This window comes from Dehalobacter sp. CP (assembly GCF_047652685.1).
Classification (GTDB): domain Bacteria; phylum Bacillota; class Desulfitobacteriia; order Desulfitobacteriales; family Syntrophobotulaceae; genus Dehalobacter.
In genome coordinates this window covers 2,713,482-2,828,824 of the sequence record NZ_CP157399.1, presented here as the reverse complement: position 1 = coordinate 2,828,824, position 115,343 = coordinate 2,713,482, and the positions used below count along the sequence as shown (strand labels likewise).

Sequence of the window (115,343 nt, the reverse complement as noted above, 5' to 3'; positions counted from 1 at the left end):
AAAAAGGTCAGAATTGTATCTGTATTTATGTTGCAATCGGTCAGAAACAGTCGACCGTCGCAAGTGTTGTGAAGAAGCTGGAAGAGCAGGGCGCGATGGAATACTCGATCGTTGTTATGGCTACAGCCTCCGACCCGGCACCAATGCTTTATATTGCGCCATATTCCGGCTGCGCGATAGGAGAATACTTCCGCGATAACGGCCAGCATGTCCTGGTTGTTTATGATGACCTCTCCAAACAGGCTGTTGCTTATCGTGAACTATCGCTCTTGTTGAAACGTCCTCCCGGACGTGAAGCTTATCCCGGAGACGTTTTCTATCTGCATTCCCGTTTGCTGGAACGTGCGGCAAAGCTGTCCCCGGAAAAGGGAAGCGGGTCACTCACCGCGCTGCCGATTATTGAGACCCAGGCCGGTGACGTTTCCGCCTATATCCCGACCAACGTTATTTCAATTACCGACGGCCAGATCTTCCTGGAAGCGGACTTGTTCTTTTCCGGTTTCCGTCCGGCCATCAACGTCGGTATCTCGGTATCGCGTGTTGGCGGATCCGCTCAGATCAAAGCCATGAAGCAGGTAGCCGGTCAGCTTCGTCTGGACCTGGCAGCTTACCGTGAATTAGCTGCTTTTGCCCAGTTCGGATCCGATCTGGATAAAGCGACCCAGGCGCGTCTTAACCGCGGCCAAAAAACGATGGAAATCCTGAAACAGGGACAATATCAGCCGATGCCGGTCGAAGAGCAGGTTATCATTATTTTTGCGGCGACGAAAGGTTATATCGATGATGTCCCAATGGAAAGAATGAAAGAATTCGAACAGGAACTTCTCCGCTTCATGCGTACGACTCACATTCCTGAGAAAATCCGTACGGAGAAAGCTCTTTCCAACGAGCTCATGAAAGAAATCGGCGACGCGATCAATGAGTTCAAACAAGGCTTTTTAGTCTAGAAAGAGTAGGTGAATGAAGTGGCAGGAGTACGCGATATTCGCAGACGGATCCGTAGTGTAGCCAATATGCAGCAGATCACTAAAGCCATGAAGATGGTAGCTGCCGCGAAATTACGGAAGTCTCAGGAAAAAGTCATCGCTTCCCGCCCATATGCCAAACAGCTTCAGAGTGTTCTGGCCCGTCTCGTTCAGAACCAGGCGGAGGCAAGACATCCGCTTCTGGAAAAACGTCCGGTGAAGAAAGTGGGATATATCCTCGTAACATCAGACCGCGGTCTGTGCGGAGGCTTTAATACCAACTTGAATCGTATGACCAGGAGTCTGCTTGATGAAAAGACGGACGTTCAAGCCGGTTTGGTAGCAGTAGGCCGGAAAGGCATTGATTTTTTTACCAGACGTAATGCTGAAATCATTACACAATTTACCGGATTGGGGGATAGCCCCAATTATGGCCACGCCAAAGGCATTGCTAAAGATGTCATTGGGCTATATACCCGTGGAGAATTAGATGAGGTCTACCTCGTTTATTCCAAATTCATTTCGGTTCTGAGTCAGGAACCAACCGTTATCAAATTACTGCCGATTGAGCCATCCGCAGAAAAGGCCAGCGGCAGCTACATCTTCGAGCCTGAGCCCCAGCAAATGTTGGATCGGTTACTCCCCAGCTATGTTGAAAGTCAGATTTTCAGCGCCCTCCTGGAAAGCAAGGCTAGTGAAATGGGGGCAAAAATGACGGCGATGGATTCAGCAACGGAAAATGCCAAAGAAATGATTGGCAAGTTGACTTTAATGATGAACAGAGCCCGTCAGGCAGCGATTACCAAGGAAATTTCTGAAATTGTAGGGGGAGCTGCGGCTCTGGAGTAGCTGCTTTTCGTACCTTATCAAAGGAGGTTGCAAGCTTGTGTCAAAAATAGGTAAAGTAATTCAAGTCATGGGTCCGGTTGTTGACATCGAATTTGATCCCGATGCCCTGCCGGAAATTTATAGTGCGATTGTCATTCAAAACGAAGTAAAGAACTCCAAACTGACCTTGGAAGTTGCCCAGCATCTAGGCAACGACACCGTACGTTGTATTGCGATGTCGTCCACCGACGGTCTGACCAGGGGTGTAGAAGCCGTGAATACCGGTGCACCGATCACTGTCAGTGTCGGTACTGAAACATTGGGGAGAATGTTCAATGTCTTGGGAGAACCAATCGACAATCTGCCCAATGTGAATACGGAACTAAAATTCCCGATCCATCGCAAAGCACCACCGTTTGTCGATCAGGAAACCACAGACACCATGCTGGAAACAGGGATCAAAGTCGTCGATCTCTTAGCACCGTATGCCAAAGGTGGTAAGGTTGGTCTGTTCGGCGGTGCCGGCGTAGGCAAGACCGTTCTGATCCAGGAGCTCATTAATAATATCGCAACCCAGCACGGCGGTATTTCCGTATTTGCCGGCGTTGGTGAACGTACCCGTGAAGGGAATGACCTCTGGAATGAAATGAAGGAATCCGGCGTTATTAACAAGATGACTATGGTGTTCGGTCAGATGAACGAACCCCCCGGTGCCCGCTTAAGAGTAGGACTGACCGGTCTTACCCAGGCTGAATTTTTCCGCGATGAACAGGGACAGGACGTGCTCCTCTTCATCGATAACATTTTCCGCTTCACCCAAGCCGGATCTGAAGTGTCCGCACTCTTGGGACGTATGCCGTCGGCGGTAGGCTATCAGCCGACCCTGGCTACGGAAATGGGCAATCTGCAGGAACGTATCACTTCAACGAAGAAAGGTTCCATTACCTCCGTTCAGGCTATTTATGTGCCGGCGGATGACTTGACGGACCCTGCACCGGCTACGGCCTTTGCACATTTGGATGCCAAAACGGTTCTTTCCCGTTCGATTTCCGAAATGGGTATTTACCCGGCGGTGGACCCGCTGGATTCCAGTTCCCAGATCATGACCCCGGACATCGTCGGCCAGGAGCATTACGAAGTTGCCCGCGAAGTGCAGAAGATCCTGCAGCGTTATAAAGAGCTTCAGGATATTATTGCGATCCTTGGTATGGACGAGCTCAGCGAAGATGACAAACTTCTTGTTAACCGAGCCCGCCGTATTCAGATTTTCCTTTCCCAGCCGTTCAGTGTAGCCGAGGCCTTCACCGGCATGAAAGGCAAATACGTACCGGTCAAAGATACGATTCGGAGCTTTAAAGAAATCTGCGAAGGTAAGCACGATAGTCTGCCTGAAGAAGCGTTCCGGTATGTCGGAACGATCGAAGAGGCGGTTGAAAAAGCGAAACAGTTGGGAGCTGTATAACCATGGCTGGAACGTTTAACTTTGTTGTCGTGGCACCTGCCGGCGAAGTTCTGAATACGGAAGTTGAATTTGTCCTGGCACCTGGAGCGGAGGGGGAACTCGGCATCTTAGCCAACCACTCTCCACTCATTGCCAACCTGGTAATCGGGGTCGTTCGCTATACGCAAAACGGCAAAGTGGAGAAAATGTCAATTAGCGGCGGATTTTTGGAAGTTGCCCAGAACAAGGCAACGATTCTGGCCGACACCGCCGAGCTTGCGGAATCCATTGACGTCGCGAGAGCAGAGGCGGCCAAAGAGCGCGCTGAAAAACGCCTCGGTGAAAAACAGGCCGAGACGGACATGATCCGAGCGGAGGTTGCCTTGAAAAGAGCTGTCGCTAGGCTTAGAGCAACAGAAAAATAGCCTTAGGTTCAAAAGTAAAAAAGGATGCAGCGATCATATGCTGCATCCTTTTCTTATCTGGTCTTATCTGATCATAATCTATTCCGCATTTATTTTAGAAATTTGTCAATAGCATCATTCAGTCTGTCGATGACTTCGGTATTGTTTTCCTCATAAGCATGGACCAAACAGTGATTGATATGGTCACTCAAGATGACTTTACCGGTATTGTTAAGTGCGGAGCGGACAGCCGACAGTTGTATCAGTATTTCACTGCAGTCTACTTCATCGTCAACCATTCTTTTTATACCTTCCAGATGGCCGATTACTCTGGCCAAGCGATTTAAGACATTTTTCTTGTTTGGATGGGAATGGGCATGGAGATGCTCATGCTCAAGGCTGTTGTTTTCCATTGGAGTGGCTCCCTTCTGTTGAGTACCTGTCAGAAAATTGATATATAACATTTTACCATGAAAAGGCTTCTGGCGACATAGCTAAAGGAATCTAAAAAAATCTCTTATGTTTTGGGAATCTCCACTTTGGTCAAACTATTAATAGTTGATGACATTTGAATTAAAGACAGGAATGACAACTAAAAATCAGTAAGCTGGAGTGAGAGAACGTGTCTGGAAAAAAGACCTTGCTTTGTTTGTTCATATCCCTGACCATTATCGTCTTATCAGGATCAGCAGCCGGGATTGTCAGTAGCATTAAAGCCCAAAGCAATCCTGACAGGAATCTTGTGCTGCTTCTTCATTCGGGACTTGTATCTTGCCAAAATGCCCGAGTAAAATATATTATCTGGACGGAAGATAGCAGCAGTCAGAAAGAAATAGAAAATGTTTTGCAGTCAAGCGGCTTGCTATGGAATAAAGCTGTCCTGAGCGACTTTGCCAACAGAACGGCCTATCAGTACAGCGCAGAGCTGGAAGTTGATCAGGACCAAGAAAGCGATGTTCTCAACACGTATGAAGTACTCAACCTTCGATTATCCGGCCGGGAAACAAAAGTATACCTTGAAGAAAGCGTTGATCAGGAAATTGATATCCAACGTTATTTTAAAATGAACATTGTCAGCATTATTCAAGAAACGGATATTCCATCACTCTATGCTCTGTCCGGTTATACCTGGGGATCAGGCCAGGGTATTAAAGCCGGGAAGGATACAATCAATATACAGGCGGTGACCAGAAAATCCGGAGATAATCGTGGAAGGACTGTACTTGCGCTGCCGGCACTCCTCGAGGAAGTATAGGATACAATAACTTTAAGGTTGACATAGTACGAATAAGTTTTCTTTCCTGCTTGCAGGAAAAAAGACCGGTAGAAAAGAACTATTACTGTTGAAATGGAAAACCGGATATGGGATGATTAATACTGGATTGTTTGGACCGGATCATGATATAATCGTAGTTTAGAAATAGGTCAGGAGATGACAATAATTTGAGCAAATTTGTTGTGACAGGCGGAAGAGAACTGGAAGGGAAAGTGGATGTCAGCGGTGCAAAGAACGCCATATTACCGATCATTGCAGCAAGTCTGCTGACTTCAGATAAGATTATTTTGGAGGAAGCCCCCGATCTGCTCGACGTTCAAGTCATGGGGCAGGTTATCGAATCTCTGGGGGGAAAGGTTAAAAGAAAGAACAAGAAATTATATATTGAAAACAGGGATATCGAAAATATAGAGGCTCCTTACGATCTTATCTCCAAAATGCGAGCATCTATATTTATTATGGGCCCTTTGCTTGCTCGCAAGGGCAGAATCAGGATTTCTCATCCCGGTGGATGCGCAATCGGGTCCAGACCGATCAACTGGCATATTAAAGGTTTGGAGCTGCTGGGAGCTCAGGTCCGTATGGATAATGGTTTTTTGGACGTTTCGGCCTCCAGACTGAAAGCGGCAAGAATATATCTGGATTTTCCGAGCGTTGGAGCAACCGAGAATATCATGATGGCTGCAGTAAACGCTGAGGGTACGACCATTGTTGAGAATGCTGCTCAGGAACCCGAAATTGTTGATCTCGCCAATTTTATCAATGAAATGGGCGGCAAAATTCGCGGCGCAGGCACGAATATCATTAACATTGAAGGGGTCAAAGAACTTCATGGGACCACGCATACAATTATCCCGGACCGGATCGAAGCAGGAACATACATCTTGATGGCTGCGGCCTGCGGCGGTGAAGTCTTAGTGCGGAACGTTATCCCTGTTCACTTGACCTCGCTTTTGGCTAAACTTGATGAAGCCGGCGTGGTATATAAAGAGGAAGATGACGGTATAAGAGTCATTGGCAAAGGGAACTATCATGCCGTAGACATTAAGACCCAAGTGCATCCGGGGTTTTCAACCGATTTGCAGGCTCCGATCATGGCGATGCTTACACGGGCCCATGGGACCTCAATGATTACAGAGACCGTTTTTGAAAACAGATTCATGCATGTCGAAGAACTGAAAAGAATGGGCGCAGATATCCGGATTGAGGGCAGAAGTGCGATTGTCCAGGGAGTGGAAAACCTTCATCCCGCTACCGTAAGTGCGAGTGATTTGCGGGCCGGAGCGGGCCTTGTTCTGGCAGCACTGACGGCCAATGGCACCTCGGAAATCAGAGAGATCCATCATATTGAAAGAGGTTATGAATACCTTGAAGTTAAATTAAGGGGTATTGGTGCCAATATCACGAAAGAAGAATAACCGACTTCGTTTGTATCATATCGCTGCCCTCCTGTGCATACAAATAGGATATGCTTGTACTGTGCAGGAGGCCAAAACGTGAGTAAAAGAATGAAAACAATAACGGCCGCTGTCATGGCCGTTATCTTTTTTGTAGGAATACTGCCCGTGCTTATCAGTTGGTTTGGGGGTGAAGACCAGGACGATCTGGGAATACCGGTAAGGGTCAAACTGGCAGACGGCCAGATCAGAGCAATACCCATAGAGGAATACCTGGTCGGGGTAGTTGCAGCCGAAATGCCTGCCGAGTTTGAAGCAGAGGCGTTAAAGGCCCAGGCTGTTGCCGCCAGGACCTATGTACTGAAAAGGATGGAATCCGCTGCGGGCAGCGACTTTGATGTGGACACCACTGTCAATACGCAGGTCTGGAATACCAATGAAGAAATGCGGACAAAATGGGGAATCATCAACTACTGGAAATACCAGCGCAAAATTGCAGATGCGGTTAAAGCTACACGGGGGAAGGTTGTTACGTATCAGGGAAAAATGATTAATGCGTTTTTCTACAGCAGCTGCGGCCGGAAAAAGACTGAGCGGGCTGGAGACGTTTGGAGTACAGATCTGGATTATCTCAAAAATGTGCCGTCCGGCGAAAGTGATTCGCTACGGTTCGTCAAACATCAGATCTTTCAGTGTGCTGAATTTTACCAGCTTCTTGGTTTCACCCAGATCCCGGAAAAGTTTTCGGACAGCGATGTCATCTTAATTGAAAGGACGAAAGCCGGACGGGTAAAGACACTGGCTGTCAGAAACAAAGTTTTCAAGGGAACGGAACTGCGGAGCAAGCTTCAGCTTTCCTCAACCGATTTTGAATGGGAGACCCGCGGAACAGAAATTGAGTTTGTTACGTACGGCAAAGGACACGGAGTCGGAATGTCACAATACGGGGCCAATGACCTGGCTCTAAAAGGCGAATCGTACATGGAAATCCTGGGACATTATTATCAAGGGACAAAACTTGAAAAGGCTTACTGATAAATTAAAGAATAACTGCAATGATACCGATCACATAAAGATGCAGATCGCTGATAAAGCACGAGACACAAAGAAAAATCGAAAGCAGCAGCTTGTTAAACATATAAATACACCCGAATAGTAATACGTTCATTCCTAAAATTCCAAAACATTACTCGATTTTAGTATGTCTTTTTTTCTTTTGAAACAAGAGACACTATAATTTTGTTTCTGAAAGAAGATGAGAGAGGGTGCAAGGAGTGGAAGATGAATATGATGCTCTTATATAAACGGACCTAATTATTATGCAGCGATTCTGCCACCCACCATATAGCGGCCGGCATGGGCGAACTTTCCCGGACCGGAGACTGCAAAGGCATAAATACCTTCTTGTTTAATGCTTTTCTCAAAGATCCGAAGCAGGGGAAGACCATACTGGAAGGCTATAGCGGGCTTGATTTAGGAAAAAGGCGTGCCTGCCTGCAAATCAGTGTACATTATTTACCAGTAAGGGACATCCTCTTTAGGATGTCTTTTTCATTTGTACCCGCATATAAATGAACTAATACATTGCAGGTACAAAGGGGAGAGGGAGAGTGCAGGAACATATCAAAAGAAGAGCTTTGGATATTGGCAACTATATTATAGAATCGAGCTGTACAGTGCGGCAGACCGCGCAAATATTTGGGGTATCCAAGTCGACGGTACATAAAGATGTAACGGAAAGATTGCCGTTGATTAACAAACGACTTTCCTCTCAGGTCAAGCATGTCCTTGAAAGCAATAAAGCCGAGAGGCATATTCGGGGAGGAGAAGCAACCAAGAAGAAATATATGCATACGGAGGATTAGCTCCTAAAAGACAGACAGAAAATATAGGTCGTAAAAAACGGAAAGAAAGAGGAAAACATAAAATTACATCGAATAATATGAGCAAAGCTATGAAAAGAATCTCCCCTCAGGGAGATTCAATTTTGGCTGCCGCCCTGCATGTAAAAGCTTGGCGTCTGCCAGGTTTTTCTAATTTTCATGGGACAAGCCAATAGAATCGTGAAGTGAAAGGGGCAGCACCTGATGTTTGGGACTGATCTCGGGATTGATTTAGGCACGGCGAGTGTTCTGGTCTATGCACAAGGCAGGGGTATCGTTTTGCACGAGCCTTCGGTCGTTGCGATTGATAAGAACACAGGTAGAAGAATTGCGGTCGGCCAAGAGGCCAGAATGATGCTTGGCAGGACTCCCGGAAGCATTATGGTCATCAGGCCGATGAGGGATGGCGTCATTGCAGATTATCAGACCACCGAAATCATGCTGAAATATTTACTCAAAAAAGCGGGAATAAAAAACTGGCCTTTTATAAAAAATAGAGTTGTTGTCTGTATACCGTCCGGAGTCACCGAAGTTGAAGAAAGGGCTGTAAAACAAGCCGCTATGAAAGCCGGTGCCGGACAGGTCAAAGTAATTGAGGAACCTTATGCAGCTGCCCTGGGGGCCGGTATGGACATATACGGACCCGAAGGAAACATGGTCGTCGATATCGGCGGTGGAACGACAGATATTGCAGTAATCAGCCTGGGTGGGGTCGTAACCAAAAAAAGCATTCGCATGGGCGGGGATAAACTGGATGAATCGATTATCAGGTTTATTCGTAGAGAATTCAATTTAATGATCGGAGAAAGAACGGCGGAAGATATCAAGATCAAAGTCGGCTGCGCCGTTAAGGAAGGAAAAGCAGACGACGCGGAGATCGATGTCAGAGGAAGAGATCTCATCACCGGACTCCCGAAGACCATCACGGTAGATTCAAAAATGACGTATAAAGCGATGGAAGAATCGCTGGAAGTGATTGTAGCCGGAGTTAAAGATGTTCTAGAGCGTACACCGCCGGAACTTGCTGCGGATATTATGAACAGGGGAATCGTACTTACCGGCGGAGGATCGATGGTGAATTCCCTGGATCTGAGGATTTCCAAGGAGACGGGACTCATTGTGACCCTTGCCGATCATCCGATTTCCTGTGTCGCTTTAGGGACAGGCAAAGTCCTTAAAAACAGTTTCAAGTGAGAATCCGGGGACAAAAATGAAACAATTGAAAATATTGGGAACGCGTATTGATCCAGCTAGTTTGCAGGACTGCCTTGAAACTATTAAAAATACGATTTTGCTGGGGCAGCAACTCCGGATTGTGACCGCAAATCCCGAATTAATTTACAAAGCTGAACATGACGCCAATCTCCTAGCAGTCATCAATTCAGCCGGTCTTGTCGTACCGGATGGGGTCGGCGTAGTTTGGGCTGCCCGGAAACTTGGCCGTCCGGTCAAAGAAAGAGTAACCGGCATCGACCTGACAGCAGGGATTTTAGGGGAAAGCAACCGTCACGGATGGAGAATATTTCTGTTGGGCGCGAAGCCGGGCATTGCAGAAAAAGTTATTCGGCAGCAGAGCCTGAGGTACCCGGGGATAGCGTTGGCGTGTCATCATGGTTTTTTTACGCAGGCAGAAGAACCGGAGGTCATCCGGCAGATCCGTCACTTTGCACCGGATATTCTTTTGGTTGGCTTGGGTGCCCCCAAACAGGAATACTGGAATCATGAACACCCCGGGCTGGCTAAAGTAAGTATGGGTATCGGGGGGTCATTCGACGTACTGTCAGGAGAAGTGAAACGTGCCCCCGAGATATTTCGGGAATCCGGATTGGAATGGCTTTACCGGCTGATCAGCGAACCGGGCCGGATAAAAAGGCAAGTTGTACTTCCACTGTACCTTCTAAGGGTTCTGAAACAGAAATATTTTCCGGGATCTGACTAAAAAAACGGTTCATATCGGTTAATCTTGACCGGATGAGTCTAATAGGGAATAAATACGATTCTAATCGATCAGTAAAATAACCCGCTCAGATAATAAACGAAAGCTAAGTGACCGTTTACAGTGCACTTAGCTTATTATTTTTTCATAAAAAGTTATTGTATCCTGAACCATTTTTTCAATGGAAAACAGGCTGACCTTTTGCCTAGCTCGGGCAGTCATTTCGACAGAAAAAGCCCTGTCCTTGAGCACCTTGCTGCAGGCCAGCGCCATCGCCGCAGGGTCAGCCGGCGGAACGAGCAGGGCTTCCTTGTGGTCTTCCAGAAGTTCAGGGATCCCGCCGACCTTGGAAGCTATAATCGGGATTCCGGCTTGAGCGGCTTCCAGTAAAACTAGTCCCATTCCTTCGCTCAGAGAAGGAAATACAAACAAATCCATCGCCGGCAGGGCCTGCCAGGCTGAAGGCAGGTAGCCGGTCAGCGTAAATGGAAGTCCGGAAAGCTTCAGCTGTTCGGTCAGTTGATTATGAAGAGGACCTTCACCGATGATGAGCAGATGAAGGTCAGGGATTTCCGCAGTCAGCAGTTTCATCGCTTCAATCAGGTAAAACTGCCCTTTCACCGGGTGAAGACGGCCAATCGTCCCGATGACAAGACAATGATCCGGGATTGACCATTGTTCACGGAAGGCTTTGAACATTTGGTCTGGTTGAGTGAATGAAAATATTTCACTACCGTTATAGATCACGTTCACCGGCAAAGTTAATCCTTTCCTGCTCAGTCGGATGGCAGCGGATTGGCTGAGACTGACGGATACCGCAATAATGCCGGCAGACCAGTGCAGGGTGAGGTTATCGACCCAGAGAGAAATCCTGCCTTTGAGGGAAGACGGATAATCGTACTCCGGCAGGCTGTGGATGGTTGAAATGCAGGGGATCTTGGTGAGTCTCGCGACGGTCCGCCCCAGAAGGTTAGCCCTTGTGCCATGGGCATGGATTAACGCAATCTTATGTTTGCGGCAGAAAGCAATAATGGTAGGCAAAGGGGAGAGGTCAAAAGGGAACTGCATGGGGAATATTTCAGACGGGATGCCGAAAGACTGTGCGCATGGTGCCAGCGCGGAGCCCTTGGCCAGACAACCCAGAAAAGGATTTACGCTTTGCCTGTCCAGATTTTTCAGGAGATTCAGAACGTTCTGCTCAGCCCCTCCGATCTCGCCGCCTCCAATCAGATGAAGAACATTAATCGACATAGATTGCCTCCTCCAAAGCCTTTGGCATAATATTTCTCTGCTGTTATAAATATGATAGAGAAATATGATTGGACTTGCAAGTCCTGCGGAGGATTAAGGTGAATTATGGGAGGACAGAAAATTTCCTGAGTGTGTTTATGTTTTTGGGTATGATATGCCACGGAATTTTTTTTATCCGAGAGTGGCTTGTCCTGGGTGCTGTCTTGATATTCTACACGATTGCTCACTGGAAACAAGTTTGTCTTACAACGATCGCCGCCAAAAAAAAATTTCGGAATCCGGTGAGCATTTTTTTGCTACTGAGCCTTTTTTCGCTGGCGGGACTATTTAGTCCAGTCAGGGCAATTGATGGCTGGCTGGAAGCGTTCCGCTGGATGGTATATTTATCTGCCTATTTGTGGGGAATACAGCTGGCGGCTGCCGGGGAGGCAAATAGGTTTTTAAACAGAATGATATGGCTGACGATTTTGGCGGTGGTACTGTCCTGGCTGCCCGGAAGTGAAAATATCTGGCTGCCGCCTGGCCCGCCGGAAGAAGGGCGCTATGCCTTCTGTTTCGGATATCCGAATTCTGCGGCAGCTTTTCTTGGGTGCCAATTAATGGTAATATTGATAAAAAGGGAATTTAACCCATTTTTCTTGCTGCTGCTGGGAATAAGTATCCTATCCACTGGATCAAGGGCTTCAATGCTGCTGCTTTTGTTGTTTATCCCGATTCTATTGCTAAAAAAGAGAGCTTTAACTCAAAAGAATATTATACATGTGGATAGCATCAGAACTGTAACCGAAAAGCGTTCTCGGGCGTCAGTCAGAATAATACTTCTTGCTTGTTTGATCATTGTCCTATACCCTGCAGTTTCGAGTATACAGGTGCCATTCAGTCATTTATGTTCTTGGACGGATACCAGCATGGCGGAAAGAATTACGTATTACGCTGACAGCATCCAGCTTGCCAGGGATGCATATTTTCTGCCGCGGGCGGGAGGGTGGCTCGGTTTTTCCTTTATTCAGACCACCCCTTATTGGACATTGGATACCCATTCTTCATTTTGCCGGGTGCTTTTAAATCAGGGGATCATTGCTCTTGTGTTATTAATGCTTTGGGCACGGCAAGGACTCAGGAGTTTTGTCCAGGACCTTCGGAATGGAGATGACCTTGGAACGATCTGTACGAAAGCAGCAGCTCTATTTTTGGGACTGCACAGCCTGATTGATGTGGATATGTCTTTTGGGATTGTCGGCATCTTATTCTGGCTGCTGGTCGGGCTGAATACCGGGGAAAAAGTAGAAAATCAGGACAAGATCAGAACCGCCTTGCTTAGCTGAAGCATATGATAGAAATAATCAGAAGAATCAATGATTATACGGCAAAGGCGGGTCAGGCACATGATGCTTATTTATGGTGTATTGGCGGTAGGTTTGATTATTCTTTGGTTATGGGCAGGACAATATGAGTGGGAGCTTCCGGATGCCCTGTCTGAACGGATTGAGGCCTTTGGAACAAACAACACGCGGCAGGTGAAGACAATCACTGACAATGCGGTTTTGGCTATTGAGGCCAGGGAATTTGACCATGAGGATATTGAAAAAGAAATTTATATGGTCAGAAAAACGCGAAACAGGCAGGAGGGAATAATTGTCAGAATAGATCTGTCGCAGGAGAATGCCAATCTTCCTAAAGACGAGCAGGAAAGAACCAAGACCCGTCTGGAAAGACGTTTTCCTGGCTTGACGGTTCAGTATACTCAGAAAGGATAAGGACAAAAGCGTGCTTTTTTACATTTTAGCCAAAGACAATGGAGAATTCTGTTTTTCTCCGCTGCCTTCTGCGGGCCTAATCCTGGGAGGGTGGACGAGGTATTTGAGCCCGGGGTTACCGCTAGGAAAGCTGCTGGCCGTCACTGGAGGGCTGCCTGATAAAAAACCAACAACACAACCAGCCACGCAGCCATTTTCACCAGCTCTGCCATCAGCACCAGTTATAGACGGGGACTTTGAAAACAGGCTTGCCCAAAAGCTAACAAATCGGATGAAAAAAGAAAATATGGGCGTTCAAGAAAAGGTTCGGTGGCAGGATATCAGCCGGGAGGCCTTGCCGGAGGCATTCAATATCGAAGTACTGCAGAATGAAACCATGTACCAAAAATTCCTGAGAATAGCGGAGGGCAGGCAACTCGCCGAAAATGAGTTTCGGATTGTGGAGAAAAAGCTCGGCGTTAGTACGAAGGAACTTCTGGGCCTCATGCAAAAAGCTGTGCAGAGTGGAAATGCAGAGTGGCTACCGATTTTTGAACAGGTTCGATCCAGGTATTTCTGCCGGCGCTGCGGAAGCAGTCATTATGAAGAATGGCCATCACTGTATGGCGATACATATACTTGCCTTGACTGTCGGGAAATTGGACCGCTCAATTCTCTGCAAATTCTTTTTAGGCTCCATTCCGTCGATGTTCCGGGTCAAACACAGGTGGATACGGATAAGTGTAAACCAGAACAAACTGTCCGGAGTTATAGCCTGGAATTTACTTTTGCGCAGGAAAAGGCAGCCGAAGAGCTTTGGCAGCAGGTGCACCGGCGAAAAGCACAAGAAACGCTGCTTTGGGCTGCCTGCGGTGCTGGAAAAACAGAGGTTTGTTTCCCTTTGATCGACAGTTTTTTGCGTCAGAAGAAAAAGGTTCTTTTTGCGGCACCCAGACAGGACGTTGTGCACGATGTTCAGCCTCGTTTGCAGAAAAATTTTCCGGAATACAATATCAAAATTTTAAGCGGAGCGCTGCTGCAGGATATGGAGCCCTCAAAGCTAACCGTCGCAACAACGCATCAAGTTCTGAGATTTTATCGGGCTTTTCACCTGATTATCCTTGATGAGACTGACGCCTATCCGTATGAAGGAAGCCGCGTCCTGGAATATGGGATCAGACAGGCTTTAAGACCAGATGGACAAATTATCTGTCTTACAGCGACACCGTCAGCAGAAATCCTGTTACGGGTTAAGAGCCAGAAATGTGCGATCGTCAGACTCCCTGTAAGACATCATGGCTTTCCTGTTCCGGTCCCCGAATGGCAAAAAAATAAACTGACCAGGGATCGTTCGCTGGTTGAATTGAAAAAAGTATTGCTGAAATTGATTGCGGACGGTCCGATTCTGGTCTTTGTCCCCACCGTTGCATTGGTTAAAGAATGGACGGGTGTGCTGAAAATGGCTTTTGGTGATCTGCGCGTGGAGGGAAGCTGGAGCTCGGATGCTGCGAGGAGAGAAAAGACCGTACTTTTCAGGCAGGGCGATATTAATATTTTTGTCTGTACATCCATTTTAGAAAGAGGCATAACCGTCAAAGGTGTACAGGTTGCAGTTTTATTTGCGGATCATACGCTCTATGATGCGAGAGCTTTGGTCCAGATGGCCGGCAGAACAGGCCGGAGCGCAGAATGTCCGGTTGGAAGAGCCGTCTTTATTTATGCCGAACAAACCCAGGCCATGATCCAGGCCAACCGCTGGATTCAGGACCAGAACAGGCTGGCTGAAGAATGGGGATGTTTGAATGGTTGATTTATTCTTGAAACTTAAAGAAAACGCAGCGCTTTTGTGGTATGAGAAGACAACGTATTGTTTGCTTTGTGGCAATGTATCAGAAGAATCGGTCTGTCTGATTTGTCAGCAGGCATATTTCTTTCCGAATTTGCCTCGCTGTGGTTCCTGCGGCAAAATTCTTGCAGGGACCAAAACACGTTGCCGAAATTGTGAAACAGGAAAGGGGCCGGAAGGATTGGATAAGGTAACCTGTCTGGGTTATTACAAAGGTGCCTGGAAAGAATTGGTCCAGCAGATTAAATATAAGGGACAGCCATATTTGCTAGCGTCTCTGGCAGAAGTGATCATACCATGGGTTATCCGCTGCTTGCCTCCTCCTGACGCAGTAGTTCCGGTGCCGATGCATCCGGACAGGCTGGCCCAAAGAGGATTCAATCAAGCAGAAGTGCTGGCCTCAATCATCAGCAGGCAGCTGGCAATTCCTTATCAGAATCTGCTTGACCGAATGAAGGATACAATTCCTCAGACTACCCTGGGACGCAGGCAAAGGCTGCGGAATCTCCGGGATGCCTTCTCTGTCAAACCTGGTTACAGTGATCTCAGGGAAATTGTCTGGCTGGTTGATGATGTTGTGACGACAGGCTCGACGCTGGAAGAATGTGCCGGGGTACTGAAAAAGAATGGGGTAAAGAAAGTCTATGCTTTTTGTCTTGGCGCGGGTAAAGAAGAATGAGACAATTTGCCGCAGAAGAATCATTTTTGCAGAAAATTGCAGAATGAAGACAAAAATAGGACCTTCGTACTAATCGATGGACTGCTCACAATTTTATCCACCAATAAAAATGAAAATATACGCCAAAAAGTAAAGTTATCAACATTATCCACAATCTGTTGTGTATAACTTCAACAAACCGAAACGCTAGTATCATGTTAACCCTAAATCTCATATATCCTGACAGCAGATTTTTCGCAATACTGCGTTGTCTTGCAGAAAATCTGCTCGCCATCAAATAAAATTTTAAGGTTAACAAGATACTGCTTCTCAGGATGTTTTCAGTTCGTTGAGGTAATAATATCACTAAACAAAGATAAAATATGGCAGGAATTTAATAAGAAAAGATGAATTATAATACTATATCAGGCGAAAGGGGTTGAGACTATGAATATCAATGTTCGAGGCAAACAAATGAAAATGACGGACGCGTTAAAGGATTATGTAGAAAAAAGAGTCCGTAAGCTGGAGAAGTACTCCGATGATTTTCTCGATATTCAAGTCATGCTGTCCGTAGAAAAAGAACGGCAGAGAGTTGAAGTTACTGCCCCGCTAAACGGATTTCTTCTCAGAGGTGAGGAAGAAACAGATGATATGTATTCCTCCATCGACCTGGTAGTGGATAAGCTGGAACGCCAAATGGAAAAATACCGCAAGCGTATTGGGAAAAAGAGAATAAAATCCACGAAGGAGGAGCCGAGCTATATTCTCGAGGATGATGAAGAAATCTTTGACAATAACAGCATCGTTAAAACAAAAAAGTTTTCAGCTAAGCTTATGTCGGTTGACGAGGCAGCGATGCAGATGGACCTGATCGGGCATAATTTTTTTGTATTTGCCAATGCAGATACGGGGCAGATAAATGTTGTTTACCGGCGTAAACACGGCGGCTACGGCCTACTAGAGCCAGAATACTAAAACGGCTGAACGACTCAGGTTTATTAATCGCATATCCTGAGCAAAAAAGTGTCCCGCCTAAGCGGGACATCTTTTTGCTTAGATTGAACCTTCAGTAAGACAGTGATAAAATAATCATATTAAGCACACCGCGTAAGGTGAAAGGTGGACCAAAATGGGTTTTTTAAAGGATTTGATTGATGACAACGCCAGGGATATAAAAAAGTACCAAAAGAAAGTTGAAAAAATTAATCAGTTGGAACCTTCCATACAGGTACTCTCTGATGACGAACTCAGAGCAAAGACAGTGGAATTCAAAGAAAGACTGGAACAGGGTGAGACGCTGGATGATCTTTTGCCGGAAGCCTTTGCTGTCGTCAGGGAGGCTTCGAAAAGAGTTCTCGGACAGCGGCACTATGATGTTCAGCTTATAGGCGGAATGGTCCTTCACGATGGAAGGATCGCCGAAATGAAGACCGGGGAAGGCAAAACGCTGGTTGCAACCTTGCCTACGTATTTAAATGCCTTAACCGGCTTGGGCGTCCATGTTGTGACGGTTAACGATTATCTTGCTACCCGTGACGCCAACTGGATGGGCCAGGTGTATGACTTTCTTGGTTTGTCCGTCGGGCTGATTGTTCATGGTCTGACACACGAACAGCGGCGGACAAGCTATAACGCCGACATTACGTACGGCACGAACAATGAATTCGGATTTGACTATCTGAGAGACAATATGTCCGTCAATCCTGCCGCTGTCGTCCAGCGGGAGCTCCATTATGCCATCGTGGACGAAGTAGACTCGATTCTGATCGATGAAGCGAGGACGCCATTAATCATTTCCGGAGAAGCTGATAAGCCCACTGAACTGTACTTCCGGGTTGCGAAGGTTGTCCCCCGCCTTAAGCCGGAGGAAGACTATCATGTCAATGAAAAGGACAGAGTTGTAACGCTGACGGAGAATGGGGTATCTAGGGTTGAAACAATGCTCGGGGTGGATAACTTATACGATGACCTACACAATGAAGTTGCGCATCACGTCAATCAGGCTTTGAAAGCGCATACCCTGTTCAAGCTTGACCGTGACTATGTGGTGAAAGACGGTCAGGTCATTATTGTCGATGAATTTACGGGCCGCTTAATGTTTGGGCGCAGGTACAGCGAGGGACTCCACCAGGCGATTGAAGCCAAGGAAAATGTCAAGATTGAGCGGGAATCTCAGACGCTGGCAACCATTACGTTTCAAAACTTTTTTCGGATGTTTAAGAAACTTGGTGGCATGACCGGTACCGCGAAGACGGAAGAGCAGGAATTTATTAATATTTACAGGTTGGACGTCGTAGAAGTCCCCACGAATCTTCCGATGGTCAGACAGGATCTGCCTGATGTTATCTATAGGACGGAAGAAGGCAAGTTTAACGCCGTAGTCAACGACATTTCGGAAAAGAATGCCAAAGGCCAGCCAGTACTTGTCGGAACGATTTCGATTGAAAAATCCGAGAAGCTCAGCGACATGCTGAAAAAGAAAGGTGTTCCGCATCAGGTGCTGAACGCTAAGTTTCATGAACTTGAAGCCCAGATCGTTGCCAAGGCGGGGGAACAGGGTATGGTAACCATTGCAACCAATATGGCAGGCAGAGGAACAGATATTGTTCTTGGGGAAGGCGTAAAGGAACTTGGCGGACTGCATATCATTGGCACGGAAAGACATGAATCCCGCCGGATTGACAATCAGCTGAGAGGACGTTCCGGCCGTCAAGGTGACCCGGGGTCTTCCCAGTTCTATATTTCGCTTGACGATGATTTGATGCGGCTCTTCGGCGGTGACAATATTGCCGGGCTAATGGACAAACTGGGTATGGACGACAGTGTTCCTGTCGAATCCAAAATTGTCAGCCGCAGTATTGAAACAGCCCAGAAGAGAGTCGAGGGCAGAAACTTTGACATCCGCAAACACGTGCTGAATTATGACGATGTTATGAACAAGCAGCGTGAGATTATTTACTCGCAGCGCAGATCCGTTCTGACAGGAGAAAACCTGAAAGAACAGGTAATGGATATGATCGAAAAAGTCATTGCCGACACCACAGCGCGTTACAGCGGAAATAGCCCGTATCCGGAAGAATGGGATCTGGTCAGTTTTCTGGACTATGTCGACAATGTCATTCTTCCTGATCATGACTTTACCCCCGAACAGATTAGCAATTTAGCCAAAGAAGAAGTTGAAGAACTATTGACCGACAGGGTGCATGAACTGTACGAGATCAGGGAATCCCAGTTCGGTTCGGACCTGATGCGCCAAATTGAAAGAGCAGTGGCTCTGCAGGTTGTAGATACCCGCTGGAAGGAACATCTTGACGCGATGGACAGCCTCCGGGAAGGGATTGGCTTAAGAGCTTACGGACAGCGCGATCCGCTCCTTGAATACAAGAATGAAGCCTTTGATATGTTCCAGGGTATGGTAGAATCCATCCAGGAGGACGTTTCGACTTATATCTTAAGAGTAACACCTCGGATTACGACGCAACTTCCGGAACAGGCGCAAAAAGTCTCCGAGAACCGTTATGAGGAAGAACAGGAGCAGGTCAAGAAGCCCCGCAAAATTGGGGAACATATTGGCCGCAATGATCCCTGCCCGTGCGGAAGTGGGAAGAAATATAAGAAATGTTGCGGAATCAACAGCTAAATAAAATGTTGACAAAACAGATTTGTTTTACTTTAATAACAGTGGAAAAAATAATCTAGGGGTGGAAAAATGCTTGCCGATTGGAAAAAAGAAATTGAGAATCTAAAAATGCGTTTAGCAGATTTGAGGGTTTCCCTTTGACGTTGCTGGCCGTCAGATAAAGATTGCCAAGCTTGAGGACGAACTCAACAAACCCGGTTTCTGGGATGATCCTTCTTCAGCGCAAAAAGTCATGCAGGAATTGACCCGTGAGAAGGATAAGGTGACGGTCCATCAACAGCTCCAGGATCAGATCGAGGACATCGCTGCACTTTGGGAGCTGGCTGTGGAGGAAGACGATATTTCTTTGGAATCGGAAATTGAAAACACCATTGTTAAATTGAAAAACCAGTTTGCTGATTTGGAACTAGAGATTTTGCTCAGCGGACCTTATGACCGTAATAATGCGATCATTACCCTGCACTCCGGCGCAGGTGGGACAGAATCCCAAGATTGGGTGCAGATGCTGTACAGGATGTATGTTCGCTGGGGTGAACGCCGGGGATTTAAAGTCGAGACACTCGATCTTCTCCCGGGAGAAGAAGCAGGTATTAAAAGTGCGACATTTTCATTGGCTGGGGAGAATGCTTACGGCTACGCCAAGTGTGAGAAAGGGGTACACCGTCTGGTGCGTATCTCTCCTTTTGATGCCTCCGGACGGCGGCATACTTCCTTTGCCTCCGTCGATGTGATTCCTGAAGTCACTGATGATGCAGAGATAACCATTGATGCGGAAGATTTAAAGGTTGACACGTACCGTTCAGGCGGAGCCGGCGGACAGCATGTCAATAAGACGGATTCTGCTGTACGGATCACACACCTGCCTACCGGAATTATTGTTCAATGTCAGAGCGAGCGCTCTCAGATTCAGAACAGGGCTTATTGTATGCGGGTTCTTCAGGCTAAACTCTTGGAATTAAAGAGAAAACAACAGGAAGAGGAAATATCTGAGGTCCGTGGGGAGCAAAATGATATTGCCTGGGGGAGCCAGATTCGGTCTTATGTCTTTCATCCATACAGCATGGTCAAAGACCATCGGACCAGCTATGAAACTGGGAATGTCAATGCGGTGATGGACGGGGAAATTGATCCATTCATTTCGACGTATCTTCAGCATATCGTCGGACAGAATAAATAATTCGGAACAAAATAAAGGAGGAACCCTTATACCATGTCAGATTTAAAAGAAATCGCCTGCAGGATACGTCAGGACATCATCGAAATGCTGCTAAAAGCTAAATCAGGTCATCCTGGCGGCAGCCTTTCGGCCGCAGATATCCTTGCTGTCTTATATTTCCGAATCATGAATATTGATTCGGCCAATCCTGGATGGTCCGAGCGGGATCGCTTCGTGCTCAGTAAAGGGCATGCTGCCCCGGTACTTTATGCAGCCTTGGCGGAGAAAGGATATTTTTCGCGCGAAGAACTGCAGCATCTTCGGCAGACCGGGCACTTTCTTCAGGGGCACCCTGATATGAAAAAGGTCCCGGGAGTCGATATGTCCACCGGTTCTTTGGGACAGGGCATTTCAGCGGCAGTCGGTATGGCTCTAGCTGGCAAAATGGATCAAAAAACCTACAAAGTATATTGCCTCGTAGGTGATGGTGAAATGAATGAGGGTCTGGTTTGGGAAGCGGCGATGGCAGCAGCCCATTATAAGCTCGATAATCTGATTGGCATCCTGGACTTTAACGGTCTTCAAATTGACGGGGAGACGGAAAAAGTCATGAATTCTTCTCCGCTCTCTGACAAATGGGGAGCCTTTGGATGGAATGTCCTGGAGGTTGACGGCCACGACATTTCAGCATTGACGGATACCCTGGAAGCAGCGAAGCAGGTCCAGGGCAAACCGACGATGATTATCGCCAAAACCATTAAAGGAAAAGGGGTATCTTTTATGGAAAACCAGGCAGGGTGGCATGGAAATGCACCCAGCCCTGAACAAGCGGAAGCTGCCCTGGCTGAACTGAGAGGTGAAAACTAATGGCTGAGATGTTTGATCTGATTAAAGCGGAAAAAATAGCGACGAGAGATGCCTATGGCAAAACACTTGTGCAGCTTGGCGGAGAAAACAAGGATATTGTGGTTCTGGATGCCGACTTGTCCAAGTCAACCAAAACAGCCGATTTTGCCAAGGTATTTCCGAAACGTTTCATCAATATAGGCATTGCCGAACAAAATTTAATGGGAGTCTCGGCCGGGCTGGCAGCAGCGGGTAAAATTCCTTTTGCGAGTACCTTTGCAATCTTTGCGACAGGAAGGGCCTTCGAACAGATCAGAAATTCTATCGCTTATCCGAAACTCAATGTGAAGATTGCGGCTACTCATGCGGGGATCAGTGTAGGTGAAGACGGTGCCTCCCACCAGGCTGTGGAAGATGTGGCGCTGATGCGTTCGGTGCCGAATATGACAGTACTGGTTCCTGCTGATGCGGAGGAAACAAGTCAGGTCATCAAAGCTGCTGCAGCATACCAGGGACCTGTCTATATCCGGCTCGGAAGACTGGCGCTGCCCGTGCTCTTTGATTCATCTTCCTATCAGTTCGAGATTGGCAAGGCCAATGTCCTGAAAGACGGCAAAGATGCTGTCATTATCGCAAACGGGCTCATGGTAGCGGAAGCGCTGAAGGCTGTGAGTGAACTCAGCGGGCAGGGCTACGACGTCGCGGTTGTCAATTGTGCCTCTGTTAAACCACTGGACAAACAGACCATTATTCAGATCGCGCAACAAACAGGAGCAGTTGTCACTGCGGAGGAACACAGTATTATCGGCGGACTCGGAAGTGCAGTGGCAGAAGTATTAAGCGAAAATTGTCCTGTCCCGCTCTGCCGGGTTGGGGTCAATGATGTTTTCGGAGAGTCCGGACGCCCGGATGAACTGCTGGTGAAGTATCATCTTACAGCGAAAGACATTGTTGAAGCTGTAAGACGAGTGATTGCCAAAAAATAAAGAGCTGCAGGACAAATAAAAGCAGGATATTCCCCAAAAGGGTATTCTGCTTTTTACTTTTGCTCAATTTGTTCTTTTAATTGCCGATGAAAATAGTAAGAAGATTTGGATCAGAAAATAGCCTAAAGAAATCAAATATATTTCTGTTGTTATTTGTCAATATATTTATTTTTTACACTATCGTTTAATAATTGTGGAATGCATTCCTGAGTTTTTGCCATTTTTCAGGAAATGTTTAATTTTTTAGCTGTCTTAGACAGGAAAATAACACAAAATGTCGAAGAGATAGATGTTAATAGGTCTTCCGGAGGACAATGAATGATTAAGCTAAAGAATGTTTCTAAAATCTATCCGAATGGTGCCCGCGCTCTATTCGGCGTCAACCTTGACGTCGCTAAGGGAGATTTTGTATTTCTGGTTGGGGCCAGCGGGGCCGGCAAATCGACACTGATCAAACTGCTCTACCGGGAAGAAATTGCTACGAGGGGACAGGTACTCATCGATAATGTCAATCTTGTGAGAATGTCTTCCAGCCATGTGCCATTGGTCAGAAGAAAAATTGGTGTTATTTTTCAGGATTTCAAGCTGCTTCCGGCAAAGACCGTGTTTGAAAACGTCGCTTTTGCCCAGCAGGTCATTGGTAAAAGTATGAAAGAAACTAGAGAGAATACGAATACGATTTTGGATTTGGTTGGCCTTGCTAAGAAAAAGAATGCCTTTCCTTCCGAGCTTTCAGGAGGCGAACAACAGCGCGCCTGCATTGCCAGAGCGCTGGTCAACAAACCCGCTTTGCTGGTTGCGGACGAACCTACAGGGAATCTTGATGTCGATACTTCCTGGAGTATCATGGAACTGCTTAACCATGTCAACAAGCTGGGTACCACGGTCGTGATGGCAACACATGCCAGGTACATTATTGAACAAATGAATAAGAGGGTAATAAGGATTGAAGAAGGCAAGATTGTTGATGACAGCATAGAGGGGGCATACAGAATTGTCACTTAACTCAGCAAAATATGTTCTAACCCAGTCTCTGGTATCATTGAAAAGAAACTTCTGGCTCAGTGCCGCATCCATTTTAACGGTGATGATTTCTTTAACAATCGTTGGTTATTCGGTTTTCTTTTTAGTCAACACATCGAACATTGCCGACACCTTTGAATCCCAGGTAGAAATTGCCGCGTTTTTAAATGATCATCTGGAGACATCACAAATTACCGATTTAAAAAGTCAGATTCAAAAACTTGAAGGTGTTGCAACCGTTGCCGTTACCACTAAAGATCAGGCTATTATAGAGTTTCAGGAATCCATGGGTTCCGACTCTCTTCTGGAGGATTTGGGCGGAGTAAACCCATTTCCGGATAAGATTACAATTACAACGACCGATGCCCGTCTCGTCGAAGAGATTACTTCCCAGGTAAGCGGGCTGACCGGAGTCGAGAAAGTTCGTTATGGGCAGGGCTTTGTTGAGAAACTGATTGTCTTTACTCAGTGGCTTCGCTGGGTCGGGATTGGCGTTGTTGCCGCATTTGCTTGTGCCTCTTTCCTCTTAATTGTTTTAAATATTAAAACCAATGTAAATTCCAGAGAGAAAGAGATTCAAATCATGCGCCTGGTTGGCGCCAGCAAATCCTTTGTCCGTTGGCCTTTTATCATCGAAGGGATCGTCATTGGTATGGTCGGGGCAATCCTGGCTGTTGCGCTGGTTGGGGCTACCTATACCTGGCTCCTGCAGTATATTATCTCGACCTTGAGTTTCCTGCCTGTTGTCAGCAGTCAACAGTTCATTATCAATGTGCTTCTGCTGATGGTTCTGGGCGGGGTTGCCATGGGATTTCTGGCAAGTGCGTTCTCTGTACGAAAATTTTTGAACCTTTAAAATCAGTTTTCCATGATTTTAGACGTCGAGGTTAACGAACTTTGAGTTTTATTGGGGGGGAATGGCGTAAAATATGATTAAAATGACAAGACCGGTTGTTTTGCTGATTGTTTTAACTCTAATGGTTACTTTCAATTTTCCTGTGACCGCGGATGAACTATCTGATGCGCTTAAGCAGCAGGAAAAGATCCTGAATCAGCAGAAGAACGCGGAAGGAAACCTGAATAGCCTAACGACAAAAGCGCAACAGATGGAGAAACAGATTCGGCAACTGACGACGCAAATCTCTGACGCTGAAGTGGATCTGGATCATAAAGAAAACGCCCATGCGAAGGCCCAGGAAGAAGTAACGGCGATTCAAACGGAAGTGACAGCCAAACAGCAGGAACTGAAAGGAAGACAGGATACTCTGCGCAGTCGGGTACGCGCGATCTATGAAGAAGGTCAGGTAAACTATCTGGAAGTTCTATTCCAATCCACAGATTTATCCGACTTCATTTCCAGAGTAGAATATCTAAGCTGCCTAGTTGAAAATGATCAAACCATTTTAAGTGATATCCGTGTTCAAAAACAGGATTTAGATGAAAAGAAGGAACTCCTCGTCGCTAAAATGGAAGAGGCGGAGAGCTTAAAACAACAGGCGGAAGCAGCTAAAAATTATTTGGACAGCAGCAAGTCAAAAAAAGAAGTAGCACTCGCTGAGAATAAAGAGGATCAGGAAGCGCTGCTCGAACAAATTGACAAGCTGGAGAGAGACTCTAAAGCACTTGAGTCAAAAATCCGTGAATTGCAGAAGAACAACACCGGAGGAGTTACTGGGACAGTTAATGTCTGGCCTGCTCCAGGGTACAAGTATATTACCAGTACTTTCGGATACAGGGTTCATCCGATAACAAAACAGTATAAACTGCACACCGGAGTCGATATCGGTGCACCATACGGGGCGAAGATTGTAGCAGCAGGATCCGGTACGGTGATCTTTTCCGGTTGGTACGGCGCCTATGGAAATGCCATTATTATCGACCACGGCAATGGAATCTCAACGCTTTACGGCCATATGTCTTCAAGGGCGGTTGCAGTCAAGACAACAGTGGCAGCCGGCCAAACAATCGGTTATGTTGGATCAACGGGATGGAGTACTGGGGCTCACCTGCACTTTGAAGTACGTAAAGACGGCACCCCGACAAACCCGATGGCCTATTTTTAATCAATTGGACTTAACTTGTACAAGTCTGCATATACTAACAAAGAATAAATGAGTTTGATAGGGAAGTGGACGTTTGTTCAACCGTGTGAATTGGAAAAAAGCTTTTATACAGGCCGCAGCAGTCGGCCTGATATTTTGTCTGGGGCTGGCACTTGTTGTTGGCGGGTTTGTACTGGTCAATTATGATCACCTTGGAAGACTTATGCGGGTAGTCTATCTTATTGACACCCAGTATTTAAATGGAACATCCCGTGCTGGACTCGTTGACGGGGCAATCGACGGGATGGTGGGTTCGCTGGACCCGTATTCATCCTTCCAGGATGCTGAGGAAAACAAAGTGCTGATGAATTCGATTCAGGGCACTTTTGGAGGGATCGGTGTACATTTAAGTACGGCAGATCCGGAAAAATTGGTTGTTATGCGTCCAATCAAAGGTTCTCCGGCTGAGAGGGCAGGACTCGAAGCGGGGGATATTATCACCAAAATTGACGAGACCGATGTCTCCACGATCAGCCAGGATGAAGCAGTCGCGATCTTAAGAGGAGAGCCCGGGAGCAAGGTGACGGTTAAAATTTACCGGCCGAAGACGAAGACAGAATTTACCGTAAGCCTTATCCGTGACTATATCAATGTTCCGACGGTTGAAGGGATCTCTCTGCCGGAAAGGTCAGATATTGGGCTGATTGATATCTCCAGTTTTAACATTAATACCGGGGATGAACTTGAGAAGGTTTTACGGGAGATGGATCTGACCAAATATAAGGGTCTGATTATTGATCTTCGTTATAATTACGGAGGAGAAGTCAATGCCGCGATTAAAGTAGCAAGTTTTTTGGTGCCGGAAGGGTCAATCGTTCACATTGTGAATAGGAACGGCGTCGTAGATACAAAAGAATCGACTGCTGAATATATCGATATGCCCATTGTCATTTTAACCAACGAATATACGGCCTCAGCAGCAGAAATCGTATCCGGGGCAGTCAAGGATTACGGAAGCGGGACCCTGGTCGGGACGAAGACGTATGGCAAGGGTGTCGTGCAGACGGTGTTTACCCTTGATGGCAACACCAGCGTAAAGCTGACGACGGACAAATATCTTACACCGAAGAAAAATGATATTAATAAATTGGGAATCAAGCCCGATGTTGAAGTCGAACTTAAAGAAGGAGAAAAGCCTACCATCCTTCCGACCGAGCCTGTCTTCGACAGTCAGCTGAGCAAGGCGGTTGAAGTCCTGCTGCAGAAAATCCAGTAGGATAGAAAAGGATACAGTATCTTTATTCAGTCAAATGGAAGATGTCAATTTAAGACGTCTTTCTCTAAATAGAATCCGCAGCGGAACGAATGATTAAACCCGTTCTGCTGCGGATTTATTTAATGAGCGATCTCATCCTAGTAATACATTCTTAGAATAGACATACACATCGAGAGTTAATTCCTGATAAGAAGATCTGCTTATTATCCCTATGATCAGTCTGAGGGACACAGTTTCGCTGTGGAGCATTGTAATGAACATTGCATTTCTGATTTGACGGGAGAACGCCAGCTATTCTACTTGCATAGAATATCCCACAGACATTATTGAACTGGAGGAATCATCATGGGGAACACAAGTGGGATTCGGCATTATTATATTGAGGCATTCACGCCTTACGGTTACGTATCGCTGCTGCCTGAACTGCTAAAAGAAATTAAATATACATATCTTCTCACGGGCGGCCCGGGTACAGGAAAATCAACCATGATGAAGCTCATTGGCATCCAGATGATTGACCGTGGGAATGATGTTGATTATATCAGGTCGATCAGGGAAGCCGATTCAGTTGCCGGTCTGTATCTGCCCAAGCATAAAATATGCTTACTCGATAAGGATGAATTTAACTGGCAGATAAATTATTGCGGCCCGTACCACCGTGAAATTGATTTTTCTTCCTTCTGCCGCCAGAGCAGACTGGAAGAACACAGTCCTAAAATCAGTCAGCTTGGAGCAAGCCTTGCTGACATTGAGCAGGACATCATTGCCCAGCTCAGAAAAGACTATATGCCAAAAAAAGAAGAGGAATCTGAGGGATCTGAGGAAGATAGCCACGCCTGTCAAAACAAAACCAGGAACCTGGACGCTGTCCTGTCTTTGGCCGGGGAAGGCGATCAGCAAGGTGATGATTCGCCGCATATTGATGAGATCACGCGAATCCTTTCCAGAATAAAAACAAACAATCTGTCGTTCTATTTTCTCCATAGCCTTCAATTAGAAGGGTGGCTAAATCTTGCTCCAAGATATATTCGGGATTTTGACCGGATTTGCCTGGACGGTGAAGAGTCTGCTCACCTTCTGCGGGTACTGCTCGAAGAGGTTAAATGCCTGGGGCAGGCCATGGAAATCATTGTTCATCCGCTAAAACCATACACAATCGTCGGTTTGCTCTTTCCGGAAAAGAATCTGGCTGTCTGGAAAGGAAATCCCTGCCGGATTGAAGAGCAGGGTTTCCGGATGGGTCACAGTACGGAGCTGATAGCTATTCTCGAACAATACAGAAAGAACCGCCTCGAATTAAAAAATCTAATTAATGACTCCGTAAATTTCAGGGGATTGGACCATTTCCGCAGCGAGCTCCTGAGCAGTATTTTGACGGACCTCCATCAAGGATGAAACAAAAATGCGGGAATGAGAACAAAATGATATAATAAATATACTGTCTTTGATGGAGGGATATTCTATGGAATTTCGACTGCGGGCTCCTTATAGTCTTTCTGGAGATCAGCCCCAGGCAGTGGACAAGCTTACTGAAGGCGTTCTAGCCGGTAAAAAGCACCAAACGCTGCTGGGTGTTACCGGATCGGGTAAAACATTTACAATGGCCAGCATCATTGAACGCATTCAAAAACCGACCCTGGTCTTTGCACACAATAAGACGCTGGCCGGACAGCTGTATTGCGAGTTTAAGGAATTTTTTCCGGAGAATGCGGTTGAATATTTTGTCAGTTATTATGATTATTATCAGCCGGAAGCTTATGTTCCATCCAATGACCTCTACATTGAAAAAGACGCTTCGATCAATGAGGAAATAGAAAAATTACGGCACTCGGCCACAGCTGCGTTGTTTGAAAGAAGAGACGTCATTGTTATCGCAAGTGTTTCCTGTATCTATGGTATGGGCTCTCCGGATGAGTACCGGGATATGGTTCTGTCTTTGCGGCAGGGTCAGGAAATAGAACGCAATCAGATGCTGCGCAAGCTGGTTGAAATCCAGTACGACCGGAATGATACCGCCTTTTATCGCGGAACTTTCCGGGTAAGAGGGGATGTCGTCGAGGTATGTCCTGCTTCTACGGATGAAAAGGCAGTCCGGATTGAAATGTTCGGCGATGAAATCGAGCATCTTTATGAGGTGAATCTTCTGACCGGTGAAATCCTGGGAGAACGAAAACATATCTCGATTTTTCCAAACTCCCACTATGTGACCGAACGTGATAAATTAATGCTGGCAGCTGAAAATATTGAGCAGGAGCTTGAAGAGCGCCTGGAATATTTCCGTTCCAGGGAAAAGCTGCTGGAGGCTCAGCGCCTCGAACAGAGAACCCGCTACGATATTGAAATGCTTCGGGAGATGGAATTTTGCAACGGTATTGAAAATTATTCCAGGCATCTTACCTTCCGCAAACCAGGAGAAACACCCTATACTTTGCTGCACTTTTTCCCGAAGGATTTCCTGATGTTCATTGATGAATCGCATCAGACTCTGCCGCAGGTCAGAGGCATGTTTGAGGGAGACCGTTCCAGGAAAAGCACGCTGGTGGAGCATGGTTTCCGCCTGCCCTCTGCCATGGATAACCGGCCGCTGCGTTTTTCTGAATTTGAAAAAGTCGTACCCCAAAGGGTCTATGTCAGTGCGACTCCCGGACCATACGAAATGGAGCACTGCCGCGAGGTTGTCGAACAGATTATCCGGCCCACAGGTCTGATTGACCCGGAAATCATTGTGAGGCCCACCCAGGGACAGATTGATGACCTGATCGGCGAGATCCGGCAGCGGATTGCCAGGGACGAAAGAATCCTCGTGACCACACTGACCAAGAGAATGTCCGAAGACCTGACAGACTATCTGAAACAGCTGAATATTAATGTCAGATATCTTCATTCTGATATTCAAACCCTTGAGAGGTTGGAAATCTTAAGAGAACTCCGTCTTGGAGAAATCGATGTGATTGTCGGGATTAATCTTTTAAGAGAAGGCCTTGATTTGCCTGAGGTATCGCTGGTGGCGATCCTTGATGCTGATAAGGAAGGATTCTTAAGATCGGAAAGGTCTTTGATCCAGACTGTGGGCCGGGCGGCCCGAAATGTCAACGGAAAAGTCATCATGTATGCGGACAATATGACGGAATCCATGAAAGCCGCGATTGGTGAGACCAACCGTCGCCGAGCGATCCAGGAAGAATATAACAGAGCACACGGGATTATCCCGCAGACCATTCGCAAGCAGATCTATGAAGTGCCTGAAGCGACGAAAGTTGCAGAGAAAAAGACGGCTTATGGGGAAAAAGGCGGCAAGTTAACACCTGAGGAACAGGAAAAAACCATTCAGGTCCTGGAAGAAGAGATGCTTAAGGCTGCCAGAGAACTGGATTTTGAACGCGCAGCTGATTTGAGGGATGCGATCATTGAACTGAAAGGAGAGTATGCTGGTATGACACGGAGCAGCCGCTCTAAATCTGGCAAAAACTATTCTTCCGAGAAACAGAACAGATCCCGTAAAAAAAGAAGGTAAATGAATGCGAACAAGTGTTCCCTTTTGCTGCTTTTTGGTGTAAGATAAAATCATGGCAATTATGGAAGAATAGATGTTAAATAAGGAATAGAATCAAGCAAAAATATAGCCTCATCATCTTTAGAAGCCTTATGGAGGAAATGTATGACCCAGGATTATATCAAGGTACGGGGCGCCCGTGTTCATAACCTCAAAAACATTAATGTCGATATTCCGCGGGATAAGCTTGTTGTTATTACCGGCCTGTCCGGCTCAGGAAAATCATCTCTGGCTTTTGACACCATTTACGCTGAAGGACAAAGACGCTATGTTGAGTCCCTTTCAGCTTATGCCCGCCAGTTTCTGGGGCAGATGGACAAACCGGATGTCGATTATATTGAAGGACTATCACCCGCAATCTCCATTGATCAGAGGACGACCAGCCGCAATCCACGATCAACCGTAGGAACGGTAACGGAAATCTATGATTATCTCAGACTGCTTTATGCAAGGGCCGGTCATCCGCATTGTCCGAATTGCGGCAAAGAGATCAGCCAGCAGACCGTCCAGCAGATGGTGGATCAATTACTGAGCTATCCGGAGAAAACCCGTCTGCAGATTCTAGCACCGGTGATCAAAGGAAAAAAAGGAGAGCACGTCCGGACACTCGAGCAGGTCAGAAAAAGCGGCTACGTCCGGGTGAGAGTGGACGGAGAAGTCAGAGATCTCAGTGAGGAAATACTTCTTGAAAAAAACAAAAAGCACTCCATCGATGTGGTTGTGGATAGAATCTCCCTGAAGCCCGACAGCACCGCCCGGCTTGCCGACTCAATCGAGACTGCGCTGAAGCTCGCCGAAGGCACGGTTCTGGTCGACATCGCGGGTCAGGAAGAGATTCTGTTCAGCGAAAATTTTGCGTGCCCGGACTGCGGAATTGCAATCGACGAGATTGCTCCAAGACTGTTTTCCTTCAACAGCCCATTCGGGGCCTGTCCGTCGTGTACCGGACTCGGGGCGAATCTGGAAGCAGATATCGATCTGATTATCTCCGACCGCAGCAAGTCGATCAATGAAGGTGCAATTGTGCCGTGGGCGAAATCGAGTTCGAGCTATTATCCTGCCCTGCTGCAGGGGCTGGCCGAAAAATTCGGGTTCAGTCTGGATTGCCCGGTGAAAGATCTGACACCGGAGCAGTGGCAGGCCCTGGTCTATGGTTCTGATTCACCGATTAAATTCAGTTACTACAATGTCTTTGATGAATTAAAATATTGGAAAGCGCCTTTTGAAGGACTGGTGCCGTATTTTAATCGCCGATATAAGGAATCGACCTCTGACTATGTCCGGAATGAAATAGAAGGCCTGATGACAGACAGGCCGTGCCCGGCCTGTCAGGGCAAGAGGCTGAAACCGGAAGCGCTGGCTGTAAAGATTAATCGTTTATCCATCTATGAGCTGACCCGGCTTACCGTGATGGAGTCCCTGGACTTTTTTAAAAAAATCGTTCTAAGTGAAAAGGAACAGATGATTGCGCGCCAGGTTTTAAAAGAAATCAAAGAAAGGCTCGTTTTTCTTGTCAATGTCGGGCTGGACTACCTGACGCTGGATCGTGCCGCCGGGACACTTTCAGGCGGGGAGGCCCAGAGGATCCGTCTGGCCACGCAGATTGGCTCGAGTCTCACCGGTGTGCTTTATGTGTTGGATGAGCCAAGCATCGGTCTGCACCAGCGCGATAACGCTAAACTGCTGGATACGTTGAAAAAACTGCGGGACTTGGGGAACACGCTTTTGGTCGTGGAACATGATGAGGATACGCTCTTGGAGGCTGACCATATCATTGATATCGGCCCTGGCGCCGGAGCCCATGGCGGGCATATTGTGGCGCAGGGAGATCTGGAAGCGATCAAGGCGTGTGAAGCTTCGATTACCGGGCAGTATCAGACCGGTCGTAAAAAGATTGAAGTCCCGGCTGAACGGCGCCGGCCGAACGGAAAATGGCTTGAAGTAATCGGTGCAGCCCAGAACAACCTGAAACAGCTCCATGCCAAATTCCCATTGGGTGTGATGACTTGTGTAACAGGCGTGTCAGGATCAGGCAAAAGCACGCTGGTCAACGAAATATTATTCAAAGGGCTTCAGATGGAACTCAAAATCAGCAGCAAAGTCCGTCCCGGGGTTTACCAGGAGCTCAAAGGACTGGAGTATGTCGACAAGGTTATCGACATTGACCAGTCTCCGATCGGGCGTACACCGCGATCCAATCCAGCCACGTACACCGGGCTATTTGATTTTATCCGGGACCTCTTTTCCCTGACGCCGGAAGCGAAAATCAGAGGCTATAAACAAGGCCGATTCAGCTTCAATGTTAAAGGCGGACGCTGTGAGGCCTGCCGGGGAGACGGAATCATAAAAATTGAAATGCATTTTCTTCCGGATGTCTATGTTCCGTGTGAGGTATGCCGCGGGCAGCGTTACAACCGGGAGACCCTGGAAGTAAGCTTTAAAGGAAAAAATATTGCGGAGATCCTCGACATGACGGTTGCTGAAGCGGTCGAATTTTTCGGGGCTGTACCTCGGATTGCTCGGAAGCTGCAGACGCTGCAGGATGTTGGCTTAGGCTACATCAAGCTTGGGCAGCCGGCTACGACCCTTTCCGGGGGAGAGGCCCAGCGTGTTAAGTTGGCTACGGAGCTCAGCCGCCGCAGTACGGGGAAAACGTTGTATATTTTGGATGAACCGACGACCGGTTTGCACGTCGCCGACGTGGATAAGCTCTTGAAGGTCCTGCAGCGCCTGGTCGAGGCGGGCGATTCCGTTTTGATCATCGAGCACAATCTGGACGTGATTAAAACCGCCGATTATATCATCGACCTCGGTCCCGAAGGCGGCAGCCGGGGAGGCGAGATCGTCGCAGTCGGTACGCCAGAGGAAATCGCAGCGGTTCCGGCCTCTTATACAGGACAGTTTTTAGGAAAACATCTGGAGATTTAGGACAATGGGTTAAATTCATTGATTTTTACAAGCTGGTGTCGTTTTATACGGTATCAGCTTTTCTGTTTTTTCGACATTGTCATTAATTGGTGTACTCCCCTTGTGGAAAAGTGTCGGCAAGGGGTAGACAATTAAAGGCGGATGGTATATATTATATGGTAAATGATTTTAAGAAATCGTTCTTATATTTTTTGGAGGGAAAAAAAAGATGCGGTCGAAAGTTAACATCAATGCGTTGCAGAGCAAAGTGAATTTAAGTGAAAAAATTACCATGCTCACGTGCTATGACTATCCAATGGCCCTTCTTGAAGAGAAGGCTGGTATCGATATTATACTTGTCGGGGATTCTATGGCGATGACCGTTCTGGGAGAAGAAACAACCCTGGGTATGGATCTGGATACCATGGTCACACATGCTAAGGCAGTCCGTAAAGGTGCACCCACGGCGTACTTAGTCGGCGATATGCCTTACATGACCTATCAGATCAGCAAAAAAGAAGCCATTCGCAATGCAAGCCGTTTTATGGCAGAGGCTGGCTGCGACGCCGTCAAGCTGGAGGGCGGATCCAATATGGCGGATACTGTCGAAGCTATGGTCAAAGCGACCATTCCTGTGATGGGACATCTCGGCTTAACTCCGCAATCGATGGCTCAATTAGGCGGATTCAAATCCCAGGGCCGCGATTGTGCAGGCGCCTTAAAGATTATTGAAGATGCTAAGATTCTTGAGGAAGCAGGTATTAGCCTGTTGCTGCTGGAAGCTATACCGCCTGAAGTCGGCAAGATTGTTGCTGAAAGAGCAAATATCCCGGTTATTGGGATCGGAGCAGGTCCGTATGTTCATGGACAGCTGATGATCGTCCACGATGCGCTGGGTTTCTTTGATGCTTTCACCCCCAAATTTGTCAAGAAGTATGTGGACCTGAATTCGATCATTTTGGATGCTTTGGAAAGCTACAAGAATGATGTAGTCGGGGAACAGTATCCGGAAGACGGGCATAATTATAACTTTATGAATGGGGAATTAGAAAAGCTTCTCAGGCAAGCATAAAAATCATACAATAATATGAAGGTTTAATATTAGATACTGCTGACAACCGTTGTTGGCAGTATTTTTGTTTCTTATTCAGTACAAACAAATGAATTACACAAATTTCTGGATATTGCTTTCCCAGGCGAACCGGTACACTGCAATTAGGAAGAAAGCCACGGCAAAAGCAACCAGGATAGCAATATTCATCAGGATTTCCGACAGACTGCTGCCGGACTGTATTTTTTGAATTGCATCCAAAGCCCACCATTGCGGCATAAAGTGGGCGATTTTCTGCATGGTTTCGGGCATCAGGCTAACCGGCCAGAAACATCCTCCCAGCATGCAGGTCGGAGTCAGGATAAGCGTAGAAAGCGTGCCTGCCATGTAGGAGGAGCTGGAAAAAGCTGTTGTAATAAGTCCGATCCCGATAGAAACAAGGCCGAACAGCAGAAGGATAAAGAACAGAAGGGTTGCAGGCACATAGGTCTCAATACGGAACAGATATTGTAAAGCCACGATGATAAAGAGTGTTTGAACGGTAACGATGATCAGGCTGCTTAACGCGTTTGCACTGAGATATTCCTTTGGCGATACGGGACTTGCACAAATTCTGTGATAGGTCCTGGTTTTTTTTTCATTCAGGATAGCATGAGATGTCAAGCCTGCTCCGAGCATTACAAACATCAGCAGGAAGCCGAAGCTTGTCAGGGTAATATCCTTGCTGACACTTTCATCCTGCAGTTCGACAGCAGATACCTGGAGCGGATGGCCGCTGTATTTCTGAAACAGTTCCCGAAAAGCTGTCTCGTCTCTGCCGGCAGCGGCAGCCAAATCTTTCAGATTTCGGGTCTGCAGATTTAAAAACTGCTCCAACCAGGCCGTTGTATCCTGTCCTTTTAACGAGATGATTTCGATTGCTGCCGGAGAGCCGGCAACAATACTTTTTTCATATCCACCGGGGATGATGACAGATGCCTCCAGGGTTTGATCCAGAAGGTTGTTTTTTATTTCTGTTTCTTGGAGGGGAATAAGCGTATAGTTTCCCGCTTTAGCAATTCCCTGAACGAGGTAAGCTGAAAGGGCAGTTTGGTCTTTGTCAATCAGCCCGATTTGGACAGGCTCTGACTTGGCCCCGCTGTAGATCGCCAGTGCAAAGATAATACCCAGCAGCGGAAGAAGCAGATAGACAATATAATTTCCTTTTTTTCTAAAGGTGACCTTTAAGGTGTTCCGGACTAAAAACAGAACGTTTTTCATTCAGACCGCCTCCTTTCTGGATAGGAATGCTGAGATCATCAGAAATGCCGCAGCGATAGTCAGGTTGATCAGGATAGCAGGAAGCATGGTCGTATAGTCCTGATCGTAGATCAATCTGAAAATTGCCTCATTTGTCCACTTAAGCGGGGAAAGTGCGGTAATCGTAGCGAGTGGGCCTTCCAGCGAGGATAACGGAACATACCCCCCGCCGAGGAAAGCGATAATTGGGATCAGAACATTTAGACAAGCGGCACCTGTACCGTCATTGCGAATCAGGTAAGCAATTCCTGTGCCCAGACTGATTGCCAGAACAGCTTCAGAGAAAATGATCAGCAGGACCGATAGCAGGTCTGATCCCCAGTACACTTTAAAGAAAAGCGAGCTAAACAGAAGAACGACCGCTGCCTGCACGATGGTCACCAGAAGGCCGCCGAGGGTTTTGCCTGTGAGCAGTTCAATTTTGGTGACAGGGCTGCAGAGTATCCGGTTGCCGGTTTTAAAATTCTGTTCATTTTTAACAGACCAGAATCCGGTCAGCGAAGCGTATAGTAAAAAAAGTGTCAGCATGGTTACGGCGTAGTAATCCAGGGAACTGGGTTCCCTTTTTTTGTCCAGGGACTCGGATTGAATGTAATCTTCTTCCGGGCTAGCCATAATGCCTGTCAAAGCAGAAGGGTTTGTTTGGGCAATCAGTTTAAGGGCATCATATCTGGCTGCGAAAATTTTAAGGGAAGATTCTACGAGATTAGCTTCGAAACTAAAGCGCGCATTTTTATAGACACGAATTTCCTGAGGATCATCGGTCAACAGAACGAAACAGGAATACTGGGCATTTTTTATACTGTTCAGACCTTCCTCTATATTTGTTGTTTGGGTAAAGGTGATTTCCATCTGCTCTTGCAATGTCTTTCGAAAAGACTGAAAACCGTCGGCAAGCTCCGAATCTTTTTGGACAGCATACAGAACGTGAATATCGTTTAATTTGATATCGTTGGAAAAGACGCCGGAAAAGGCTGTACCCAGAATCACGATTAAGACAATCGGAAAAAGGACCATCATGATATTCGCTTTGAAATCCCGAATGTTCTGTTTAAATTCTTTGAAAATAATATAAATCATTCTCATAGCAGTCACCTAATCCCTTAAACTACGGCCGGTCAGAGACAGAAACACGGTTTCCAGGTCGGGTGTTCGGCTCTCAACACTTTTAATGGAGAACTTATTTTCGGTAAAGTAACCAATAATTTTGTCGAGGTTATCAACCTCTTTGGCTGTACTTATTTTTATCGTGTTTTCTTCAATGTCCATTTGGAGAACTCCGGGGATTTCTCTGATTTTGTTTTCATCGGCTTTGGAGATGGCGTCGCTAATAGTAATCCAGACGACATTGGCGTCGGTTAAGAGCGCTTTCAACTCTTCTTTGCTGCCCAGGGCGATCACTTTACCGTGATCCATGATCGCGATCTTGGAACAGATTTCTTCGACCTCTTCCATGTAATGGCTGGTATAAATCATTGTACATCCCATCTGATTCAATATCTTAACCGATTGCAGGATATGATTGCGGGATTGTGGATCGATACCCACGGTAGGCTCATCCATAATCATTAATTTCGGTTTATGGGCAATCGCACAGGCAATATTCAGCCGTCTTTTCATGCCCCCGGAAAAGCTTTTCGGATAACTGTTTGCTTTATCGCTTAATCCGGTAAATTCAAGAGCCTCAGCCGCTGCTTTATTCATCTCGGCTCCCCGCAGACCGTAGAGTCCTGCAAAAAATTTGACATTTTCCAGCGCAGTCAGGTCTTCATAAATGGCAATATCCTGAGGAACAATGCCTGTGTTTTTCTTGGAAAATGTTTTATTTTTTTTCGTATCTTTGTTTAAGATAGAGATGGTCCCTTTATCAATGGACAATAAGCCGATGATCATATTAATAGCAGTACTTTTACCTGCGCCGTTCGGTCCCAAAAGCCCGAATATTTCTCCTTCCGCAATGCTGACATTCATATTATCCACAGCAATGACATCACCAAATTTTTTTGTGACATTCTCCATCACCAGAATGTTCATACGAAATCGCTCCTTCCATTCTCCGGTCTGTTCTTTAGTTTCATCATATATCATAGTGAAAATCGGCTGGTGCAAAGTAACATTTGTTTATTACTTATTCTTTGCCTTCTTATATCCTAATAAAAAAAGGCACCTTTCGTTAGTAGAGAAGGTCACCCATTCTGTATGACAAAAGTCATATTTTTGGCCAAGGGCTTGTTATCATCCTGGAATTCTTTGTGAAGATGCTTTATTGCCTGACGCCCGTCAAGTAGTAGATCGCAATCTGGGTCCGGTGCTCAAGACCGGTCTTATTCAGGATGGAGGTGATATAATTCTTGACAGTGCCTTCGGAAACAAAAAGCGTTCTCGCGATCTCCCGGTTAGCCAGTCCTTTGGCAATCAGTTTGATAATATCCATTTCCCTTTCGGAAAAAAGGTCTTCAGCAATCTTGACTTTGGGACTTGTAACAAGTTCCTCCCGGATCTTTTCCATCACACTGTCCTGCATCACAATGCCGCCGTCATATACCATTTTTATCGCATCCATAATCCGGTCAGGAGAACTGTTTTTCAATAGATACCCTCTTGAGCCGTTTTTTACGGCCGTCAGAATAAAATCATCGTCGTCAAATGTGGTCAGGATCAGTGGTTTAACGGTCGTTTTCTCAGATATTTCTCTGGAAGCCTGCAGGCCGTCCATGACAGGCATCCTGACATCAAGCAGCACGATATCGGCTTTCTGGGATTCACAGTATTGGATGGCCTGCAGGCCATTTTCCACACAGGCGATTACTTCAAAACGTTCGTCGTTTTGAAGTATGATTTTAAGCCCTTCCCGGATCAGGATATCGTCATCGGCGATAAGTACTTTAATCGGCATTTTCTGCTCCTTTCACAGGCAGTAAGGTAATGACGGAGAAACCGTCCGAACTGTCCAGAATAAGTTTGCCCCCGCAGCTTTCCGTTCTTTCCTCCATCCCTTCCAGCCCCAATCCCTTCTTAATCGATATGGCACCGACGCCATTATCTTTTATTTCGACCTTAATAAGTTTATTCATTATTTCAAGGCTTATTTTCACTTCTCCGGCGGATGAATATTTCAATGTATTTGTCAGTGCTTCCCGGACATTTTCCAGGATGATTCTCCATTGTGAATGGGTAATGCAGTTCAGATCACCCCGGTAGTTCAAATGTGTTTTCATTTGGCTGTTAAATGAATGCTCATCCAGGATCGCTTTCAAACGATTAATGCCAAGCTGCTCAGGAGCTGGTTTGATAGTTCTGAGTGCGGAACGGATATCCTCCATGCCTTCTTTCAGAACATGGATAACATTGGCAATAATCTCCTTTGATCTGTTCTGGTCCCGGTCAATCACCAGACGGGAGGCTTCAAGCTGGATCAGGCTTCCGGCAAGGACATGCCCGATTTTATCGTGAATATTTTGCGCAAGCGTATTTCTTTCTTCCAGCTGGCTTAAATACTTGACCTGGTTTTCATATTCGGTACCGGTGTGCAAACGGCCGTAAAGAGAATGGTTCTTTTCTCTTAAGAAATCGTTGTCCGCGGCCAGGCGGGCAATGCGCATCGAAGATTTTAGGGACAGTTCATAAATCATGGCGCTCAAAAGACTGATCAGCAGATATTCCGGGATAATATTCCCTGCAAGCAAGAGAAGAGGAAGAGCTGTAGAAATCAGGGCATATAATGGATTCTTCCCGAACTGGTGAGACAATTCCAAAAAGTTCAACGGCAAAAGAAAAACAAAGAGATTAGAGGCATAGAAAGCAGAGAGAATCAGAAAAACACATATCAAAACCATCCATGTTTTTTTTACGGATTCCTTGGAGGAAATAATATGAAACATGCTCACAATGATATAGATAAGGAGAAGTAACAGCACCAGGGGTAAATTGGTCATCCCAGTCAGTACATAGCAAAAAATACTATACAGAATAATCACTAATTTCGTGCCTAAAAGCCAGCCGGTCATCAGATTACCTCGTTCATCCTATTTCGGCATATCAGAAAAACCTTAGGTGCTTTCTGATATATCTATGGGCAACTAAGCTTACGCCTGTGCCAAAAAGCTTGGCGCAAGCCTAGTTTTCTATATAATCCTACTATAGTTTTTCTACCGGGACCATGTCAACCCTAATCCCTAATTCTGGTATGTTATACGTATACGTCTGACTACTTTGCCTAAAAATTGAAAAGGCTACGGCCCTGAAGTTCTATGGTATAATAGTATCGATTTGTTCGTGTAATCTACTAAAGGAGTGAAAGAGATTGATCCGACTTGTTGCCATAGATTTGGATGAAACACTGCTTAACGATGCGTGGCAAATTTCTGAAGGGAACATCAAGGCCATACGCCGCGCAGTGGCCAAAGGCGTAATGGTTACGCTTGCTACAGGAAGGATGGCTGCATCTGCCAGAAAATACGCCAGCCAGCTGGGTCTGGATGTTCCAATTATTACATACAACGGAGCCTTGATCGAGCACGCCCTGAGCAAGGAAATCATCTACCATAAAGTGATTCCGTCAGGATTAGCTATGGAGATTATTCAGTATCTCCAGTCGAAAGAAGTCTACACACAGGTGTTTATCAAAGATGAAGTCTTTACAAATAAATGGAATCAATATTCCAAAGCCTATGAGGAAATGACCGGAATAAAGGTCCAGGAAACGGATGTGCTGCAAATTTTGCACACTGAGCCGGAAGGTGCTGAAAAAATATTGTGCATTTCCGGGGAGGATTATCTCCAGGCTGCTACGGCAGATCTGCGGCAAATCTATGCCGACAGGCTGCATTTTACGCGTTCCAAGCCATTTTTTCTGGATATGATCGATAAAGAAGTCAATAAAGGCAGTGCACTTAGGGCATTAGCCGCGAATTTCGGCATTTTGCCGGAAGAAATTATCGCGATCGGGGATAATTTCAATGACCGGGAAATGCTGATGTTTGCCGGCATCGGTGTGGCTATGGGCAATGCCCTTCAGGAACTTAAAGAAATTGCGGATTATATTACAGCTTCAAATAAAGAAGACGGAGTAGCCAAAGTTTTCGAGAAATTTGTTCTGTAAGGTCCATCATAAATCTGTAGGGTCCATCATAAATCAGAAAAAAGAATCAGCCTAAGAATTCAGGTAAGGAGTTTTAATGTGAAGATCCTGCTCGTTGGCATAAATACCCGGTATGTACATACAAATCTGGCCATTCGCTGTCTGCGTGAAGTCCTGAAGACACAGGGAAACGCCGAATGGGAAATCTGTATCCGCGAGTTTTCGATTAATGAGCATCTGGACAAAATTGCCGGAGAAATATTTGAAGAGAAACCGGATGTCCTTGGCTTCTCCTGCTATATCTGGAACATTGTTTCCGTTAAGGCCCTGGTGCGCAGGCTGAGGCCTGTCTTGCCCGATGCCTTCATCCTGGCCGGGGGGCCGGAAGTATCTTTTGACTGTGATTGTCTTATAAATGAAGTCCCCCAGCTCGATGCGGTCGTTGCCGGGGAAGCTGAACGGGTTCTGCCTGTGCTGCTTAAAGGTTGGTCCGAAGGCAATCTTCCCCGGGATGTTGCCGGTGTTGTCTGGCGACTGCGGAGAGAGGCCGGCGGTCCCCAGGGTCTGGACAGCACGACCGCATCGGATGGTTTCCAGGGAATGACCAGCGCGGATGCATGTGGCATGGTAGTGGCGAATGCAGCGGTACCGGATACCGTGGATCTGAATCTTCTGCCAAACCCCTATGCGGTGCAAGAGGATTTTCACGGGAAGCTGGTTTATGTCGAGACAAGCAGGGGCTGTCCGTATAACTGTGAATTTTGTATTTCGTCCACTTTCAAGGGTGTCCGGTTTCTGCAGCCGGAACGTCTTCGTCCCATTTTGCGGCAGCTTTTTGCGAACGGGGCACGAACAATTAAATTTGTGGACAGAACATTCAACGCATCCAAAACGCACGGGTTTCAAGTTCTTGACCTATTTAAAGAGGAAGCTGAACGGGAGTACGAAAAAACAGGACCAGAGGGCCCATATGGGTTATCTGGGGACATTCCACGGGCCCATTGCGAGATAGCCGGAGATTTGCTGGATCAGGACTGGTTGCAGTACTTGCAGAATTATCCGACAGGAATGGTTCAATTAGAGATAGGGGTTCAGTCCACCCATCCACCTGCTTTAAAAGCGATCCGCCGATCCCAGAATTTTGCGGACTGGAAAGATAAGGTTCGTTATTTGCAGCACGATTGCGGGATACCGGTTCATTTGGATCTTATTGCAGGCTTGCCCCATGAGGGGTGGGCGGAATTCCGCAAGTCATTTGATGAAGTTTTTAATCTCAGACCGAACCATTTGCAGCTTGGTTTTCTGAAGGTATTGAAGGGTTCGGGAATCCACGGGCAATGTACCCGATACGGGCTGGAATACTGCCCGGATCCGCCCTATACGGTCCTGAAAACACGGGAGTTGAGCCACGAACAGGTTTTGGACCTGGTCCGAATAGAAGAAATTCTGGAAAGGTACTATAATTCCGGAAGGTTTAAGTTTTCGCTCGAAGTTGTTCTTGCTGACCGGCAGAGTCCGTTTGATTTTTTTGATGCGCTGGCCAGATACTGGCACGGTAAGGGATGGTTCCAAAGAGAATGGAGTTCCAGGTCACTCTTCGAGAATATCTGGGAATTTCTGATGGGACAGCCGGACGGCCGGACCGCACTGAATCGGAAACTTTGGCGCGAAGCACTGCGTTTTGATTATTTCGTCGCTGAACGTCCCGGGCGAATCCCTGATTTTCTACAGAGAGCAGAAGAGACTGTCCAGGATAAAGGTTGGAAAGAAGAGATAAGAAAGGACCCGGTTTGGCGGAACCAAATTCCTGAGTCTGAGGGCATGGATAAAAGGCAGTGGACCAGAGCTACGGCTATTGAGTATTTTGAGCGGGATATTCCAACAGGGACTACAGAACATTCCCCGGGAAAAGGCGGCTGGTATTTGTTCTACTACAGTCGAAAGCCGACCCAGTATTTTAAAGCTGAAGCTCCTAAAAGCATATAGAAAACCAATTGACAAAAACAGTCTCAGAAAGTAGTATTTGTAACTTTCCAGCGGACGGATTAAAATAAGAAGAAAAGAAACGAATACTTGCCCGGGTTAGTCTCCGTAATGGATGGCGCAACAGCCGAGAAGCGGTGTTGTGGCCCTCAGACTTGCCCTAGCATAATGGTTTTTTATTTTAGTGAGATTGTATCAGGTATGAGGAGAGGAAATCACTCTGAATGAAAAAAAGGCTGAAAGCACTTCAAGTACTTCTGTGTATTATGATAATTATATTGAGCTTAACGGCTTTAACAGCTTGTTCCAAGGGACCCTCTCCGGGGAAACCCGGCGGAGACGCCCCCGCGGTAATCTCTGTCTGGTATTCGCTGGACGGCAAAGAAGAACAGGCTTTACTTGCGCAGTTTACCAGAATCAATAAGGAATATCCCGAAGTATCAGTTAAAGGTGAAAAAATTGCTGAGGCAGATATTGTCCAGCAGGTCTGGAACTACCAAGCCGGAGCAGAAGGACCGGAAATTGTGATTGCTAGAAGGCAGATACTCGATGCGCTCTATAAAAAAGGAGCGGTCTCACCTGTTCTGGCGGATATCGACCCAGCCTATCCGGCGGCGAGAGCGGTTTTTACGTATAATAAACAAGCATTTGCAGCACCCTGGCTTACGGATGTACCACTGCTCTACTACCGCAAAGATAAAGTGCCGGTGCCCGCGGCAAGTCTGGCGGAAATCTGGGAGAAACATTCCGTCATCGCAGTTCCGGATCTAAATGCGTCCCTGCTCAGTCCGTGGTGGAGGGCCGAGGGAGGAACGTTAAGCGCCAACGGTATTCCAGCCCTGAATTCGCAGAAGAATCTGGCTTTTATCAACAATTTTGCAGTGCTTCGTCAGCAAAACCAAGTGCTTTTGGACAGCGCGGCCTTAGCCCAGTTTGCCGGGGGTGAGACCGGTTACCTGCTGACCTGGGCCAGTGACAGTACCAAACTGACGAACATAGGCGGAAACTGGGACTGTCTGTCCTTCTATTCTTTACTGGGAGCCAAGGGACAGGTTTTGCTGGATCATACGATCGGAATCGCTAATTCATCCATAAAGACCATTCCTGCCATGGAAAGCGCCATTCGGCTGGTTGAAGAAGAACTGCTGAAGCCGGCAGCGGAAGAGGCGATGTTTCAAGCCGGCGGCAGGCTGCCTGTTAACAGTGCGTATTACGAATCGGCGGCGAAGCGTTTTCAGTCAGAGGTTGCTTTGTCTTTGCAGTCTGCCTGGTATTTGGAGGGTTCAGTGAACGACTGGACGTATTTGGACCTCCTAAATTCCAGCTGGCAGAATATTGCAGGAGGGGCCAACATGGAAAGTGAACTCGCTCGTATTCAGCAGGATGCGTCGGATATTGGCAAGCAAACGAAATAATCAGGAAAGGAACAATTCAGGTGGGGGAAAAGGCTATGAAAAGAGAAGCATTGAAACTGGTGATTATTACCGGTTTGTCCGGGGCTGGGAAAACGCAAGCCCTGCAAAGTATGGAAGACCTTGGATTTTTTTGCGTTGACAATCTTCCGCCGAGCCTTATTGAAAAGTTCGTTGACTTGTGTGCCCAATCCCAAGGAAAAATAGACAAAGCTGCCATTGTCTGTGACTTACGCGGCGGAGATTTCTTTTCTTCTTTAAACCAGGCGCTCGAGGATCTGCAGGAGGCGGGATATCAATATGAAATTTTATTCCTGGAGGCTTCGGACGATGTTCTGGTCAACCGTTATAAAGAATCAAGAAGAAGGCATCCCGTATCTCCGAAGGGAAATGTGCTGGAAGGCATTCACAAAGAGCGGCAATATCTTGCCGATTTACGCGGGAATGCAAGCAAGATCATTGACAGTTCAGACCTGACAACCGTACAGATGAAGGAAAAAATCAGGAATCTGTTTGGAAAGGAATACGATCCGGCCAGGATGTCTGTATCGGTTGTTTCTTTTGGGTTTAAATTTGGGATACCGCTGGATGCCGATACAATCATCGATGTCCGTTTTTTGCCTAATCCGTATTATTTAAAGGAACTCAAACCCCTGAACGGCAAAGATAAAGCGGTGAGGGATTATGTTTTGCTGAATCCTACCACGGCTGATTTTATCGGCAGGTTTTTTCATATGCTGGAATTTATTTTGCCGTTATATCTCAAGGAAGGTAAAAGTCACCTGGTCATTGGCATAGGATGTACAGGGGGGCAGCACCGTTCTGTCGCAATTGCTGAGAAAACAGCGGAGTTCCTGCAGATGAACAATTATTCCTGTGTTATAAACCACAGAGATATCAAAGGATAGGAATGGTCTGACGAGATGGAACTTCCGAAAAAATATTTGGAAATGTGCAAATGGTTCTATCCAAATTTAGGTGTAAAAAGATATTTTCTGTTGGCAATCCTCGGTTTATTTCTTGTCGCCGGCGGACTTTCGGTCATCAGCTCCGGGGAAACTCTCGGATTTATTGAAGTGCAGTTTCGGGAGATCATCTATCAGCTGGCCGGCAAAGATACCGTAATGGTGGGTCCGGCGGGGGTCGTTACCTGCCTGGCAGGGATGGCTATCGTTTTTATTGCGTTTAAAAAAATGATCAGCTCTATCATTTCTGTGCTGCTTCCGGAAAATGAAGAAAGAATTCTCGATGTGATCTATTCCCGCCGTCAATTGAAGCGAGGACCTAAAATTGTTGTTATCGGCGGAGGTACCGGGCTGTCGGCGTTGCTGAAAGGGCTAAAAGAATATACCAGCAATCTGACGGCTATCGTTACCGTTGGGGATGATGGCGGAAGCTCGGGGCGTCTGCGTCGAGAGCTTGGAATTCTGCCGCCCGGGGATATCCGTAACTGTCTGGTTGCTCTGGCCGAAAAAGAAGATATCATGGAAGAACTTTTTTCCTATCGCTTTGATACCGGGACGCTGGCCGGACACAGCCTCGGGAATTTGTTTCTTGCAGGTCTGGCCGGAAGATTCGGCGATTTTCAGAAAGGCATCGAGCAAATTGGCAAAGTATTCGCCTTGCGCGGGGAAGTATATCCGTCAACGCTTTCTCAAATCACCCTGAATGCTTATTTTGAAGACGGTAGATTCATTAACGGCGAGACAGCCATCCGGACGACGCCTGGAAAGATCAAAGTTCTCAATATTATGCCCCAGGACTGTCAGCCCTTGCCCGGAGCTTTAGCGGCGATTGAAGATGCCGACCTGATTGTTCTTGGACCGGGGAGTCTTTATACCAGTATCATTCCAAATCTATTGGTGAAAGGACTTCGGGACAAGATTGCTTCGGCCAAGGCTCCGTGCATTTATGTCTGCAACATTATGACGGAACCTGGAGAGACTGACCATTATGCGGTCACCGACCATTTAAAGGTGATTATCGAGCATGCTGGGAAGGATCTGGTTGATGCGGTGCTGGCTGCCAGGGAAAATATATCTCAGCAAGTCAGGGAACGCTATCAGGCAGAAGGAGCTGAGGTTGTGGACGGTGATGCCGCTGAGGCCGAAAAACTGGGTGTTCGTTACTTTGAAGGCAGTTTTTACACCGGAGGGGAAGTTGTCCGGCATAATCCGGATAAGCTGGCTAAAGAAATTCTGCGTCTGTTATTCCGTCTGAAGCCCGTGAATGAGAGAGTCGCCATGGTTGATTCGTATCTGCTGAATCGAAAAATTAAGTCGATATAAATATAAGCCGCTGTTGACGAAAAAGGATATTATTTTGAAGGGCCGGAGTTGATGGTATGTCGTTTAGTGCCATAACCAAAGAGGAACTAGCCAGACTGGAGCTGCAGAAGGATTGTTGTGAGCTGGCTGAGCTGGCTTCGCTTATCCGCATGGATGGAACACTGCAGATCAGCGCGAATCAGAAATATTCCCTGAACGTGATCACTGAAAGCGCTCCTGTAGCGCGAAAGATATATAACCTGGCCAAAGAATCGCTGCATCTGCCAGCCGATATCGTGGTCAGGCGGAAATTAAGGCTGAAGAAAAACAATTCTTACCTGGTGAAGATTTATCCCAGAGAGATGAGTTATCTGCAAAGACTCGGGTTGTTTAATGAAGAGGGAGAAATCCAGGCCGGAATTGATAAGAAACTTATTGCCAAAAAATGTGACCAGAAGGCTTACCTCCGCGGGGCATTTCTGGCCGGAGGCTCGATCAGCAACCCCGAGGGGAATTATCATATGGAAATTATCACGAATGATCCGGTTCTGGCAGGAGACCTGAGCGAACTTTTGAACAAATTCGATCTAAAGGCAAAGGTCAGTACCCGTAAGAATTTTCATGTGGTTTATTTAAAGGAGAGCGAACATATCGTCGAGTTTCTGGCGCTGATTGGTGCCCACCAGGCGTTATTTGAGTTTGAAAATATCCGGATCATCAAAGAAATGCGCAACCAGGTTAACCGGATCGTTAATTGTGAGACTGCCAATCTGAATAAGACGGTGGACGCCGCAGTACGTCAGTTAGAAAACATTCGGCTGATTGAAAGGACCATCGGACTCAAAGCCCTGCCGGAAAATCTGCAGGAGATTGCTTGCCTGCGTCTGGAATTCCCAGATTATACCTTGAAAGAACTGGGTGAAATTCTGACCCCGAAAGTCGGTAAATCAGGCGTCAATCACAGACTGCGTAAGATTGAAGAGATTGCCGAAAAGATCCAGACAGATAAGAACAAACCACAGCCGGGCAAAGGAAAGAGTTAAAGCAAATGTTTTCGATCACGATGGTAATGCAATTTCTAGGCGGACTGGGACTGTTCCTGTACGGGGTTAATGTTACTTCGGAAGGGCTGCAGAAAATTGCCGCGAAAAAGTTGAAAAACATCCTGGCCTCTTTAACTAGAAAGCCTTGGGCGGCTACCCTATTCGGAATTGTGATGACAGTCGCGCTGCAAAGCAGTACCGCGACAACGGTCATGATCGTCGAATTTGTCAATTCAGGCCTAATGACGCTGACCCAGGCGCTCGGTGTTGTTCTGGGGTCAGCGGTCGGAACCTCGATCGTCATTCAATTAATCTCTTTCCCAATCCTGGATTTTGCGCTTTTGCTGCTTTTCATCGGATTTATCATGTTTTTTCTTGTCAGAACCACGCTGGCCAAAAGCATCGGACAAGCGCTGATCGGTTTTGGTTGTATTTTTGTCGGCATGTCTTTGTTTTCTGGAGCATTTTCACCGTTGAAAAGCTCGCCTGATGTCGATGCGTTCCTCTCCCAGTTCGGGACAAACCCGATTCTCGGTATAGCCATAAGTATGGTTGTGACAGCATTGCTGCAGAGCAGTGCTGCGTTTCTGGCAATTCTGATTTCTCTCTCCACACACGGACTGCTGTCTGTGGAGTCGGTCATCCCGCTGGTCATGGGGGCTCACATCGGGGGGACGCTGACGACTTTGTTTTCCTCTCTCAGCGCTGAACGGGCCGATGCGGTCAGGGTAGCCGCAGCCAACACGCTTTATCGTCTTGCTGCAGCGGTAATCTTACTGCCGTTTTTTTCGTACTTTACCCGGTTTATCGAATGGAGTGCTGCGGACCTGCCCCGGCAGGTAGCGAATACGCATCTTTTTTCGGCAGTCTTAATGGTGATTTTATTTCTGCCTTTAAACAAAATCTTAAGCAAATGGCTGATTAAGCTGATCCCGCAGCGAAGGGACGAAGGCAAAAAACCAAGGCTTATTTATATTACCAAGGCAGCTCCTGAACTGCCGGCTGTTGCTTTGACGCAGGCAAGACAGGAAATCCGCTGGGTGGCGAATAAGATCCTTGAGAATATGGTTCAAATACTGCCGCGTATTATCTTTTACGGGGATACAAAAATACTTCAGGAGCTGGAACGGACGGAGCGGGAAGTAGACTGGCACTATCAGGAACTGTCGAAATTCTTTACGGAATTATTCCGCCGGAATATGACTCGGGAACAAATTGTCGAGAGCCACAGCTACCAGTTAATAATTAAGGAACTTGAATATATTGCCGACAGCCTGATTGTGATGGCCAGGCTGGGGGCCAGGATTCATGCTGCCCAGATAATGGTTGAAGAGACTGATCAGGAAAAGGCCGGAGAATTATACATCGCTGTATCTAGCAATTTTTTAACCCTGCTGCGCTATTTGGAAAGAGGGGATCAGACTCTTGCTTTGCTGATCATCGAAGCCCATCAGGATATTATCGAAATCTATAATCAAGTTCAGAACAGCCTGACTTGCCGGGTCTCCAAAGATGATCAAGGTATGCAGGAATTGAACAGCTGGCTGTATAAAATTGGGGAGCATATTGTCCGGATCACCAAGATATTACAGGATTAGATGTAAATTAATTTCATAAATCATGAGAAAACACTGTCGAAAATCTTTGGTTTGTGCTATATTGTAGCTCTGAAACAATAATAGGAACCGGAGGGGTTAACGTGCGGGTAGTCATTGTGGGAGCTGGAAAGGTTGGTTTCAGTCTGGCGCAGTACCTCGTTGATGAAGACCATGATGTCATTGTTATTGAGGAGGATGAAATACGCCGGAATATTATCCAGAACAGCCTTGACGTCATGACTATTCAAGGGAATGGAGCGAGCCCCAGGGTCTTGATGAACGCGGATGTCCGGTCAGCAGACTTGATGATTGCTGTCACCGACAGTGATGAAGTGAACATGGTGGCGTGTATGGCAGCGAAACAGGCTGGAATACATCAAACAATCGCCCGAATCCGCAATAGCGAATATATTGGTAAAGAGGAAGCCGAATTCCATTGTTCTTTGGGAATCGATCTGACGATTAACCCTGAGCATGTTACCGCGGTTGAAATAAGCAGGATCTTATTTATTCCGGCGGCACTGGAGGTCGAGGACTTTGCCGAGGGTAAGGTCAGGTTGTTGGAAGTAAGGATCCGGCCAGAATCACCGCATACAAATATTCCGATTTCCGAACTGGATCTTCCGAAGGATATTTTAATTGTTGGTATCCTGCGTAAAAACAGGATGATCATACCAAACGGCGCGGAGATGCTGAAGCCAAGCGATAATGTTTTTCTTGTCGGCGATCCGCAAGCTTTAAATGAGATCCAGGATGAGTTTGCCGAAAAGATGGTCCCGGTTAAGAGAGTCATGATCATCGGAGCTGGCCGAATTGGCCGCAATCTGGCCATTCTGCTCGAAAAGGCAGGTATGATCGTCAAGGTGATCGACAAGAATCCGGAACGGTGTCAGGCTTTGGCCAAAAACCTCAAAAAGGGAACTGTTTACTGCGGAGAAGGAACCGATATTGATCTGCTGATGGAAGAAGGGGTCGGCGATGCCGATGCCGTGGTCTGCCTGACAGATGACGATAAGCTGAATCTGCTTCTGGCCCTGATGGCCAAAGATCTGGGTGCCCAGAAAACAATTTGCCGGGTAGGAAGAACGGAGTATATTCCCCTGATGGAAAAGGTAGGCGTGGATTCTGTCTTATCGCCAAGATTGATCACGGCCGGTTTTATTCTGGGCCAGGTTCGCAGGGGTAAATTTATTTCCGTGGCTCTGCTGGAAGGGGCCAAAGCGCAGGCAATGGAAATCGGCATATCTCCGACGTCCAAAGTTGCCGGCAAGAAGCTGAAGGAAGTCAGGTTTCCCCACAATTGTCTGGTTGGAGCAGTCCTGCATCAAGGCCGGGTCTACGTGCCAAACGGTGAATCCGTTCTGATGCCCGGTGACCAGGCGATAATCTTTGCACTGCCTGATACGATCATTAAGGTCAATAAATTCTTTTAACGGAGAATCAGGATCATGAATTTTACGCTACTGGAAAATATCTTGGGAAGGCTCTTGATTGCCTACAGTTTCGCCATGGTTGTTCCGATTGCTGTTGCACTGTTCTTTCAGGAGAAGGTCGGCTGGGCTTTTCTAATTTCTTTTTGCATTACCGTCATTGTCGGAACAGTTATGCGCCTGCACGGAAAAGTTGAAGGCAAAATCGGCGTGCGGGAAGGCTTTGCAGTTGTCGGGGGAGCCTGGATTTTTGCGTCGCTGTTTGGGGCGCTGCCTTTTATTATTTCCGGCGTTGTTCCGACCTATATTGATGCGTTATTCGAAGTGGTTTCCGGTCTGACAACGACGGGATCAAGCGTATTGAGTAATCTGGAGGTTCTGCCCAGGAGCATTCTTTTCTGGCGCAGCCTGACCCACTGGATGGGCGGGATGGGGATCATCGTGATGTTTATTGTACTCCTCCCGAACCTTGGCATTGGGGCAGTCCACATCTTTAACTCCGAAGTCCCGGGACCGATTTCCGAGAAGATTGTTCCGAAAATCAAAGATACCGCACTGATTCTCTGGGGGATCTACGCAGGGCTTACAGTGGCGACGATTGTGCTGCTGTTGTTCGCGGGGATGTCCCTTTTTGATGCGGTGAACCATGCTTTCGCCACTGTGGCGACAGGCGGCTTCTCCACGCGCTCGGCAAGTATTGCTGCCTACAATTCTTTTCCTATTGAGCTTGTTCTGACCATTTTTATGTTTATCGCAGGTTCAAACTTCAGTCTTTTCGTTCAGGTTTGGCGGAAACGTTCTTTGCGTCCGCTCAAAGATATGGAATTAAAATATTATTTTTCAATAGTTATTGTGTCTACACTCATTATCACCGGTTCGCTTGTCATCCAGCAGGGCTGGGAATCACTTGCGGCTCTGAGACATTCCGTCTTTCAAGTGGTGGCGCTGATGACGACTACCGGATTTTCATCTGCTGATTTTGACCAGTGGTCAGGGCTGGCGAAATTGATTTTATTTTTTTTAATGTTCATCGGGGCGAGTGCCGGATCCACTGCCGGCGGTTTAAAAGTGTCCAGAGTAATTTTATTGGTCAAAATGGGCCTGGCGCAGCTCAGACAAGCGATCCATCCGCGCCTGGTAGTCAATATTGTTGTTCAGGATAGAGTGATTGACACGACAGTGCTGAGTAATGTGGGGCGGTTTTTCTTCGTTTACTTCCTGACGTTTGCTATCGGGTCTATTCTTTTGGCCGGTACAGGTCTGGAGCCTTTTGATGCGATGTCGGCAGTTATTGCGAATCTCAGCAACGTTGGACCAGGATTTGGCGTGGTCGGACCGATGTTTACCTATGCACCGATCGAACCTTTCGGGAAAATTGTTTTGACAGCGTGTATGCTGCTGGGCAGGCTGGAACTCTTTACCCTGCTGGTCTTTCTGACGCCGGAGTTTTGGAAATCGAAAAAAAGCTGGTAAGCTGCTGGTAAGCTTATCTCAAAAAACTGGCTACGGCCAGTTTTTTTGATGGTGGCCTAATGCCGAACGAAGATTCTGTGAATATGAATTGCCTAATGAAAAAAACATGCGCAAACAAACAAAAACATGTTAAAATAAAACATAAAAACAAACAAATATGTTCATTTGAACAGAAGGAATCCGGGAAATGATATTCTGAGCATACGACCGAATAAGAAAATAAGGGAAAAGGGAAACTAAACGTGTTCTCCAAACATATGAAAGAAAAAGAGGGAGATATAACGATGAATAAAATCGGAATCGATGAAATAGACGTAAAGGGAAAGTGTGTTTTCGTACGCGTGGATTTTAATGTGCCGATGGACGATCAGCAAAATATTACGGATGATACCAGAATCAGGGCTGCACTTCCGACGATCCGTTATCTGAAAGAAAACGGTGCTAAAGTCATTTTGGCTTCCCACCTCGGAAGACCCAAAGGCAAAGTCAATCCCAAATATTCACTGGCACCTGCAGCAGCCCATTTAAGCATTCTGCTGGGCACGGAAGTGAAGCTCGCTCCTGATTGCATCGGGCCCAAGGTTGCAGCGCTGGTTGAACATATGGAAGATGGGCAGGTTCTGCTTCTGGAAAATGTCAGATTTCATGAGGAAGAGGAAAAGAATGATCCTGATTTTGCACGCAGCCTGGCCGGCTTAGCTGATATCTACGTGAATGACGCGTTTGGAGCGGCGCACCGGGCGCATGCCTCAACGGAAGGGATAGCCCAATATATGCCTGCTTATGCCGGATTCTTGATGAAAAAAGAAGTGGACATCCTTGGCCAGGTGCTCGGTCAGCCGACCAGACCATTTGTTGCGATTATTGGTGGAGCAAAGGTCAGTGATAAAATTGGTGTCATAGAAAATCTGCTGAAAAAGGTGGATGTTCTGATCATCGGAGGCGGGATGGCTAATACGTTCCTGAAGGCCCGGGGCCTGGAAGTCGGGAAATCACTGATTGAAGAGGACAAGGTGGAACTGGCCGCCGAACTTCTCCGGCAGGCCGAAAGTACCGGCGTAAAACTGATGCTCCCGCAGGATGTAGTCGTTACGCGGGAATTCAAAGCGGACGCCCCGTTCAGAGTTGCAGAGGTCTCCAATATTCTTCCGGAAGAAATGGCTTTGGATATTGGCCCGGCAAGTGCTGAATTATTTGCAGAGGCGATTCTGCCTGCGAAGACTGTCATATGGAACGGCCCGATGGGCGTATTTGAAATGGAAAACTTTGCGCGGGGCACGGAACAAATCGCGCTGGCGATGGCTAGATGCCAGGGAACAACGATTGTCGGAGGCGGGGACTCTGTTGCTGCTGTGGAAAAAGTAGGTGTGGCAGAAAAACTGACGCATATTTCTACCGGAGGGGGCGCTTCGCTCGAATTCCTGGAAGGAAAGATTCTGCCGGGTGTAGCAGTATTAAAAGAAAAAACTGAAAACTGAAATTGACTCAATATCACAAAATAAGATATAAAAATATCAGGCATAGGAATATATTACAGATAAAAAAGCTATGGGAGGGGTCTCTGATGACAAGAAAGCCGATCATTGCGGGCAATTGGAAGATGTATAAGACAGTGCAGGAAGCCAAAGATTTTGCCGCGGGACTGTTGGAAAATTTAGAGAAACTGGAAAATGGAACAAACGCGGAAATCGTGATTTGTGCACCGTTTACTGCACTGGCTGCCTTAAAGGATGAACTTGAAGAGAGTATCATTCATATTGGCGCCCAAAATATGTATTATGAAACACAGGGCGCGTATACCGGGGAGATATCACCGCTTATGCTGACAGACTTAGCCTGTACCTATGTGATTATCGGGCACTCGGAACGCAGGGAATATTTTAAAGAAGATGACGCGCTTATAGCCAAAAAAGTCAAGACCGCGCTGAACTTTGGACTAACGCCAATTCTGTGTGTCGGTGAGAACCTGGCTTTGAGAGAAGCAGGTCAGGCCCTGGTCTTTGTACAAGGGCAGGTTGAGAATGCCCTCAGGGAGTTGAGTCCTGAAGAAATCAGAAAGATTGTTGTTGCATATGAACCCATTTGGGCTATCGGAACAGGCAGGACAGCATCTCCGCAGGATGCCCAGGAAATGTGTGCCGCAATCCGTACCACCCTGGCGAGGCTCGCCGCTGAAGCCTCTCAGGAAATACGAATTTTATACGGTGGAAGTGTCAAGGCTTCCAATATCGCCGAACTGATGGATCAGCCGGATATTGATGGTGCGCTGGTCGGCGGAGCAAGTCTGGACTTCCTTGGATTTACTGAACTGATTGGCAGCGTGAGGTGATTTTGATGTCCGAGGCAACAGGGAGGCCGCTCCTGCTGATGATCCTGGACGGTTGGGGCTGTAGCAAAGAAAAGAATGGAAATGCAACGCTGCTTGCAAAGATCCCGAATTTTTCCCGTTTGCAGGAAAGTTACCCGCATACGCTGCTTAACGCTTCGGGTGCTGCAGTGGGATTGCCGGAAGGACAAATGGGCAATTCGGAGGTCGGCCACTTAAACATTGGCGCCGGCCGGGTCGTCTATCAGGAACTGACACGGATATTCAAGGCAATTGACGAAGGAGACCTTGTCAAGAATGAAGTGCTGCACGAAGCAATGACCCGGGCCAGGGATTCCGGAAAAGCTTTTCACTTGCTGGGGCTGCTTTCGGACGGTGGTGTCCATTCCCATATCCGTCATTTGTTTGCATTACTGGACATGGCGGTTGAGGCCGGGGTAGAGAAGATTTATGTTCATCCGGTTCTTGACGGCAGAGATGTTCTTCCCCAAAGCGCCAAGGAATTTATCCGGCAGCTGGAAAATAAACTGAAACAGCTTGGCAGAGGAAAAATTGCTACAGTGAGTGGGCGTTATTATGTGATGGACAGGGATAAGCGCTGGGACAGAGTCGAGAAAGCATATAAAGCCCTTGTAACCGGAGAGGGGCCGATGGCCTGCAATGCTCTGGCAGCTGTAGAGAATGCTTATGACAAAAAGATTGTCGATGAGTTTGTTGACCCGACCGTAATTGCGGATGAATCAGGCCGTCCAGTGGCGGTCATTGAAGATGGCGACAGTGTGCTTTTCTTTAATTTTCGGGCAGACCGGGCCAGAGAAATCACCCGGGCGTTTATTGAAGAAAATTTTGAAGGTTTTATACGGACAAACCGTCCCCGGGTGCATTATGTCTGCCTTACCGAGTACGATGCCAACTTTGACTGTCCGGTGGCTTTTCCGCCGCAAAACCTTGAGAATACACTTGGCGAGGCGCTGGCAGCCAAAGGTCTAAGGCAGCTTCGCATCGCTGAAACAGAAAAATATGCGCATGTAACATTCTTTTTCAATGGTGGAATAGAGGAACCTGAAGATGGAGAAGACCGCTGTCTGATTCCGTCACCGGGAGTGTCTACCTACAACCTGCAGCCGGAAATGAGCGCCTATGGCGTCACCGAGGCCCTGCTTTCCAAACTGCGGGAAGATCAATATGATGTAATTGTTTTAAATTTTGCTAACGCCGATATGGTCGGACATACCGGATATCTTCTAGCGGCAGTCAAGGCCTTGGAAGCTGTCGATGTTTGTATCGGGAAGATCGTTGACGCGGTTCAGGCCAAAGGCGGGACTGTGTTAATTACTTCGGACCATGGAAATGCTGAGTGCATGATTGATCAGGAAACAAATTCACCGTTTACAGCGCATACGACCAATAAGGTACCGTTCATTCTGGTGAATGATACGTATAAAGACCGCACCCTCCGGGAGGGAGGAAGTCTCTGCGATATTGCACCGACGATGCTGAAGCTGCTGAAGCTTGATATTCCGGCGGAAATGACCGGCAAATCCTTGCTTTTAGACTAAGTATCCATGACAAACAAATCCAGGTGTATACCCGGTACTAAGGTACTAGCAATAGCGTATACCCAAAAAAATCAAAAAAAATGAAGGAGTGACTATGATGAGTTTTATTGACCAGGTAATTGCACGGGAAATCCTTGATTCCAGAGGTTTTCCGACTGTTGAAGTAGATGTTGTGCTGGAAGACGGCACCATGGGGCGGGCTGCTGTGCCGTCCGGCGCTTCCACCGGAGCTTTTGAGGCTCTGGAACTACGCGACGGGGACAAGAACCGTTATCTTGGCAAAGGCGTTCTTCAGGCGGTTGACAATGTCAATGACGTGATTGGTCTGGAAATGGAAGGACTCAATGTCTTTGATCAGCCAGGGATCGACCGGACGCTTCAAGAGATCGACGGAACGGAAACCAAGAGCAAGCTTGGGGCGAATGCCATTCTGGGTGTATCGTTGGCTGCAGCCAGAGCGGCTTCTCTTTATCTCGGCCTGCCGTTCTACCAGTATATCGGCGGCATTAATGCCAAGGAGCTTCCCGTGCCGATGATGAATATCCTGAACGGAGGCAAACATGCCGACAACAATGTAGATATTCAGGAATTTATGATTATGCCGGTCGGAGCAGCCAGCTTTGCCGAAGCGATGAGAATGGGCTCGGAAATATACCATACCCTTAAGAGCGTCTTAAAAGGAAAAGGGCTGGTAACCGCAATCGGAGATGAAGGCGGCTTTGCGCCGAACCTTGCTTCCAATGCCGAAGCTTTGGAAGTCATTGTCGATGCCATTCAAAAGGCCGGCTACAAACCTGGGGAAGAGGTAATGTTAGCCATTGATGCGGCGGCTACTGAAATGTATAAAGACGGCCTTTATGTTCTGGAAGGCGAAGGGTTGACGAAAACCGCGGATGAAATGATCGCCTATTATGAAGACTTATGCAGCAAATTCCCGATTGTCTCGATAGAAGACGGCCTGTCAGAGGAAGACTGGGACGGCTGGGCTAAACTCACCCAACGGCTCGGCAACAGGATCCAGCTTGTCGGGGATGACTTATTTGTTACGAATCCAACACGGCTTAGCCGGGGAATTCAGGCGAAGTGCGGGAATTCCATCTTAATCAAGCTGAATCAGATTGGCACCCTGACCGAAACCCTCGATACGATCGAGATGGCTAAAAGGGCCGGCTATACCACGGTTATTTCCCATCGGTCCGGAGAAACAGAAGATGTCTCTTTGGCCCATATTGCCGTAGCAGTCAATGCCGGACAGCTGAAGACAGGCGCGCCGGCCCGCACGGATCGTTTGGTCAAATACAATGAACTTCTCCGGATTGAGGAAGAACTCGGGTTAACTGCTATTTACAAAGGTAGAGCCGTGCTGAAATAGTCAGTCCTGGGTCCATCCACAATCGGCTATGGGCATTCCATCCGCAATAATCGGCTATTCAGGCCGTATTCTCTTGCGTCAGCACTAGGGCTGTGCTAAAATAGCAATACTGACCATAATCAGACAAACATGCTATTTTATGCCGACCAGGGAAACATATGCTGTAAATCGTTAAAGCCGGGTAAAATAACGGTTTAAACCTTTGAGGGAGGTGAAAATATGACAATAGCAATCGTTGTAATTTTAATTATCAGTTCTCTCGGGTTAATCGCCACAGTTCTGCTGCAGCCAGGAAAAAGCGCTGGTCTTTCCGGTTCGATTACCGGAGCGGGTGAGCAATTTTTCGGTAAGGCTGCCAAAGGAAAGGAAGGCTTATTCGCCAAATTTGGTGTTGTATTTGCCGTTTTGTTCCTTGTAAGTTCGCTAGGGCTGACCATGTTTTTAAAATAAGATAACAGCAAGATCCCGTGCCCTGCAGATTTATCCGTAATTGTGCGGATTATTCGGTATAAAATAAGGTCAACACACCAGGCTACGTGGAACATACTTCGTGTGGTTATTTATTAGGAGGTAGTAGGAATGGATTTCTCACAGATACCCTTATTGGGTGTAGGAGCAGGAATTATCGGACTGCTCATGGCATTGTTTTTTGCAAAAAGTGTACTTAAGGAAAGCGCCGGAAATGACAAAATGAAAGAAATATCCAAAGCGATTCAAGTTGGCGCGATGGCTTATCTAAACCGTCAATACAGAACGCTTATTCCGATTGTTATCATTATTTTTATTGCTTTATTTGCGTTAAAAGGTAACGCTGCGGCACCACTGTCCTTCTTGGTTGGTGCAGTAGCTTCAGGTGCTGCAGGTTATGTCGGCATGGGGATTACGACCAGAGCCAATGCCCGTACAACAGAAGCTGCCCGTACCAGTTTGAACAAAGCACTCGGCGTGTCATTCCGCGCAGGCGCAGTTATGGGATTTTCAGTGGCTGGTCTGGGTCTGTTAGGTGTTGCCGGGCTGTTTATGATCTTTGGTGATGCTGAAACAATCAATTCCTTTGCTTTTGGCGCAAGTGCGATTGCACTGTTTGCCCGTGTCGGTGGAGGTATCTTTACCAAGGCTGCTGACGTTGGAGCTGACCTTGTAGGGAAGGTTGAAGCCGGAATTCCTGAAGATGATCCGCGTAACCCGGCAGTTATTGCTGATAATGTCGGTGACAACGTTGGTGATACAGCAGGTATGGGTGCCGACTTGTTTGAATCTTATGCTGCAACCGCCATTTCCGGCATGCTGATCGGCTTTTCGGTCTTCGGCGGTCATGGCATTGGGGAGTCTATCTTCCTGATTATCGGTGCGATCGGTATTCTTGCCTCGATTATTGCCAGCTTCTTTGTGCGCACAGGGGAAAAGGCCAATCCACAGATGGCTCTGAACATGGGCCTTTGGGGAACCAATGTGATTACAGCTATTGGTTCTTTTGCCGCAGTCCATCTGCTGATGCCGGCAACTTATGTCACAGAATCCGGACTCGTACTCACACCAAACAGGATATTTTTAGCCATTATCTGCGGTCTTGCAGTAAATATTATCATTGGTTTGATCACGGAGTACTACACATCCAATGAAAAGAAACCGGCTCAGTCGATTGCCAAGGCCTCCGAAACCGGAGCAGCTACGAACATCATCACGGGTTTGGCTGTCGGTCTAAAAAGTACAGCTTTGCCGGTCATTACGATTTGTGCTGCGATCCTGGTGGCTTATCAGGTTGCGGGTATATATGGCATTGCGATGGCTGCGATGGCGATGCTTTCCACTGCAGGAATCATCGTTGCAATTGACTCTTTCGGACCGGTGGCCGACAATGCCGGCGGTATTGCCGAAATGGCTGAACTCGATCCGAGTGTGCGTAAAACAACAGACAAACTTGACGCTGTTGGAAATACCACAGCTGCCGTAGCCAAAGGTTTTGCGATTGGATCCGCTGCGATTACCGCACTGGCCTTGTTCAACGCATTTGCTGAACTTGCAAACCTTGAAACAATCGATATTCTTGTTCCAACGACGATCATCGGTCTTTTCATTGGTGCTGCCCTGCCCTTCCTGTTCTCCGCTTTTGCGATGCAGGCGGTAGGCAGAGCTGCGTTTGACATGATTGCTGAAGTCCGCCGCCAGTTTAGAGAAATCCCCGGACTTATGGAAGGCAAAGCAAAACCTGATTATGCAGCCTGTGTTGATATTTCGACCAAAGCTGCAATCAGACAAATGATCGCTCCTGGTTTACTGGCCGTATGCACACCGGTACTTGTTGGATTTATTTTAGGCAAGAGCGCCATGGGTGGAATGCTCGCAGGCGGTACATTTGCCGGCTTCCTGATGGCCGTATTCATGGCCAACGCCGGCGGGGCCTGGGACAATGCCAAGAAATATATTGAATCCGGACATCATGGCGGTAAGGGGACTCCTGCACACGCTGCTGCCGTTATCGGCGACACCGTTGGCGATCCGTTCAAAGATACTGCCGGACCGTCCCTGAATGCTTTGATTAAGGTTATGGGAACGATTTCCTTGATCATCGCTCCTTTCCTTCACTAAGAGGTTAGGTCCGTCCAAACAATTGTTTTCAAGTGAAATATATGGAGATGCCTTTAAAGCATCTCCATTTCCATTTTTGTATGAAATTTTATTTATATTCATTTTATTTATTCTTTAATGACCATCATCGAAGCTTAATTTACCATCATACAATCAAAGACATTGCATTCGGCAAAAAAATCTGTTTAAATAAACCGATAAGGACATTATTGCCTAATGTTGGCAAGTGGAAGGTAGAACATGTTTACACGAGAAGAGCTGGTTAAACCTTTTTACTTTTTAGGCGGAAGGACGGGGGTCCTCCTGATTCACGGCTTTACGGCCTGCCCGATTGACATGAAGCCGCTTGGCGAAAGATTTAAGGATTGGGGATATACAGTTCAGGCCCCGCTTCTGCCCGGCCATGGAACTTCAGAAGAAGACTTGAAGAAGACATCCTGGCAGGATTGGGAGCGAGCTGTTGCCGAAGCAGCTGAGCAATTAAAGAAAACATGTCAGAAAGTCCTTGCCGTCGGACATTCCATGGGCGGACTGCTGGCGCTGTCTCTGGCTGCTCAGGGCAGGGTAGACGGTGCAGTCTCCATCAATGCCCCGATTATTTATGTTGATGAAAAGCTGCATCAGGCCGAAAGCTTGATCGGGAAAATAGAATATGTTGGCAAGCCGCATAAGACCAATGAGATCAGCCTGAACAGCGAGGGACTTCCACACTTTTCCTATATTCAGGTACCGGTAATATCATTTATCTCCTTGAACCAAGCCATTGAACGAATGAAAGGAAAATTACCCCAAATCAGCTGTCCGACGCTTATGGTCCAGAGCATGGCTGACGGGACAGTCCATCCGTCCAGCGGCGAATTTATTCAGAAGAGCATCGAAGACCGTTATTGCGATGCAGTTTACTGGAAAGATGAGGATCACTATCTGCCGTTGAGCGCAGCGCGGGACGAATTGGCCCGAAAAATACGGGAATTTATAGAAAAGCGTCAGCTGCTGGTCCCATAGGTCGGTTTATTGATTTTTTCTGAAAATAATCTCAAGGAAATACCCATTGCCTGAGCGGTCAACAACGGGTAATATTATTAATAGATAAAGCAGCGAGGTGGAAATAGATTGGCTGAGGGAATGAAGGTCATCGCTGAAAACAGAAAAGCCAGGCACGATTTCTTTGTCGAGGACAGTTATGAAGCCGGGATCATCTTAACGGGGACCGAGATAAAGTCAATCCGGGCCGGCCGTGTGAATCTCAAAGACAGTTATGCTGAGATTATCAAGGGTGAGGTCTGGCTGAATCAGATGCATATCAGCCCGTATGAACAAGGGAACAGGTTCAACCATGATCCGCTGCGGAAGAGAAAACTGCTGCTTAATCGCACCGAGATCATTAAGGTGGGGGATAGGGTCAAACTACAGGGAATGACCCTTGTCCCGTTAAAGATCTATCTCAAGCACGGCATGGCCAAAATTGAACTTGGGCTGTGTAAAGGCAAAAAAACTTATGACAAGCGGGATGATCTGGCCGAGCGGGATGCCAAAAGGCAAATGGAACGGGATTTAAGAGACAGAAACAAGGGTTAATTCGGGGAAGGGGGACGGGGAGATGGACAGCAATCTACGAAAAAAAGCTGAAAATCTGATCAGTATCTATCAGCAGGTTGCCAAAGATTTTCGTTGGAAAAATTCAAGCAGTATCAATACGCTGATTGCTTTGTCTTATGTAACCAAAGACAAGGCTTATGACAGGAAAGAAATCGAAAGGGTCAATGACTATATCAAAAAGAATTTGGGTTCTTTTTCGAGTTTCAGACAAAGATCCATTCTGTATTCAGCCTTGCTGCTCGTTAATTCTCCCGATCCGGAAACAAAACTGGATATCCTTCTTGCTTATGATGAGAAACTCAAAGAAAACGGGTTTCGCAGTTACACATACAGGCCGGTGACTGCCTATACACTGCTCTTGAATTGCGAACCGCGCAAAGCCGATATTCGGATTGCCAAAGCCTATGAGATTTTCACTGAAATGAGGAAACATCACCCCTGGCTGACTTCTGGTGATGATTATGCTGTCTCAATCCTGCTTGCGGCTTCGGATAAACCCGTACAGAGTATTATAGCCAAAATGGAAGAGCTGTACAAAGAACTTCATGAATGTGGTTTTAGCCGTGGAAACGGACTCCAATTCTTGTCGCACATCTTAAGTCTGAGCGAGGAGAACAGTAAGGCTAAAGCTGCAAGATGCCGCATCCTGTATGATTTCTTTGGTCAAAATAAGTTAAAAGTCTACGCCAATAACTATGGAACACTCGGTCTGCTTACCTTGCTTGAAGATAAAAGCCAGAGAGCTGCGCGGGAGGTGCTCGGAATGAGTGAAGTTCTCCGAGAAGACCGAAATATCCGCTGGTTGGGCAAGGAGACTATTTTTCTTACAGCAGCGTCGCTCGTTTCTTGCACGATGTTGGAAAGCCTCAAAAACAGCAATGATGTGATCTATACCAATGCTTTTGTGACGATTGAAGCACTCATCGCAGCTCAAAACGCAGCAATGATCGGCGCTGCGTGTGCCGCAACGGCTGCATCCAGCGGCAGCTAGCGTGTATCGATCATCCGCCAGGCAGTTTTGTCTATCAGGTGGTTATTAAAAGCGGACTCCGCATCCATAAAGACATGATCATAATGATCAAATTCAGGCTGCGAAAATATGGACTTCGGTATAACAAGCTTAAGGTATTTGCCCTGATTGGCTGCCTGGATATTTGTAATATTCATCGTGTAATCTGTCGTTGGGTCCTGCACATAGACCTCATTTCCTTTGATGGTGAGGGTCAGGTGCAAGGACTTTTCTTTATTGATAAAGACCAGATTGTAACGATATTCATTTAATTCCTTAATCATTTTTTGATCTGTTTGTATAATAAGATGCAAATTGCCTTCCTTGGAGATTTCTGCATAGACAGCTAAGATATCTCCTCCTTTGTCCACATCCAAAAGCAGTTTATCCTGAACAGGGTCCTGAATCAATATATTGCCGGCATTTGGCGTAATGTCCGAATCTATATGCATGCCGCTGATTAGTTTAGCATCTGTATACTGACCGAATAATTCGCTCGGCTTTTCAAAACAGGACATCTGGAATCCCAGTGTTTTTTGCTGCGAATGATACAGCTTGATCGCTTCGGTCTTTAATCTTATTTCCTGATCAGTTAGATCGAGTGTATACCACTTGGTGCCGGTTTTAAGCAGTTTGGCCGGTGGTGCAAGATCCCTTTTATGCTGTGAGCCGGCTTCCGGGCTAGGCCATAAACCGCGGTGAATTAGATAAAGCCACTCTTTCTGCGGAGAATAGTTCAGCACAGTCAGCGTATATTTCGTGAAAGCATTGGTAGCCCAATGATCCGGATGTTTATCATTCGGGTGCGGCATGACAATATCGGTTGGCTGAAAATCGTGAATGATCTGTGATAAATCAGCAACAACATTTTGCCCGCAATACAGGCGGTTTTTCTTAAAACTGCTGGTATAGGGTGACCGCTCTGCTTGGGTATAGGGACTGGTGTACGGACTCGTTGGATTCCAGTTGGAAGACCATAGTGAGGCAAGTCCGCCGTCAGGATAACCCAGGAAGATAATATCGCTTTCAGAAACTCCCGATGATGCCAAAGCTTTCACTGATTCCTGCTGGCGCGTATAGCCAAAATTGATATATTCTTTTGATGTAAGCTTCAGCTTTGTATAGTCTAAATGGGCTGCAACCCTATAACCATCACCATTGGTCATAAGGACCACTTTTACTTTACCTCCGTTAGCCAGCGTCTTTTTGATGAGCATACCCGCCCCCAGTGTCTCGTCATCGGGGTGCGGCGCAATAATCAGGACCCGGGAGTCCGCCCCAGGCGCGCCGATATGCTCCGGAGTTGTGTCGACCATATAGTTGGCAGCCATCTGATCCGATAGGATAAATACAAACGCGAATACAATGATCAGAGTCGAAGCAACCAGGAGAACTCTTCTTTTCAAGATCTTTTTCATAATACCTCAGTTAAGCTCAGCAAAATTTGTGTTTAAGAATTTTTGCTAGAGTGATTTTATACAAATTTATAAGTCTCTATGGTCAATTGCCACCTAATATTATACCTTAAAATAAGAGGCTTAAAATAGATGAATGATAAAAATAAAAATAAGATAAAAATATAACAAATTGAAGTGATTTTTTAAATTAAGCCTTTATCCTGTAAAAATGGTATTATTCTCAGGACGATATTTAAAATAACGCAAATAAATGCAAGTAAGACTTAAAAAATGAAGCATTCAAAAAATCAATTGTTAAGTAAAAAAATAAATTGAAATTAAAAATAAAGTTCTATAAGCCTGAATCATGCCTTTTAAGGAAGCTGTTTGTATTTTCTTAAACATTAAATAAAAATTTTCAAGTTGGTACTAGTCAAAAAGTAGAGATATGGTATAATGATATCGCTACACTTTCTCGGGGGCGTTTTAGACTCGCTCGGGGGAGCAATGGCAAGAGTTGCGTGTCGAGATCCCGCTTGACCTCGTTAAACAGCGGACAAACAATAACTGACAAAACAAATTACGCTTTAGCAGCTTAAGCTGCTACATCCTGCCTTCTGTGTCTGCGGTGAAGAGTTCAGGGTGTCAAAACAGCAGGCTATCCTGTGAGACCACCGTCTGAGGTCAATCAGGTAAACTAATCAGACTGGCTTCAAAGGAATCCCGCTTTCAGGAGTCCCGCGAAGCGAGAATTAAAATGAGAGCTACACACGTAGATGCTTTTGGTATTGTCTTTCGATACAGGGGTGCAAGTCCCCTCGCCTCCACCAAAATTTGTCTAAAAACCCGCTATTCATGCGGGTTTTAACGTTTTTCGAAGTAAATTTCAAACGGTTTTCTGACCGTTTTTTTTATTTTGAGCAGAAAATTGCAAAAAAAGAAGGCCATCAAGCCTTCATTGCTGCCACCAATTTCTTTGTTCTCACCATATTGATCGCCCTTTTCAAATTATACGCAAGAAAACTAAGCCCCAGCTCGCCTGTGGTTTTCTGACGGCAAAGGATGTGCCTAAGTTCAAATTCGCCATGGATGGCATAAGAATTTGAACTTCCTTTTTTATAAACGATAATGGGCTCCGTGGTACCATTTAACCGTTCCAAAAGGATGTTCTGAGAGGCATAAGCGCAACTTTTGGGTCGGTATGTCGTCGCGTATATGCAAAATAACCTTCTTCTTTGTTTGCCGCTCAAGAAGTTTGAAAGCATTGTAAGGAGTTTCAGAAGAAGGATACTCCTGTAATTCATTGAGGGTTTTGCCGTACATCAAAACCGGGACATAGCGAGTATTGGGGCCAAACTTTACAACCTTGTAATTCTTCCCCGAAGTGCAGCGGTTAGGACATTGCCGACAAGCCAAACGGTTCTGGTAACAAGCACTTCCCCCTTTATGGGTCCGTACTCTCGTAAAAATATAACCCATTGGGCAGGTAACCGTATCATCCTTATTACGGGTAAAACAACTGATTTGATCCTGCTCTTGCACCTCGATGTCCAGAATTGTATGCTCATAAAACTTTGGCAGTATACCGGCTTTAAGACAGCGCTGAATATCTTCAGGATTGGTGGATGCCCGATCTTCTTCCGTAATGGTGGCTTCTTCATACGCCATGAGCAGCAAACGCTCGGTCTTATCCGTCTTAAACCCCACATGGGGGATAATCCCACCCAAAATGCATTTTTTTATTTCATCCTGATCGTCATAACCTTTATCCGCGCCTACATGAATGGTTTCAGTTCCCAGTGTCTCTTTTGCTTTCTTGGCCATGCGTGCAAGGCTGTTGGGATCAGTACAGTTGTTGGTCACTTCATATTCAGCAATCAGATGACTAGTTCGATCGACTGCGGTTTGCACATTGTAACAACAGGCAAAACCATCTTTAGTTCGCATCATTCTAGCCTCAGCATCCGTGGTCAGTAATTTCAGAAAGAAATGGCTTGGTTGGATGGAATAACGGCATGAAGATTACCGTTTTCATCAAGCGTATATTGTTTTCCGTTAAAAGAGAACAATTTTGAAACGTCTATACCTAAAGAAGTTAATAGTTGGGACGTTGAAACAGTCCCTGAAATATCTTTTAACTCATTATACTGGGCGATTGACATATTACCGTTCGCTACCTGGTATAAAAAATTAAATCTGGTACAAAGCGAAGACGCTTCCTTGTTTTGTGATGAAGTATGTTTTTCGAAGAATTCTAAAGCATATTTATTGTTAGGGCTATCAAGAGGCTCATTTGCATTGACCATAGGCGAAAAGCTATTATTCATACCATTAGAGTCAAACCAGATGTTCAATGGGATTCCATCTATATTTCCAATATTCTTTATTTCGCCAGTAAAAATATTTATACTATTCGTTTGTGAATCTACAACACTTGCAACATTCGAAGAAAGAGCCATTTTGGTTAAATTATTTATTTGACCGGATTGAGTAGAATAATTCTCTTTTGCGTTTTTATCATTATTCTTTTTAATATTCCAGGTATTATTATTTGAAAAAATAGAATCAATTCGCATAAATATACACCGCCTTACTATAATTTTATCCTTTAGTATTATTTCGAATTAATTTAAAATTTACTGAAGAAGTATTTTTATATCACTTATTTTAATTTATAATTCTAAAATAAATAGGCTATTTAACTTCGCTATTAATTGTTGTCGTTTGACAAGAACCGTCTGCTTTTAGCGTAGTAACGCCAGAAACGCCATCTGGAGTAGTCCACTTTAGGCTTAGTGTAGGTGTAATCCAAGTGGTCACTTTAGCATTACAACGAGTTTCCCATCTTTGTTTAGCAATTTGACCAACTGCACCAGATACGGGATTACCTGAGTAGACATACCAGCCATTTCCATCTGCTTTAAATAATGCTACCTTAAGTCCTGTAGCTGGATAATGAGCGCTCCAATACTCAGTCATAGCTGCTACTGTTGCACCGTCAGGAATACTTGCATTAGAACTTAAATCCCAATATCCTGGTTGTCCCCATAAATTAGCTTGTCCAGCTATTACTATATTCGGGCTTGAGGCTCCTGCGTCGTACCAAGGTGAAGTTAAAGCAAAAATAGGGCATGCAATTACTAAGAGCATTGCGATTGTTAACGTAAACAACCGAAATTTTTTCATTGAAAAACCTCCACAATTCTAAGATATAAAAATACTTCCCTAATTTATTATCGTATTTTATTTGAAAAAATTTACATATTTGTTTAATAAAGTATTATTGTTACCCAGATTTTGATCTTAACTCTCTTTGAAAGAATAATGCTTTCCTTTTGTGAAAAGATATGAGTATTGCCACACATGCGGTTCCAACGTTTTTCGAAGTAAATTTCAAACGGCTTTCTGACCGTTTTTTTTATTTTGAGCAGAGAATTGCAAAAAAGAAGGCCATTAAGCCTTCATTGCTGCCACCAATTTCTTTGTTTTGAACAAAGACAAGACGAGTGTGACAAACTCATATTAACGGCATGTCCCAAAATCGACATCAAGGGTCTGTTGACAAACCTGGCTTAAAATGAAATATATATACTTAGTAAACGGGCCTTAATCGGATATTTCTCTTTAAAACAACATCTAGAATATAAAGAAGATATGGGACAGCCGGCAAGAGCGGTGCTGTCCCATATTTCACTAGTCTTTTAAGATTTAATGCCATTGCTGAAAGGAAGCATTGTTCTTGAACCTTCCAGACGCCTCGTTTTCGGGTAAACCTTAAGTTGTGACATCGTTTTTGCAAAGCAAAGTTCCCTTCACTGATCACTTGACGTTTTCGCATTACATGTCGGTAGATAGCAGTACCAATTAAAGCGTGATTGCGTTCCTGATCCTCTTGATAGAAATCCCGTCGGACCTCCTTATAACTAGCCTTTCCGGTAATGCAACGGTTTTTCAAAGGACAGCTTTTACAATCTTGTGATCTTGACACATAGTTTTTACCAACTCGATAACGCACTTTTCTTACGCCTATGTAATGTAAGTGGTACCCCAACGACCGAAGTAATTGGAGAAATAACCCGCCTTGGAGCTAAGAGAGCTTACTGCATCGGCTTCCAAGCGAATGTCGTGTCTGAGAAATTGAAAGCAGCCATCCCCAATCTTGAGGCAAAAGTGCTGCAGGGGGAAGGGCGCGCGGAGACGGCGAACCTGGTAGGAGACGAAATTGCTAATCCACATGGGGTATTCCTCATAGGTTTTGATGCTCTGGCCGACGCCGTGAGCGCCGGGCCCTACGCAGCGGCCAACGGATGGCTTATCCGCATAACGGACGGAGCCGGCGTCTATCATCCCGAAGCTTGGAGTTTACTAAAGGCTGGACTAGACGCCAATCATTTGGTTATCTTGGGCGGTACATCCAGAGTCCAGGATACAAACGGATTCCGCCGCATGTCCGGCCAGGATCGCTACGTGACCAACCAGGATTTTAACGAGAAGATGGGACTTAATACCAGCAAGGTTTACTTTGCTGACGGTTACTCTTTGGCCGCAGCTCTGATGGTTGCACCGTTGGCTGCCCAGAACAATTGCCCGATTGTTCTGGCGGAAAAGAACGATCCGAACCAAGCCAGGTTTCCCGCCGGAGTCACTAACGACGCTACTGTTATCGGCATCGGCTCGCCTGCCCGTTGACCTATGTTGATTAAATTATTGAGCATTTTAATAACCACTAAATGCTATGTTAACAGCATTTAGTGGTTTTGATTTTTGTGGATGCTGGAGACGCGAGTAGATTTCTAGAAATAATGGAATAAATGAGTTATTTTAAAAATACGTTTTAGCGTAAGAGTTAACGAAGGAGGGATTTAATTGAAAGCAATATTACTGCCTGGAGATTTTGTTCGGGAGTCCTTGGAATTACACCTGTTTTTCGGACGAATTATGAAGGAGCATTCCCTATTTCTCGAAGCTGGTTTTGTGACGAAGGATGCAGCATTTGTGCAACAAGCAGATATGTTTAAGACCCAATTTGCTGAAGTATTAAGGGAGGCTGTATTTTTGGCAAACGGGGTTGTCAGCGAAGAAACATTAAGATCAGGGGAATCAATAACAGATAAAACGCTACGAGCTGAACAAATTACTGAGGAACTATCTGGTATCACGATTGAAACAGTTATTACGAATGAAGAATTCGGACTAACCCCGAATGGCGGAGTAAATCCAGCACAACTGGAGGCACAAGTCACTGCTTTAAATCAGAAAGCCATTGGTTTGACCAATGCTTTGGTCCAGTTTAAAACCAACATACTTAACGGAATGCTTCAATGTAAATTGTTCACTTTTAATTTTCCTTTATTAATAATCCATATCCGAAGAGAAGCATTATTTTACATAAATCATTTAGAGCGATTGCAAAGGCACATGGCGGTTGATTTTATTCAGGAGGCTATTGAAGAAGAAAAGTTCTGGAACAGGCAAATGGCGGAACACGCACAGTTTATTCGTCACTTATTAGATCCGACTGAATCTGGCCTAATTGTTAAAGCAGAAGGCTTTGACAAGCAATTCAATACACTTGAACAAAAGGTGCCGGAAGCATCCCTAACTAAAACAGATATTAGCGGTTTAACACGGTCAACGATTACGGCGACCCGAGCATTTAGAGATTTCAAAGCAGCCGGTACAGAAGGGATACTAACGTGTAAGATAAAATCAATAATCATTCCACTCTTAGCAGATCATGTATTGAGAGAAGCGAATCATTACCTAAGAATATTAAACAGGTTAAAACGGGATTTACAGTGATAACACATGAGGATATTTCTAGGATTAGTTATTCTAGATCATTCCCGGATATTTCTTTTCCGCCCTTGCTCGCGCTAGAAGGGAAGAGTTCGTTAACTCTCCCCTTAATTGACATTCAAATATTCGTTTAGAAAATAACACCTAGAGCAATAAGAATTAAAATGGCGATAGCAATAATACCAACGCCAGCTCCACGACCGTCGTAGCCCATCATGGGCATGGGGTATGCCATTGTCGGGGATACTGTTCTGCAGCAGCAGCCACCTCTACCTAACATAAGAATTTCCCTCCTCTCATTTTAATTAATTTTTAATTTAGAAAACGATGCCCAATGCAATCAACAGAAGAATGATAACAACAACAATTGCGATGCCGCAAAGACAACTGCTTCTAGGAAATCCATCTACACCGCCTAAAGCGCCAATTGCCATTTAAATAGCCCCCTTCCTTGGAAAATATATCCAATTACAAGTTATGTAAAAATAATTCTGATTGGAACCTTTATAAGTTGTCCAAATGGAAAAATTGTGGACATATTATCAATGTTGGACAAGGGTGAAAAGTTGCTCATAATGGATAACATGATAGGGTCTTGATTTTAACCCAATCAAGATTGTGTTTGAATTGTAATGAGACTGAAGCATCTCTGGGTAATTGAAAGAACCAAAAGGGGCTGTTGCAACCTAAAATGGAACCTATAGATAGACCCTTTTTGTAAGTGTCCATTCTATAGGTTCCATTTTATTATGCGACAGCCCCTAATTCTATATTATAGAAAGCTAATCAATCTAGCCGTTAGATTAAAAAATTACACCTAATGCGATAAGAATCAAGATGGCAATAGCAATAATTGTAGCACCTGCTTTTCCATCCTGAAGAAAAGTTCCATAAGGCATAATTTTCACCGTCCTTTCTTAAAAGTAAAAATTGATTAGAACCTAGAAAACAATGCCTAATGCAATTAACAGAAGAATGATAACAACAACAATAGCAATTCCTTCGAATCTTTCACGTTTTTCAGGGATAAAACCTTCGTAAGCCATTTTCGCACCTCCTCTTTATGGAAATTATATCCAATATAGTTATATGTTTTGTCCATAAATTATGTTAATAATTGTCCATAAAAATCGATCAAGCTTATCATTTGAAATCAGCCTCCACCACTGCAGAACATTCTGTTTTCCCTTGACGGCCAGTCTTTTCGAATTATACTAATACTTAACGAATATATTCGACTCAATATGCGCAGCCATTCGGTATTTATGCTGCGGATCACAAAATCGACGCAGTGGGTCTACCAATAAAACAGGTATTGTGGTATGAGCTGCATGAGCGTAAAATGTACAAGACAGAAGTTAGAATTATGTTGCACACCAGAAATGGAGGTACTATATTTTGTTACAAGCTGTAAAAAGATTGTATGTCGAGAAAAAACAGGGGTTTAATATCGAAGCTCAGGGACTTTTTGCAGATCTTCGGGATAATTTAAGCATTGCAGAACTGCAGGGGGTCAGAACGATCAACCGCTATGATATTTCCGGGATTACCGATGAAGAATATAAGAAATCCCGTACGATTATTTTTGCCGAGCCTCCCCTGGATATCCTTTACGAGGAAACGCTGGACATCTCGTCAGGGGACAGGGTTTTTGCGATGGAGTATCTGCCGGGTCAGTATGATCAACGGGCGGATTCGGCAGCCCAATGTATCCAGATGCTGACCCAGAAAGAGCGTCCGCTGATTGCTTCAGCAAAAGTGATTATCCTGGAAGGAAAACTATCGGATCAGGACTTTGCAAGAATCAAACAATACTGCATCAACCCGGTCGAATCGCGGGAAGCTTCGCTGGCAAAACCGCAGAGTCTGGAATTTGAAGCGGCAGAACCGGCCGATGTTGAAATGATGGAAGGATTTATTACTAAAACACCGGAAGAAATTATTGTGATGCAGCAGCGCATGAATCTCGCCATGAGCGTCGAAGACTTGCTGTTCTGTCAGTCCTATTTCCGGGATACGGAAAAAAGAGACCCGACCATGACTGAAATTAAAACGATTGATACTTACTGGTCCGATCACTGCCGGCACACGACATTTCAGACTGAAATTGAAGAAGTCGATATTTGGGAAGGACATTTTTCCGGGCCTATCAAAACGGCTTTCGATTGCTATAAGGCTTCCAGAGCTAAGGTATATCAGGACAAGCTGCCCACGAAGGACATTTGTCTGATGGATATCGCTACAATGGGGATGAAAGAGCTCAAAATGGCAGGCCTGCTTAATGATCTGGATGAATCTGATGAAATCAATGCCTGCAGTATTGTTGTGACTGCCGAGGTGAACGGCCGGGAAGAAGAATGGCTGGTGATGTTTAAAAACGAAACGCATAATCACCCGACAGAAATCGAACCGTTTGGCGGTGCTGCCACCTGTCTGGGCGGTGCGATCCGAGACCCATTGTCAGGCCGGACCTATGTCTATCAGGCGATGCGGGTCACCGGCAGCGGCGATCCGCGGGTAAAGGTCGAAGATACTTTATCCGGTAAACTGCCTCAAAGAAAGATTACCACCGTTGCTGCAGCCGGATATAGTTCTTACGGCAATCAAATCGGACTGGCGACAGGTCAGGTCGCCGAAGTCTATGACGAAGGCTTTATCGCTAAAAGAATGGAGATCGGTGCGGTCATCGGTGCTGCTCCCAGAAAAAATGTCATCCGCAAACCTCCTGAAGAAGGTGACGTCATTGTTCTGGTTGGCGGCAGGACTGGCCGGGACGGCTGCGGCGGAGCGACGGGTTCTTCCAAAGAACATACTTTGGAATCGTTGACCAATTGCGGCGCCGAAGTCCAGAAGGGCAATCCGCCGAATGAAAGAAAGATTCAGCGGCTGTTCCGCAACCCGGAAGTCAGTACGCTTATTAAAAAATGCAACGATTTTGGCGCCGGCGGTGTCTCTGTTGCCGTGGGGGAACTGACTGACGGCCTTGATATCTGTCTGGATGCCGTGCCAAAAAAATACGAAAGCCTGGATGGCACAGAACTGGCGATTTCCGAATCCCAGGAGCGCATGGCTGTCGTCCTGGCAGCTGAGGATTGGGACAAATTCAAAAGCCTGGCAACCGAAGAAAATCTTGAAGCAACCGTTATTGCCCGGGTAACCGGCGATCATCGGCTTAAAATGTCCTGGCGGGGCAAGACGATCCTGGATCTCAGCCGTGACTTTCTGAATACCAATGGGGTCAAACAAAAGACGAAGGTTGAAGTAACGGCGCCGCTGGAGGCGCAAAATTACTTTAGCGCTATCCCCAACTCAGTGGCCCGGGAACTGCCGGATTTGCGTAAAGCCTGGAATGCTAATTTAGGCGATTTGAATGTCTGCAGTAAAAAGGGACTGATCGAGAGATTTGACAGTACGATCGGTGCGGCATCGGTACTCATGCCGTTAGGCGGAAAATACCAGCTGACCCCGGCTGAAGGTATGGTCGCCAAACTGCCGGTACTTGAAGGTGATACGACGACAGCTACGATCATGACGTATGGCTATAACCCGCAACTGGCCAAATGGAGCCCGTTTCACGGCGCTTTATATGCGGTGCTGGATGCCGTTACGAAAGCGGTGGCGATAGGCGGAGATTACCGTAAGATACGCCTTACCTTGCAGGAGTATTTCGGCAAACTCAACGACGCCGGCAAGTGGGGGCAGCCTTTCAGTGCTTTATTGGGCGCTTATTATGCTCAAAAGCAGCTGGGTATTCCTGCTATAGGCGGAAAAGACAGTATGTCGGGCAGCTTTATGGAGCTGAATGTCCCGCCCACCCTGGTCGCATTTGCCGTTTGTACCGCAGATGCCCGCAAAGTTGTATCCCAGGAATTCAAACAGGCCGGAAGCAACGTTATCCTGCTGAAACTGGCCAGGGACGAACAGGAAATCCCTGACTTTACCATGGCGGCGAAAAACTTTGTAAAAGTCTCCGACTTGATTCAGTCGGGCTGGGTGCGCTCTTCGCGCACAGTCAAAATGGGCGGGATTGCCGGTGCCGTCAGCGAGATGGCTTTCGGCAATATGATTGGTTTCCATTTCAGCAGACAAATAGAGTCTTCAGACCTGTTTCGGACAGATTATGGTTCGATTCTGTTGGAATTGGATGAGAAAGCTGACCTGCCTGCCCTGTTTGGCGATGTCGAATACGAATTACTCGGCTGCACGCAGGAGAAACCAGCAATCGCTGTCAACGGAGTTGAGTTGCTGCTGACGGATATGCTGGGCCAATGGGAAATGCCGCTGGAAAAAATCTTTCCAAGCAAGGTTGAGAATACCGGAAATACCGAAAAACCTCGGGCAGTCAGCTTTGACAAGCGCAGTACTTTCAGACCGGCGATTAAAGCAGCAAAACCACGGGTATTTATCCCTGTTTTTCCGGGGACAAACTGTGAATATGATTCTGCCAAAGCTTTCACGAAAGCCGGTGGTCTGGTCGAAACCATGGTCATTCGAAATCTCAGCGCTGCAGACATCGAAAGCTCAATCAAAGAAATGGTAAAAATCATCGATAACTCCCAGATCATCATGCTTCCAGGCGGTTTTAGCGCCGGAGACGAACCGGACGGATCGGGGAAATTTATTGCCACCTTGTTTAACAACCCACGCATCAAAGATGCCGTCATGAACCTTCTGAAACAGCGGGACGGCCTGATGCTCGGAATATGCAACGGCTTCCAGGCTTTGATCAAGCTGGGACTTGTCCCCTACGGGGAAATCAAAGAAATAAACGCAGAAGACCCTACGTTGACCTATAACAAGATCGGACGCCACATTTCTTGCATGGCCCGGACCAAGGTTGTTTCCACACTTTCCCCCTGGTTTAGCGGTGTTGAATTGGGAGAGATTCACACGATTGCAGTTTCGCACGGCGAAGGAAGATTTGTCGCGAGTCAGGAAGTCATCAGTAAGCTCATTCAGAACGGGCAGATCGCTACCCAATATGTCGATCTGAATGGAACGGTAAGTAACGATATCAAGGATAATCCGAATGGTTCCTTTGAAGCTATCGAAGGGATCACAAGCCCTGACGGACGGGTATTAGGTAAAATGGGGCATTCGGAACGGACCGGAAACTGTATTGCCGTTAACGTCCCCGGCAATAAATACCAGCAAATTTTTGAGGGTGGCATCCATTATTTCAAGTAAAAATAGAGAAAGGTCGGGAACTGCGAATTCGCAATTCCCGACCTTTTTCCAGTAATGTATGACAGTAAACTCTAAAATAATGGCGATTGACGACTAGTTCTCAGTAATATTGACGATTGCTTTATTGGGCAGACAAACAGCATAATCTCCTGGGTTTACCAGCCAGCCTGTCCGGACGCAAATCTGGTCGGGACAATTGGTTTCTTTAAATCTGATGCGGCCTTTTTCCACCAGAACAATCTCGTGGTACTTGCCCGGAAGGGTAATTTCCCGCGGTTCTTCGACTGCATTTAAATCAATACGTTCGATAAGCACGTTATTCTGTGTGATCTCGGCAAACCTGAGGTCTTTTCCATTTTGGGATTGATGGAACTTTATACTGCCTAGGCCGATGAGCACGAGTAAGATTATGATGCTAACTAGGATAATATCATGTTTCTTCATGGTATTTGCAGGTCCTCCTTGAGCACTCTCCTTATGGATGTCTGACTGAACGGAGCAAGAGAACAGAACACAACTTCTGCATTCAGACATACTATAATTGATAAAACGAAACAGTGTCAAGTAACGTCAAAAGAGAGACCAAAGGCAAATCCGTCAAAACCGATATACCGATCATTGGGAACGATACCTTTAAGCATGATAGGACATATCGATATAATGAAAATGTAGACAAATGATGTCGAAAGAATAAGTAAGTTTATAAGAACTATTGAAGTTTGCAGGCAATTAATATAAACTTAAGCCGTCACTAAAACGGTAAAAATAATTTTTCAACTGGGTAATACTATGTAAAAGCATACATATAAAAAATATCTGGAGGGAACGAATATGCCACTGGTAACTTCTGCTGAAATGTTTAAAAAAGTCTATGGGAAATGTGCTGTCGGAGCATTTAACGTTAACAATATGGAAATCATTCAAGGAATTGTTGATGCGGCGAAGGAAGAAAATGCGCCTTTGATTTTGCAGGTTTCTGCAGGTGCCCGGAAATATGCCAAACATATTTACTTAATGAAGCTGGTAGAGGCTGCAGTGGAGGATACCGGCTTGCCGATCTGCCTGCATTTGGATCACGGGGAAGACTTTGAGATTTGTAAGGCTTGTGTTGACGGCGGTTTTACTTCGGTGATGATCGATGGTTCTAAGCTGTCTTTTGCCGAAAATATTGCGGTTACCAAAAAGGTTGTAGAGTACGCCCATGCGAGAGGCGTCGTCGTGGAAGCCGAATTAGGCAGACTCGCAGGCATCGAAGATGCAGTAAATGTCAGTGCGAAGGACAGCAGCTATACGGATCCGGAGCAGGCCGCCGAATTTGTTCATAAAACTGGTTGTGATTCGCTGGCTGTTGCGATTGGCACCAGTCACGGAGCGTATAAGTTCAAGGGAGAAGCCATGCTTGATTTCGAGCGTCTTGAAAAGATAGCTTCACTGCTTCCCGGCTTCCCATTGGTTTTACACGGCGCGTCTACGGTACTGCCGGAATTTGTGGCAAAATGCAACGAATACGGAGGAGATATCAAGGGAGCGCAGGGTGTCCCCGAAGATATGCTTCGCAAGGCCGGGACCATGGGCGTATGCAAAATCAATATTGATACCGATCTGCGCCTTGCCATGACGGCTTCAATCCGTGAGTATTTGGCAAACAGCCCTGCTGATTTTGACCCCCGCCAGTATCTCAAACCAGCCAGAGAAGCCATCAAAAATATGGTTAAGCATAAGATTGCAAATGTCTTAAACTGCAGCAATCAGCTCTAAGCATAGCATACTGTACGGAACGAGCAGACAGAACATGATGCTTGGGCCTGAAATATGAAACATGTAAAAAAGTAGACACTTAAAGTCTGCTTTTTTCGATTAATGAAAAAGGTATTTTGTAGATTTGTGTAGAATTTTCTCATTGAATAAATCTATATAAGTAGGGATATTAATTGAAAAATAATCGGGGAAGACTGGTAAGGACGGTTAACGTTCTTATTCTTGCGCTGCTGCTATTAACACAAATTCTCTTGATCAGGTCCTGGTATAATAAGACCCTTGATGATATCGGCATCAACGCGATGACCATTTCTCGGGTTGTCGCTGACAGTATTAATATTGCTGAATATGAAAGGTTGCTTGCGGGGAAGGAGCCTAATGATTATTTTAGAGAGATGCAGGCATATTTTAAGCGTATTCAAGCTGAAACCGGAGTGAAGTATGTTTATGTCGAGCATCAAATATCACCCAGCCAAATTGAATACATTTTCGATTCGGAGGGGGATTCTTTAGGTGAGACTGATGAACTGTCTACACCGGCAGCACATACGAATACCAAAGCTTTTCACACGCGAGCTCAGACTTCAACGCTTTGGGGTACTTTGATTACCGGCTATGCACCATTGGTTAATGCCGAGGGTCAGGTCATAGGCGCAGTCGGAACAGATGTAGATATCCAATATATTTATCAGGAGCTGGCCAAACGCGTCGGACAGATCATTCTTTATGCAGCAGCCATGGTCATTCTCTTCGGCTTGCTTATTTACTTCACGCTCAGTGAAGAAATACGAAGACGCCGCGTCGTCGAAAAAAATCTTAAGCGCACTATGCAGTCTGTGAAAAATCTGCTCAATAATGCCGGGCAGGGCTTTCTGTCTTTTGGGTCAGACCTGTGTATTGAACCTGAATATAGTGTCGAATGCCAGAGACTATTGGGTCCTGACTTAGCTAAGCGTAACTTTCCGGACTTAATTTATCCGGAGGATCAGGAACAAAGAGACTTTATGAGCAAAGTTCTTCTGGAATGTTTTCAGGAGAATGACCCGGCGCGCAGGGAGGTATTCCTTTCTTTTCTGCCGGATGCAATATTCTTGAATAACGATTATATAAAAATTGAATACAAGTTTATCGCGGCTAAGTATCAGGAAGAAACACAAGCTTTAATGGTTATCTTAACGGATGCCACGGAAAAACGCGCTTTGCAGGAACAAATGGAAAATGAGCGCAAAACACTTAAAATGATTGTTAAGGCTGTTATCAGCCGTAATGACCTTTTGGAGCTTATTTCAGATTACCAGCGTTTTTGCCAGGTGACCGTACCGCAGCTGCTTATTTGCAAAGAACCGCTTCAGCAGGTAATTATCGATGTCAAACGGAGGATTCATACCTTTAAAGGGGAATTCGGCCAGTTTGAGATGATGCATATGGTTCGTTCTCTTCACCATCTTGAAGAAGAGATCAAATCCTTTGAACAAAGGGATTCAGCAACCAGTGCCGGTTTAGGCATGCTCCTGCAAAATTTGAATCTTGAACGTGTTCTGAATGAAGGTTTCCGTATTCTGCAGTCAACCTTAGGGGAGAATTTTATTGCCACAGATAAAACCATTGAGATTCCGGAAGCAAAACTGGTTGAATTGGAAGATCAAATAGCGACGCTTATTCCATCGCAGGAGGCCAATATTTTGATCACCAAAATCAGGCAGTTGCGTTACCGCCCGTTCAAAAAGCTTTTAGCTGCTTACCCGAATACAGTAGAAGACTTAGCTCAGGGCTTGGAGAAATCGTTGTATCCTCTTGAACTAGAAGGCGGAGAGTTCCCTGTAGATACAAAAAGGTACCGGGCCTTTACCAAATCGCTGGTTCATATTTTTACGAACTGCGTAGATCATGGCATTGAAGATAGGGAAGACAGAATCAAAGCCGGAAAAGAAGAAAAGGGCCGCGTTGTCTGCGAGATGAAATTAGTCCAAGATCAAATCTTATTAAAGATCGCTGATGACGGCAAAGGCTTAGACCTGGAAGGAATCAAACAAAAGGCACTCGAGCTTGGGACATTTACCGCAGAACAACTGGCAGAGCTGGAAGATAAAGATATTATTCCGCTTATTTTTGAAGACGGGCTTTCCAGCAAAGACAGTGCATCGATGATTTCGGGACGCGGCATCGGCATGGCGATCGTTAAACAAGAACTTGAAAAAATAGGCGGTCATTTGGACATTGTTACAAGCCCTGATACCGGAACAGAATTCAATTTTCTGCTGCCTATGGAAACTGGCGCTCATAGTTACAACTGAGGAGGAAAAATGGCTAGGGTATTAATCGTTGATGACTCTGCAATTATGAGGAGAAATTTAGCTGCCATCATGGGGAGAGGCGGGCACGAAGTCATAGGTGAAGCGCTCAATGGCATGCAGGCCCTGGCTGAATATGGGAATTTGCATCCGGATATTGTAACCATGGATATTACGATGCCTCTGTCCGACGGCATCGAGGCGCTTGGTAAATTGCTCGGCAGGTACCCTGATGCCAGGGTGGTCATGATAAGCGCAATTAACCAAAAAGACAGGGTCTTCGAGGCAATTAAATTGGGCGCCAAGAATTACATTATTAAACCTTTTGAGGAAGACAAGGTAATCAATATTATAAACCAGGTCCTGGGTTTAAGATAATAGTTATCCGTGTGAATCAAAAATGATGTAAGGCCGACGAAGAGAGGGGGTTCTTTCTTTGTTGGCCTTCTTGTTAGGGTAATATAAATGATATTTACAACAAACAACCCGGATAGTATAATAAAGTTGTTTGAAAAACGGCAATATCATGTTTTAAGGATAATCAATCAAATAGGGTAAATGAGACAGGATTAACTAAGAATCGGAGGAGAAAATGACAAGCAATAAAAAGGAAACAATTGATTCTTTTACACATAAGTACAGCAAGATCTGTCAGGAAAACAGCTGGATTGATCCAAGCCTCTATAATGCGTATGGCGTAAAACGCGGCTTAAGAGATAAGAACGGGGAAGGGGTACTTGCCGGGTTAACCAATATCTCTTTAATCAAGTCTCATGACGAAATTGATGGAAAGCGGATTCCCTGTGACGGAAAACTTCTTTACCGGGGATACAATATCACCGATTTGGTCAAAGGATTTGCCCATAATCAGCAATATGGCTTTGAAGAAATAACGTATCTGCTTCTGTTTGGATCACTGCCTAATGAAGAGCAATTAGCCCACTTTAAAGACATTTTAGTGGAAAGCAGAAATCTTCCTAAAAATTTTGTGCGTGATGTCATTATGAAAGCACCGAGCAGAGACATCATGAATTCTCTGACAAAGAGTGTTCTTACCCTGGCATCCTATGATGAGACCATAGACGATGTGTCTTTAGATAATGTTTTGCGGCAATGTCTGATGCTGATTAGCATTTTTCCGATGCTGTGCGTGTACGGGTATCATGCCTACAATCATTATGAATGCAACGAAAGCTTTTATATCCATAGACCTGATGACCAGCTCTCCACAGCTCAAAATATCCTGAAAATGTTAAGACCGGATAAACAATTTACGGAACTTGAAGCCAAGGTGCTGGATATTGCCCTTGTACTGCATATGGAACACGGCGGGGGAAATAATTCCACGTTTACGACCAGAGTCGTTTCTTCTTCCGGTTCGGATACGTATTCCGTCATTGCGGCGGCCTTATCCTCTCTGAAAGGGCCAAAACATGGCGGAGCAAATATTAAAGTTGTCGAGATGGTGGCGGATATCAAATCCCACGTAGCTAACCCTAAGGATGAAGAAGAGGTCAAAAGCTATTTAACGAAGATTTTGAACAAGAAAGTGTTTGACCGGAGAGGTCTTATCTATGGGATGGGCCATGCTGTCTATTCCATTTCCGACCCGAGGGCCCAAATCTTTAAAGGTTTTGTCGAGAAACTGGCAGATGACAGAGGCCGAAGAAGTGATTTTGAATTATATGCGATGATTGAGAGGCTCGCTCCTCGGGTCATCGCTGAGGAACGGAAAATCTATAAAGGTGTCAGTGCCAATGTGGATTTTTACAGCGGCTTTGTTTACAGTATGCTGGATATTCCGCTGGAACTGTATACGCCGCTGTTTGCGATGGCCAGAATTGTCGGGTGGAGTGCCCACCGTTTGGAAGAACTGGTCAATGCAGACAAAATCATCAGACCGGCCTATGAAAGTCCCCTTATGGATAAGGATTATAGGGTAATGCAGGAACGGTAAGACCTCTATTCGATTGATAAGCATTGGAAGGAGACAGTGTATAATTGCGGCTTAGGAGAAAACGGAGTGCAAAGCTCGAACTGGATAAAGACACCAAGACCATTTTAGCCCCTGCGGAATGCAAAGGGAAGTGGAATGAAGTATTCGACAATAATGATCCGGTTCATTTGGAACTGGGCTGCGGCCGGGGGGATTTTATCACATCGCTTGCAGTCAAAACTGAAAATATTAATTATATTGCCATTGATTCCTACCCGGAAGTACTGGTTTGCGTGTTAAGGAAACTCAATCAAAGCAAGCTGCCTAACGTCAGGCTGGTTTCCATGCGTATTGAAGATACCGACAGTATTTTCGGACAGGATGAAATTGATAAAATCTATATCAATTTCTGTAATCCATGGCCCAGCAAGCGACACCATAAGCGCAGACTGACACATCCGAACTTTCTGAGGAAGTACCAGACCTTTGTAAAGAAAGGATCGGAGGTTTGGTTCAAAACGGACGATGAAGGGCTTTTTGAAGATAGCCTGCAGTATTTTCAGGAGACCGGTTTTCAGGAATTATACCGGACATATGATTTGCATCAAAGTGGTTTTAAAGAAAATATCATGACCGAATACGAAGCAAAATTTACAGGTCAGGGGATCAAGATTAAGTTTGCCGTGTTTAAGTATGAATAAATAGAATTTGCACCTATTTCTGGGAGAATGGACGGAAACCATGATTAAGCTTCCGATCAGACAGCTGGTTGAATTAATAATGCGCTTAAATATGTCCCCAAAAAAGCGAGAAAGAATGAGAGAAGTAATATAGGACATAATAAAGATGCCTCATCAGAACGATCGGGGGCATTTTTTTTATGTAATATTTACAGAATCGTTACAATTACGCAAAGTCTACGCAATAATAAATTGTTATTGTATATATAGCAAAAACATTGGAGGAGATCAGTTCATACTGAAAACTTTAATAATGAGAGGAAGAATTGAAAAATGAAAAAAGTGTTTACGCTTATATTGGTAGGTGTTCTGGCTTTGGCTTTCACCGGCTGCGGAAGCAAAGACAACACTTCCCAATCCGGCCAACAGCAGGTACAGACTGAGTCCGCAGAAATTACCATCGCAGGGTCCACCTCGGTTCAGCCGATTTCTGAAGCACTCACAGAAGCATTCATGGCGAAAAACCCGAACATTAAAGTTAACGTCCAGGGAGGCGGTTCCGGAGCAGGAATCAAAGCTGCCCAGGAAGGCACCGCGGATATCGGATCTTCTTCCCGTGAGCTGAAACCTGAAGAGACCGGTCTGACGGAAACCGTTATCTGTAAGGATGGCGTTGCTATCGTAGTCAATTCCAAAAACGTAGTCAAAGATCTGAGTATCGAGCAGATTAATAAGATTTATAGCGGCAAAATCACCAACTGGAAAGAAGTTGGCGGAGCTAACCAGACAATCAATGTGATTACCAGAGAAGCAGGTTCCGGAACACGCGGAGCATTTGAAGAACTGGTCATGGGCAAAGATAATCCGATCAGTGACAAAGCGATTGTCCAGAACTCCACTGGTGCTGCGAGAACTTCTGTAGCCGGTGATGTGAATGCGATTGCCTATATTTCGATGGCAAGCATTGATGACACGGTGAAAGCAGTAACCGTAGAAGGTATTGAGGCCAATGCGGAGAATGTCCTGAATGGCTCGTACAAAATTCAGCGTCCGTTCCTCTATCTGACCAAAGCAGCGCCTGCAGGTGCAGTGAAAACCTATGTTGACTTTGTCATGTCGGATGAAGGACAAAGTATCATTCAAAAAGAAGGTCTTGTATTGGTCAAATAAGTAATTTGTCTACAATATGAAGATGGTTAAACCTGATGAAACAGGGTGGGATAGCCCCCCTGTTTCATCAGGTTTAACGACATATTTTTCCCCTACAATTATCGTAAGCGGTGTGATATCAATAATGACATTGATTAAAGACCATTCTGTTGCAGCATTGCCTAAGATCATATTGGACAGCTCACCAATAGCGCTTTCTTTTCAGAAAGATGTAATACCTATCACTCTGTTATATAATATGAAATAAACACTGCTTGTACTTATAGAGTGACATTAATTTTAAGTAAGAAAAGTTTTCCTAGAGGAGGACGATATGAGCAAAAGAATTATGGTTGTGGAAGATGAGGAAGCGATTGCCCGCTTGATCAGTTATAATCTTCAAAAAGAAGGATATGAAGTTCAGGTTTCGGGAGATGGACTTGACGCACTGCGAAAAATTCGCTCTGAAAAACCCGATTTGCTTATCCTTGATATTATGCTTCCTGGAATCGATGGCTATGAAATCTGCCAAGCGGTCAGGAAAGAAGACAGTTCTCTCCCTGTTATTATGTTGTCGGCGAGAGATGATGAGCTGGATAAAATTCTTGGTCTGGAACTTGGCGGGGATGATTATCTGACAAAACCATTCAGCCCGAGAGAGCTTGTTGCCAGGGTACGCGCTTTATTGCGGCGGGCCCAAACGACTCAGGCAGCACCTGACCACGAGATTTTTTTGATCGACAGGCTGGCCGTTGATTTCTCCGGCCGTGAAATCAGCGTGAATGATCAGATTGTACCGCTTACGCCAAAGGAGTTTGAACTGCTGGAATATTTAATCCGCCATCGAGGAAAAGTAGTAAGCCGGGATCAGCTGTTAGACAGAGTATGGAACTATGATTTCGCGGGTGATACCAGGATTGTTGATGTTCATATTAGCAGGCTTCGAGAAAAAATTGAGCCCGACCCTAAAAATCCGTCTTATATCCAGACGGTTCGCGGGGTCGGATACAGGTTTAAGGAGCGAGGCTGATGTTGAAAAGTCTGAAAATGAAATTCACAGTTGGCTTTATTGCACTAGCACTGCTTTCAATGCTTGTATCAGGCGTTTATCTTATCAAGGTGCTCGATGACTATTTTATTGGAAATCTGCAGGACAAACTTTTGGTTGAGGCGAAATTGGTCAGAGAAATGGTTATCGATGAATTTGGTTCGCTGAATAGGTCTTCGGATATAGAAAAAATCACCGGTGATCTTGGGAACGTTACAAGTACCAGGGTTACTGTGATCGATGCAAATGGTGTTGTTCTTGGCGATTCTGAGCAGCTGCCGACGCTTATGGAGAATCATCTCAGGCGTCCCGAAATCCAACAGGCGATCAGCGAAGGTCTCGGGATAGCGGAGAGAGAAAGTACAACGCTTAATACGCAAATGATGTATCTGGCGCTGCCTGTTGAGAAAGACGGGGAAATCAAAGGCTTCGTCCGTCTGGCGCTTCCGATGACCGAAATTACGACGGCCCTATCCAAACTGTGGAGCATGCTGTTCATAGCTCTCTTAATGGCTACAGTAATCGCCGGCGTCTTAGGGTTTAAGCTATCGCAGCGTCTGACGAAGCCGATTCAGGAAATGACAGCCGCAGCTCAGAATATTGCTGACGGTGATTTCAGCCTGCGTACCTACACGACCGGTCAGGATGAGATTGGGAAACTTGGGCAGGCCTTAAATCAAATGGCCCAGCAGCTGAAAGAAATGATTGACGAAGTCTCAACGGGCAAAAGCAAGCTTGAAACGGTCTTAGCGAATATGGTCAGTGGCGTTATTTTCCTCAGAGAAGATGGTAAGATCGATTTGATTAATCCGGCAGCCCTGAAGATTCTGGAGATCGAACCGAAAAATGTCAATCGGCATCAGATTGAGATCATCAACAATTACCAATTAAGTACACTGATTGATACGGCACTGAAAACGCATAAGGCCGCCAAGGATGATTTATTAATATTATCCCCGCACGAAAAAAATATTGAAGTTAATATTACGCCAATTCTCGGAAAGGGGAATACCAACATCGGAGCCGTCATGGTGCTTCATGATATTACGGATCTCCGGAAACTGGAAACAATGCGCAGGGATTTTGTTGCCAATGTATCTCATGAGTTAAAAACGCCTGTCACTTCGCTCAAAGGATATGCGGAAACGCTGCTCGATGGTGCGCTTGATGACCCTGAGACGGCCAGAGAATTTGTCAGAATCATCTTGACAGAATCAGAACGGCTGCGGATGCTCGTTGATGACCTGCTGGAATTATCCAGAATTGAATCCGGGAAAGATCCGGTGGAATGGCAGAAAATTGATGTGAGTGCTTTACTGCATTCACTGGAGGTAAAGTTAAGGCCTCAGCTTGAAGCCAGGCAAATCGAACTTACTGTCGTTTGTTCAGAAAAGTTGCCGTATGCCTGGGGAGATTACACCATGATCGAGCAGGTGCTGACAAATTTGACGGACAATGCTATAAAATATTCCGCAATAGGGGAAAAGGTCAAAATCGTCGCTTCCGAAAAGTCTGACGGAATACTGTTTGAGGTGATTGATTCCGGACCAGGAATTCCGGAGCATGATTTACCCCGGGTTTTTGAAAGGTTTTACCGGGTCGATAAAGGCAGGAACCGTAAACAAGGGGGGACGGGGCTCGGATTGGCGATTGTCAAACATATTCTGGAGACCCATAGCGCGGGTATACAAGTGGAGAGTACGCTGGGGCGGGGTTCACGATTCTATTTTATGCTGACCAAAAAATCATAAGTCTACGGATATCAGGTTGAACTTTGGCTTTTAACCTGGATGCTTTTCTGTTTTTTTCAAATTAAATATATTGTAAATAATAGAGATGCCTTGATTATAAGGCATCTATTCTTTATTAATGTATATTTCCATATCATACATTTACAAAATCGTTACAATTCCGCAAAGTCTTCTCAACAAATAACTGCTATTGTATAACTAGCAAAATCATCAGAGGAGACCCATCCATGCAGAAAAGCATTCACCTTAAAAAAAGTGAAATCATCGTTGAAAAAATACTCCTTCTCAGCGCTGTCGCTGCTATTTTTATCATTGCGCTGATCGCCGTATTTGTCATCATTTCGGGTTGGCCTGTTTTGCAGAAAACAGGATTTTTCAATTTTGTCCTCGGAACAACATGGGATCCGACCCATGGCATCTATGGGATCCTGCCGATGGTAGTCGGGTCCATACTTGTAACCTTGGGAGCGCTTGTTCTGGGAATTCCTTTCGGGGTCGCAGGAGCCATCTTTATGGCTGAGATTGCCCCGCCTAAAGCTGCTAAACTGATAAGACCTGCAATCGAACTACTGGCTGGGATTCCATCGGTTGTCTACGGTTTTTATGGCCTGGCAGTCATCGTTCCTTTAATCCGGAACCATTTTGGCGGAACAGGTTTTAGCATTCTGGCAGGATCCCTGATTCTGGCCATCATGATCCTGCCGACCATCCTGAATCTCTCCGAGACTGCGCTGCGCGCAGTCCCCAACGAATATAAAGACGGATCCTATGCGCTGGGGGCCAATTACTGGCAGACTATCAAATGGATATCACTGCCTGTAGCTCGTTCAGGCATCATCACAGGGGTCGTCCTTGGCATGTCAAGAGCAATCGGGGAGACCATGGCTGTCATCATGGTCACAGGCAACGTGACGCGTATACCCGGAACTTTATTTGACCCGATCCGTACGCTCACAGGAAATATCGTGATGGAAATGGGATATGCCTCAGGGGAACATCAACAAGCTCTATTTGCCACTGGTATCATCCTGTTTATCTTTATCATGATCTTAAACCTGATCGTACAGTTTGGTGCAAAAGGCAGGTGGCAAAAATGAAAGCAGCAGCCCGGCTGGAAGAAAAAATAGCGAAATTATTGCTTTGGTTGTTTGCGATTTGTACGCTTCTGGTATTGTTCAGTATTATCGCGCATATCCTAATCAACGGAATCAGCGGGCTAAGCTGGGATTTTATCACCCAGGAACCGAAGCGAATGGGCAAGGAAGGCGGAATTTTTTCCATCATTATCGGCACCATTTACCTGACAGTGGCAGGCATTGTTCTGGCAACACCTATAGGAGTTGGTGCAGCCATCTACCTGACGGAGTACGTAAAAAAAGGCCGGCTGGTACAAATCATCCGGTTTGCCACAGAAGCACTGGCTGCTGTACCTTCAATTATCTTCGGTTTATTTGGATTTGTCCTGTTCGTCATTACCCTGAAGATGGGATGGTCCATTCTATCAGGTGCGCTGACACTGGCTTTTATGGTCCTGCCGACCATTATCAGAGCTGCTGAAGAAGGCATCAAAACAGTGCCGGACTCATACCGTGAAGGCAGTCTTGCGCTTGGTGCAACCAAATGGTATACCATACGAAAAGTTGTTTTGCCTTCGGCGCTTCCCGGAATTGCAACCGGTGTTATCTTGGGGATTGGGAGGGCAATCGGAGAAACAGCGGCAGTCATCCTGACCGCAGGCAGTTCCTTAGGCTTGCCGACTTCAATACTTGAACCAACCCGGACGCTTTCCGTTCATCTCTATATCTTAGCGTCGGAAGGAATATCAACCAAGAATGCCTATGCAAGTGCTACCGTGCTCATTATCGTGATCGTTATCATAAATTTTCTGGCCAATAGTCTTATGGGGAAGCTTGCAGGGCGAAACAGCCAGAGTCACTGACAGAGAGAGGTGGTAATCAATGTTAGCTAACTTAACAGAAACAAATAATAAAATGGTAACCAAAGACCTGGAATTGTATTATGGAAGCTTCCACGCTTTACACGCGATAAGCCTACCAATCCTTGCCAATCAGGTTACTGCGCTGATTGGACCCTCGGGGTGTGGCAAATCCAGCTTCCTGAAAACGCTAAACCGGATGAATGACCTGGTCGAAGGAGCAACCGTCAAAGGAAATGTTTATCTCGACAATAAAGATATTTATACCTCGGATATTGATCCGGTAACACTCCGTAAACGAATTGGGATGGTCTTTCAAAAGCCGAATCCGTTTCCAATGTCAATCTTTGACAATGTCGCCTATGGACCGCGGGCCCATGGCCTGAAAGATAAGCAGAAACTGAGTGAAATTGTTGAGAAAAGCCTTAAGGAAGCAGCTCTCTGGGATGAAGTCAAGGACCGGCTGAACCGTTCAGGGCTCCAATTATCCGGCGGGCAGCAGCAGCGTCTTGTCATTGCGCGCTTACTGGCTGTGCAGCCTGAAGTCCTGCTGATGGACGAACCGGCATCGGCTCTGGATCCGATTTCCACGGCAAAGCTGGAAGACCTGATCCTTGATCTTAAAGAACAATACACCATCGTTATCGTTACCCATAACATGCAGCAGGCCGCCAGGATTTCAGACTACACGGCATTTTTCCTGAACGGGGAAGTCATAGAATACGGCGTTACGAAAGAACTGTTTACCAAGCCTCTGGACAAAAGGACTGAAGACTATGTCACCGGAAGATTCGGATAAGTCGGATAAGGAGGAAACGTATTATGACCCGAAATTCATTTGCAACATCGCTGGAAGAACTGAGCCATGATGTCCTCATGATGGGTAATCTCGTGGAAAACGTCATCAGCTCCGCAATGAAATCACTTGAGGAAAGAGACTTGAAACTGGCAGAGAAGGTCCTGGCGGATGATGACATTGTGGATAATTTTCAGCTTGAGATCGAAGACAAATGTTTAACCATGCTAGCCCTGCAGCAGCCTATGGCCGGCGATCTGAGAACCATCGGGACCGCACTGAAGATTGTTACCGACCTCGAACGCATCGCCGACCACGCTGTCGATATCGCGGAAGTAACGATCAAATTAAGCGATGAGCCTTTGGTGAAGCCGCTGGTCGATATTCCTAAGATGGCAAAACTGGCGCGGGAGATGCTTAGAGACAGTATCATTGCGTATACGAATAAAGATTTAAAAATGGCGCAAAGCCTGGCAGTGAAAGAAAAAGAGGTAGATCAACTATACAGGTTGGTCTATGAAGATCTATTGCATTTAATGCAAAAAGACCAAAAAAATATTTCACAGGGTATCAATCTGCTGCTCGTTGCGCTTTCCTTAGAAAGGGTAGCCGACCATGTAACGAACCTGGGTGAATGGACCATCTATCTGGCTAGCGGCAAAAGAAAAGACCTGAATGATGATAATCTTGTTGATATGGAATGATCAATCAATTCGCATAGAGGGATATTTTTCCACATAGTTGTCCACAGGCTACGCACAATTGTGAATAAGTGTATATACAGGTATATGGTTTTTCATTAATAACGCTGTCCTAAAGCGAGAGATTCCATGTATTTATCCTGGAAAAGCTCTTCGGTGGACAGCTCAATATGTTCGGCATCCCGGGCGAGACGATCTGCTCTGCTCATTTCAACGATCGAAAGCAGGGCCATCTGGGCACCGTTGCCTGCAGCGTTGCCGATAGATTGGATTTTTTCGACGGGGACCTGCGGCAGGAGGCCAATGCCAAGGGCGCTTTCTTTGGCGATATAGTTGCCAAACGCGCCTGCCAAATGAATCATTTCAAGATCGTCCGGTTGGACACCCAGATGGATCATCAAGATCCGGACCCCTGCGAGCACGGCACCTTTGGCCAGCTGAAGTCCGCGGATATCCATTTGGGTGATCGTAATATTTTCCCCGGCGGCGGATTCTTTCCACGCCAGGACAAACTCTCGGATCCCATTGTCATTCAGGATTCTGTCCCGAAGTGCCGGTGATAGTTCCTTCGAGGCGCTTGCGTGGTCGATGATACGTCCCTGCGAATTGATAATCCCGGCTTTGTGCATTTCGGAAATTGCATCAATCAAACCGGAACCGCAGATACCGCGTACAGGTTCGTTTTCTTTGCCGATGACCCCAAGTTCCACGTTGTCCGTAATCTTAACACGTTCGATTGCTCCGTCGGCTGCCCGCATCCCAAATTTGATTCCTGCACCTTCAAAGGCAGGACCGGCGGCAGTGGAGCAGGTAAGAATCCTGCCCTTCCCGGCCAAAACCATTTCCCCATTCGTTCCGATATCGATAAAGAGATGAATGCCTTTCAATTGGTCAATTTGCCCCGAAAGCATGACACCGACCGTATCGGAACCGACATAGCCCGCGACAATCGGCAGGACGGTGACTGGTGCATCGCTTAGAATCCGGAGTCCCAGCTCGGAAGCCTTGACGGTGACCGCCTGGCGGAAGCCCGGGATAAAAGGTGCAGGACCTAGATAGGTTGGGTCAATACCGAGGAATAAATGGCTCATTGTGGTATTGCCGACGACAACAGCTTGGTAAATCTCCTCGAGGACAATGCCTTTCTGCCTGCACATATTGGCGATGATCTGATTTAAACCTTCGACAACCTGTATCTGCAGTTGAACCAAGCCGTCGGGGTGATCCGAGGCATAGTTGATTCTGGAAATGACATCAGCTCCCGCACCCTGCTGAGGATTGGTTATTGCCTCACGCGCAATAATTTTTCCGTTATTTAAATTCATCAAATAAGCCACCACGGTCGTAGTTCCAATGTCAATGGCCAAGCCGAAGATCCGGTCCAGCGTATTTCCGGATTCGACAGCCAGCAGGTCATTTCCGGCAGTAACAGCCGTAACCTGGAAAGAAGCATCACGCAGAATCCTGGGCAATTTGGCGGCAATCCCGCGGTTAAAACGCAGCGAAGCAGCCGATGCGGGAAGTCCCGCAGCCAAACGTTCCCAATCGGAACGCTGATCTGAAGTGCTTGGAACACTCACGTGTACAGCATGTTTGTGTACCAGCGGCGCAAGTTCACAGATTCGGTTGTCATCTTCAAGTCGTGTTTTGCGGTCAAAGACATCTTTTTGTTCGATCAGGATGATCTGCCTGTCGGATTCGACAGTTCGTTTGCAGGCCAGGACAACACCAGCGTCAATTTGTTCAGCGCTTAAGAATTTTTTTTCTTCCGGCAGGGGTTCAGTACGGTCTTCCGGGGGCAGGATGACGCGGCATTTGCCGCAGGTTCCTTTGCCGCCGCAGGCGCTATGAAGATCTACACCGGCAGCGATTGCTGCCTGAAGTATGGTGCTGCTGGCCGGGACTGTGCCGACGCATTCGCCTCCTTGACAGGCGGACTTCTGAAAAGTGACATTGACTATTCTCACCGTCTTGGAGCGATGCTTATCCTGACTCATTTGCTGAAACCCTCCCCAGTTATTGATTGTATTTCTTAATTGGTATTTATCCTCTGCATATTCTCTGTTGACGGAAATAATAACGATATGAATTCGGTAAGACGCCCTCAAAGGATAATAGAGTCCGCCATGATACCTATATGGGGTATATAAAAAAGTATAAGTCAAATTCCTTTTGTTTGTTAATAATGATAACTGGACAACGCTAACGATATAATGAACCCTATACAAACAATGAAATAATCGCTAAAATATACATTGGTGTTGTGAATCCGTACTTATTTATTCAGATTTATTCAGAGGAGAATCATCAATGAATCTAATCCAAATTGCAGCGGGACCGGTTATCGGCGCTATCATCGGTTATGTCACAAACTACATCGCGGTTAAAATGCTCTTTCGGCCCATCAACCCGGTTAAAATTGGAAATTGGACATTGCCGTTTACGCCCGGCATTTTTCCAAAGAGAAAGGGGCAGCTTGCCAAAGCATTGGGCAATGCGGTCGGAGACAACCTTTTAACCAGTAAAGACGTAGAGAATATGTTCTTGTCGGAAAACATAAAAAACACAATCGTTCAGGAAATCGGCAGCTCACTTTATGAAATGGATGAGCGTCATACCCTAAAGAATATCTTCACTGGGTTTGTTTCACAGGATGCCTATCAGGTTCTGAGAGAACAAGCCGAAGACATCATTTGCAGCAAGATCATGTCCGGGGTTTCCAGGATGGATGTGGGTACAATCATTGCACGGGAGGGCAGACGCGCGATTAAGGAAAAAGTTCATGGCACAATGCTCGCGCTGATGGTCAATGACCAATTGATTGCTTCCGTAGCTGCTCCGATCGGAGCAAAGGTAGATGCATACATCCAGGAAAACGGTCAGGACACGATCCGGTCCATTGTAAGAGAAGAACTGGCGGTTCTTGAGAATCAGCCCGTAGCGACATTCATGCAAAAAATTGAGATTGAGGAAAAACATCTTACCAGTATGGTTGACAGAATCTATTCGGTATTCGTGCAGAAAAAGCTTGGAGGCTATATCCAACAGTTTGATATAGCCGGTGTTGTCGAAAAAAAGGTCAATGATATGGATGTTCTGGAGATTGAGAGACTTGTGCTTTCGGTAATGAAAAACGAGTTGAACGCCGTTGTTAATTTGGGAGCCTTGATTGGTTTCGTGATTGGGCTGTTGAACTTATTGTTAAAATAACTCATTGGTCAACAGCTGCTGAAATTAAAGGAACAACCTGTTTCTTTCTGGAAACGATGCCGGGCAGGCAGACGCTGTTTTCACCCAGATCAACGTTAAAAGCAAGCGAGATTAATTCTTTTTCTTCTCCGGAAAATAAGACTTCTGAGGCCTGGTCAAGAATATCGGTCACAAAAAGCATCAGCAAATGATAGCCTTTTTCGGCACAAAGCTGTTTCATGAACGCAATCAGTGAATCTTCCATCTCCGAGATCTTTTCCTTGTCCATGGTGAAGACCTGCCCGATTCCAATCCTGTATTTGCCAAAGGTATAATCTTTGAAATCCTGATAAAATATCTCCTTGAGTGTTTTTCCCTGCAGAGAAGAGCCTTCTTTAAACATTTGATTGGCGTACTTGTCCATATCGTCAATCCCGGCTATTTCTGCCAGCTTTTCGGCCGTCATCCTGTCGACGTAGGTACTGGTCGGAGATTTGAATTTCAGCGTATCGGACAGGATGGCGGAGCAAAGAATCCCGGCGATGCTCTTCGAAGGACGAATACCCATCTCAAAAAACATATTGGCAACAATGGTCGAGGTACTGCCTACCGGTTCGTTGCGAAGGAAAATCGGACTGGCAGTCTGAATATCACCGAGTCGATGGTGATCAATAATCTCAAGGATTTCTGCCTCTTCAATGCCATTGACAGTCTGGGATTTTTCGTTGTGATCCACCAGAATAACGTTTTTCTTTTTCTGTGAAATCAGATGATATCTGGAGATAAATCCTTGGATCCGGTTATTGTCATCAACAATCGGATAGCTCCGGTATCTGGTTTTTAACATTTTATCCTGAATATCGTCAATAAAGTCATCAATGTTAAACGATATAAGGTTCTGGCTGGTCATGACGGCACCTACCGGTATGCTCTGATTCACCAGCCTCACGGTCGTATAGGTGTCAATCGGAGTCGTTAACAAAACAATATTCCGGCTGCGGGCTTCTTCGATCAGCTCTTGTGACGGTTCCCCGCCGCAGGTGATGATCAGGCAGGTGGTACCGTATTCCAGGGCTTTCAACTGGATATCCAACCGGTTTCCCGTGATGACAATATCACCCGGCTCAACAAACGAATGCAAGTCGTCCGGTTCAACAGCAGCAACCACAACCTTGCCGGTCGTCTCGAAATCTTCCTGGGAACCGCAGATTAATGTCGCATTCAGCGTTTCGGCGATATTGCGCAGGGTCGTTCTCGTTGAAGCAATGGTGTTGTTGTCCAAGGCATCCATATAATTATTGGTAATATCGGATAGGGTTACAATTCCTAGAAGCCGCTCATGATCATCAATGACGGGAATTGTTTTGATATTGTTTTTTTTCATAAGGTGCCAGGCCGTTTTAATCGAAATATCCGAGGATACGGGAAAAGCCTGATCAACGTTTAAATCTGCCACCTGGGTTTTGACTGTAAAAAGATGTTCCGGAATTTCAACGCCGAAATGCTTCAGAACAAATTCAGTTTCCCGGTTGATATCACCGAGCCTTTTGGGCACAGCATTCACGCCGAGCTTTTTTTTGAGTTCCGCGTAGGCGATTGCAGAACATATGGAATCTGTATCCGGGTTCTTATGCCCGGTGACAAATACTAATTTATCCATCCTTTATTCTCCTATTCTTTATCCGAATCTATTTCCCTAAATTCTATCCTATCATTGTATAATAAAAAGTATAAATTCAAAAGAAGCAATCTTCAAAGCAATCTTCAAAGCAATCTTCAAAAGCCGTCTTCCCCAAATACCAACAAAGCTCATTTACAGATCAACGTTAGCATGATATGCTTGATTTATGAATAAAATAAAGACAGTTCGAAATCCATCCTGTCTCTAAACAAAACTAGGACCACTACCGTCTTGGGTAGTTTTTTGTTTGGAGAGCAGCAGCTCTTTTTTTGTTTCTTGGGGAGGTTGCATGATATGTACATGTTGAAGGTGGAAAACAGTTTTGACAGCGCGCACTTTCTGGCAGGCCATCCAGGCAAGTGCCGGAATATTCATGGCCACAGCTGGCGAGTGGTTGTAGAAATTGAATCTGAAACACTCGCAGATGAAGGAGAAGCCAGGGGGATGATTGTTGATTTCAGCCAGCTGAAAGCGGATCTCAAGCAGCTGACGGATGACTATGATCATGCCTTGCTTGTGGAAGACGGAACGCTGCGAAAAAGTACGCTGGAACATCTTATTCAGGACGGCTTCCGGGTCATTGAGGTGCCTTTCAGGACAACAGCCGAAAATTTTGCCAGGTGCTTTTACGAGGCTTTGACGGGTAAAGGATATCAAATGACCAGGGTCAGTGTGTTTGAAACGCCCGCGAATTGCGCAGTCTACGAAGGCAGACGGTGATTTAAGATGAAATACAGGGTTGCAGAAATTTTTTCAAGCATTAACGGAGAAGGACCACGAGCAGGGGAACTGGCTGTTTTTGTTAGATTTGCCGGGTGCAATTTGCAATGTACTTACTGTGACACCCGCTGGGCTAATGAAGCGGATGTTTCTTACCGGGAAATGACGGGAGCGGATCTCTATAAACAGGTTCTGACCACAGGTATAAAGAACGTCACGCTGACAGGCGGGGAGCCGTTGATACAACCTGGTATTGCAGCGCTGACCGACTTGCTGTGCCAGGATCCGGCACTTTCCGTCGAGATTGAAACGAATGGCAGCGTCAGTCTGAAGCCCTTTGGCACAGAGGCTGACCGCCGTCCGGGATTCACGATGGACTACAAGCTTGCTTCGAGCGGTATGGAGGACAAGATGGTTTTAGCGAATTTTGAGGTCCTGACATGCCGGGATGCCGTGAAATTCGTGGTTGGCGATCAAAGCGACCTGGCAAGGGCGCGTGAAATCATAAGTACCTATGGCCTGATCAAGAAAACTGCGGTATTTATCAGTCCTGTTTTTGCACACATTGCGCCGTCTGAGATCGTTAAATTTATGATTGTGCATAAAATGGAGGGGGTGCGTTTGCAGCTTCAGCTACATAAAGTGATCTGGGATCCGGAAAAGAGAGGAGTATAAGCCATGCAAAAAAATGAAAAAGCTTTGATCGTCTTTAGCGGCGGACAAGACAGTACGACCTGTCTTTTTTGGGCCAGACAGTTATTCGCAGAAGTCATCGCCCTGTCCTTTGATTATGGGCAAAAACACCGGCTGGAATTGGATTGTGCCAGAGAAATATGTGCTAAGCATCAGATTGAGCATCATCTGCTGGATCTCGGTTTATTAAATCAGCTTGCACCGAATTCGTTAACCAGGCCGGAGATTGAAGTTGAAAAAAATCTGCCGGACGACCGGCTGCCGAACACATTTGTGGATGGCAGGAATATGCTCTTTCTGTCGTTCGCAGCTGTTTTTGCCAAACAGAGGGGAATCAGACATTTGATTACCGGTGTTTCGCAGAGTGATTACAGCGGTTATCCGGACTGCCGGGACATTTTTGTAAAGTCCCTGAATGTAACCCTTAATCTCGCCATGGATTACGAATTTGTGATTCATACCCCTCTGATGTGGATCGACAAGGCGGAAACCTGGAAACTGGCTGACGATCTCGGTGTGCTTCCAATTATTCAAGAAGAGACGCTGACCTGTTATAACGGTATCAAAGGGGATGGCTGCGGGGAATGTCCTGCGTGCCTGCTGCGGAGAAAGGGATATCAAAGATATTGCAGCAAAGAATCAAATCATACGTTTGAAAATCAAGAGATAGATCATATTAATGAACATAAGGATAAATCATGACTTGAAATGAAGGAGGAACAGCATCATGGACAAATGTTCAAAATGCGGTCAGGAAGTTCAAGAAGATGATATCTATGAAGTTAACGGACAGAAGGTATGTGAAGACTGTAAACTTAGCAAGACGAAGGTTGAAGCAAAACCATGCGGCAATTTTAACGGTTGATTTTGATTTTTGAGTTGTTCTGTGGTGTATAATCTGTAGCGTATAAAATGTATAAAAGATAAAATAAGGCTGCTGCGCAATGAAAATGGTCATTAAGCGGCAGCTTTTATTGGTTGTTTGACACGACAAATTGCGCAATACTTTTTCGTCCATCTCAGTTATAATGAAAATAACGTTCTCAAATTCCCTGCTCAAATAATTCATACAAGCTTGATTACCCTAAATTAGGTCTGGGGGTCACAATTCCAGCGTTAAGCGGAGCATGGAGGCGAAGCGCGGCTGTTTGCGCCACGGATGGCGCAACAGCCGAAAGCGGAATTGTGGCGCACAGGCCAACCCGGGAGTTTAATGCAATCATATATTTGAGTATTTATTTCAGGAACGTTGTACTAGTATAGAATCAGATTGTCCAGGGTAGAGTATGATTACCGATGGGTGAGGTGATTGCATTGTGAGGTCACAATGGCAGAAATTCCGGGAATATTTATATTTCAATGATGAGCTGGGAATCCAGGTAGATGTCAGCCGTGCAGGATTTCCGGATACGTATTTCAATGATATGAAACTGCGTTTGCAGGACATGTACCGCCAGATTCAGGCCTTGGAACAGGGAGCGGTTGCCAACCCGGACGAGCAGCGGATGGTTGGGCATTATTGGCTGAGTGATCCTGAATTAGCTCCGCAGCCGGAAATAGGCGCGGCAATTAAAGATACCCTGCGCCGTATCCGATGCTTTGCGCAGGATGTTCATGCGGGTACGATATGTGGTCAAAAAGGACGCCCTTTCCGGAACGTCATTGTTGTCGGCATTGGCGGATCTTCTTTAGGACCGCGTTTTGTTTCCGAGGCACTCGGAAAGAAAGGTGATCCGTGTTCGTTGTACTTTATCGATAACACAGATCCTGACGGTATGGACCGCATTTTTGCTGAGCTGGATGCTGAACCGGATGCGGCATTAACGATCGTAATCTCCAAAAGCGGCGGTACGGTTGAAACCCGCAACGGAATGGAAGAGGTTCGGCATTTTTACGTAAGCCGGGGGTTGGACTTCAGCCGTCATGCGGTCAGTATCACTCAGCCAGGAAGCGGATTGGATCAGATCCGGATGAAAGAGGACTGGCTGGACGCTTTCCCGGTTTGGGAATGGGTTGGCGGGCGGACTTCTGTCTTGTCTGCTGTGGGGCTGCTGCCGCTGGCTTTACAGGGGATTGATATTTGTGGCCTTTTGGATGGGGCCAAGAAGTGCAACTCCCTAACCAGGAACACGGATACGAAAAGCAACCCTGCTGCCCTGACTGCCTTGGCGTGGTACGTCCTGACAGGGGGCAAAGGCGGGCAGCAGATGGTTATCCTTCCTTATAAAGACCGTTTGGAGCTTTTTCCGAAATATCTTCAGCAATTGATCATGGAGTCTCTGGGAAAAGAAAAGGACTTGGACGGAAATATTGTCCATCAGGGAATCACAGTACTCGGAAATAAAGGAACAAGCGATCAGCATTCTTATATCCAGCAGCTGCTTGACGGGCCCGACAACTTTTTTGTGACCTTCATCGAAGTACTGAAGGACAGGGATGGAGACTCAATCAAGATCGCCGAGGAAAGCACCAGCGGTGACTATTTGCAGGCTTTTCTGCTCGGCACGAGGAATGCCCTGTCAAACAAGGGCCGAAAATCAATTACGCTGACAGTGAGAGACCTCAGCCCCGTAACGATCGGAGTATTAATTGCCCTATATGAACGTGCGGTGAGTATGTATGCCCAGCTTGTGCATATTAATGCCTATCACCAACCGGCTGTAGAAATGGCTAAAAAAGGTGCGCGGGAAATGATTCAATTAAAGAACCAGGCGCTGCGTGTTCTAAGGGCGTGTAAAACCGAAGGATTAACGGTTGAAGAAATTGCATTGAAAATTGAAGCAGACGGGTCTGTAGTAGACCGCGAAATGCTCTATAAGATTCTTAAGCATCTTGAAGCAAATAGGGGAAACAGGATTATAAGTCAAAAGAGCGGCAGTGAATTTGAAGCTTTATACCAGGTTGCATCTGATCAACAGTGAGGAGAAAAGTGACATGTATTCAGAGCAAAAGTATGACAGCGCCTTAAAATTTTGGATGGAAAATGATTACTTCGACGAGCTCAGCAGAAGGGAACTGGCGGAAATAACCGATCCGAAGGAGTTGGAGGACCGGTTCTATACAACGCTGGAGTTTGGGACCGGCGGCATTAGAGGGGTTCTCGGCGCAGGAATCAATCGCCTGAATCGCTATGTTATCCGCAAAGTCACACAGGGGTTGGCCGACACGATCTTGGAGCATGGACCGGAGGCGTGTCAGCGAGGGGTTGTCATTGCATATGACAGCCGCTATTTTTCCAAAGATTTTGCGCTGGAAACAGCGTTGGTACTGGCAGTGAATCAGATTAAAGTCTACTTGTTTGAAAGTCTGCGGCCGACGCCTGAGCTTTCATTTGCTGTCAGGTACCTGCGGACAATTGCCGGCGTAAATATCACGGCCAGCCATAATCCGAAGGAATATAACGGCTATAAGGTCTACTGGGAGGATGGCGGGCAGCTGCCGCCTGCTCCCGCTAAGCAGATCATTGCCAAGATGGCTGAAAGAGAAGACTGGAGAATTGTGCCGGCAGACCGAACCAGAGCCCTGGAGGAAGGGAAGGTCCAGATGGTCGGAGATCAGGTGGATGCTGCCTATCAGGCTGAGATAATCCATAGTCTGCTGAATACAGAACTAACGCAAACTTACGGTACAAAGCTGAACATTGTCTGCACGCCGCTTCATGGAACCGGCGGCAGCCCTGTCCAAAGCATCCTTAACAAAATGGGCTTTACGGCTTTCCGGATGGTTGCAGAACAGGAACAACCTGATCCGGAGTTTCCGACGGTGAAATCCCCGAACCCGGAAGACCCGGAGTCGTTTGCGCTTGCTTTAACACTGGCAAAGAAGACACGGGCGGACCTGGTACTGGCCACTGATCCGGATGCAGACCGCCTCGGAGCATATGCCTTGGACAGAAATGGTCAATATTGCCGTTTTACCGGTAATCAGATTGGCGTAATCCTGGCGTATTATATCCTGGATCAAAGAAGACGAAACCACAGACTGCCGGACAATGGCGTGATCGTCAAGACGATAGCCTCTACGGACCTAGCCGAAGCAGTTGCGGCTGATTTTGGCGCCAAAACAGTGAATGTACTGGTCGGCTTTAAATATATTGGAGAAAAGATCAAAGAGATGGAAGCACAGGGCTGGGGGACATTTTTGTTTGGCTTTGAAGAAAGCCATGGTTACCTGGCTGGTACGTATACCAGAGATAAGGATGCAGTCCAGGCTTCTGCGCTGCTGGCTGAGGCGGCATTGTATTACAAGCAGATAGAGAACAAAACCTTGCCGGATATATTGGCGGAACTCTTTGCGCGTTACGGCACTTTCCTCGACGAACAGGTTGCTTTTGCGCTGAGCGGCAAAGAAGGCCGGGAGCGGATTGCCGCTGTAATGGACAGACTGCGGACGGCAAAGCCGCTTTCTGTTGCGGGGCTCAGCGTACGGTTTATTGATGACTATCAGCAAAATGTCCGGTGGGATGCGCTGGAGAACAAGACGGAAGAAATCGATCTTCCCCGGGAAAATGCGCTTCGCTTTTCCTTTGAAGGGGGAGGCTATGTCATGGCAAGACCTTCCGGTACAGAACCAAAAATACGTTTTTACTTCTGTATCAAAGGTTCTACCAGGGCTGAAGCGGATGCTGCCTTGGCCCGTGTCAAAGGGGAAGTCTTCGCCCTGATTAATGACCTGATGGTTTGATTGTGGTAGAATACAGGAAAGACAGCAATGAACAATTACGATACATGAACCATGTTTGGATATACCTGGTGAATGAACGAATCAGGGTAAGAACGGTCTAAAAAAGTCTGAATGGAATTTGTCGGCGGGATGCCGTCGTATCTTTGGTTTGCCCTGAATACGGCAGCGGCTGAAATGGATAAATCGAAGGTCATGAATAGAATTACAATCCATGTCACAAGGGTACTCATCTTCATGGGAAAGTTTTCGATTCTTTTACTGATAAATGGGTAAATATACTTAATGAAGACAACACCCAGGATTCCCCAAAAAAATGAGTATGCCAGCGATGTCCTGCCAAGTATATCGAGCATAGAATAACTGTAGTCCCAGGATATAAAACCAAAAGCATATTCCTGTATCAGACTGCAGATAAGTTCATACAAGCATCCTATAAAAGCGCTTATAAAAAATAAGGACCATTTATTTTTGAAATTTGTTCTTTGCAGCAGCAAAATAACAATAACGGCTGCAAAACCGTAGATCTGACTGAAAGGACCATAAATCAGACCTGACCGGCTTTCGATATATCCATGCAGAATAAAACAGTAGATGGATTCAAAAACAAAACCAAGGATAGAAGCAATAAAAAATAGCCAAACCATTTTGTGAAAATGATAGGGTGTTTTCTTCATATCAAACGCTCCTAACGTTAGGTAATGTGATACAGGAGTCATTCAACAAAGAAATTTGGAAAACCGAAAATCTGGAATTAATTATAGCATTTCATTACATAAATTGTAAGAATGATATAACCGTGGTTGTCTGAATGATCAGTTTACAGAAAATTGTCAAGTGAATGGAGGTAAAGGGCTTGCAACACTATCTTGTCTCTCCGGAGGGCTTGAAAGAAATAGAATCACAACAGATTCCGGCAGAGGGAAAGTTTAGCATAACCCTCTTCAATGCTGAGGAATGGAAGCTCCTAAACGGGCACTTGGCATTTGCCGGATCTGCAGAGATCGACCGTGTTCTGGGAAAACTGAATCCGCAAGGGAATAGCTTTAATCAAAGATTTGAACGTCTGCACCCTTCTCTGTTTTTTATTGGTTACAGCGATTTTGCTGATGACACCAAAGAATTTGCGATTTACTTTTTTCTGTCGGCGAATGATATGACGATACTGCGCAATGACCGGCTTGAGCTGTCGCAGATCAATGACTGGGCCCGGAGAGGGCTGCTTACGACACCTTCCGATCTGGCGCAGCTCCTCGGCATGGAAATACTGGAACACCATCAGCGCCAGCTGGAATTACTGGAAGATGATGTGGACCGGATTGAAGAAAATATCTTGGAAACTCCTGAAAGATGGCAAAGAAGTGAAATTATCAACCTTCACAAAAAAATACTCGGATTAAAGAAGTCACTGAATGCACATCAGACAATTTTCAGCAGACTGGCAGCCATGGATAATCATGATCAGGGGAAACCATCGTGGAAAGACCTGGTTGCCGATACCCAGCAGAAACTTGAAAATGCACGGCAGACCCATGAGCTGATTGAAATCCTAATGGAAGCCTACCAGCAGGCTATTGACAACCGGGCCAATGATATTATGAAAGTTCTGACGCTTCTGGCCACGATCCTGCTGCCGATTAATCTGGTTACCTCTTTCTTTGGAATGAATTTTGAAGCAATGCCGCTGATTCACTCGCCTTTGGGGATGCCGCTATTTTTCGGTGTATCCGTGTTAATTGTGACAGCCGTACTTATCCTGTTTTGGCGTAAACACTGGCTGAGATGAAATCCGATGCACGTATGGAACCCCAAATCCATTCATTGAGAAAAAACAACCATTGAGGTTGTTTTTTTTACATTCTGTAGAAAATTCTCCCAAAAGAAGACTTAATGAGATAATCTGATAGCATGACAATGCAATTGGAAGAAGCATACAATAGCTTTTACTGAAAAGTAAAGGTTTATATAGGGGGTCATATCATGAATTTATTTGATCGAAAAGATGATCATGTTTTTTTAGACAACCATAAACTGAGTCAAAAAAGTAAATTTATTATCTACTTATTATTTATTGGGGTCCTGACTTTGGTGCTGCTTTTTGGTAATTTAAATACAGCTCCGGGAATTATTATGGGGAGTATAATGGCTGTTGTCACGTTGCTGATGCCGCTGATCTTTGGGTATACCGGCCTTATGGTTACGCTGATATACAGCATCATAGGGATCACTGCTCCGTTCAGATTCGGAATAATGCAAGGTGACCCATATTATTTTGCGATTGCCGTATTTATCCTGGCTAACTTTTTGGGATCTACGATTATTGCCGTTGAAGTTGAACGTAATAAGAAGACTCAGAAAATACTTGAGACCCTCTCTGTAACAGACGGTCTGACAGAGATCTACAATCACAGGTACTTTCAGCAAAGGCTTGACGAAGAGATTGCGAGGGCCACCAGAGCAAATCGTACGCTTGTCTTATGTATGATCGATATTGACAACTTTAAGATGTACAATGATTCCTATGGCCATTATTTCGGTGATGAAATACTAAGAAAAACTGCCGGGCTGATCCAAAACACAACAAGAAAATCAGATATTGCCTGCCGCTACGGCGGGGACGAATTTGCAGTAATTTTACCTGATTCCGGCGTCGAAGAAGTCCATTTTGTCATGGAAAGACTCAAAGAAGCATTTTACAGTCTGCGATTTTCTTTCCCGGATTGTCACGTTACAAAAACCTTGACGCTTTCGGTCGGTTTCTCAATTTTTCCTGATCTGGCTGAAAATAAAGATCAACTGATTACCCAGGCGGACGCTGCCCTTTACCGGGCTAAATATCAAGGCAGAAACACAATCCAGCTCTATCAGGATACCCTAAGAGCAAACCCGCTCAGCTAGTACAAAAATGAATATTTACCGTTTCCTTCAATAACTGAAGAATTCCCAAGCGCTTGGGAATTCTTCAGGTCCAGAAATTATTTCGTACTAAGTCCTGTAAGCTGGCGATGAAAGAAGAAAATTGGACATTCAACTGAGAAAAGGATGTAAAAAAGGAATAAAAAAGAAAATGTCGAATATGAAAATTATTCATTTTCTGGTCCGGACAGATAAAAAAGAAAGGAAGATATGGCTAGAATACTTTTGGTTGATGATGAACCGATGGTGCTCAACGCTTTAAAGCGTATCCTGCATTCCCGGGGATACGAGCTGTTTGCCGCAACGACCTCGGAAGAAGCGCTGGATTTTTTGCAGAAAAGCGCGATAGACGTGATTATTTGTGACCAGAATATGCCGGGAATGCTGGGTATTGATCTGTTAAAGCGTTCAAGAGAAGAGTACCCGGATGCCGTCAGAATTCTGATCACTGGTTCGTCAGACATTAATGTTGCAATTTCAGCAATTAATGAAGGCAGTATTTATTATTACCTCGCCAAGCCCTGGAAAAACGAAGAAGTCATTTCAGTGGTCGAAAAAGCCCTTGCCGATAAACCTGAACACTTCTATCCGGTGGAACGCAAAATGGAACAGGAGATCAAAAAAATCCCTGTATGGGAAGATGACACCATTATTCTGATCGACCTGTCGGAGGTTATTTATTTAACGGCAGCTGAAGGGGATATCGTTGTTATCACCGAAAAAGGAAGATATCAAAGTCCTGACTCTTTAAATTCGTGGGAGAAGAAGCTTGGATCCGGCAGCTTTTTTCGGTGCCATCGAAGCTATATTGTCAATATCAATAAAATTGAAAAAATCAGTCCTTGGTTCAATAGTGCATATAATTTAAAGTTGAAGGACACGAAAGAAACTATTCCTGTCAGCAGAAACTCCACTAAAAAGCTAAAAAATTTATTTGGGTTATAAAATAAAAAGTATAGGAACCGATTATGAATCAATATCTGAAAAAAAGAACAATACCTGGTGTTTTATCCGCTCTTCGTGAAACGGAAGATGATAACCTGACAAGCTATTATGAAAATACCATGGTCAGTATGTATATGTCTGTGCTGCTCTTTCTGGCAGCATTTGTCAGTTTTTTCCCCCGTTATTTTTATCTTGCCAGTGACTGGCAGACGTGTTTTGTAGACAGTTTGGTTTTGCTGGCTTTGGCTCTGGGATTTAACGTTGTTCCGAAATTGGACTTTGAGATGAGATATGCTACCTGGATGATCTCGGGGCTGACCGCCCTGACACTTCTGTTTTTAACGGTCAGAATGTATGATCTCATCGGACCGGCTTTGTACACCTTTGCGTATATGCAGCTCATACTGGCCATGATCCGGGTTACCCGGGTTATGATGGTCACAACAACGGTCGCCATACTGTTTTCGATAGGCTATGTGATTTTCCATTCCTATCATGTTCAGCTTTACCAGATGACGACATTGTCTTATGTTTTCCAGCTGATCCTGTTTATAATTCTAGTGGTCGTTATGGCGGCCGTAAATAATGTCAGTATCGGCCGTTACCGCAGGCTGGAAAAACAGCTTCAGGAAGCAATCCGCCAGAATGAAAAAATTACCGGATTATTTAAACAAAACGTTGCTTCAGATGAGGAATTGAAAACAACGATTAGCCGTTTAAAGAGAACGCAGGAACAGCTTGTCCAGCAAGAGAAGCTTGCTGCGATTGGACAGCTGGCTGCCGGGGTTGCTCATGAAATCAATAATCCGCTTGGTTATGTTTCCAGTAACTTTGAGACCTCTCGTCTTTATTTTAATCAGTATACGAATATGATCAGCGCTTATCACAGCTTTTTGGAGCAGCTACGCCCAAGTGAGAAGGATTTGCTTGCCTCGCAGATAGAAAACTTGAGAAAGCTTGAAGAAACCAACAACCTGAAATATATCTCAACAGACCTGGAAGATTTATTTTTTGATATTGAGGATGGCCTCAAACGGATCAGCGAAATTGTAACCGGACTTAAAACCTTTTCCAGAGCGGATCAAGGCAACGAGTTCGAAGATTATGATCTGAATAACGGATTGAAAAATACGCTTTTGGTGGCCAGAAATGAGATTAAGCACCATGCCAGGGTAATCGAACTGTTTGGGGAGCTTCCTTTGGTCCAGGCGAAGGGCAATCAGATCAATCAGGTGCTCTTGAACATCATCCTGAATGCAGTCTACGCCATAAAAACAAAAGAACCGAAGACACTTGGCTCTATCATGGTTAGTACAGAAGTCGCGGGTGATTTTGTGCGGTGTCAGATTGAAGACAATGGGACAGGGATCAATAAGGAAAACCTGAAAGAGATTTTCAATCCATTTTTTACGACAAAGCCTGTTGGTCAGGGTACAGGCCTTGGGCTCAGTATTGCCTACGATATTGTTGTCAATACGCACGGGGGGCAGATTTCAGTTCAAAGTACGCCGGGCGTAAGTACGAGGTTTATAATCCTGCTGCCTGTCAGACAGCAGCCGGAAGCCGAAACAGGTGAAGAAAATGAATGAAGCGATTTTGTTTGTAGATGATGAAAACGCAATTTTGCGGGCGCTGAACAGGGTTTTTTTTGGCAGCGGCTACGAAGTTCTTACTGCGGGAAGCGGTGAAGAGGCTCTGGAGATTCTTCAAAGGAAGAAAATTGATCTTCTTGTAACAGATGTCAAAATGCAGGGTATGGACGGCTTTCAACTTTTAACACAAGTCAAAGAAAAATATCCGTCTACAATCAGATTAGTTCTTAGCGGGCACGTCGATAAAAACATACTTCTGAAAATACAGCAAAGTTGTCTGGCCAAACATTATCTGTTTAAGCCATGGCAAAACAAGGATCTGCTTAGGACCATCGAACAAATTTTCGAAGTGGAAAAGATCTTGAAGAACCGAAATCTGCTGGAAGTGATCAATAAAATTGAATTTCTGCCATCGCCTCAGAATGTCTTCAATAAATTTAATTTTCTGATCGAACAGGATGCGGACATGAAGGAAATTGCCAAAACGATTGAAAGTGATCCTTCCATAACGGCAAAAGTATTACAGGTGGCAAACTCTTCCCACTTAGGAGTAAAAACAGGTTCGGTCATCCAGGCTATTAATTATTTGGGACTGACGGATGTCAAGAATATTGTTTTGAGTGCCTGTCTGCATCAGGAAACCAAAGGGGAAAAGAATGCGCGTTACCATAGAGATATCGCGAGGCTTTGGCTCCATGCCGTAACGACCAATACCATCCTGAATGTTTTTTACCAGAAGATTCATCATAAGAAAATGCCTGAATCGAGTTCAATGGCCGGATTGCTGCATGATGTCGGCAAAGTGGTTCTGCTGAATAATTTCTGGTATGAATATATGCGGACAGTTGAGAAGAACGTGGGCAACCGGGATTTATTCCACTATTATGAACAAATAGAATTTACGGATATATCTCATGGGGAGATTGGCGGTCATCTGCTGGATTGGTGGGAGCTTCCGTACTCGATCGTGGAGTCTGCACTATTTCACCACTGTCCGCTTGATGAAAGGGTCATCGACAAGGAAATGGTTGCCTTGGTGCATCTTGCCGATATCTATTCCTGGAAAAGCATCTATAAGCCGGAGTCTGTAAACGTCGATTTGCAGGTGCTTGATTTCCTGGGTATTAACAAAGATGATCCTGATCGTTTTTTGGACGAAGCCGGAATTCGCCATCCAATGTAAAAAAACAACCATTCAGGTTGTTTTTTTACATTCTGCGGCAAATTGTCCGCCAAGACGAAATGACGTGGTATGCTATTGCCAGAAGCGAGTTACAAGGAAAGGCGGGAGAAGTTCTAATGAGCTGCGTTCATGATGTCGTCATCTATTTTGAAGAGGGAAGCAAGACACAGGATTGTAAAGCTTTAGCCGTGATTTCCAGCTTGAAAAAGATCGCAAACATCATTGAGTTTTATCCGAAAGATATCGGCAGCAATCACCAGAGTGCAGAAATCATCAAGGAAGAAGGGTTAAGAATTAGGTTTTCTACGGAATGCAATCTCGAAAAAATCCAAAAATTCTTCTTTGAAACCATCTCCCTGAATGATTACGAATGGGGGACTTCAGACCACTAGGATGCGTTATCCCGCAATATCCGTGTCTTCTGAGAACTGGCTGTTATATAATTCGGCGTAGAATCCGCCTTTAGCCAGCAGTTCTTTGTGATTGCCTGTTTCAATGATACTGCCGTTATTCATGACCAGAATAAGTTCAGCATCGCGTATGGTGGAAAGCCTGTGCGCAATTACAAAATTCGTCCGGCCTTTCATCAGGTTCTTCATTGCTTTCTGGATCAATACTTCAGTCCGGGTGTCCACGCTACTGGTTGCTTCATCGAGAATCAATATTGCCGGATTGGCCAAAATAGCCCGGGCGATAGTGAGCAGCTGCTTCTGTCCCTGCGAGATATTGGTCGCTTCCTCATTCAGAATCGTATCGTAGCCATCAGGAAGTGTCCGGATAAAATGGTCGGCATGGGCTGCTTTGGCAGCCTGGACAATTTGTTCCATCGTCGCGCCTTCTTTGGAGTAGGTGATATTGTCTTTAATGCTGCCGTTAAACAGCCAAGTGTCCTGAAGAACCATCCCAAAGAGTTTACGCAGCTCGCTGCGCGGCATATCCTTAATGTCCACACCGTCAATACTGATTTTGCCCGAGTTGATCTCGTAAAAGCGCATCAGGAGGTTGACCAGAGTCGTTTTGCCGGCGCCGGTCGGTCCGACGATGGCGATGGTATCTCCCTGCCTTACTTCAAGGTTCATATCTTCAATCAGCGGGACATCTTCTGTATAACGGAAGCTGACATGGTCGATGCGGATATTTCCTTTGGGCATATCCAGAATCACAGCTTCAGGACTGTCGGGAATTTCTTCCTGTTCGTCCAGAACCTCAAAGACGCGTTCGGCGCAGGCAATAGTAGACTGGATAACGTTGGCGATATTGGCGGTTTGGATGATCGGCATCGTAAATGACCGTGAATATTGGATAAAGGCCAGGATATCACCTAATCCTAATAGATTGCGCGTGATCCAGATGCCCCCGACGATGCTGATGCCGACATAACTGAGATTACTGATAAAGTTCATCAGCGGGAACATAATCCCGGAAACGAACTGGGCTTTCCAACCTGCGCCATAAAGCCGGTTATTGATGGATTCGAATTTTTCGATGGCATCCTTTTCATGGCCAAAAGCCTTAACGATCTTATGCCCGGTGTACATCTCTTCGACATGGCTGCTGAGATCCCCCAGCTCTTTTTGCTGGACGGCAAAGTATTTCTGGGACTTCTTGGCGATCATTGTGGTGGACAGCATATACAGCGGCAATGAGGCGATAATAATCAAGGTGAGAACCGGACTGATTGTGAGCATCATGATAATATAACCTATGATTGTTATCACGGAGGTAATGATTTGGGTTAAGCTTTGCTGTAGGGTAGTGGCAATGGTGTCGATATCGTTGGTCACACGGCTTAAGATATCGCCATAAGGGTGCATATCGTAATATTTTAAGGGCAATTTTGCCAGCTTATTATCGACTACCCGGCGCAGATCCCGGACTGTACGCTGGGAAACGCCTGACATCACAAGACCCATGATCAGGCTGAACAAGGCGCTGATAAGATACATGCCGATCAGGATCAAGGCGATCATGCCGATATAATGGAAATCATATTCACCGTTCGTTTCTCTGATCGCTGTAATGGCGCCGCTGATTTGATCACCGGTAAGCGCAACATTTTGCTGAGTATTCGGCATATCCAAGCCTGTCGCGCCGGTTGCGGACATCTTTTTCCCTAAATCAATAATCTTTTGGCAAACATCCGCTTTTTCTTCAGCATTCGTCACCGAACTCAGCATCGGTAATTGCAGAAATGTTTTGATCGTATCTATGCTGTCCGCATCAATCTTTTTAACCGTCCCGTCCTGCGTATTGTTGGGACTGCTTTCTCCCATATTTGGCAGTGCATTGAGGAGATCCAACATTTTAATAACGGTATTGGCTTTTTCCTGCGGATCTTGAAGTGTATTGATTGCAGGCAGCGTGATCAGCGCTTTGACTGTATTCAAAGATTCAGGGTTGGTGGGTTTACTGGTTGCGGGGTTTGCAATCTGCTTACTGATCTGGTCGACTGTTTTCAGCTGGACATCGGCCATCTGGGTATAAATGCTGTTAACGCCCTTTTCCTGCGCCTCGGACATTTTTTGCAGCATCATTCTTGCCATATAAGCATCCTGCAGTTTGTTGATTGCTTTACTGCTTACCTTAGGAGCTGCAATTGTAAAAGATGTACTGGCGATGGCAAAGATCAATACAACAATTAAATGGACTTTATGCGGTTTTAAATACCGAATGAGCCTTGCCAGACTTCCGCGGAAATTCTTGGCTTTTTCTACGGGAGCACCAAAGTGGCTGCCCGGTCCCCCCGGTCCTCCCGGTCCTATTCGACCTTGCCGATTGCGTATCGTGTTTTGGTTTTTATTTTCTCCGCTCATGCGATTTCCTCCTCTGACAGCTGGGATGAGACAATTTCACGGTAGACTTCGCAGCTGTTCAACAGCTCCTTATGCTTCCCAATGCCTGCAATTTGACCATTGTCCAAGACAATGATTCGATCCGCGTCCATGACGGTGCCTACTCTTTGGGCGATAATAAGGACGGTTGCCTCAGCAATCTCCTGTTTCAGCGCTGCTCGCAGACGCGCATCCGTTTTAAAATCCAGGGCAGAAAAACTGTCGTCAAAAATATAGATTTCCGGCTTGCGGACCAAGGCCCGCGCAATAGCCAACCGCTGTTTCTGACCGCCGGAAACATTGGTTCCGCCTTGGGCGATGACATGGTCATACCCACCGTCCATTTTGGTGATAAATTCAGCGGCCTGGGCAACTTCTGCAGCATGCTGAATTTCTTCTTCAGTGGCCTGTTTGCTGCCAAACTGGATATTCTCGGCAATCGTTCCCGAAAAGAGGACCGCTTTTTGCGGCACAAAACCAATTTTCTGACGAAGGTTTTCCTGGGATATATCCCGGACATCCACACCGTCGATTAGGACGGAGCCGCTGTCGACATCATAAAACCTTGGTATTAGGTTGATAAGTGTTGATTTCCCTGAACCGGTGCTGCCAATAATCGCTGTGATCTCACCAGGCCGGGCGGCGAAAGATATATCCCGGATAGCGGGTTCTTCTGCGCCGTGGTAACTAAAGGTGACATCCTTGAATTCCACATAGCCTTTACCGGTGAAAGTATCCTTCAGGTCCTTGGCATCTTCAATTTCAGGTACGGTTTCCAGGACTTCATTGATTCTGACAGCTGCAGCCTGAGACCGGGGAACCATAATGAACATCATGGCCAGCATCAGCATGGACATCATGATCTGCATCGCATACTGCGTAAACGCGGAAAGGGCTCCCAGGTCCATATCGCCGATACTGATGCGGATGCCTCCAAACCAAAGGATTGCCAGTGAAGTTAAGTTCATAATCAGCATAATCGTCGGCATCATAAATGCCATGATTTTATTTACTTTAATGTAGTTTTCTGTGAGATCCACGTTGGCGGCGTCAAAACGCTTCTTTTCATGTTCGATCGTATCAAAGGCGCGGATGACCCGGACGCCGGTAAGTTTTTCCCTGAGTACCAGGTTGATCCTGTCAATTTTTACCTGAACCAATCGAAACAGCGGTATCATTTTGGAAGCAATCATCACAATGACAATTGCCAGAACCGGTATGGCGACAGCAAGAACCCAAGTAAGGGCCTTATCTTCCCGGTAAGCCAGGATGATTCCGCCGATCGCCATGATCGGGGCGCTGATCATCAGGCGCATAATCATGATGGTAACCGTCTGGACCTGGTTGATGTCATTTGTCGTCCGGGTAATGAGTGTCGCGGTACCGATTTTATCAAATTCATGTAGAGAAAAGCTTTCGATTCTCCCGAAAATCTTGCTCCGCAAAACGGTCCCTAACCCTACGGCAGCCTTGGCGGATAAAAAGCTGGCCAGGATGGAGAATACAGCGGCTGCTCCGGCGACCAGAAGCATGATTCCTCCTATATGCAAAATCCTCTGCGTATCACCATTCATGACACCGTCATTGATGATATCTGACATCAGCGTAGGCAGATACAGATCACCGAGCGTTTGAAGAAAAACGAGGATCAATACGCCGTAAACCAGATGTCTAAAAGGTTTTAAATAACGGTATAATTTCAACATAACCCAAAATCCTTTCTCACTTATAATGTTTGGAGTGTCTTTTGTTTAAGAAGATCAGGTACATCATTGCCCCAGGATCTTCTTTAAAGCAGTCAAACCCTCTAATATTTTTCTCATATCTTCAGGGGTAGCTCTGCTCAGTATTTTCTGCAAGTCTTTTTCGGCTTGGTGATGAAATTCCCGGTGAAAGTCAACATACTTTGGACTCACTTTAACATAGACAATGCGTCTGTCCTGTTCGCTTCTGGTCCGAATGACCAAATCATGCTTTTCCAGACGGTCAATAATACCTGAGATCGTGCTGTTGGAAAGATGCAGTTCGCTACTTATTTCGGATATCTTCATTTCACCGCGTTTTATCAGAGTGCTCATCACCATGCCTTGCGGCATCGTTAAACCGTTGCATTCAAAACTTTTACGCATTGTTTTCTTCAGAGATCTCCCAATTTCGGAAAAAAGTTGTACAATTTCCACTTCGCTGGGGTTATTTTGCATAGAAACAGGCCTCCTTAAACCCGTATTAAAAATACTAATATTTCTCATGCAAATGTTTCGCATAGAAATTATTATATTGATCCGGGAAAATGTTGTCAACTATATTTCGAAGACTATTTTGTCTTATTTTCACGTCCATGGGTTGGACAAATGCCGAACGAAGATCATTCCTGAGCGAAGTGCCTTGTTTATATCATAACCATAATACCGTTATGCAAAATTCTAATCAAGTTTTAATCCTGAATTAAGCATAGTCTCATTTGACGTTATTACAATAGAGCTATAGTTTAGAAATGGAGATGAAAAATGATGAGTATCAGCATGGAACAAATTGATGAGATGAGAAAAAGGACCAACTGCAGTTATCAGGAAGCCAAAGAACTATTGGAAAAGTATAATGGGGATTTGATTGATGCGATCATTGCCTTTGAAAAAATGCATGGGAATAAATCAAATTCAAATTCCAATCAGAAAACCTGTCAAAAAGAACAGAGCTTTGGTAAAAAAGTGAAAGCACTGCTTCAAAAAGGCTGCGTCACAAGATTTATTATCGAAAAGGATCAGAACATTATCCTGAATATACCGATCATTATTCTGATTGTGGCGGTGTTGATCACAATGCCGATCATAGGGCTGTATGTTGCAGCTTTTATCCTGCTGTACGTAATGGGCTACCGGATTAGGATCAGAAAGGAAAAGGGGCAGGATGTTAATATCAACGAGTTTGTCGACGGTATTGGCAGCAAAGTGAGAACCGCGGCTGATAAAATGAGGGAAAAGCCTGCTGCAGAACAAGAAAACAGTCCGCAGGATGAAGCCGGCCCCAAGAATGAAGATAAAAAAGAAGACGGCTACAATGAGATTACGATTGGTTAGTACCGATGAATGGTCAGGGTGCCAGTGGTGAGATAGGAGCTGATGAGAAATGAACCTGTGTTGTTTGCAGGTTCATTTCCGATTATAATGGAGTCGTCGTAATACTTTGATTGAGGGCGGAGGAAAGGATGAAAACCAGAATTCTGGTCATTGAAGATGAAGTGAAAATAGCCAGGTTCCTGGAGCTGGAGCTTGCCCATGAAGGTTATGAGGTAGAGCTTGCTCACGACGGAAGAGAAGGCTATGAAAAAGCAGTCTTGGGAAAAGCAGATTTGATCATTCTGGATCTGATGCTTCCCGGACTTAGCGGTATTGAAATCTGCCGGAGAGTAAGGCGTGAATCGGACATCCCGATCATTATGCTGACTGCCAAAGATGATGTTTCCGATAAAGTAATGGGACTTGACAGCGGGGCGGACGACTATATGACCAAGTCATTTGCTATTGAAGAGCTGCTGGCGAGGATCAGAGTGATCCTGAAGCGTAAAGGAAAAAAGGAAGATCAGAATAATGTGATCACGGCCGGGCCGTTGATTTTGTATAAGGATGAATATCGGGTTACCTATCAGGGGGTAGACATATCCCTCTCCAAGAAAGAATTTGAGCTTCTAAAATATTTGATGGAGAATAAAGGCATTGTATTGTCGCGCGAAAAAATTCTTGATCATGTCTGGGGATATGACTACTATGGAGACACCAATGTCACCGATGTCTATGTCAAGTACCTGCGCAATAAAATTGACCAGAAATATGATGTCGTACTGATTCACACCGTAAGAGGGGTCGGGTATCTTTTTAAATATGAAGACGAAAAATAAAGCGGATAAGGGCATATCCAAAAACATCCTCAAGGTGATCCTTTTCCCGGTTTATCTTTTTATGCTTCTTTATGCGTTTATCCAGGAAAAGATCGCTTATTCCATTCGCTTAAAGCTTTCCTTGCGGTATACAGGCATACTTTTGCGGACAGTGCTGGGAGCCGGTCTTATCGTTATCCTGGTTTATGGCGGATTTAGAATCCAGGAAACGGTTAAGCAGGACTATTTGGAGATCCAGAAGATGCTCAGCACGGACAGCAGCGGTTTTTTAGAACTGGAAACCTATTCCCGGGAGCATCAGACCCCGCTTCGTATCTATGAATCCAATCAGCAGACGCTTATGGCTACGGACCAAAATTTGAGGGAATATGGTTCTGAGTACTGGCTCGGCTTGGCCGAGGATCAAGGAAACATCTACGTATCCGTAAACAGGGATTTTGAAATAGCCGGAACTAGCGGCAGGATAATTATCTTTTCCAACATTCAGGATGAGATTACGGATATCCTGTTCATCGCCAGGATTATGCTTTTTGTCTTTGTACCGTTCTTGTTCCTGGCTCTGATTGCGATTGCCGTATCAGGAAGAGGAATTTTTGAACCCATACGCGAAATGACCCAGACGGTAAAGGTAATTTCTGAACAGAATTTAAATTTAAGACTCAATGTAAGCGGGTCAAAAAATGAACTGAAGGAACTGGCGCTTACTTTTAATGAAATGATGAACAGAATAGAGGATCAATATAATAGGCAGAAACAGTTTGTATCCGATGCTTCGCATGAGCTAAGGACACCGATTGCCGTGATACAGGGCTATGCGGTCATGCTGGACCGCTGGGGGAAAAACGATCAGGAAGTTCTTCAGGAATCAATAACGGCTATCAAAAATGAAGCCGGGAATATGCAGGAGCTGATTGACAAACTGCTGTTTCTTGCCAGGCATGACAACAGTACGCTCGCCTATCAAAAGGAAGACTTCAGCCTCACGGAAATGCTCCAGGAAGTCATCAGAGAGACCCAGATCATCGATTCCGGGCATCAAATTAACAATGAACTTAACCAGGAGATATCTATGTTTGGCGATCGAAACCTGATGAAACAGGCCTGTCGGATCTTTATGGACAATGCGATGAAATATACACCGGCTGGCGGAAAGATCACAGTTTGTCTTAGCAAAGAAGGGGAGTCCATTGCGATAAGTATTAAGGATACCGGCGCAGGTATGACAAATGAAGAGTTGAAGCACATCTTTGACCGTTTCTACCGCTCCGACCAGTCCAGAACGAAGGAGCGGGGCGGTTATGGCTTGGGACTCGCGATTGCCAAGATCATTATCCTGGGCCACAATGGTAGAATCACAGTCCGAAGCAAAGTTGGAGAAGGCTCTGAATTTATTATCCTGCTCTCCTAGCACAACGATTACGTGATTTACAATAGTACGAACCCGGGAGATATAGGGGGAGACATATGTCTTTCCTTTTTATTATGCATAAAGTAATTAATAGAAATATTGGAAAATTAAGGTTGCAATTTACTTGGCTTCTGAATAAGATATCTCGAAATCAGTTCTTAAGAAGTTAAGATACGAGGAGGGGGAAAAATATGTACGGTTCTTATGGTTATGGCCGCGGCTGCGGAATGGGTGCCGGAGTTGGCATAATCGCTATTGCAGTACTGATCCTGATTGCTCTGGGCGTTATTTTCTAAATTGAATTTTGGCATGCAGCGTTTATCAGATATTCTTTGGCCAGGAGGTGAAAAACATGGCAGTTGGAGCAGGTACTTTCGGCGGAACATTCGGCGGCGGCGGTTGCCTCTGCGGCATCGCAATCGTAGTGGTTATCATTCTCCTCTTAATTGCAATGGGGATCGTTTTCTAAATGATCTGAATAACATTTTTCTTATTCAATCTAAGATGGTCGGGTAATCAACGATTCTTCGATAGACAGAAAGACAGCATGAGCCATAAGCGCCACGCTGTCTTTCTGACCTTCTGCAGCAACTTCAAGGAAAATGTAAAAAATGCCTAATATTGTCGAAATAAATTGCTTATCACATTTTCAAATGTTAGAATATGACTCAGGGCGTCCTATTTTTTTGATTTACAGGTTTTTAGAAAGTTTACTACCTAATTATATGGCTTAAAAATTACACGTAATAGGGATTTTGTTAAAGGAATTTCCGGAAAAATAAAGAATTAATGTTCCATGATTAACCTATTTGGTTGTAATTTAGCATGTATCTGCGAAAATGAGATTAATGCCTATACGCAATTGATCTCGGGAAAAAGAAAAAGCAGTTTGGCCAGGTTGAAGTACATAGATGATGTAAAAAGATCTTTACTGGGAGAACTGCTCATTCGCAAAATCGTCAGGGAAAATTATTTTCGAGGAAATGCTGAAATTTCTTTTGGTGTAAACGATTATGGCAAGCCTTATGTTAAAGACCT

100 protein-coding genes and 1 other RNA gene (2 of these 101 cut by a window edge) are annotated in these 115,343 nt (G+C 45.7%); 79 read left to right on the top strand and 22 right to left on the bottom strand.

Features of this window, described 5'->3' with window-relative positions:
- The 4 genes in view from atpA to AAH944_RS13970 are tightly spaced (at most 37 nt apart) and all read left to right on the top strand, a layout consistent with a single transcriptional unit that may run on beyond the window.
- Positions 1 to 947 carry the 3' portion of a F0F1 ATP synthase subunit alpha gene (gene atpA, locus AAH944_RS13985; RefSeq protein ID WP_415535391.1) on the top strand. It extends 556 nt beyond the left edge of the window, so 947 of the gene's 1,503 nt are visible here — the last part of the coding sequence; its start codon lies beyond the left edge, outside the window; its stop codon occupies positions 945 to 947.
- A gap of 18 nt (positions 948 to 965) precedes the next feature.
- Complete coding sequence (gene atpG / locus AAH944_RS13980; protein WP_415535390.1) at positions 966 to 1,814, top strand: ATP synthase F1 subunit gamma; 849 nt, start codon at positions 966 to 968, stop codon at positions 1,812 to 1,814.
- A 37-nt stretch (positions 1,815 to 1,851) separates the two neighbouring features.
- Positions 1,852 to 3,255, top strand: coding sequence for a F0F1 ATP synthase subunit beta (gene atpD, locus AAH944_RS13975; protein ID WP_415535389.1), 1,404 nt, complete (start codon positions 1,852 to 1,854; stop codon positions 3,253 to 3,255).
- Between the two features lie 2 nt (positions 3,256 to 3,257).
- Positions 3,258 to 3,659 (top strand): F0F1 ATP synthase subunit epsilon, encoded by a 402-nt coding sequence (locus tag AAH944_RS13970; protein ID WP_415535388.1) that lies wholly within the window; start codon positions 3,258 to 3,260, stop codon positions 3,657 to 3,659.
- An 89-nt stretch (positions 3,660 to 3,748) separates the two neighbouring features.
- Here the strand turns inward: AAH944_RS13970 and AAH944_RS13965 are convergent, their stop codons facing one another.
- Positions 3,749 to 4,051 (bottom strand): metal-sensing transcriptional repressor, encoded by a 303-nt coding sequence (locus AAH944_RS13965; RefSeq protein WP_015044905.1) that lies wholly within the window; start codon positions 4,049 to 4,051, stop codon positions 3,749 to 3,751.
- A gap of 209 nt (positions 4,052 to 4,260) precedes the next feature.
- Here AAH944_RS13965 and AAH944_RS13960 point away from each other — a divergent pair, with 209 nt between their 5' ends.
- The 6 genes from AAH944_RS13960 (at position 4,261) to AAH944_RS13935 (ending at position 10,133) form a co-directional block, all read left to right on the top strand.
- Positions 4,261 to 4,893 (top strand): hypothetical protein, encoded by a 633-nt coding sequence (locus AAH944_RS13960; RefSeq protein WP_415535387.1) that lies wholly within the window; start codon positions 4,261 to 4,263, stop codon positions 4,891 to 4,893.
- A gap of 188 nt (positions 4,894 to 5,081) precedes the next feature.
- Positions 5,082 to 6,332 (top strand): UDP-N-acetylglucosamine 1-carboxyvinyltransferase, encoded by a 1,251-nt coding sequence (gene murA / locus AAH944_RS13955; protein ID WP_415535386.1) that lies wholly within the window; start codon positions 5,082 to 5,084, stop codon positions 6,330 to 6,332.
- A 78-nt stretch (positions 6,333 to 6,410) separates the two neighbouring features.
- Complete coding sequence (gene spoIID, locus AAH944_RS13950) at positions 6,411 to 7,346, top strand: stage II sporulation protein D (RefSeq protein ID WP_415535385.1); 936 nt, start codon at positions 6,411 to 6,413, stop codon at positions 7,344 to 7,346.
- Between the two features lie 575 nt (positions 7,347 to 7,921).
- The gene (spoIIID, locus tag AAH944_RS13945; protein ID WP_015044900.1) at positions 7,922 to 8,176 is read left to right on the top strand and encodes a sporulation transcriptional regulator SpoIIID; all 255 of its coding nucleotides are present in this window, start codon (positions 7,922 to 7,924) and stop codon (positions 8,174 to 8,176) included.
- 222 nt (positions 8,177 to 8,398) lie between these two features.
- The gene (gene mreB, locus AAH944_RS13940; protein ID WP_415535384.1) at positions 8,399 to 9,388 is read left to right on the top strand and encodes a rod shape-determining protein MreB; all 990 of its coding nucleotides are present in this window, start codon (positions 8,399 to 8,401) and stop codon (positions 9,386 to 9,388) included.
- A 16-nt stretch (positions 9,389 to 9,404) separates the two neighbouring features.
- Positions 9,405 to 10,133, top strand: coding sequence for a WecB/TagA/CpsF family glycosyltransferase (locus AAH944_RS13935; protein ID WP_415535383.1), 729 nt, complete (start codon positions 9,405 to 9,407; stop codon positions 10,131 to 10,133).
- A 126-nt stretch (positions 10,134 to 10,259) separates the two neighbouring features.
- Here AAH944_RS13935 and AAH944_RS13930 read toward each other — a convergent pair whose 3' ends face one another.
- Entirely contained in the window at positions 10,260 to 11,381 is a 1,122-nt protein-coding gene (locus AAH944_RS13930; RefSeq protein ID WP_415535382.1) for a glycosyltransferase, read from the bottom strand.
- A gap of 137 nt (positions 11,382 to 11,518) precedes the next feature.
- Here AAH944_RS13930 and AAH944_RS13925 point away from each other — a divergent pair, with 137 nt between their 5' ends.
- The 17 genes from AAH944_RS13925 to panB all read left to right on the top strand — a co-directional run bounded on the left by AAH944_RS13925 (position 11,519) and on the right by panB (position 34,125).
- A complete protein-coding gene (locus AAH944_RS13925) occupies positions 11,519 to 12,706 on the top strand; it encodes an O-antigen ligase family protein (RefSeq protein WP_415535381.1) in 1,188 nt (395 codons plus the stop codon).
- A gap of 60 nt (positions 12,707 to 12,766) precedes the next feature.
- On the top strand, positions 12,767 to 13,138 hold the full coding sequence (locus AAH944_RS13920) for a hypothetical protein (protein WP_415535380.1): 372 nt from the start codon (positions 12,767 to 12,769) through the stop codon (positions 13,136 to 13,138).
- A 103-nt stretch (positions 13,139 to 13,241) separates the two neighbouring features.
- The gene (locus AAH944_RS13915; RefSeq protein WP_415535379.1) at positions 13,242 to 14,927 is read left to right on the top strand and encodes a DEAD/DEAH box helicase family protein; all 1,686 of its coding nucleotides are present in this window, start codon (positions 13,242 to 13,244) and stop codon (positions 14,925 to 14,927) included.
- The gene (locus tag AAH944_RS13910; protein WP_415535378.1) at positions 14,920 to 15,642 is read left to right on the top strand and encodes a phosphoribosyltransferase family protein; all 723 of its coding nucleotides are present in this window, start codon (positions 14,920 to 14,922) and stop codon (positions 15,640 to 15,642) included. The genes AAH944_RS13915 and AAH944_RS13910 overlap by 8 nt, the downstream gene beginning before the upstream one ends.
- 426 nt (positions 15,643 to 16,068) lie before the next feature.
- Complete coding sequence (gene hpf / locus AAH944_RS13905; protein ID WP_015044892.1) at positions 16,069 to 16,599, top strand: ribosome hibernation-promoting factor, HPF/YfiA family; 531 nt, start codon at positions 16,069 to 16,071, stop codon at positions 16,597 to 16,599.
- A gap of 154 nt (positions 16,600 to 16,753) precedes the next feature.
- The gene (secA, locus tag AAH944_RS13900; RefSeq protein WP_415535377.1) at positions 16,754 to 19,264 is read left to right on the top strand and encodes a preprotein translocase subunit SecA; all 2,511 of its coding nucleotides are present in this window, start codon (positions 16,754 to 16,756) and stop codon (positions 19,262 to 19,264) included.
- Positions 19,265 to 19,333: 69 nt separating this feature from the next.
- Positions 19,334 to 20,441, top strand: a protein-coding gene (prfB, locus tag AAH944_RS13895) for a peptide chain release factor 2 (protein ID WP_415535376.1) whose coding sequence is annotated in 2 segments (ribosomal slippage) — positions 19,334 to 19,402 and positions 19,404 to 20,441 — 1,107 coding nt in all. Because the reading frame shifts where the segments join, the coding sequence is not laid out codon by codon here.
- A gap of 33 nt (positions 20,442 to 20,474) precedes the next feature.
- Entirely contained in the window at positions 20,475 to 21,287 is an 813-nt protein-coding gene (locus AAH944_RS13890; protein WP_415535375.1) for a transketolase, read from the top strand.
- A complete protein-coding gene (locus tag AAH944_RS13885) occupies positions 21,287 to 22,252 on the top strand; it encodes a transketolase family protein (RefSeq protein ID WP_415535374.1) in 966 nt (321 codons plus the stop codon). The genes AAH944_RS13890 and AAH944_RS13885 overlap by 1 nt, the downstream gene beginning before the upstream one ends.
- Positions 22,253 to 22,570: 318 nt before the next feature.
- Positions 22,571 to 23,257 (top strand): cell division ATP-binding protein FtsE, encoded by a 687-nt coding sequence (gene ftsE, locus AAH944_RS13880; RefSeq protein ID WP_019224968.1) that lies wholly within the window; start codon positions 22,571 to 22,573, stop codon positions 23,255 to 23,257.
- A complete protein-coding gene (gene ftsX / locus AAH944_RS13875; RefSeq protein WP_415535373.1) occupies positions 23,247 to 24,131 on the top strand; it encodes a permease-like cell division protein FtsX in 885 nt (294 codons plus the stop codon). The genes ftsE and ftsX overlap by 11 nt, the downstream gene beginning before the upstream one ends.
- 73 nt (positions 24,132 to 24,204) lie before the next feature.
- Positions 24,205 to 25,338 carry a murein hydrolase activator EnvC family protein gene (locus tag AAH944_RS13870; RefSeq protein ID WP_415535372.1) on the top strand — a complete coding sequence of 378 codons (1,134 nt, stop codon included), beginning with the start codon at positions 24,205 to 24,207 and terminating at the stop codon, positions 25,336 to 25,338.
- A gap of 73 nt (positions 25,339 to 25,411) precedes the next feature.
- A complete protein-coding gene (locus tag AAH944_RS13865; RefSeq protein ID WP_415535371.1) occupies positions 25,412 to 26,593 on the top strand; it encodes a S41 family peptidase in 1,182 nt (393 codons plus the stop codon).
- Positions 26,594 to 26,938: 345 nt separating this feature from the next.
- A complete protein-coding gene (locus tag AAH944_RS13860) occupies positions 26,939 to 27,988 on the top strand; it encodes a hypothetical protein (protein ID WP_415535370.1) in 1,050 nt (349 codons plus the stop codon).
- 67 nt (positions 27,989 to 28,055) lie between these two features.
- Positions 28,056 to 30,107 carry an excinuclease ABC subunit UvrB gene (uvrB, locus tag AAH944_RS13855; RefSeq protein WP_415535369.1) on the top strand — a complete coding sequence of 684 codons (2,052 nt, stop codon included), beginning with the start codon at positions 28,056 to 28,058 and terminating at the stop codon, positions 30,105 to 30,107.
- 144 nt (positions 30,108 to 30,251) lie between these two features.
- Positions 30,252 to 33,074: an excinuclease ABC subunit UvrA gene (gene uvrA, locus AAH944_RS13850; protein ID WP_415535368.1), complete on the top strand. Its 2,823-nt coding sequence runs from the start codon at positions 30,252 to 30,254 to the stop codon at positions 33,072 to 33,074.
- A 208-nt stretch (positions 33,075 to 33,282) separates the two neighbouring features.
- Positions 33,283 to 34,125, top strand: a complete 843-nt coding sequence (gene panB / locus AAH944_RS13845) for a 3-methyl-2-oxobutanoate hydroxymethyltransferase (protein ID WP_415535367.1) — start codon at positions 33,283 to 33,285, stop codon at positions 34,123 to 34,125.
- 93 nt (positions 34,126 to 34,218) lie between these two features.
- Here the strand turns inward: panB and AAH944_RS13840 are convergent, their stop codons facing one another.
- The 5 genes from AAH944_RS13840 to AAH944_RS13820 all read right to left on the bottom strand — a co-directional run bounded on the left by AAH944_RS13840 (position 34,219) and on the right by AAH944_RS13820 (position 39,410).
- Positions 34,219 to 35,364, bottom strand: a complete 1,146-nt coding sequence (locus tag AAH944_RS13840; protein WP_415535366.1) for an ABC transporter permease — start codon at positions 35,362 to 35,364, stop codon at positions 34,219 to 34,221.
- Complete coding sequence (locus tag AAH944_RS13835) at positions 35,365 to 36,489, bottom strand: ABC transporter permease (RefSeq protein WP_415535365.1); 1,125 nt, start codon at positions 36,487 to 36,489, stop codon at positions 35,365 to 35,367.
- Between the two features lie 9 nt (positions 36,490 to 36,498).
- Positions 36,499 to 37,437, bottom strand: coding sequence for an ABC transporter ATP-binding protein (locus AAH944_RS13830; RefSeq protein WP_415535364.1), 939 nt, complete (start codon positions 37,435 to 37,437; stop codon positions 36,499 to 36,501).
- Between the two features lie 229 nt (positions 37,438 to 37,666).
- Positions 37,667 to 38,299 carry a response regulator transcription factor gene (locus tag AAH944_RS13825; protein ID WP_020492036.1) on the bottom strand — a complete coding sequence of 211 codons (633 nt, stop codon included), beginning with the start codon at positions 38,297 to 38,299 and terminating at the stop codon, positions 37,667 to 37,669.
- Complete coding sequence (locus AAH944_RS13820) at positions 38,289 to 39,410, bottom strand: sensor histidine kinase (protein WP_415535363.1); 1,122 nt, start codon at positions 39,408 to 39,410, stop codon at positions 38,289 to 38,291. Before AAH944_RS13820 ends, AAH944_RS13825 begins: the two co-directional genes overlap by 11 nt.
- Before the next feature lie 296 nt (positions 39,411 to 39,706).
- On the opposite strand from AAH944_RS13820, the gene AAH944_RS13815 reads away from it, so the two are divergent.
- The 18 genes from AAH944_RS13815 to AAH944_RS13730 all read left to right on the top strand — a co-directional run bounded on the left by AAH944_RS13815 (position 39,707) and on the right by AAH944_RS13730 (position 62,125).
- Positions 39,707 to 40,504, top strand: coding sequence for a Cof-type HAD-IIB family hydrolase (locus AAH944_RS13815; RefSeq protein WP_415535362.1), 798 nt, complete (start codon positions 39,707 to 39,709; stop codon positions 40,502 to 40,504).
- A gap of 78 nt (positions 40,505 to 40,582) precedes the next feature.
- Complete coding sequence (locus AAH944_RS13810; protein ID WP_415535361.1) at positions 40,583 to 42,469, top strand: B12-binding domain-containing radical SAM protein; 1,887 nt, start codon at positions 40,583 to 40,585, stop codon at positions 42,467 to 42,469.
- Between the two features lie 263 nt (positions 42,470 to 42,732).
- Positions 42,733 to 43,881: an extracellular solute-binding protein gene (locus AAH944_RS13805; RefSeq protein WP_415535360.1), complete on the top strand. Its 1,149-nt coding sequence runs from the start codon at positions 42,733 to 42,735 to the stop codon at positions 43,879 to 43,881.
- A gap of 35 nt (positions 43,882 to 43,916) precedes the next feature.
- Positions 43,917 to 44,786, top strand: coding sequence for an RNase adapter RapZ (rapZ, locus tag AAH944_RS13800; protein ID WP_026156410.1), 870 nt, complete (start codon positions 43,917 to 43,919; stop codon positions 44,784 to 44,786).
- Between the two features lie 15 nt (positions 44,787 to 44,801).
- The gene (locus tag AAH944_RS13795) at positions 44,802 to 46,166 is read left to right on the top strand and encodes a gluconeogenesis factor YvcK family protein (RefSeq protein WP_415535359.1); all 1,365 of its coding nucleotides are present in this window, start codon (positions 44,802 to 44,804) and stop codon (positions 46,164 to 46,166) included.
- 56 nt (positions 46,167 to 46,222) lie between these two features.
- Positions 46,223 to 47,188, top strand: a complete 966-nt coding sequence (whiA, locus tag AAH944_RS13790; protein WP_415535358.1) for a DNA-binding protein WhiA — start codon at positions 46,223 to 46,225, stop codon at positions 47,186 to 47,188.
- A 26-nt stretch (positions 47,189 to 47,214) separates the two neighbouring features.
- Positions 47,215 to 48,786 (top strand): Na/Pi cotransporter family protein, encoded by a 1,572-nt coding sequence (locus AAH944_RS13785; RefSeq protein WP_415535357.1) that lies wholly within the window; start codon positions 47,215 to 47,217, stop codon positions 48,784 to 48,786.
- 101 nt (positions 48,787 to 48,887) lie between these two features.
- A complete protein-coding gene (gene trkA / locus AAH944_RS13780) occupies positions 48,888 to 50,219 on the top strand; it encodes a Trk system potassium transporter TrkA (protein ID WP_415535356.1) in 1,332 nt (443 codons plus the stop codon).
- Positions 50,220 to 50,234: 15 nt separating this feature from the next.
- Positions 50,235 to 51,689 carry a TrkH family potassium uptake protein gene (locus AAH944_RS13775; RefSeq protein WP_415535355.1) on the top strand — a complete coding sequence of 485 codons (1,455 nt, stop codon included), beginning with the start codon at positions 50,235 to 50,237 and terminating at the stop codon, positions 51,687 to 51,689.
- 284 nt (positions 51,690 to 51,973) lie between these two features.
- Positions 51,974 to 53,167 carry a phosphoglycerate kinase gene (locus AAH944_RS13770; RefSeq protein WP_415535354.1) on the top strand — a complete coding sequence of 398 codons (1,194 nt, stop codon included), beginning with the start codon at positions 51,974 to 51,976 and terminating at the stop codon, positions 53,165 to 53,167.
- 86 nt (positions 53,168 to 53,253) lie between these two features.
- A complete protein-coding gene (gene tpiA, locus AAH944_RS13765) occupies positions 53,254 to 54,018 on the top strand; it encodes a triose-phosphate isomerase (protein ID WP_020492048.1) in 765 nt (254 codons plus the stop codon).
- 5 nt (positions 54,019 to 54,023) lie between these two features.
- On the top strand, positions 54,024 to 55,574 hold the full coding sequence (gpmI, locus tag AAH944_RS13760; RefSeq protein ID WP_415535353.1) for a 2,3-bisphosphoglycerate-independent phosphoglycerate mutase: 1,551 nt from the start codon (positions 54,024 to 54,026) through the stop codon (positions 55,572 to 55,574).
- Between the two features lie 97 nt (positions 55,575 to 55,671).
- Complete coding sequence (eno, locus tag AAH944_RS13755; RefSeq protein ID WP_415535352.1) at positions 55,672 to 56,946, top strand: phosphopyruvate hydratase; 1,275 nt, start codon at positions 55,672 to 55,674, stop codon at positions 56,944 to 56,946.
- Between the two features lie 219 nt (positions 56,947 to 57,165).
- The gene (gene secG, locus AAH944_RS13750) at positions 57,166 to 57,396 is read left to right on the top strand and encodes a preprotein translocase subunit SecG (protein WP_015044857.1); all 231 of its coding nucleotides are present in this window, start codon (positions 57,166 to 57,168) and stop codon (positions 57,394 to 57,396) included.
- 129 nt (positions 57,397 to 57,525) lie between these two features.
- Complete coding sequence (locus AAH944_RS13745) at positions 57,526 to 59,535, top strand: sodium-translocating pyrophosphatase (protein ID WP_415535351.1); 2,010 nt, start codon at positions 57,526 to 57,528, stop codon at positions 59,533 to 59,535.
- 240 nt (positions 59,536 to 59,775) lie between these two features.
- Positions 59,776 to 60,540 carry an alpha/beta hydrolase gene (locus AAH944_RS13740; protein ID WP_415535350.1) on the top strand — a complete coding sequence of 255 codons (765 nt, stop codon included), beginning with the start codon at positions 59,776 to 59,778 and terminating at the stop codon, positions 60,538 to 60,540.
- A gap of 120 nt (positions 60,541 to 60,660) precedes the next feature.
- Positions 60,661 to 61,113 carry an SsrA-binding protein SmpB gene (gene smpB / locus AAH944_RS13735; protein ID WP_415537892.1) on the top strand — a complete coding sequence of 151 codons (453 nt, stop codon included), beginning with the start codon at positions 60,661 to 60,663 and terminating at the stop codon, positions 61,111 to 61,113.
- 22 nt (positions 61,114 to 61,135) lie between these two features.
- The gene (locus AAH944_RS13730; protein ID WP_415535349.1) at positions 61,136 to 62,125 is read left to right on the top strand and encodes a DUF4003 domain-containing protein; all 990 of its coding nucleotides are present in this window, start codon (positions 61,136 to 61,138) and stop codon (positions 62,123 to 62,125) included.
- On the opposite strand, the gene AAH944_RS13725 is transcribed toward AAH944_RS13730, so the two are convergent.
- Positions 62,122 to 63,561 (bottom strand): PIG-L deacetylase family protein, encoded by a 1,440-nt coding sequence (locus AAH944_RS13725; RefSeq protein WP_415535348.1) that lies wholly within the window; start codon positions 63,559 to 63,561, stop codon positions 62,122 to 62,124. The two genes, AAH944_RS13730 and AAH944_RS13725, sit on opposite strands and share 4 nt — an antisense overlap.
- A 456-nt stretch (positions 63,562 to 64,017) precedes the next feature.
- Here AAH944_RS13725 and ssrA point away from each other — a divergent pair.
- Positions 64,018 to 64,370, top strand: a transfer-messenger RNA (tmRNA) gene (ssrA, locus tag AAH944_RS13720).
- Positions 64,371 to 64,656: 286 nt separating this feature from the next.
- Here the strand turns inward: ssrA and AAH944_RS13715 are convergent.
- The 3 genes from AAH944_RS13715 to AAH944_RS13705 all read right to left on the bottom strand — a co-directional run bounded on the left by AAH944_RS13715 (position 64,657) and on the right by AAH944_RS13705 (position 66,726).
- Positions 64,657 to 65,487 carry a hypothetical protein gene (locus tag AAH944_RS13715; protein WP_415535347.1) on the bottom strand — a complete coding sequence of 277 codons (831 nt, stop codon included), beginning with the start codon at positions 65,485 to 65,487 and terminating at the stop codon, positions 64,657 to 64,659.
- Between the two features lie 32 nt (positions 65,488 to 65,519).
- On the bottom strand, positions 65,520 to 66,116 hold the full coding sequence (locus tag AAH944_RS13710) for a hypothetical protein (RefSeq protein ID WP_415535346.1): 597 nt from the start codon (positions 66,114 to 66,116) through the stop codon (positions 65,520 to 65,522).
- Positions 66,117 to 66,234: 118 nt separating this feature from the next.
- Positions 66,235 to 66,726: a hypothetical protein gene (locus AAH944_RS13705; RefSeq protein ID WP_415535345.1), complete on the bottom strand. Its 492-nt coding sequence runs from the start codon at positions 66,724 to 66,726 to the stop codon at positions 66,235 to 66,237.
- A gap of 161 nt (positions 66,727 to 66,887) precedes the next feature.
- On the opposite strand from AAH944_RS13705, the gene AAH944_RS13700 reads away from it, so the two are divergent.
- On the top strand, positions 66,888 to 67,031 hold the full coding sequence (locus AAH944_RS13700) for a hypothetical protein (protein ID WP_415535344.1): 144 nt from the start codon (positions 66,888 to 66,890) through the stop codon (positions 67,029 to 67,031).
- Positions 67,032 to 67,132: 101 nt separating this feature from the next.
- On the opposite strand, the gene AAH944_RS13695 is transcribed toward AAH944_RS13700, so the two are convergent.
- Positions 67,133 to 67,528 (bottom strand): transposase, encoded by a 396-nt coding sequence (locus AAH944_RS13695; RefSeq protein WP_415537890.1) that lies wholly within the window; start codon positions 67,526 to 67,528, stop codon positions 67,133 to 67,135.
- A 137-nt stretch (positions 67,529 to 67,665) separates the two neighbouring features.
- On the opposite strand from AAH944_RS13695, the gene AAH944_RS13690 reads away from it, so the two are divergent.
- On the top strand, positions 67,666 to 68,229 hold the full coding sequence (locus AAH944_RS13690; RefSeq protein ID WP_415535343.1) for a cell wall-binding repeat-containing protein: 564 nt from the start codon (positions 67,666 to 67,668) through the stop codon (positions 68,227 to 68,229).
- Between the two features lie 177 nt (positions 68,230 to 68,406).
- Complete coding sequence (locus AAH944_RS13685) at positions 68,407 to 69,342, top strand: DUF2935 domain-containing protein (protein ID WP_415535342.1); 936 nt, start codon at positions 68,407 to 68,409, stop codon at positions 69,340 to 69,342.
- A gap of 127 nt (positions 69,343 to 69,469) precedes the next feature.
- Here the strand turns inward: AAH944_RS13685 and AAH944_RS13680 are convergent, their stop codons facing one another.
- Positions 69,470 to 69,619, bottom strand: a complete 150-nt coding sequence (locus AAH944_RS13680; RefSeq protein WP_167967851.1) for a hypothetical protein — start codon at positions 69,617 to 69,619, stop codon at positions 69,470 to 69,472.
- 1,118 nt (positions 69,620 to 70,737) lie between these two features.
- On the opposite strand from AAH944_RS13680, the gene AAH944_RS13675 reads away from it, so the two are divergent.
- Positions 70,738 to 74,526: a phosphoribosylformylglycinamidine synthase gene (locus tag AAH944_RS13675; RefSeq protein WP_415535341.1), complete on the top strand. Its 3,789-nt coding sequence runs from the start codon at positions 70,738 to 70,740 to the stop codon at positions 74,524 to 74,526.
- 93 nt (positions 74,527 to 74,619) lie between these two features.
- On the opposite strand, the gene AAH944_RS13670 is transcribed toward AAH944_RS13675, so the two are convergent.
- Complete coding sequence (locus AAH944_RS13670) at positions 74,620 to 74,970, bottom strand: NusG domain II-containing protein (RefSeq protein WP_415535340.1); 351 nt, start codon at positions 74,968 to 74,970, stop codon at positions 74,620 to 74,622.
- A gap of 387 nt (positions 74,971 to 75,357) precedes the next feature.
- Between AAH944_RS13670 and fba the strand changes: the two genes are divergently transcribed.
- From fba to AAH944_RS13640, 6 genes are all read left to right on the top strand, one after another.
- Positions 75,358 to 76,284 carry a class II fructose-1,6-bisphosphate aldolase gene (fba, locus tag AAH944_RS13665; RefSeq protein ID WP_415535339.1) on the top strand — a complete coding sequence of 309 codons (927 nt, stop codon included), beginning with the start codon at positions 75,358 to 75,360 and terminating at the stop codon, positions 76,282 to 76,284.
- 173 nt (positions 76,285 to 76,457) lie between these two features.
- Positions 76,458 to 78,578, top strand: a complete 2,121-nt coding sequence (locus AAH944_RS13660; RefSeq protein WP_415535338.1) for an ATP-binding protein — start codon at positions 76,458 to 76,460, stop codon at positions 78,576 to 78,578.
- Between the two features lie 9 nt (positions 78,579 to 78,587).
- Positions 78,588 to 78,953: a response regulator gene (locus AAH944_RS13655; RefSeq protein ID WP_415535337.1), complete on the top strand. Its 366-nt coding sequence runs from the start codon at positions 78,588 to 78,590 to the stop codon at positions 78,951 to 78,953.
- 214 nt (positions 78,954 to 79,167) lie between these two features.
- Positions 79,168 to 80,532: a citrate/2-methylcitrate synthase gene (locus tag AAH944_RS13650; RefSeq protein ID WP_415535336.1), complete on the top strand. Its 1,365-nt coding sequence runs from the start codon at positions 79,168 to 79,170 to the stop codon at positions 80,530 to 80,532.
- Between the two features lie 44 nt (positions 80,533 to 80,576).
- Complete coding sequence (gene trmB, locus AAH944_RS13645) at positions 80,577 to 81,212, top strand: tRNA (guanosine(46)-N7)-methyltransferase TrmB (protein ID WP_415535335.1); 636 nt, start codon at positions 80,577 to 80,579, stop codon at positions 81,210 to 81,212.
- 312 nt (positions 81,213 to 81,524) lie between these two features.
- Positions 81,525 to 82,361, top strand: a complete 837-nt coding sequence (locus tag AAH944_RS13640; RefSeq protein ID WP_415535334.1) for a phosphate ABC transporter substrate-binding protein PstS family protein — start codon at positions 81,525 to 81,527, stop codon at positions 82,359 to 82,361.
- 9 nt (positions 82,362 to 82,370) lie between these two features.
- Here the strand turns inward: AAH944_RS13640 and AAH944_RS13635 are convergent, their stop codons facing one another.
- Positions 82,371 to 82,550: a chemotaxis protein CheC gene (locus AAH944_RS13635; protein WP_415537888.1), complete on the bottom strand. Its 180-nt coding sequence runs from the start codon at positions 82,548 to 82,550 to the stop codon at positions 82,371 to 82,373.
- A gap of 124 nt (positions 82,551 to 82,674) precedes the next feature.
- Between AAH944_RS13635 and AAH944_RS13630 the strand changes: the two genes are divergently transcribed.
- From AAH944_RS13630 to phoU, 6 genes are all read left to right on the top strand, one after another.
- Entirely contained in the window at positions 82,675 to 83,370 is a 696-nt protein-coding gene (locus AAH944_RS13630) for a winged helix-turn-helix domain-containing protein (protein ID WP_415535333.1), read from the top strand.
- Positions 83,370 to 85,139: a two-component system histidine kinase PnpS gene (pnpS, locus tag AAH944_RS13625; protein ID WP_415535332.1), complete on the top strand. Its 1,770-nt coding sequence runs from the start codon at positions 83,370 to 83,372 to the stop codon at positions 85,137 to 85,139. Before AAH944_RS13630 ends, pnpS begins: the two co-directional genes overlap by 1 nt.
- A gap of 227 nt (positions 85,140 to 85,366) precedes the next feature.
- A complete protein-coding gene (gene pstC / locus AAH944_RS13620; protein ID WP_415535331.1) occupies positions 85,367 to 86,236 on the top strand; it encodes a phosphate ABC transporter permease subunit PstC in 870 nt (289 codons plus the stop codon).
- Positions 86,233 to 87,078 (top strand): phosphate ABC transporter permease PstA, encoded by an 846-nt coding sequence (gene pstA / locus AAH944_RS13615; RefSeq protein ID WP_158208608.1) that lies wholly within the window; start codon positions 86,233 to 86,235, stop codon positions 87,076 to 87,078. Before pstC ends, pstA begins: the two co-directional genes overlap by 4 nt.
- 19 nt (positions 87,079 to 87,097) lie before the next feature.
- Complete coding sequence (pstB, locus tag AAH944_RS13610) at positions 87,098 to 87,874, top strand: phosphate ABC transporter ATP-binding protein PstB (protein WP_019224618.1); 777 nt, start codon at positions 87,098 to 87,100, stop codon at positions 87,872 to 87,874.
- Positions 87,875 to 87,897: 23 nt separating this feature from the next.
- On the top strand, positions 87,898 to 88,575 hold the full coding sequence (gene phoU, locus AAH944_RS13605) for a phosphate signaling complex protein PhoU (RefSeq protein WP_019224619.1): 678 nt from the start codon (positions 87,898 to 87,900) through the stop codon (positions 88,573 to 88,575).
- A gap of 95 nt (positions 88,576 to 88,670) precedes the next feature.
- Here the strand turns inward: phoU and AAH944_RS13600 are convergent, their stop codons facing one another.
- Entirely contained in the window at positions 88,671 to 90,569 is a 1,899-nt protein-coding gene (locus tag AAH944_RS13600; protein WP_415535330.1) for an ASKHA domain-containing protein, read from the bottom strand.
- Positions 90,570 to 90,882: 313 nt separating this feature from the next.
- Here AAH944_RS13600 and AAH944_RS13595 point away from each other — a divergent pair, with 313 nt between their 5' ends.
- A complete protein-coding gene (locus AAH944_RS13595) occupies positions 90,883 to 91,782 on the top strand; it encodes a DUF445 domain-containing protein (protein WP_415535329.1) in 900 nt (299 codons plus the stop codon).
- Position 91,783: 1 nt separating this feature from the next.
- On the opposite strand, the gene AAH944_RS13590 is transcribed toward AAH944_RS13595, so the two are convergent.
- Positions 91,784 to 93,421, bottom strand: coding sequence for a putative manganese-dependent inorganic diphosphatase (locus tag AAH944_RS13590; RefSeq protein WP_415535328.1), 1,638 nt, complete (start codon positions 93,419 to 93,421; stop codon positions 91,784 to 91,786).
- 315 nt (positions 93,422 to 93,736) lie between these two features.
- Between AAH944_RS13590 and queD the strand changes: the two genes are divergently transcribed.
- From queD to AAH944_RS13570, 4 genes are read left to right on the top strand one after another with little or no spacing between them, the layout of a single operon-like run.
- A complete protein-coding gene (queD, locus tag AAH944_RS13585; protein WP_415535327.1) occupies positions 93,737 to 94,162 on the top strand; it encodes a 6-carboxytetrahydropterin synthase QueD in 426 nt (141 codons plus the stop codon).
- Between the two features lie 6 nt (positions 94,163 to 94,168).
- Entirely contained in the window at positions 94,169 to 94,837 is a 669-nt protein-coding gene (gene queE, locus AAH944_RS13580) for a putative 7-carboxy-7-deazaguanine synthase QueE (RefSeq protein ID WP_415535326.1), read from the top strand.
- A 3-nt stretch (positions 94,838 to 94,840) separates the two neighbouring features.
- Positions 94,841 to 95,557: a 7-cyano-7-deazaguanine synthase QueC gene (gene queC / locus AAH944_RS13575; RefSeq protein ID WP_415535325.1), complete on the top strand. Its 717-nt coding sequence runs from the start codon at positions 94,841 to 94,843 to the stop codon at positions 95,555 to 95,557.
- Positions 95,558 to 95,582: 25 nt separating this feature from the next.
- Positions 95,583 to 95,720, top strand: a complete 138-nt coding sequence (locus AAH944_RS13570; RefSeq protein WP_415535324.1) for a hypothetical protein — start codon at positions 95,583 to 95,585, stop codon at positions 95,718 to 95,720.
- Between the two features lie 214 nt (positions 95,721 to 95,934).
- On the opposite strand, the gene AAH944_RS13565 is transcribed toward AAH944_RS13570, so the two are convergent.
- Positions 95,935 to 96,078 (bottom strand): hypothetical protein, encoded by a 144-nt coding sequence (locus AAH944_RS13565; RefSeq protein WP_415535323.1) that lies wholly within the window; start codon positions 96,076 to 96,078, stop codon positions 95,935 to 95,937.
- 93 nt (positions 96,079 to 96,171) lie between these two features.
- Between AAH944_RS13565 and AAH944_RS13560 the strand changes: the two genes are divergently transcribed.
- Both AAH944_RS13560 and AAH944_RS13555 read left to right on the top strand, forming a co-directional pair.
- Entirely contained in the window at positions 96,172 to 97,776 is a 1,605-nt protein-coding gene (locus tag AAH944_RS13560; protein WP_415535322.1) for a glucose-6-phosphate isomerase, read from the top strand.
- 13 nt (positions 97,777 to 97,789) lie between these two features.
- Positions 97,790 to 99,538 carry a phospho-sugar mutase gene (locus tag AAH944_RS13555; protein WP_415535321.1) on the top strand — a complete coding sequence of 583 codons (1,749 nt, stop codon included), beginning with the start codon at positions 97,790 to 97,792 and terminating at the stop codon, positions 99,536 to 99,538.
- Positions 99,539 to 99,573: 35 nt separating this feature from the next.
- Here AAH944_RS13555 and AAH944_RS13550 read toward each other — a convergent pair whose 3' ends face one another.
- Positions 99,574 to 100,212 carry a putative ABC transporter permease gene (locus AAH944_RS13550; RefSeq protein ID WP_415535320.1) on the bottom strand — a complete coding sequence of 213 codons (639 nt, stop codon included), beginning with the start codon at positions 100,210 to 100,212 and terminating at the stop codon, positions 99,574 to 99,576.
- A 179-nt stretch (positions 100,213 to 100,391) separates the two neighbouring features.
- Between AAH944_RS13550 and AAH944_RS13545 the strand changes: the two genes are divergently transcribed.
- The 6 genes from AAH944_RS13545 (at position 100,392) to AAH944_RS13520 (ending at position 106,563) form a co-directional block, all read left to right on the top strand.
- A complete protein-coding gene (locus AAH944_RS13545; RefSeq protein ID WP_415535319.1) occupies positions 100,392 to 101,321 on the top strand; it encodes a magnesium transporter CorA family protein in 930 nt (309 codons plus the stop codon).
- A 194-nt stretch (positions 101,322 to 101,515) separates the two neighbouring features.
- Entirely contained in the window at positions 101,516 to 102,433 is a 918-nt protein-coding gene (locus AAH944_RS13540) for a GGDEF domain-containing protein (RefSeq protein WP_415535318.1), read from the top strand.
- Between the two features lie 228 nt (positions 102,434 to 102,661).
- Positions 102,662 to 103,396 carry a LytTR family transcriptional regulator DNA-binding domain-containing protein gene (locus tag AAH944_RS13535; protein WP_415535317.1) on the top strand — a complete coding sequence of 245 codons (735 nt, stop codon included), beginning with the start codon at positions 102,662 to 102,664 and terminating at the stop codon, positions 103,394 to 103,396.
- Between the two features lie 23 nt (positions 103,397 to 103,419).
- Positions 103,420 to 104,985, top strand: a complete 1,566-nt coding sequence (locus tag AAH944_RS13530) for a sensor histidine kinase (RefSeq protein WP_415535316.1) — start codon at positions 103,420 to 103,422, stop codon at positions 104,983 to 104,985.
- A complete protein-coding gene (locus AAH944_RS13525; RefSeq protein WP_415535315.1) occupies positions 104,978 to 106,171 on the top strand; it encodes an HDOD domain-containing protein in 1,194 nt (397 codons plus the stop codon). The genes AAH944_RS13530 and AAH944_RS13525 overlap by 8 nt, the downstream gene beginning before the upstream one ends.
- A gap of 59 nt (positions 106,172 to 106,230) precedes the next feature.
- Positions 106,231 to 106,563, top strand: a complete 333-nt coding sequence (locus AAH944_RS13520) for a histidine kinase (RefSeq protein ID WP_415535314.1) — start codon at positions 106,231 to 106,233, stop codon at positions 106,561 to 106,563.
- Positions 106,564 to 106,569: 6 nt separating this feature from the next.
- On the opposite strand, the gene AAH944_RS13515 is transcribed toward AAH944_RS13520, so the two are convergent.
- The 3 genes from AAH944_RS13515 to AAH944_RS13505 all read right to left on the bottom strand — a co-directional run bounded on the left by AAH944_RS13515 (position 106,570) and on the right by AAH944_RS13505 (position 111,203).
- A complete protein-coding gene (locus AAH944_RS13515; RefSeq protein ID WP_415535313.1) occupies positions 106,570 to 108,984 on the bottom strand; it encodes an ABC transporter ATP-binding protein in 2,415 nt (804 codons plus the stop codon).
- Entirely contained in the window at positions 108,981 to 110,708 is a 1,728-nt protein-coding gene (locus AAH944_RS13510) for an ABC transporter ATP-binding protein (protein WP_415535312.1), read from the bottom strand. The genes AAH944_RS13515 and AAH944_RS13510 overlap by 4 nt, the downstream gene beginning before the upstream one ends.
- A gap of 63 nt (positions 110,709 to 110,771) precedes the next feature.
- Positions 110,772 to 111,203 carry a MarR family winged helix-turn-helix transcriptional regulator gene (locus AAH944_RS13505; protein ID WP_015044811.1) on the bottom strand — a complete coding sequence of 144 codons (432 nt, stop codon included), beginning with the start codon at positions 111,201 to 111,203 and terminating at the stop codon, positions 110,772 to 110,774.
- A gap of 309 nt (positions 111,204 to 111,512) precedes the next feature.
- On the opposite strand from AAH944_RS13505, the gene AAH944_RS13500 reads away from it, so the two are divergent.
- From AAH944_RS13500 to AAH944_RS13485, 4 genes are all read left to right on the top strand, one after another.
- The gene (locus tag AAH944_RS13500; RefSeq protein ID WP_415535311.1) at positions 111,513 to 112,079 is read left to right on the top strand and encodes a DUF4342 domain-containing protein; all 567 of its coding nucleotides are present in this window, start codon (positions 111,513 to 111,515) and stop codon (positions 112,077 to 112,079) included.
- A 128-nt stretch (positions 112,080 to 112,207) separates the two neighbouring features.
- Positions 112,208 to 112,897, top strand: coding sequence for a response regulator transcription factor (locus AAH944_RS13495; protein WP_415535310.1), 690 nt, complete (start codon positions 112,208 to 112,210; stop codon positions 112,895 to 112,897).
- Positions 112,881 to 114,305, top strand: coding sequence for a sensor histidine kinase (locus tag AAH944_RS13490; RefSeq protein ID WP_415535309.1), 1,425 nt, complete (start codon positions 112,881 to 112,883; stop codon positions 114,303 to 114,305). The genes AAH944_RS13495 and AAH944_RS13490 overlap by 17 nt, the downstream gene beginning before the upstream one ends.
- 796 nt (positions 114,306 to 115,101) lie before the next feature.
- Positions 115,102 to 115,343, top strand: the beginning of a protein-coding gene (locus AAH944_RS13485) for a 4'-phosphopantetheinyl transferase family protein (protein ID WP_415535308.1). Its footprint extends 424 nt past the window's final position; 242 of the gene's 666 nt are visible here — the first part of the coding sequence; its start codon is at positions 115,102 to 115,104; the stop codon falls past the right edge of the window.

Bases quoted from the DNA above. Each gene is read 5' to 3' on its own strand.
- AAH944_RS13970 (WP_415535388.1), top strand. From the start codon at position 3,258: ATGGCTGGAACGTTTAACTTTGTTGTCGTGGCACCTGCCGGCGAAGTT.
- AAH944_RS13965 (WP_015044905.1), bottom strand. From the start codon at position 4,051: ATGGAAAACAACAGCCTTGAGCATGAGCATCTCCATGCCCATTCCCAT.
- mreB (WP_415535384.1), top strand. From the start codon at position 8,399: ATGTTTGGGACTGATCTCGGGATTGATTTAGGCACGGCGAGTGTTCTG.
- AAH944_RS13935 (WP_415535383.1), top strand. From the start codon at position 9,405: ATGAAACAATTGAAAATATTGGGAACGCGTATTGATCCAGCTAGTTTG.
- AAH944_RS13930 (WP_415535382.1), bottom strand. From the start codon at position 11,381: ATGTCGATTAATGTTCTTCATCTGATTGGAGGCGGCGAGATCGGAGGG.
- AAH944_RS13925 (WP_415535381.1), top strand. From the start codon at position 11,519: ATGTTTTTGGGTATGATATGCCACGGAATTTTTTTTATCCGAGAGTGG.
- AAH944_RS13920 (WP_415535380.1), top strand. From the start codon at position 12,767: ATGATGCTTATTTATGGTGTATTGGCGGTAGGTTTGATTATTCTTTGG.
- AAH944_RS13910 (WP_415535378.1), top strand. From the start codon at position 14,920: ATGGTTGATTTATTCTTGAAACTTAAAGAAAACGCAGCGCTTTTGTGG.
- hpf (WP_015044892.1), top strand. From the start codon at position 16,069: ATGAATATCAATGTTCGAGGCAAACAAATGAAAATGACGGACGCGTTA.
- secA (WP_415535377.1), top strand. From the start codon at position 16,754: ATGGGTTTTTTAAAGGATTTGATTGATGACAACGCCAGGGATATAAAA.
- AAH944_RS13890 (WP_415535375.1), top strand. From the start codon at position 20,475: ATGTCAGATTTAAAAGAAATCGCCTGCAGGATACGTCAGGACATCATC.
- AAH944_RS13885 (WP_415535374.1), top strand. From the start codon at position 21,287: ATGGCTGAGATGTTTGATCTGATTAAAGCGGAAAAAATAGCGACGAGA.
- ftsE (WP_019224968.1), top strand. From the start codon at position 22,571: ATGATTAAGCTAAAGAATGTTTCTAAAATCTATCCGAATGGTGCCCGC.
- AAH944_RS13870 (WP_415535372.1), top strand. From the start codon at position 24,205: ATGATTAAAATGACAAGACCGGTTGTTTTGCTGATTGTTTTAACTCTA.
- AAH944_RS13860 (WP_415535370.1), top strand. From the start codon at position 26,939: ATGGGGAACACAAGTGGGATTCGGCATTATTATATTGAGGCATTCACG.
- uvrB (WP_415535369.1), top strand. From the start codon at position 28,056: ATGGAATTTCGACTGCGGGCTCCTTATAGTCTTTCTGGAGATCAGCCC.
- uvrA (WP_415535368.1), top strand. From the start codon at position 30,252: ATGACCCAGGATTATATCAAGGTACGGGGCGCCCGTGTTCATAACCTC.
- panB (WP_415535367.1), top strand. From the start codon at position 33,283: ATGCGGTCGAAAGTTAACATCAATGCGTTGCAGAGCAAAGTGAATTTA.
- AAH944_RS13840 (WP_415535366.1), bottom strand. From the start codon at position 35,364: ATGAAAAACGTTCTGTTTTTAGTCCGGAACACCTTAAAGGTCACCTTT.
- AAH944_RS13835 (WP_415535365.1), bottom strand. From the start codon at position 36,489: ATGAGAATGATTTATATTATTTTCAAAGAATTTAAACAGAACATTCGG.
- AAH944_RS13830 (WP_415535364.1), bottom strand. From the start codon at position 37,437: ATGAACATTCTGGTGATGGAGAATGTCACAAAAAAATTTGGTGATGTC.
- AAH944_RS13825 (WP_020492036.1), bottom strand. From the start codon at position 38,299: ATGCCGATTAAAGTACTTATCGCCGATGACGATATCCTGATCCGGGAA.
- AAH944_RS13820 (WP_415535363.1), bottom strand. From the start codon at position 39,410: ATGACCGGCTGGCTTTTAGGCACGAAATTAGTGATTATTCTGTATAGT.
- AAH944_RS13805 (WP_415535360.1), top strand. From the start codon at position 42,733: ATGATAATTATATTGAGCTTAACGGCTTTAACAGCTTGTTCCAAGGGA.
- rapZ (WP_026156410.1), top strand. From the start codon at position 43,917: ATGAAAAGAGAAGCATTGAAACTGGTGATTATTACCGGTTTGTCCGGG.
- AAH944_RS13795 (WP_415535359.1), top strand. From the start codon at position 44,802: ATGGAACTTCCGAAAAAATATTTGGAAATGTGCAAATGGTTCTATCCA.
- whiA (WP_415535358.1), top strand. From the start codon at position 46,223: ATGTCGTTTAGTGCCATAACCAAAGAGGAACTAGCCAGACTGGAGCTG.
- AAH944_RS13785 (WP_415535357.1), top strand. From the start codon at position 47,215: ATGCAATTTCTAGGCGGACTGGGACTGTTCCTGTACGGGGTTAATGTT.
- AAH944_RS13775 (WP_415535355.1), top strand. From the start codon at position 50,235: ATGAATTTTACGCTACTGGAAAATATCTTGGGAAGGCTCTTGATTGCC.
- AAH944_RS13770 (WP_415535354.1), top strand. From the start codon at position 51,974: ATGAATAAAATCGGAATCGATGAAATAGACGTAAAGGGAAAGTGTGTT.
- tpiA (WP_020492048.1), top strand. From the start codon at position 53,254: ATGACAAGAAAGCCGATCATTGCGGGCAATTGGAAGATGTATAAGACA.
- gpmI (WP_415535353.1), top strand. From the start codon at position 54,024: ATGTCCGAGGCAACAGGGAGGCCGCTCCTGCTGATGATCCTGGACGGT.
- eno (WP_415535352.1), top strand. From the start codon at position 55,672: ATGAGTTTTATTGACCAGGTAATTGCACGGGAAATCCTTGATTCCAGA.
- secG (WP_015044857.1), top strand. From the start codon at position 57,166: ATGACAATAGCAATCGTTGTAATTTTAATTATCAGTTCTCTCGGGTTA.
- AAH944_RS13745 (WP_415535351.1), top strand. From the start codon at position 57,526: ATGGATTTCTCACAGATACCCTTATTGGGTGTAGGAGCAGGAATTATC.
- AAH944_RS13740 (WP_415535350.1), top strand. From the start codon at position 59,776: ATGTTTACACGAGAAGAGCTGGTTAAACCTTTTTACTTTTTAGGCGGA.
- smpB (WP_415537892.1), top strand. From the start codon at position 60,661: ATGAAGGTCATCGCTGAAAACAGAAAAGCCAGGCACGATTTCTTTGTC.
- AAH944_RS13730 (WP_415535349.1), top strand. From the start codon at position 61,136: ATGGACAGCAATCTACGAAAAAAAGCTGAAAATCTGATCAGTATCTAT.
- AAH944_RS13725 (WP_415535348.1), bottom strand. From the start codon at position 63,561: ATGAAAAAGATCTTGAAAAGAAGAGTTCTCCTGGTTGCTTCGACTCTG.
- AAH944_RS13715 (WP_415535347.1), bottom strand. From the start codon at position 65,487: ATGCGAACTAAAGATGGTTTTGCCTGTTGTTACAATGTGCAAACCGCA.
- AAH944_RS13710 (WP_415535346.1), bottom strand. From the start codon at position 66,116: ATGCGAATTGATTCTATTTTTTCAAATAATAATACCTGGAATATTAAA.
- AAH944_RS13705 (WP_415535345.1), bottom strand. From the start codon at position 66,726: ATGAAAAAATTTCGGTTGTTTACGTTAACAATCGCAATGCTCTTAGTA.
- AAH944_RS13700 (WP_415535344.1), top strand. From the start codon at position 66,888: ATGAGTATTGCCACACATGCGGTTCCAACGTTTTTCGAAGTAAATTTC.
- AAH944_RS13680 (WP_167967851.1), bottom strand. From the start codon at position 69,619: ATGTTAGGTAGAGGTGGCTGCTGCTGCAGAACAGTATCCCCGACAATG.
- AAH944_RS13670 (WP_415535340.1), bottom strand. From the start codon at position 74,970: ATGAAGAAACATGATATTATCCTAGTTAGCATCATAATCTTACTCGTG.
- fba (WP_415535339.1), top strand. From the start codon at position 75,358: ATGCCACTGGTAACTTCTGCTGAAATGTTTAAAAAAGTCTATGGGAAA.
- AAH944_RS13655 (WP_415535337.1), top strand. From the start codon at position 78,588: ATGGCTAGGGTATTAATCGTTGATGACTCTGCAATTATGAGGAGAAAT.
- AAH944_RS13650 (WP_415535336.1), top strand. From the start codon at position 79,168: ATGACAAGCAATAAAAAGGAAACAATTGATTCTTTTACACATAAGTAC.
- AAH944_RS13640 (WP_415535334.1), top strand. From the start codon at position 81,525: ATGAAAAAAGTGTTTACGCTTATATTGGTAGGTGTTCTGGCTTTGGCT.
- AAH944_RS13630 (WP_415535333.1), top strand. From the start codon at position 82,675: ATGAGCAAAAGAATTATGGTTGTGGAAGATGAGGAAGCGATTGCCCGC.
- pnpS (WP_415535332.1), top strand. From the start codon at position 83,370: ATGTTGAAAAGTCTGAAAATGAAATTCACAGTTGGCTTTATTGCACTA.
- pstC (WP_415535331.1), top strand. From the start codon at position 85,367: ATGCAGAAAAGCATTCACCTTAAAAAAAGTGAAATCATCGTTGAAAAA.
- pstA (WP_158208608.1), top strand. From the start codon at position 86,233: ATGAAAGCAGCAGCCCGGCTGGAAGAAAAAATAGCGAAATTATTGCTT.
- pstB (WP_019224618.1), top strand. From the start codon at position 87,098: ATGTTAGCTAACTTAACAGAAACAAATAATAAAATGGTAACCAAAGAC.
- phoU (WP_019224619.1), top strand. From the start codon at position 87,898: ATGACCCGAAATTCATTTGCAACATCGCTGGAAGAACTGAGCCATGAT.
- AAH944_RS13600 (WP_415535330.1), bottom strand. From the start codon at position 90,569: ATGAGTCAGGATAAGCATCGCTCCAAGACGGTGAGAATAGTCAATGTC.
- AAH944_RS13595 (WP_415535329.1), top strand. From the start codon at position 90,883: ATGAATCTAATCCAAATTGCAGCGGGACCGGTTATCGGCGCTATCATC.
- AAH944_RS13590 (WP_415535328.1), bottom strand. From the start codon at position 93,421: ATGGATAAATTAGTATTTGTCACCGGGCATAAGAACCCGGATACAGAT.
- queD (WP_415535327.1), top strand. From the start codon at position 93,737: ATGTACATGTTGAAGGTGGAAAACAGTTTTGACAGCGCGCACTTTCTG.
- queE (WP_415535326.1), top strand. From the start codon at position 94,169: ATGAAATACAGGGTTGCAGAAATTTTTTCAAGCATTAACGGAGAAGGA.
- queC (WP_415535325.1), top strand. From the start codon at position 94,841: ATGCAAAAAAATGAAAAAGCTTTGATCGTCTTTAGCGGCGGACAAGAC.
- AAH944_RS13570 (WP_415535324.1), top strand. From the start codon at position 95,583: ATGGACAAATGTTCAAAATGCGGTCAGGAAGTTCAAGAAGATGATATC.
- AAH944_RS13565 (WP_415535323.1), bottom strand. From the start codon at position 96,078: ATGATTGCATTAAACTCCCGGGTTGGCCTGTGCGCCACAATTCCGCTT.
- AAH944_RS13555 (WP_415535321.1), top strand. From the start codon at position 97,790: ATGTATTCAGAGCAAAAGTATGACAGCGCCTTAAAATTTTGGATGGAA.
- AAH944_RS13550 (WP_415535320.1), bottom strand. From the start codon at position 100,212: ATGAAGAAAACACCCTATCATTTTCACAAAATGGTTTGGCTATTTTTT.
- AAH944_RS13540 (WP_415535318.1), top strand. From the start codon at position 101,516: ATGAATTTATTTGATCGAAAAGATGATCATGTTTTTTTAGACAACCAT.
- AAH944_RS13535 (WP_415535317.1), top strand. From the start codon at position 102,662: ATGGCTAGAATACTTTTGGTTGATGATGAACCGATGGTGCTCAACGCT.
- AAH944_RS13530 (WP_415535316.1), top strand. From the start codon at position 103,420: ATGAATCAATATCTGAAAAAAAGAACAATACCTGGTGTTTTATCCGCT.
- AAH944_RS13525 (WP_415535315.1), top strand. From the start codon at position 104,978: ATGAATGAAGCGATTTTGTTTGTAGATGATGAAAACGCAATTTTGCGG.
- AAH944_RS13520 (WP_415535314.1), top strand. From the start codon at position 106,231: ATGACGTGGTATGCTATTGCCAGAAGCGAGTTACAAGGAAAGGCGGGA.
- AAH944_RS13515 (WP_415535313.1), bottom strand. From the start codon at position 108,984: ATGAGCGGAGAAAATAAAAACCAAAACACGATACGCAATCGGCAAGGT.
- AAH944_RS13510 (WP_415535312.1), bottom strand. From the start codon at position 110,708: ATGTTGAAATTATACCGTTATTTAAAACCTTTTAGACATCTGGTTTAC.
- AAH944_RS13505 (WP_015044811.1), bottom strand. From the start codon at position 111,203: ATGCAAAATAACCCCAGCGAAGTGGAAATTGTACAACTTTTTTCCGAA.
- AAH944_RS13500 (WP_415535311.1), top strand. From the start codon at position 111,513: ATGAGTATCAGCATGGAACAAATTGATGAGATGAGAAAAAGGACCAAC.
- AAH944_RS13495 (WP_415535310.1), top strand. From the start codon at position 112,208: ATGAAAACCAGAATTCTGGTCATTGAAGATGAAGTGAAAATAGCCAGG.
- AAH944_RS13490 (WP_415535309.1), top strand. From the start codon at position 112,881: ATGAAGACGAAAAATAAAGCGGATAAGGGCATATCCAAAAACATCCTC.